This window comes from Gilliamella sp. (assembly GCF_024104075.1).
In the GTDB taxonomy this organism is placed as follows: Bacteria; Pseudomonadota; Gammaproteobacteria; order Enterobacterales; family Orbaceae; genus Gilliamella; species Gilliamella bombi.
In genome coordinates, this window is sequence record NZ_JAGGHR010000004.1 from 1 (window position 1) to 99,680 (window position 99,680).

The window sequence follows — 99,680 nt, forward strand, 5'->3', positions numbered from 1 at the left end:
CCCCCTCCATTCGGCAGATCCCCATACCTTACTCACCCGTCCGCCACTCGTCATCAAGTGCAAGCACTCATGTTACCGTTCGACTTGCATGTGTTAAGCCTGCCGCCAGCGTTCAATCTGAGCCATGATCAAACTCTTCAATTTAAAGTTTGATGCTCAATAACTGTCTCTGACATATTCAAATGAATCTTCAGTGTCACTTATCAAGACTTAATTTTTGTCCGTAGACTTTAATCTTTTGTCTCGTAAGTGCCCACACAGATTGTCTGTTTCTTCTTTTTAAAGAGCTAACAGCTTACATCCCTCGTCAACCTTTCGTTGATTTAGTTCGCTGTCTCAAGGGTTGCGTATACTACGCTAACCTTTTTTATTTGTCAAGATCTTTTTTTTAAATTTTTGATATCACTTAATCACCAACTCTTCGTCTGCTTGTCGCTGACTGCGTGTCAGTGGGTGCGCATTATAGGGGCTTAAAAATTTCCTGCAAGTGTTAATTGCAATTTTTTTTTCGTTTGCATTTTATTTGTTCAAATCTACATGTTTAATATATTTGGCATAAACAAAATAAACATTATTTGCTATAGAAAAAACAATTCATTAAGTTAATTTACATGGTAAATATAAAGAACCTCATATTTTTAACGTGAATTTAGAATATTAATTTACATTCTAAGTTTTAAATTTAATAAAGATATTTCAAAGCACCAAGTCAAATAATAGATGATATTATCTAACGAATTGCACCAATAAGGTATTTTGCTTTATTTTTGAAAACTAGCGTTATTATTTTAGCGATGATGACACTTACGATTAAAGTTGACACTAAAAAGATTACAGCTCCCAATGATGCTAACCAACCGTTGTCGGTTTTGATTACATAACCTAGAGGAGAAATATACAATAGCTGTTCAAGTTCTAAAACAATAATTTCATGAATAAAATAGATAGGAAAACTAATATTTGCCATATAAGAAAAGAATTTATATAACTTCCCCTCATTCGTTTTATGATTCAGCCCATCTAAAAAATAAAGCGCTAATATAAATAAAACGATTTTTTGTAATGTATCATAATAAAGTTTTTCTACACCTAAATGACTCATATAGCGATAAGCAAATGGAACAAAAAAACATAAACTAAAAAGAAACACAACTAAGAATAAATTATCTTTAACTGTTTTGATAATAATTTGATAATTTTGTTTTATCATCATGCCAATTAAATAAACTGGTCCATAATGCAACAAATTTAAAATAGGTTGAGTAAAATCAGGTTTAGTAAACACCACAACCCAAAACATAGCAATCAGACCAGCTACAATTAAATTCTTTTTCGACCAAAAATATAATAAAGGAGCCATTAAATAAATAATGATAATCATCGGGATAAACCACAATGGTAGCAGTTGTGTTCCCGTCAGCATCATCCTAACTATTGAACTAACAACACTAGTTTCAGTCGATGAAAACCAAGGTAAATTAGATAAATACTGATAATGAAAAAAAACAAAGCAAAAAATAGATACTGAAATATAAGGACAAACAACAGTTTTAAACTTTGATAAATAATAAGTTTTGGTATCAAATTTATAAGTTAGATGTTGAAATAAAAAACCAGCAATTAATACAAAAAAAGTAGTGAAATTAAAGGCAAATAAATTTAAAAAAGAAAATAAATAACTATTAGCAATTAAATGAGTATTTTTAAACACACCCAAACAGTGACTAAAAACAATCATTATAATTGCAACACCACGTAATACATGTATAGAATGAATTTTTTGCGGTTTATCTGTTACCATTTTAGATACTGTGAATAATGAAATAAACTAGCGTACATTATCACATTTCTATGTAACTGAAACTACAATTTACAAAAATAAATGTCCAAACAAATAAAAAATAAAATATCATTTAAAATTAATTAATTATAAACATCTTTCTGAATTGACCGTGCAAATGAATTTGTGAATTTACCTATTTTGAACTACTCTAATGAGCAAAAACAAGTTAAATATAAAATGAATAAATAAAAAGTAAGACAAATGGCAGTCGAGCTAGCTAAAAACATAAAAGCGTAGGAAGATTTAGGTAAATTAACTGGTTTTATGAACAAACTAGTGATTGATACCGCATTAAATGAAAAAATAACCACGCATCTAGGTCATGAAAAACACCAAAAAACTAAGAAGTAACACATGTAACGGTTATAGCACAAAAACCGTTATACAAGTGATGATGGCGAGTTAGAGCTCACCATTTCACGATTATGCTCTTATCTTCTTTTTTGTTCCACTTTCATTTAAAATCGATTAATCTGTTTATTTTTACATAATCACCAATACAACTCCAGCTTGTTTAATTGCTTCTTCCAACCCTTTATCCCACATATTTTTTACTCCCTCCGTGATTATAACAACTACATAACTAGAATTAGATGTATAACTATAGCTGTTAATTTTAGGATATCAATTCAATCATAATTTGAGGATTTAAAAATTTGTTAAAAACTTTCAGGTAACTATGTGTTTCAGTATAAAAATACAGCTTATAACAGATAAATTGGGAAATTTGTAGTATTATCATTTAGTAATTTGATTAAACTAAATGGATAAGAATGATGATTTTTATAAAAATTTAAAAATAATTTATATTAAAAATCATTAAGTTACTTTTTTTATCATTAAATATTAAGAAATATATGAAATTAAATTGAACTTTTCCCCATTTAGTTTGTCTATATTAACAGATTACGTTTTTCATTTTTTGCCTTCCATTCGAGTTTTCGGGTGGATTTTTTTTTGCCTGATATTTTTTCCATTTGCATATTTTGTAAAATCCTTTCTTCTTCCATTATCTATTAATAACTACTTGCTTTAGTTTTTTGCTTATTTTTTTTGATATAATTTGCACTAATACGTATAGAAAGCTAGTATTACTAAAATTTCCATTATTTAAATAACGCCTTTTCTTTCGTTATCAAGTCTTCTTATAAATTGTTTTAAATTTTTTTGAATATTACTATTTTTAATAAAAAATTGAGTAATGAGCTGTACTTTGGTTGCGAAATAATTATGTGAGCAGAGAGATTATTATGTTATTTTCAAAAAGGATACAAGGGCACTTAATCGCATTAATGACAGTGTTTCTTTGGGGAACAACATTTATTGCAACTAAAGTTTTATTGACGGATTTTAAACCAATAGAGATCTTGTTTTTTCGATTTGGACTTGGCTATCTAGCCCTTTGGATCTTATCACCGCGCTTTTTGGCTTGGCAGGGGGTTAAGCGAGAGTTTATGTTTTTATGTGCAGGGCTGTGTGGTGTAACTTGTTACTTTTTATGTGAGAATATTGCATTAACTTATACTACAGCTTCAAATGTTGGAGTAATTACCACTTTAGCACCAATATTTACTGCAATACTATCTATTTTCTTTTTAAAAACCGAAACACCACCTAAACGTTTTTATATTGGTTGTTTATTTGCAATTATTGGTGTTGGACTAATTAGCTTTAATGGTAAGTTTGTGCTTTCGTTAAATCCACTTGGTGATCTGCTTACTATGTTGGCTTGTTTATTTTGGGCTTGTTATTCGATTTTAACTAAAAAAAGTAGCAATTATGGTTACAATACTATTTTGTTAACAAGGCGATTCTTTTTTTATGGTTTGATGTTAATGTTTCCTGTGTTATCTATCTTCGACTTTGATTGGAATTTATCACGTTTTACCGATCCCGTTAACATTTTTAATTTTTTATTCTTGGGTGTTGGTGCCTCGGCTATTTGTTTTTCATCTTGGAACTATGCTGTTAAATTAATTGGTGCAGTTAAAATTAGTATTTATTTATATTTAGTTCCAATTCTTACTATTATTGCGGCTGTTATTATTTTGAACGAACCTTTCACCTGGATTGCTGCTATCGGAACATTATTTACGCTTTGTGGTGTGTTATTGTCAGAAGGTAAAATTCGCATAAAAAGAAACTAATTAATTTTAATACTTATAAAAAGCCCAAAGGCACATGAGAGCTTTGGGTCTGAAAACGGTTTTTATATTTGAGATGGTTAATTAAGTTATTGCGTTCTTTTATCGATTGCATCCATGATAATTTGCCCTAAATGCTGATAATCTTCGTCAAAATGATGGCCTCCGGGTAATTTGAATGCTTCACCTTTCATTTCTGGCTGTAAACATCCAGTATCGTCTTTCTCTTCTTCACCATAAATACAAAATAGTTTACTCGCTGGTATGTTATTAACTTCTGGACCTGTTTTCATTTCATTACCAGATTGACCAAGCCAACCACTGATTTCAATTTCAAAATTAGCATTTTTTGAAAATGCGATCATCACAATCGCTTGAACACTATTTTGATCTGTAGTTGATAACCGGTTATAAAGTGCAGGTAAAATATCTCCACCGAATGAATAGCCTGTAAGCACGAAACGAGTTGTACCCCATTTTTCGCGATATTGTTGCATCAAATAGGCGAGATCTTTTGCACTACGCTCAACAGAACGGTGTTGCCAAAACAGTTTTAAAGCATCGACACCAACAACAGGGTAACCATGCGCTGCCATATATTCAGCAGATACTTTGTCTAAGTCACGCCATCCCCCATCGCCAGAATAATAAAGAGTAACGGTTTTAGGATGAACTTCTTTACTCGTTGCGGGTAATTCAATAACAGGTAGCTGTTGGTGATCACCAAATAAAATTGAAGATAAATGCAAACTTAAAAGCTCAACAGGTGAGGTTTGGTATTCGCCAATTCCTGTGGTGACAGCAATCTTTTTCTGTTCTCGTGGGAATACGGCAACATTTTCTTCGGGTGGATTATTCCAAATTACTTGCCACGTTCCGTGGTTAGCTTGACTTGGCAATGGATCATCACAATCTTTATGATCTAATATGAATTCTATTGATAATGCTTTAGCATCATCACTTTGCTGTTCTGCTAGCCATCGATAAGCAAAAGTGGCACCTTCTCTCATACCTGCGACAGCAAAATTAGACTCTCCTAATATGTTTACAGCTTGGTTAAAGCGATTTTTTTGCTCAGCACAAGTTGCTTGCGGTTTTAATTCAAACTGAACTAGTTTGGCGCCCATTTTTTCAGATAAGTTTAATAGTTGTTGTTCTGTAAAATGATTGTTGTTAGTTGCGACAATAATAGCCGCAGCTTCGGCTGTTTGTTTAGGTTTTGCCGATATAATAGAAAAGTCATTTTCGATTGTTATCGTTTTTACTGACGCACTATCTTGGTTTTTTATCAAATACCAACCAACAAATCCTAATAGTACTATGAGTATCATAACAATTAACAACAAAATGTAGCGTATTATTTTTTTCATATTATGATCTCTTATTCTTTTTTAATCCCGTTATTCCACCTGAAATTAGCATGGTGGTATCAATGATTGCAACTAAAGGATCAAGTCCTGCTGGTGCAGCCATATAACGTGGCTCCCAGTGTGTTGCAAACTTCTCTTTAAAGCGACGTAATCCTTGGAAGTTATAAAAACGTCCCCCCCGTCTAAAAACTAATGCACCTAGTCTTTGAATCATGGGAGCGCCTCGACGTCTTTGCATACCTGCAAGTGGAACCATCCCTAAACTGAAGAATTTAAAATCTTTTTGTTGATAATGCAAAATCAACCCAACCATTAAAAACTCCATAGTTAATTTAGGAATATCTTGGACAACACGCATTAAATCAATGCTTGCACTATAATTTTGATTTGTTTCTAGCAGATTTACAAAAGCAATAATACGACCTTCATATTTTATTGCCGCAATAGTGAAATTGTTCAAGTATTGCTCGGAAAAAGATCCTAACGAAAATTGCTTTTCTTTAGCGTGCTTGCTTTTTAACCACGCATCTGAAACGGCTTTTAATTCATCAAGTGGTGCTGTGCCTGGAGAATAAAATACTAAAGATAGACCATCTCGTTGACCACGATTCCAAGTGTAGCGAAGATCTTTATAATCTTTTGAGCTTAAATCAAATTGTTTTAAATTAACTAAGGCTTCTTCACCTAGCTTAATAGTTCTAAGACCAATATCCATATAAAAAGGTAAATTTGCTGCTTTAACTTGATAAAAAACCGGACGAAGATTATGTTGATCACACAAATCTCGAAAAGTCCAAATTAAACTAGCACGATCAGTACTGTTTCCAATTGGATCATAAAGGGCAACCATGCTTCTGCCTCGTTTGGCATACATTATAAAAGCTGTTTGTGATTCATTAAAAAGTAATGACTTATCGCCACTCATGGCAAGCCCACCTTCAGGTTGTTTTGAATCTAAAATGATTTGATAGGCTTTATTTAGCTCGTTTTGTTTTGGTTGAGTTAGAATTGGTGGCGCAGGGCGAAATAACCAAAACAACATAATAAAGCTTAACAAAATAAAACTGCCTAAAGCGGCACGAAGAGCACGCGGTACTCGGCTGTCTAATTCAAATTGCCACCATAAATCGTGACTATAAGGAATATCTTGATATATAAATAAAATTAGCCATACAAAAAGCGCAATAATGCAAAAGCAAATGACAAAGGATTTAATTGAAAAAGGTAATATGCTTAATCGACTTTTACGATAGAAAGCATGTTTAAAATGGATTAATAATATTGCTATAATTAATAATACACTGGCTTCAATCCAATGTAATCCGCGTAAAAGCGAGCAGATACTACCTAAAAATAATAAAATAATCGAAATGCCCCATGCAAAATAGAGTCTTCGTCTTACTCCTACTGCAAGTAATATGCATAAAACGCCAATTAAACTAGCAATTAGATGAGCAATATTGACTATTTTACTGGGGATAAAGGTGCTGACTAAATGGTGATTAAACCCAGGAAGTACACTTGAAAACATCATCACCACACCGGCAAAAAATACAGCTGCCGCCATGATGGGCGCTGCAATTCCTGTTTCTGTCTCTTTAACTTGAGGTGCAGTTAAAAAATGTTTTCCCTCGTTTATTAAAAGCAAAATAGCCGCCAAAATAAGGGGGATTAAAATATAAATAATGCGATAAATGATTAATGCAACGGTTAATGAAGCTATATTAATTTCGGATGAAAATGCCGCTAACATAATGGCTTCAAATACACCAACACCACCAGGAACATGACTCAACACTCCAGCTACTAACGCCAGAATATAGATCATAATAAAGGTAGCAAAATCAGGGTGTTTTGGTAAAAGGAAATAAAGTACTGCGCCAGCCAAAATGGCATCAAATAGAGTAATAATAAATTGGTAAGACGCTAAACGAAGATTAGGAAGACGGATAGGCCATCGAAATAATTGATATAATTGGGTGTTGTTATTTGGTTTTTCTGCTAATCGCTTATTTTGCAAAAAGATAAATAGCACACCATAAAAGCAAATTACGCTACATGCAATTATCCACACACTATTTGCTGATAAATGCAAAGCTAACATCGTATTTTTGGGATGAATTAAAGCGGTAATCGCTGCTAATAGTGGTAACGTGAATCCTAATGATAAGGTAACAAAAATTGACATTCTGGCAACATCAATAGTTGTTAATCCTTGTTTAAAATAGAGACGACAACGCACCGCACCACCAGATAATGCCGACAATCCGATTGCATTACCAATAGCTGAGGCACAAATTCCGCCCAGTACAATAGTTGCGGGTTTCAATTTGACACCCGCATAACGTGCAGCTGACCATTCGTAGCAGATCAACATTAAATAACTACCAATGGCAGATAAACACGAAAATAAAATTGTAGACATTGAAAGGTGATGAATAGCTCTTTTTAACTCATTAACATTAATTGTCTTAAGTAAGTGCCAACACACAATCAGTGCTATAAAAAAGATAGATAGACCAAATAGTAGAGCTATAAATTGGCGATAACGAGTGAAGTATTCTATTAACTGCCAAGGCAAAACTTTACGCGTTGATATTTTCACTTAATCAACTCCAATATTTGCTTTGATAATATTTTGATTCGCGCATTCTACCTTTCCATTTTAGTGAAAACAATCGTAAAAAAATAAAGAAACAATAAAAAAACATTAATTACTGAAATTTTACTATTAATATTGTATGTGTATTTGTTTACCTAAGATTAGATTACTCTAGAAAGAACGTTTTACCTTCTAATATTGTATCTAGACGATGGAAAATGTCTTTTTGCATGTGATAGACAATTATTTTATTGAAATTTTTATGTAAAAAAATAGCCTTTACGCTATAATCGTGTTGACTTAATTTTTAATTTGTGAAACTAGATTTTTTGTTGAAAATGTATTTGCAAAAATCGATCATTACCAAGTAATCACTATGCGATGTGGTAAGTTGACAAGAAATTGTGCTAGCAACGTTATGGTATAGCATTTGTATGATGTGGATATTAATGTAAAGGAACATTATCATGAAGTCAAAGGTACAACATGTTAGAATAAAAAATAAGAAGAATAAGAGTGGGTTAATTAAGCAGTTAGCATTAAGTTATTTTCGTTTTGTTATATGTCGATTATGCTTCTGTAGCAATTTACTGTTGATATTGCAAAAAAACCTCATCACTTTAAAATCAATTTTATTTTTGTGTTTTTGTATAGGAATTAGTCATCCTTTATTTGTATTTGGGGTATTACCTAAAGTTAAGTCAGCAAAAACCGCAAAAGAAATAGAGGGATCAGCACCTTATTTAACGTTTGATGGCGGCAAAACCCAATCATGGGATACAGATAGATTTTTAAATATTGAGCTACCTGATGGTAAGGTGCTAACACCAAAAAACAATCCCTCAACTAAAGCCAATCCGATACCATTGCCGCATGATGGTTTAAAACTTAGCGATATTAAAACGCTTATTCCATTGGGTCAAAGTGCTATTTCAATGACCGATTTGCTGAATAATAATGGTTTTTGGGCTGATAAAGATGGCGATGGTGATATTACCGCAACGGGGAATTTAACTATTATTGGTCGAGATGCCAATGGTACCGAAATGGGATTAGATGATACCTTTCAGGATTGCAATGCGCCCTATAGTGTAACAATGCAAAGTGATAATAGCATTTTATCAACGGCTTATGGCAAACCAAATTCAACTCAGATAGCAGCTAATCGCGCCACCTATTACCTAAATCCGCCTAAAGGCGCTTGTACTTATTCTGCCAAGCCTAACTTATATTTAAGTAATAGTCGAAAAAAAAATTGGGGTGGGTCAAATTATTCAGGTCCACCAAACCAATGGGATGATGCAAAAGGTTTTAAACGTCAAGATTTAAATAATCCGGCATCAAACTTTCCAACCATGGGGGCATATGGGCTATTTTTTACCATGGATATGGTTGATAGCTTAGGCAGTGATATGACGTTTGACAAATCACCAGCAACATCAGGCATTGATTTAACTATAACGGGCAATGGCAGTATTGCCAAGATTCGATTAGTCGGACCCAAAGAGGGGGCTAGCGCTGCCGAGGCAGCAACCGCAGTGCCGACGACCTTTATCTTATATTCCGATAAAGCCAAAACCAATAAAGTATATAGTTTCACCATCAAAAAATGGTTTATCGCAAGAAAGGATTATAGTGGTAGCAATCGTAGTTATGCTCAAGCTGAACAATACTGTAATCAGTTGGGCTATCAAATACCTACAGTTAATCAATTAACTAATGCTAATTCATTCTATTGGAATCAAGGTTTAGCTGGTCAAGGTAATAACTACCAACGTCGTATTGGCGGGGGATTATTGGCAGAATGGGGAGAAACTTATGACTATGCTAACATTAATGATAGCTACCCTGGTAGTAATTTCGAAAGTAATCAGATTTATTGGACTAAAAATACATATAAACCTCCATACGAAAGACCTATGAATCTTCTAGTATATTCTAATATGGGACAAGTTGGCATTTGGTCGGATGGAAATACAGTTTGTGTAAATTAAATTAGCAAAATAATATTATGAATAATAAAAATGATAAGCAACAACAGGGGATTATTCAAGCTATACAATCTTTTGTTAAACAGAAATTATCCAATGATTTTTCAGGTCATGATATGGCACACATTGAACGTGTTGTAAAGTTAGCAAAAAAGATTTTACAGCATGAACCAAAAGCGAACGGTTTTATTGTGATTGTTAGCGCTTATTTACATGATGTGATTGATGAAAAAGTGGTTGCTGATGTGAGTCAAGCAATAATGGAATTGCGTGATTATTTAACATCTCTAAAACTTACCGACACCGAAATTAAGATGATTTTTGCTATCATCGAGAATATGTCATATCGAAAAAATCTTAATAAGAAAAAAGAATTATCACTAGAAGGGCAGATTGTACAAGATGCCGATCGTTTAGATGCATTGGGTACAATTGGTATTGCTCGCACCTTTTATTATGGTGGTAATAAGCATAATGTTATGTACGATCCTAATATTTCACCACGAACTTCATTGGATGAAAATAATTATAAACATCCTAATACTGTTATTAATCATTTTTATGAAAAACTTTTTTTACTTAAAGATATGATGAATACCCCCATAGCAAAAAAGCTAGCCGAGCCAAGACATCATTTTTTAGTTCAGTTTGTTAAACAATTTGAAAAAGAATGGCAAGGAGAGGATTATTCTTACTGAAAATTAGTTTATCGATAATAGTTAGAGTATGAATAATTAATTTTTGAAAAATTTGTATAACGCCTGCCTCTTTTAAGAAGACAGGTTTTACTAAAATGGAATTGGTGTTCCAACTAATCCAAGTACAATAGGAAGAGTGATCAAGCTTAATAAAGTACTGAGCAAGGTCGCACTTGATACCAGTTCTGGATGACTATCAAATTGTACTGACATTAATGTGGTATTGGCGGCACTTGGCATTGCAGCTAGGACAATTAAAACTTGTTTATAAACAGGCTCAATTGGCATAAAGTAAACCATACAAAATGCCACAATTGGTGAAATCACCATACGTGCAAGCAAGGCAAATGAGATTTTAGGATAATCAAGCTGAGTAAGTTTTATTTTTGCCAGTTGCATGCCCAAAATAATCATGATCACTACAATTGATGCGTCACCGATCATTCCGATTGAAGTCATAATCGATTTAGATAAAGGGATGTGACACAATTGGAAAATAATACCTAAAAAAGCACCATACGCTACAGGCATGCGAATAACTTTATTAATAACGTCTTTTTGATTTACAATATCACTATGAGCGCTACCTTTAGCCGCATAGTAAATGCCTACAGTGCTCATTACAAACTGTTGTAATACCATCATTATTACGCCAAGATCAAAGCCGACTGCTCCAAAAAAGATTAATAGTACAGGAGTACCATAGTTACCATTGTTCATAAAACAGGAACTCAAAATCATTGCACAGCGCTCTTTAGCTGAATACTTCATGAGTATCGACCAAATTGAGACAATAATAACTAATGAAAAGCATAAACCAAAGACATAACCAATATAAAATAGATAATCTGTGGTTAAAATATGAGTATAAAACGTTTTAAATGCCAAAAAGGGCGATAGCACATAAAGTGACATTTTCGATAGGTTGGCGACATCAAATTTTAAGGCTTTTTGTGCGATAAAACCTACAATAAAGATACAAAAAATAGGAAATAAAATAATAAAAAATTGCATAAGTTATATCTTTTGGTTAATTAAATTAATTCATTGAATCAAAAGCTATAATGATTGATTCTCGAAGTTTTTGACATGTTTCATCATCAAGCGCTTGATTGTTTTTATCAGTTAGAATAAACAGATCTTCAATATGTTCGCCGATAGTTGCTATTTTAGCGCTCCGTAATGATAAATCTAAATTAGCAAATATTTCGCCCACACAAGCCAGCAATCCCGGTCTATCAAGTGCTATGAGCTTCATATAGGTTTGGCTGTCATTAAAGGCTGAAAGAAAGTTAACCTGAGTCGGCACTGAAAACGATCGCAATCGTTGTTTCGGTGGTTTTATGGTGACAGGTTTGTATACAGGTTGTTGTAGTGCTTTATCAAGTGCATTTACTAGACCTTGGTTTCTATCTTCTTGTACAGTCTGTCCATTAGGCTCTAATACGATAAATGTATCGAGTGCAAATCCTTTTTTATTCGTAATGATAAGTGCATCATGAATAGTTAAATTATGCATACTTAGCGTATTACACACAGTTGCAAATAGATAAGGTCTATCTGGCGAATAAATAAAAAGCTCACTACCACCATGAGATGGATTTGGATTTATGGCTACTAATGTTTTGCCCAAGTCATGTTGCAATAGAATTTTTGCATGCCATACAATTTGTTCGGTTGTATAACGGACAAAGTAGTCAATGCGATAGTTTTGCCAAAGCTCTTTAATAATTTGTTCATCATAATTTTGTTTAACTAAAATGGTTAATGCTTCTTGCTTATTTTTACGTGCAACACTTCGCTGTTCGGGTATTTGGTGTATACCAGAGTCAAAGGAATTTGCTGCACTAAGATAGAGTTCGCGCATTAAACTTTGTTTCCAATTATTCCAAAGCGTTTCGTTTGTAGCACAAACATCAGCTACTGTTAGGCATAACAAATACTGTAAGCGACGCTTACTTTTGACCAATTGAACAAATTCTCCAATTACCGCAGGGTCTTGTAAATCTCTGCTTTGAGCAGTAACAGACATCAGTAAGTGATAACGTACTAGCCAGCAAATTAAATCAGTATCTTTGGTTTCGAGTTCGTGTAGTTGACAAAATTTTTCAACTAAATGAGCGCCAATTTCCGAGTGATCGCCATGCCTACCTTTGCCAATATCATGAAATAGACCAGCAATTACCAATAATTCGAGTTTAGGTAATTTAGCAAATACTTTTGCACTATTAGGATGTTTTTGTTTGCCACTTTCGGTTTTAAGACTATCAAGTTCAAGCAGTAAGCGGATAGTATGTTCATCAACAGTGTAAGCATGGAACAGATCAAATTGCATCATCCCAGATATATGCTTCCAACCCGGTATATAGACAGAAAGTATACCGTATTTATGCATTGGTAAAATGGCTTTATTAATTGCATCTGGGTGCTTGATAATCGACATGAAAAGCACTCTTGCTTTGGCATCTTCACAAAGTAAAGTGGTTAGTGTGCGCCGAGCGGAACGTAATTGTCTAATTGTATTAGAATACAGTCCTGTAATTTGAGGATTCAACAAAATAGTGTGAAAAAGCTGCATAATCATGACGGGATCTTTTTTGAAAATGTCATTATCTTTTACATCAATTAGGTTGTCTCGAACTTGAAAATATTTATCAATATCGTAAGGTTTGTTGTGTGGATTATGTTCAAGTATAGATTCATAAAACAGTTGTAATAACATTTGATTAAGTTCAGTAATATTGTGAGCAACACGATAATAATCATGCATCATTTTCTCAACAGGAGCATTACCTTCGCCTTGATAACCTAACATGTTAGCAATGCTTAACTGACGATCGAATAACAAACGATTATCATAACGAGTTATGACACAATGAAGCGCAAAACGTATTCTCCATAAAAATTTACGACAAGTTTTAAAGTCTTCAATATCTTCAGGGGTTAAATAGTTGAAATCAGCTATTTTTTGTAGAAATTCGCCACCAAAGTGACGAATCGCTATCCATTGAATAATTTGCATATCTCGCAATCCACCTGGACTATTTTTCAAATCAGGCTCTAGGTTATAAGAGGTGCTGTGATATTGCTTATGACGTTCATGTTGTTCTTGTATTTTTGCCTTATAAAAAGCACGAGACGGCCAGATTTTATCGCTAAAAATTTGCTTGTGTAGTTCATCTAATAGTAATTGATTGCCAGAAATAAGCCTTGATTCAATCAAATTAGTCATTATTGTGATATCATTTTTTGCTTCTTGTAGACAGATTCTTAATGTTCTAACACTGTGCCCTATATCTAAATGTAAATCCCATAACAAGCGAACTAAATCACTGATCTGTTTTTCTATCTCTTTAGTCAACGGATAATCACTTAAAATTAAAATATCAATATCTGACAGTGGGTGTAATTCCGCTCGACCATAACCACCAACAGCAATCAAAGCGATACGATTACGTTTAAAGAAGGAAGAAACATGTTTAGGTATTTGATAAAAACGCCATAAGCGCTCAAGTAAACGGTCAATAAATTGACTGCGTAAATGCACTAAGGTATCAATGTCAGCTTGTTGTTCAAACTGGACCATGGACCACTGTTGAAACTCCTCAAGCTGCTGTTTTAGATATGTAATATTTATCTGTTCATCATTGAAATTAAGTGGAGAGACTGGGTAACACAAATGGGTTTTAGTCATAGATATATTATCAAATTAAGACAATTCAATAGCTATATCGTTACCCGATTTTAAATGACTGTCAAGCTACGGTTAGAAGAAAGAAAATTATTATTAATTGATATTAACAACAAAAAAGGAACAATAATTTGTTCCCTTTGTCAAAAAGTTTCAGGTAAGTATGTGTTTGAGTATAAAATTATAAAGTAAAATCGCTTAAATCATCTTCATTAATTTCAGAATCAATTTGTCCAACTAAATATGAGCTCATTTCGGCTTCTTGTGGTGCTACTTGCACATTATCGGAAACAAGCCAGTTATTAATCCATGGAATTGGATTGGATTTAGCTTCAAAAGGTAATTTTAGTCCGACCGCTTGCATACGAATGTTCGTTATATACTCGACATATTGGCATAATATATCTTTATTTAAACCAATCATTGAGCCGCCCTCAAACAGGTATTCTGCCCATTGTTTTTCTTGATTAGCGGCTTGTAAAAATAAGTTATAACAATCTTGTTCACACTCTTTGGCAATTTCAGCCATTTCGGGATCGTCTTCACCACTGCGTAGTGTGTTGATCATAAACTGAGTACCAGTTAAATGTAGCGCTTCGTCGCGGGCAATAAGTTTAATGATTTTGGCATTCCCTTCCATTAGTTCTCGTTCAGCAAAAGCAAATGAGCAGGCAAAACTAACATAGAAGCGAATAGCCTCAAGTGCATTGACACTCATTAAACATAAGTAAAGTTTCTTTTTAAGTTCACGTAAATTAATGCAAACAGTGCGATTATTGATGTTATGTTCACCCTCACCAAATAAATTATAGTAACTTGCATAGCTAATAAGATCATCATAATAACCTGCAATGTCCCCAGCACGTTTTTGAATTTCTTTATTTGTGACAATATCATCAAAAACCACAGATGGATCGTTAACGATATTACGAATGATATGAGTATATGAACGAGAATGAATGGTTTCAGAAAACGACCAAGTTTCTACCCATGTTTCCAATTCAGGTATTGAAATAAGTGGCAGTAAAGCAACATTAGGGCTACGACCTTGGATGGAATCAAGCAGAGTTTGATATTTTAAATTGCTGATAAAAATATGTTTTTCATGCTCTGGTAACGCAGCATAATCAATACGGTCTTGTGAAATATCGACTTCTTCTGGGCGCCAAAAAAAAGAAAGTTGTTTTTCAATTAGCTTTTCAAACATCTCATATTTTTGTTGATCATAACGCGCAACATTCACTGATTGTCCAAGGAACATTGGTTCTTTAAGCTGGTCGTTATGCACTTGCGAAAAGGTACTGTAATTCATACTCATAAAAGAACTCCTACTCATTTACTGTTGCTTTTACCGCTTCCTTTTGACAGTGTAAAAGGCAAGTTGAATGGGGAAATTACTAGTTTTCCCCCGATAAAAAATTGAATTTTAGCGTGTAGCTATTTAGTTTTAATCAAGGTTAAATTTTGCAAGCGCCACCTTCACAGCCATCATCCGAATGGGTTGTTGAAACAATATCACCTTGAATATCTTCAGCGCCATCGCGTGTATTATGATAATAGAGTGTTTTTACGCCAAATTTATAAGCAGTCAATAAGTCTGATAATAGCTGTTTCATGGGTACTTTATTATTTGGGAACTTAGCTGGGTCATAATTAGTATTAGCAGAAATTGATTGATCAATAAATTTCTGCATGATGCCAACTAATTGTAAATAACCAGTGTTATTTGGAATTTGCCAAAGTAATTCGTAAAAATTTTTCAGATGGTTATACTCAGGAACCACTTGTTTTAAAATACCATCTTTTGATGCTTTTACACTAATAAAACCACGTGGTGGTTCAATACCATTTGTTGCATTGGAAATTTGTGACGAAGTTTCTGATGGCATTAATGCCGATAATGTCGAATTACGAAGTCCATAGGTTTTAATTGATGCTCGTAGTGATTCCCAGTCATAGTGTAACGGCTCTTTAGTAATGGTATCTAAATCTTTTTTATAAGTATCAATAGGTAAAATACCTTGCGAATATGTGGTTTGACTAAATAATGGGCAGGCACCCTTTTCTTTAGCTAGATTATTCGATGCTTTTAGCAAATAGTATTGCATGGCTTCAAAGGTACGGTGAGTTAAATTGTTGGCACTGCCATCGGAATATTTAACCCCATGTTTTGCTAAATAATAGGCATAGTTAATAACACCAATACCTAATGTGCGACGATTTAATGAAGAATGACGAGCTGCAGGTACAGGATAATTTTGGTAATCAAGTAGTGAATCAAGAGCGCGTACCGCTAAATCGGCTAACTCTTCAAAGTCATCTAGAGATTCTATTTTACCTAAATTAAAGGCTGATAATGTGCAAAGGGCAATTTCGCCATGTTCATCATTAACGTTATTAAGCGGTTTTGTTGGCAGTGCAATTTCCATACATAAATTAGATTGATGAACAGGTGCTAATTGAGCATTAAATGGGCTGTGAGTATTACAGTGATCGACATTTTGGATATAAATACGCCCAGTTGATGCGCGCTCTTGCATTAATAATGCAAAGAGTTCAACGGCTTTAACTTCGCGTTTGCGGATATTTGGATCTTGTTCGTATTGGTGATAAAGCGTTTCAAACTTATCTTGATCGGCAAAGAAGGCATCATAAAGTCCAGGAACGTCCGATGGGCTAAATAGAGTGATATTTTCGTTTTTGATTAAACGTTGATACATTAATTTATTGATTTGTACGCCATAGTCTAAATGGCGGACACGATTTTCTTCAACGCCACGGTTGTTACGTAATACTAATAAACTTTCAACTTCTAAATGCCAAAGAGGATAGAAAACAGTTGCTGCTCCTCCTCGCACACCACCTTGCGAACAAGATTTAACCGCTGTTTGGAAATATTTATAAAATGGAATGCAGCCTGTATGAAAAGCTTCACCACCACGAATTGAACTTCCTAACGCACGAATTCGCCCTGCATTAACTCCAATTCCTGCCCGTTGTGATACATATTTAACAATAGCGCTTGCTGTGGCGTTAATAGAATCTAAACTATCATCACATTCAATTAATACGCAAGAACTGAACTGTCGAGTAGGAGTACGAACCCCCGCCATAATTGGCGTTGGTAGCGAAATTTTAAAGGTTGAAACGGCATCATAAAAGCGTTTGATATAACTAAGACGTGTATCTTTAGGATAATTAGCGAAAAGGCAAGCTGCAACTAGAATATATAAAAACTGCGCGCTTTCATAAATCTCGCCAGTGACACGATTTTGTACTAGATATTTTCCTTCAAGTTGTTTAACTGCGGCATACGAAAAAGACATATCTCGCCAGTGATCGATAATCTTATCCATTTGTTCAAATTCTTCTTGCGTATAATCTTCAAGCAAGTGTTTATCATAAAGCTCGTTATCGACCAATTTTTTAACGTGTTCATAAAGTGAAGGTGGGGTAAATTGATTAAAGGCTTTTTTACGTAAATGAAAGATTGCTAAGCGTGCGGCTAAATATTGATAGTCTGGCGCTTCTTGTGAGATCAGATCGGCTGCAGCACGAATAATTGTCTCATGAATATCCGATGTACGAATGCCATCATAAAATTGAATATGTGAACGTAATTCAACCTGAGAAACAGAAACATTTTCTAATCCTTCAGCAGCCCATGTAATAACACGGTGGATTTTATCAAGGTTTATTGGTTCTTTCTTTCCATCTCGTTTGGTAACGAGTATTGATTTATTCATTCTTTCATTCCAATGTTAAAGTATGTTTTTAATTATGATAATTGATATTTATCAAAATATACAATATGTAGTACCTATTAATTAAATTTATCACTATATGTAGTATTATTAATCAATAGTTCAGATTTATTAATTAAAATAAAACGTTATTGATTTTAATAGCTAGAATTTATTTTTTCATAAAAAATGAAAAAAAGAACTTATGCCAGTTACCGTCGTGCTGTCGATATCTTTTAATTGATTATCGGCAAAGTAAAAATTTGTGTAAAGCGATAACAAAAAATTTGAAAGCAATTTATCAGGCTACAACAGAACAGCAAGCACAAGCATTTACGCATTTTGGGTCAATTTGGGTTGAAAAGTAGGACTATACTAGCCAGTCGTAGCGTATAGGAACTGGGAAAACTCAGCACCTTGTACTTACCCGCTGACATTTGCAAAGCGAATTTACATCACCAATGCAATAGAATCTTTAAACAGTCCTATTCGCCATATCATCAAGAAATGTAAAGTTTTACAAACAGATAAATCAGTTAAAAAAGTCATTTTTTGGACAATACCACACGCTTGTAATAAATTGGCTATATCAATCCAAAACTAAAAAAAATGCTATAAGTCGGTTCATTATAAAATTTGGTGACTGAATCAACCGTCACCTTGAATAGGTAAATACACAAAATTTAGGGTAGTGCCTTTCAATCTGATTTTCTAGTTAATTTCTTAATAGCAAACGAGCAAATAGGAATAATCTCACGCTTTTCTTGCTGTAATTTTTCTACTACAAGGTCTAATAAATTATCTGCAATACCTTGACCACGATACGCAGAATCAACATAAGTATGATTAATAGTAGCTTTATCTTTCCCGACCCTTGTAAAGGTCATTTCAGCTATTTCTTTATTATTAGCATCACAAGCATAAAAACGATCATTATCTTCTAAAAAATGTAGTGTCATAAAATTACCAATATAACATTGTAATTAGTTTACTATGATTCACATCCATACTTGATAAATAAAAACTCTTTTATTATTAAAAGCAGCCTAATTCCATATCGACTCATTTTAAAGGAGTTAGTAGATAAACAAATAGGTGACTGTCATAAAATATCATTTTTACCAGTTCACCTATTAATAAAACAATCAGATATTTATCTACTACTAATTATGCTTAAATGGCACAATTAACATTTAAAATAATCGTTTGGCTGTATTGTATAGATCCATATCAAATGGACGCTTCATATTATTGATAGCATCTATAATATCGTGATGTACTAATTTACCATTTTGTACGCCAACGCTTCTACCTGCATAGCCTTGTAGCAGTAATTCAACAGCATAAGCCCCCATACGAGACCCCAAAATACGATCATAAGGGACAGGAGAACCACCACGTTGAACGTGCCCTAATACTGTGGCACGAGTTTCGTGATGAACAGCAGCTTCAATGTCTACTGCAAGTTGATTTACATCACACATATGTTCTGTAACAGTCACAATTGCATGTTTTTTACCTTTTGCAAAGCCTAGTTTAATTTCTTCGATTAGATCTTCCTTCGTATAAGAAACCTCTGGAATAATCATAAATTCACAACCACCAGCAACTGCTGCATTTAAGGTTAAATCACCACAATCTCTCCCCATTATTTCAATAACTGAAATTCGGTTATGTGAAGAACAAGTATCACGTAATCTATCGATTGCTTCAACAGCAGTACTAAGTGCAGTAAAATAACCTATAGTATAATCAGTACCACGAATATCATTATCAATAGTTCCTGGTAAACCAATACATGGAAAACCTTCTTCAGTTAATCGCATTGCGCCCATATATGAACCATCACCACCAATAACAACTAAAGCATCAATTTGATGTTTTTTTAGATTAGCAATGGCTTTTTGTCTTACAGCTTTATCTTTAAACTCTGGAAATCTAGCCGAACCAAGAAATGTACCACCACGAGTAATAATATCAGATACACTTGAACGCTTTAGTTGAACAATGCGATCTTCACAAAGTCCCATATAACCATCATAAACACCAAAAACATCCAACCCTTCTGATAATGCTGTTCTCACTACACCTCGAATAGCAGCATTCATTCCTGGAGCATCGCCACCACTGGTTAAAATACCTATTTTTTTTATCATATAAAATAACTCCAAATTATTAACTTTTAGTTATTATAGAGTCTTAACAGATATCTAACAATAGACAATAAAAGCTATTTTTGATTAAGTTTTCTACTTCATCATTTCGATGGGCACAACAGAAATTGGATCTTGATGAATAATCACCGTTGCAGGAGAAAATTCTTTAGAAATATGTTTTTCAATAGCATCAGCAATGGCATGAGCAGTGATTAAAGGCATATCATCGTCTAATTCAAGATGCAATTGAATAAATTTGAGAGGGCCTGCTTGGCGGGTCTTTAGATCATGAAAACCTCTTACATCTGGATATGAAGCAACAATTTCAGCTATTCGCAAATTATCACTATCTGGTAAAGCATGATCTAATAGGTCTTTAATTGCATTATGTGCAATGTGATAAGCATTATAACAAATATACAAAGCAATAAAAATTGCAAAGGCCGCATCAGCATAAGTAATGCCATACCAACTTAAACAAAGTGCAATTATAACAGCAATATTCAACAACATGTCGGAAGAATAATGCAACATATCGGCTTGAATAGCATTACTTTTAGTGATTTTTACAACATATCTTTGATACAAAACAAGAATGCATGTCACTACAGCAGAAACAGTTGAGACAATAATCCCCAACAAAGGTTCCTGCAGTTCATTCGGATAAATAAAAGAGCGAATGCTAGAAAGTAATAAAATTATTGCAGAACCAATAATAAACGCACTTTGTAATAATCCTGCCAAAGATTCTGCCTTGCCATGACCAAAAGTATGATCAGCATCTGCGGGCTTTAGTGCATAACGAACTAAAAAAAAGTTAACACCAGAAGCAAGTAAATCGATACTTGAATCTAATAATGAAGCAAATAAACTTATTGAACCAGTAAACCAACAAGTAATAAATTTAATTAAAATTAAGGAAATAGAGATTGAAACGGCACCTAGCGTCGCTCTTTTAACTAATTTTTCATACAAATGTGAATTTGACATTTAGTACCTATTTATTGATAGGATTCAATTCCCAAAGGAAGAACTAATTGCCGAGCAATTTCAGCTGCTTTTATTCGGCCTAACAACGCATCTATAATTTTTAAAGCAAAATCAATAGAAGTTGCGGGACCTTGGCTAGTAATAACTTTATACAACTCATCAAAATAAACTCTATCGGACTTCCAATTTTTAAACGCCTCTTTAGTGGTTGGATAACCAGTCATATATGCGTGTGGAAATAAGTTATGATGTTGTAAAACCATAGCTGGAGAAGCACAGATTGCAGCAACAATACCGCCACTTTCGTGCGTTTGTTTCAATTTTTCGATTAGCAATGGACAATCTCGAAAATTTTCAGCGCCTTTAACACCTCCAGGTAAAACAACAACATCAAAATCAATGTATTGAACATCCGAAAGTATTTTTTTGGCCAAAATGGTTACCCCTCGAGAACATTCAATTTCACGAGAATTTGAAATACTTGCAGTAGTAACTTTAATATCAGCTCGGGTTAATAAATCGATAGTGGTTACTGCTTCTGTTTCTTCACAACCATTCGATAAAAACACCAATGCTTGCTTTGTCATCATTACGCTCCTTTTGAAAAAACAACTTATTAATTTTTTAGCGAAAATGAATTATTTCACCCTTTCAATATTGGCGCCTAATTTTCTTAATTTTGCTTCAATATTGTCATAGCCTCGATCTATATGGTAAATACGATCAACAGTGGTTAAACCTTCAGCAATACAACCAGCTAAAACTAGACTCGCTGACGCCCGCAAATCCGTCGCCATCACTTGTGCACCGCTCAAGGTTTCAACACCATGGGTAATTAAGGTATTACCTTCAATTTCTGCTTTTGCACCCATGCGAATTAGCTCAGGAACATGCATAAATCGATTTTCGAAAATGGTTTCTTTAATGATTCCTGTACCTTCAGCAACCATATTTAGCAATGAGAATTGTGCTTGCATATCAGTAGGAAAACCTGGATGCGGAGCAGTATGAATGTTAACAGCTTTTGCCCTTTTTCCTTGCATATCTAAACAAATCCAATCTTCACCTACCTCAATCTTAGCACCAGCTTCCTTCAATTTAGAAAGCACCGCATCAAGTAGGGTTGGATCAGTTTTACGGCAAGTGATTTTACTTCTAGATATAGCTGCCGCAACTAAAAAAGTCCCTGTTTCAATACGATCAGGAACTATTTCATGTATACCACCACCTAAACGTTCAACCCCTTCTATCTCAATACGCATTGTACCAGCACCAGTAATTTTAGCGCCTAACATATTTAAGAATTTAGCGGTATCAACAATTTCAGGTTCACATGCTGCATTTTCGATGATAGTTTTGCCTTCAGCTAAAGTTGCGGCTGACATAATCGTAACGGTCGCGCCAACACTCACTTTATCCATGACAATATGAGTACCTTTTAGTTTTCCATTGACTGACGCTTTAACATAGCCTTCATCAAGTGCGATTGTCGCACCAAGTTGTTCAAGACCACTAATATGAAGATCAACAGGCCTTGCACCAATAGCACAACCGCCAGGTAATGAAACTTGTCCTTGCCCAAAACGAGCGACAAGAGGACCTAAAGCCCAAATTGAAGCACGCATAGTTTTTACTAGCTCATAAGGTGCACAGTAGTTATTCAGATGACCTGCATCAAGGTAAATAGAATCATTTCGTTCATATTTTACACCTAGCTGGCCTAGCAATTCCAAAGTTGTATCGATATCTTTTAATTTAGGAACATTTCGAAGTTCTACTGGTTTTTCTGCCAAAATTGCAGAAAATAAAATGGGTAGCGCAGCATTTTTTGCGCCAGAAATAACCACTTCGCCATTTAGCGATGTTGGACCTGTTACGTGAAACTTTTCCATTGTTAACTCTTATGCGTGATAAATTGGCGATTATTATAGAAGCTATTTACTAATAGTTAAATGAATTTCATTAAAAATTGAAAATATCGCTTTTTTGAGATCAATAAAAACAACTAAAAATCAATAAGTTAAAAATTTTATCTTATTTTGAATCTAGTAAATAATTACGATTAATCAATGATTGACTCAAACAAATTAGCGCCTTATAGTGAATATACTATTTTCACATACAATTTGGGTTATATGACATATACCGCAAGATGTCCTTATATCAATACGATAATATTCAGTCGAGGGAAAAATATATTTGATTCACTTGCAAAAACAAGTCAGATTAATAACAAAAATAAATTCATTAAAAAAGAACGTTTATATCTAATTTTATACTGAAACACATAGTTACCTGAAACTTTTTTACAAGTTAACTGGCATAGAGAAGTGCTCATCTTTAATAGTCACACATAATTTAATTTGCTAACATAAACGGTTTTTTAAACATTATAAAACAAACTATACAATAACATGGATTACGATATCGCAATTATAGGACTAGGACCTGCTGGCAGTACGCTAGCCCGTTTACTGAGTCCTTCATTCAAAGTCATTGCATTAGATACAAAACATAAAACGGGAAATGAAGGATTTCATAAACCTTGTGGGGGACTATTAGCAGATGATGCACAAAAAGCCTTTGCTAGGCAAAATATAAACTTACCCGCTGATATTTTAACTGATCCTCAAATTTTTAGTGTCAGAACTTATGACTTACAAACCAAACTTGTTCGCAATTATCAGCGGAGTTATGTAAGTTTTGATCGGCACAAATTTGATCTGTGGCTAAAGTCACTAATACCATCAAATGTAACCGTCCTTCATAATACACTCTGTAAAGAAGTAAGACGCATTATTGATGGTTATCAGATCACTTATCTTGATGAAAATAAAAATGAACACAACGCCACTGCTCAATATGTGGTCGGTGCTGACGGTGCCAATTCTCTGGTTAGACGAATGCGATATCCTCAACATACGATAAGACAATATGTAGCGATACAACAATGGTTTATAGAGCAACATCCAACTCCATTTAATTCTTGTATATTCGACAATGAATTAACAAATTGCTACTCGTGGAGTATTTCAAAAAATGGTTATTTTATCTTTGGCGGTGCTTTTCCTAAAAAAGTAGCGAATCAAAATTTTGAACAATTAAAAGAAAAATTGACTACACAAGGTTTTATTTTTGGCAAACCTCTCAAAACAGAAAAATGTTTAGTGGTTTATCCAAATCGGCTACGTGATTTTTATACTGGTAATGAAAATATTTTTTTAATTGGTGAAGCTGCTGGTTTTATTAGTGCAAGTTCGTTAGAAGGTATTAGCTATGCTTTAGATAGCGCTGAAATTTTAAGTAAAATATTAAATAGTGGCCATCCAAAACCTAATAAATGTTATTATCAACGTACAATACCATTACGCTTCAAACTTTATAGTAAAATTGTTAAAGCCAAACTATTAACAACTCCTTTGTGGCGTAAATTAATAATGAAAAGTAAGATTCAGCATATTGAATAACTTAAAATAAAAAAATAATAATGAAATATATTGGGAAATATTAATTATGTTTGATGTAAACGATCTGATCCGTTTTAACCACGAATGGTCAGAAAAAATAGAGCAAGAAGATCCTGAATTTTTTAAACAACTTGCAGTTGAACAAAATCCTAAATTTTTATGGATCGGCTGTTCAGACAGTCGTGTGTCAGCAGAAAAACTCATTAAGTTAAAGCCAGGTGAGTTATTTGTGCATCGTAATGTCGGTAATCTTGTAATACACACTGATTTAAACTGTTTATCTGTCGTTCAATATGCAGTGGATGTACTTAAAATTGAAGATATCATTGTTTGTGGTCATTTAGGTTGTGGTGGAATTCGTGATGCGGTTGAAAATCCTGATTTAGGGCTAATTAATAACTGGTTACTGCATATTCGTGATCTTTGGTTTCGAAACAGCTCACTTCTAGGGGAATTTCCTCCCGATATCCGTTTGGATGTTTTATGTGAACTTAATGTAATTGAACAAGTATACAATCTTGGACACTCTACAATTATTCAATCCGCATGGCAACGAGGTCAAAAAGTTAATTTACATGGTTGGGTTTATGGGATTCATAATGGCAAAATTACTGATTTGCATATCACTTCATCAAGTAGCGAAAATCTTGAAATTAACTACCGAGAAGCTATTTCTTATCTTCTAAATTTACATAAATCTCACTAATTAGCCCATGATTTTATTTAAAACGATGGATAACTTGATTGCTGCTTCCTCGCCATAATAGACGAGGATCAGCAAGTTCCTGCACAAATTTTCCATCAATTAACACATCAATATAAGGAATAACTGCTTGTTGTTCAGCAGTTAACTCATCAAGCTTATACCCAGTCCAAAGCCAAATATCTTTATTATCGCACTCAGATTTAACACGTTGGACCAGTTTTAATATAGTTGCAACGTTTTTAGGATGCAAAGGATCACCGCCAGAAAGCGATAATCCTTGACGTTTTATTTCAGTATCTTGTAAATCTTTAATGATTTGATCTTCAAGTGCTTGTGTAAATGGTAAACCAGAATTTACTCCCCATGTACTTTTGTTATAGCAACCTGGGCACTGATGTACACACCCGGCAACAAAAAGAACACAGCGAGTTCCTTCCCCATTAACAACATCGACAGAATAATAACGATGATAATTCATAAATATTTATTGATTATTAACCAATTTGACCATTATTTAAATGTTTAACTCGACGTTTTACTTCTTCTTGTTTACCTGCATTGAATGGGCGGGCATCAGGACTACCTAAATATCCACAAACACGACGAGTAACCGATACTTTTGAAGAATCATGATTACCACAACTTGGGCAAACAAAGCCTTTGCTGGTACAAGAAAATTCACCGGTATAACCACATTCATAACATTCATCTATTGGCGTATTAGTCCCATAATAAGGAACTCGTGAATAACTATAATCCCAAACATCTTCTAATGCTTTGATATTGTTAATCATATTTGGATATTCGCCATAACAGATGAAACCACCATTAGCAACTTGAGGATAAGGTTTTTCAAATTCAATTTTTTCGTACGGATTAACCTTTTTCTCAACATCAAGATGGAAACTGTTAGTGTAATAACCTTTATCAGTAACACCTGGAATTACACCAAATTCAGCCGTATCAAGTCGGCAAAATCGATCACATAAATTTTCGCTTGGTGTGCTATATAAACTAAACCCATAACCAGTTTCGTTCTTCCATTGATCCACCGCATTACGTAAACGCTCAACAATTGCCACACCTTTTTCGCGTAATTTATCACTATCAAATGGATGCGTTTGATTTCCGTAAAGTGCATTTAATGTTTCATGAAGACCAATATAACCTAAAGAAATTGAAGCTCGCCCATTTTTGAAAATTTCAGAAACATTGTCATCTTCGTTAAGCCTTACACCACAAGCACCTTCCATATATAAAATTGGTGCCACTCTTGCTTTTACGCCATCAAGTCTAGCAATACGCGTCATTAATGCTTTTTTACATAGTTCTAAACGTTTATCTAAAATTCCCCAAAATCGAGCTTCATCACCTTTAGCTTCAATAGCTATACGAGGCAAATTTAGACTAATTACACCTAAATTATTGCGCCCATCATGAATTAACTGGCCGTTTTCTTCATAAACGCCCAAGAAACTTCGACAACCCATTGGCGTTTTAAATGAACCCGTCACTTCAACAACTTTATCGTAATTTAAAATATCTGGGTACATCCGTTTACTTGCACACTCAAGTGCAAGTTTCTTAATATCATAATTAATATCGCCCTGTTTATGGTTAATACCATCTTTAATGGCAAAAACAAGTTTTGGAAAAACTGCTGTTTTATGATTTTTACCTAATCCTTTGATACGAACTTTTAAAATAGACTCTTGAATTAAGCGTGATTCCCAACTAGTTCCTAAACCAAAACCAAAAGTAACAAACGGAGTTTGTCCATTAGCTGTGTGTAAAGTGTTTACTTCATATTCAAGAGATTGAAATGCATCATAACACTCTTTTTGAGTGCGACTTTCAGCATAAGCTTCTGGATTTGGGATATTCCATTCTTCAGCCACTTGTTTGTGTTTGTTATAACTAATAGTAACAAACTTTGCTAAAACTTCATCGATACGATTAATGGTCGTGCCACCATAAATATGGCTAGCCACTTGCGCTATAATTTGTGCAGTTACCGCAGTTGCTGTAGCAATTGATTTTGGAGGCTCAATCTCAGCATTACCCATTTTAAAACCATTAGTTAACATACCATCTAAGTCAATTAACATACAGTTAAACATAGGGAAAAATGGCGCATAATCTAAATCATGATAATGAATTTCACCACAATCATGAGCACGAGAAATATCTTTAGGTAATAAATACTGCTTCGCATAATGCCTTGCTACAATACCCGCAAGTAAATCACGTTGAGTTGGAATAACCTTGCTATCTTTGTTAGCATTTTCATTTAAAATGGCGACATTACTTTGCTCAATTAACCCTCGAATATCTTGATTTAGACGGCTACGTTCTTCTCGAGCACGATCACGATCATGACGATACTCAATATAAGTTCTCGCTAATTTTTTATAAGGGCCTGACATTAACTGATTTTCAACTGCATTTTGAATTTCGTTGATATCAACACTTTCACGTTCGCTCATTTGATTAGTAACAACACGAGCAACCGTTTCGCAATAATCAGGATCATGAACATTCGTCGCCACAGCTGCTTTGACAATTGCATCTTTAATTCGAGTCTCATTAAATGCAGTTTGACAACCATCTCGTTTTATTACTACAGGCATATATACTCCTCAATATCCATCAATAACTCGCGTTAGTCACAGGTGTTATACCAACATTAATATTCGTTGTTATTATTCATTTTTTATCAAATCATTAGTTTTTTGATATAATCCCGAGGCTTTCTATCGCTTAAATAACACTATATATAGTAAATAATATTCAATTATACACAATATATAGTGTTTTTCTAGGCTTTTTAATAAATGAAATCACTTGACAAATTTAAAATCAATAATGACAAGGAGTTATGAAATATTGAGATACAAAAGGGGAAAAAGCTATACAAAAGTGCAAACTTACTTGCACTCTTGTATAGCAAAATAAGATTATAAATTGAAAATATTAAGATTCAATATTTAACCAATCGGTATGGAACACACCTTCTTTATCAATACGCTCATAGGTATGAGCACCAAAATAATCTCTCTGAGCTTGAATCAAATTAGCTGGTAATACCGCTGATCGATAACTATCATAATAAGCAATCGCTGCTGAAAGTGTTGGAACAGCAATACCTTGTTGTACCGCTAAAGATACCACATCACGTAATGATTGTTGGTAAGCCTCAACTGTTTGATTAAAATAAGGCGCTAACAATAAATTATCAATCTCATTATTATCGGCATAAGCATCAGTAATTTTTTGAAGAAACTGTGCACGAATAATACACCCTGCTCTAAAAATCTTAGCTATTTCACCATAATTTAAATTCCATTGATATTTATGAGAAGCAGCTTTTAGCTGTGCAAAACCTTGTGCATAAGAGATAATTTTACCCATATACAGTGCTTTACGGACTTTTTCTATGAGCTCCTGCTTATCACCACTATAAGGCGCTTTTTGAGGACCTTTTAACACTTTTGCTGCCGCAACTCGCTGATCTTTAATTGCTGATAGATAACGAGCAAATACAGACTCAGTGATTAAAGATAAAGGCTCACCCAAATCTAAAGCACTTTGGCTGGTCCATTTACCTGTACCTTTATTGCCTGCCGCATCTAAAATCACATCAATTAAATAATTACCGTTTTCGTCTTTATGCTTAAAGATATCAGCGGTAATTTCGATTAAATAACTGTCTAACTCGCCTTTATTCCAATCTGTAAACACCTCAGCAAGTTCATCATTAGTTAAACCAACAGCATGTTTTAATACCGAATAGCTTTCAGCTATCAGTTGCATATCGCCATACTCAATGCCATTATGTGCCATTTTTACATAATGACCTGCACCATTTGGACCGATATAGGCAACACAAGGTTCACCATTAGCTTTAGCCGCTATTTTCTCTAATATAGGAGCAACTAGTTCATAAGCCTCTTTTTGCCCACCAGGCATAATTGATGGACCTTTTAGCGCTCCCTCTTCGCCACCTGAAACACCAGTACCAATAAAGTTAAATCCTTCTGCTAACAATGTTTTGTTTCGACGAATTGTATCTTCAAAATAGGCATTCCCGCCATCGATAATAATATCACCTTTATCTAAAAGTGGACGCAACTCATCAATTACCGCATCGGTACCTTTACCTGCTTGCACCATAATCAGGATACGGCGTGGTTTTTCTAAAGAATTGACAAAATCTTCAATTGTATAATAAGGAACCAATTTCTTATCAGAATGTTCAGCCATGACTTGTTCTGTTTTATCTTTAGAGCGATTATAAATAGCAACAGAAAATCCTCGACTTTCAATATTGAGCGCAAGATTTCGCCCCATAACTGCCATTCCAATAACACCGATTTGTTGTTTTGACATGATTTGGCTCCTTTATTAAACCTCTATAACCTTAACCATAAGGTTTTAACAACACCTAAAACTTAATTAAGTTTTATAAATTACGCTATATTTTGCCATAAAAAAAGCCGTATCAGAATACAATACGGCTCTTTTTCATGACTTTAATGATATTTACTATCAACTGAATAAATCATGAACGTTTCATCATTTCGAAAAACTCATCATTAGTTTTAGTCATGGCAAGTTTATCGATCAAGAACTCCATTGCATCAGTCTCACCCATTGGGTTAAGAATTTTGCGTAAAATCCACATTTTTTGTAGTTCATCAGGCGAAGTCATTAGATCTTCTTTACGTGTACCTGAACGATTAAAGTCAATAGCAGGAAACACACGACGTTCAGCAATTTTACGCGATAAATGGACTTCCATATTACCTGTACCTTTAAACTCTTCATAGATAACTTCATCCATTTTAGAGCCAGTATCAATCAATGCTGTTGCAATAATTGTTAAACTACCACCTTCTTCCACATTACGTGCTGCACCAAAAAAACGTTTCGGACGATGTAATGCATTCGCATCCACACCACCAGTCAACACTTTACCTGATGAAGGAACAACTGTATTGTATGCACGAGCCAAACGGGTGATCGAATCTAATAAAATAATCACATCTTTTTTATGTTCAACCAAACGTTTTGCGCGTTCAATAACCATTTCAGCAACTTGAACATGTCTTGCTGCTGGTTCATCGAATGTCGATGCAACAACTTCACCTTTAACTAGACGCTGCATTTCGGTCACTTCTTCGGGACGCTCATCAATCATTAATACAACTAACTCGCATTCAGGATGATTAACCGCTAAGCTTTGTGCAATATTTTGTAAAAGCATTGTTTTACCTGCTTTTGGTGGTGCAACAATCAAGCCACGTTGACCTTTACCAATTGGTGATGCTAAATCAAGAACTCTTGCGGTGATATCTTCGGTAGAACCGTTACCTCGTTCCATTCGTAAACGAGAATTTGGATGAAGTGGAGTTAAGTTTTCGAAAAGAATTTTATTGCGGGCATCTTCTGGTTTATCGTGATTTACTTCATTTACTTTTAACAAAGCAAAATATCGTTCACCTTCTTTTGGCGGACGGATTTTACCTGCAATGGTATCACCAGTCCTTAAATTAAATCGTCGAATCTGACTTGGTGATACATAAATATCATCAGGACCAGCTAAATAAGAGCTATCAGCTGAACGCAAAAAGCCAAATCCATCTTGCAAAATTTCCAGTACGCCATCACCAAAAATATCTTCACCACTTTTGGCATGTTGTTTTAAGATTGCAAAAATAATGTCTTGTTTTCTAAGTCGGGCAAGATTTTCAAGCCCCATCTTTTTTTCTCCAAGCGCTACAAGCTCGGAAACAGAAGTGTTTTTTAATTCAGTTAAATTCATAATGTTAAAAATTCTTGAGGATAAAATTGATATGTTTGCAATTTAATATTATTTTTGTATATTTGTTTAATTCGCTTATAAAAAAGCTCTCTTACAACACTTAAATTCAATCGATTGCTAAGCTTTTGATGATAATTGAACATTTGAATATAGAATTTCACCACTTTACCAATAAAAACAATGAATTACAGAAAGGGATACATGTAAGAGAAGCACAGATTACACTAAAATCATTAATTTGTCTACAATTAATTGAATATAACTATTATAAATTAATAAATCTAGTAAAATTAAAGACACAAAAAAAGAGTAATGCAAAATTCATTACTCTATTAACCATATTATAAAAACATAAAGTAACTATTACAATTGAGGATTAATAAAATCTCTAAGTTGAGCTTTAGATAAAGCTCCTACTTGAGTGGCAGCTACTTGTCCGTTTTTGAAAATCAATAAAGTAGGAATACCTCGAATACCAAATTTAGGTGCTATATTGGGATTTTCTTCAATATTCAATTTGGCAATAACTATCTTATCGCTATATTCTTGAGCTATTTCTTCCAAAATCGGAGCAACCATTTTACAAGGCTTACACCATGAAGCCCAAAAATCAACGAGTACTGGTTTCGATGATTCATTAACTACTTTATCAAAAGTTGCTTCTGATAACTGAACGATATTATCACTCATTTTTGTCTCCTACATTTTTACTTTTTACAATAATAGAATACTTTGAATTTCTCTACTAGCAATTAGTATAATAGGATATAATTATTAGTGATGTCACTATATTTAGTGTGTTATAATCTGACAATTCTGATAATTATATTCACAACAATAATGATTCAATCATATCTTACCAAAACAACTTTTAGTCAATTTCCTCTTCATCCTTCAGTGTTAAAAGCACTTGAAAAAAAAGGATTTGTTTATTGCACACCAATTCAAGAAAAGACATTACCGCTAACCACTAACGGAATGGATATTGCAGGGCAAGGACAAACAGGAACAGGCAAAACCATGGCGTTTTTAGCATCAACATTTAATCACTTGTTGAATCATGAGCCTTTACCTGATCACAAAATAAATCAACCAAGGGCAATAATTATTGCCCCTACACGCGAATTAGTTGTACAAATATACCATGACGCTGAACGGCTATCTGAAGAAACAGGATTAAAATTAGGATTAGCTTTTGGTGGTGATGGCTATGATAAACAATTAAAAATGCTTTCCACAGGGGTCGATATTTTAATTGCCACAACAGGACGATTGATTGATTATGCAAAGCAAAATTATATTAATTTAGACGCAATTCAAGTTGTCGTATTAGACGAAGCCGATCGCATGTTTGATTTAGGATTTATCCGTGACATACGTTGGGTTTTCAAACATATGACACCACCACAAAAAAGATTAACCATGTTGTTTTCTGCAACATTAACACACAACGTGCGTGAATTAGCCTTTGAGCATATGAATAATCCTCAGTATATTGAAGTTGAACCAGAACAAAAAATTGGGCATCGCATTAAAGAAGAACTATTTTTCCCATCTAACGAAGATAAATTAGCACTTTTACAAACACTAATTGAGGAAGAATGGCCTGATCGTTGCATTGTGTTTGCTAATACCAAAGTAACTTGCGAAAAGATTTGGCGGCACCTTATCGCTGATGGTCATCGTGTTGGATTATTAACTGGTGATATTGCTCAGAAAAAACGTTTATCAATTTTAGAACAATTTACCCAAGGTCATCTTGATATTTTAGTTGCTACCGATGTCGCAGCCAGAGGATTACATATACCTAATGTTACTCACGTTTTTAATTATGATCTGCCCGATGATTGTGATGATTATCGTCATCGAATTGGAAGAACAGGGCGTGCAGGAGCTGGAGGTTACTCAATTTCATTAGCCTGTGAACGTTATTCGCAAAATTTACCTGCTATTGAAAAAGCAATTGATCATGCTATTCCTGTTAGCCAATATGATCCTTCTGCGCTACTGGTTGATTTGCCTCATCCAAAACCATTTAGACGTCCACCACGTAGAAAACCATCAAATTGACTAAACTAAATAGTAGATAGAAAACATAAATAATATCAACCATAAAAAATTATCTAAAAATGTAATTATACTTCATCGTAAAGCATTTTTAGATAACTGTTATTATTATGGTGATATTATTATAAGTACTTTGATCAACATAGCCAGTCAAAATTATTCTTTATATGAGTCATTATCCATCTGGTTTAAAAAACATTGATATTCAAGTTCAATTTCTTTTTTAGTCTCCTTGGACAAAGTTGCAACATGAAAACGATGTAAAGAACTATATAAAACAAACAATATATTAATGGAAATGGTTTCTTTTTTTTGTTTTATTTTATAATATGCATTCAAATAACCTACCTTTTGAAAGGTATCAACATCTTTAATTCCAACACTACACAATAACCTTTCTAACGACAAAGTCATATTTGGCAACTCTTTTATCCGTTTTGCTTTGATTTCGTTTTTTTCATATTGCTCTTTTTTAGTATACTTTATCACCATCTGTACCATAGAAAACAGTTTTTCATGATCCTTAAAAAGTTCATTACCTACCTTATAATAATCAAGCAATTTAGTAGACATGCCTGTCGTTATACTTAATGGCTGCATACCCAAATCAATAAAAAGTGAACGATAATCTGGATGCCCTCTTAAATAAAAGCTTTTTTGGGTAACCCAACCAAACATTATATCTTTACTATTAACACTAAATCCTCCAAAAAACGTTTTAATTGAAATATCTTCAACGTCAGAAAGCTCTGTTAAAATTCGATTTGCAAATGTTGAGCACATAATTAATTTCCATCTAAACTTTATTGAGTAACTGAAGTAACTTAATAGTTAATCTAAATTATAGTTATTTTATATTCAAACTATTTCTAAATTAATACATAAATATGCGATCTGCATTCCATATATAAATATAAAATACATTATTACTTGATAAATTATATTTTTGTGAAATTAAATTAATTTTTGTAAAGAGTTTTAGCAAAGAAAGACAAAGCTAAATAGTTAGAAAAAAAGAAAATAGCTTTAACATTGTTATTCTGTCGTAATAATTATACAATCACGGGGTCATTAATTTTGGTACCTAAATTTTGCCTAATCGAATCAATATGATAAAAAACATCATTACTCTATTTTTTATATTTTATTCTTTTATCGCATCAGCCGATAAAGTGCCATTGATTGATTCGTTAATGCTTTGCAACTCTGATTTTTTTAAAGAAGTTTATAGCAATAAAAATGAACTAGAAAAATATACTAATATAAAAGTTTTTAATAAAAATCAAGCCAATATTGTTATTGAAAATCGCTCTGATATAACTAAAAACTACGTTTATTTCAAAACTCCTATGACTTATAAAAACCTAACAATCATTGGCTATTATGATAGTGCCATGGATCTTGGCAAAATGGGAAAATATTATTTCTGGGGATTTATAATCGATAATGATATTAATCAAATCAAAGATGCTTTGAATTTTGTAGATTGGAAAAATATGGAAGATAACCTACTGTATATCGCAAATCCAAAGATTCGTAATATTAATGACGATCTCCAAACTTGGCATAAAAATACCGGAACTGTTGTCGGTGTTAAAACCATTCCAGCTCCAGATACCACCGAAAAACTGCTATTACTCGAAAAAAGCCCAAATATGAACCTTCTTATTTGTTCGATCCAAGGTATTGTGACTTCTGAGCTACTCAAACAAGAACGACCTGACATTCAGTAATTTAAACTAAATCGCAGATTCATCCATTTCGCCAGTTCGAATACGAATGACTTGTTCAACGTTATAAACAAAAATTTTGCCATCACCAATTTTACCGGTTTGTGCTGTCTTCATAATAGTCTCAATACACATTTCTAAAATATCATCAGACACAATAAGTTCAATTTTCACCTTCGGCAGAAAATCAACCATATATTCCGCACCGCGATAAAGTTCAGTATGCCCCTTTTGACGACCAAAACCTTTAACTTCAGTAACTGTCATACCTGTAATACCTTGATCAGCAAGTGCCTCTCGAATATCATCTAATTTAAATGGTTTAATAATAGCTTCAATCTTTTTCATATTTAATTTACCTTTAATTCAAGATCACCAATTTTTAAATCCAAAAGCAGAAGTAATAGGATAACGGCGACCTTTGCCAAAGTTACGAGCTGTTATTTTCGGACCGACCGCTGATTGGCGACGTTTATACTCATTTATATCAACCAATTTAATAACACGCCTTACAGTTGCTTCATCATAACCTTGCGCAATAAGTTGTTCAACGGAAAGATCAAGTTCGACATAACCTTTCAAAATTCCATCTAAAATATCATAAGGCGGTAAACTGTCTTCATCTTTTTGATCTGGAGCCAACTCTGCTGATGGAGGGCGAGTGATCACTCTTTCAGGAATAACATAAGAACGAGTATTCCGATATTTTGACAATGCAAAAACCATGGTTTTAGGCACATCTTTCAGAACATCAAACCCACCAGCCATATCGCCATAAAGAGTTGCATAACCTACCGACATTTCACTTTTATTACCCGTTGTCAGCACCAGCCTGCGCCGTTTATTTGATAGTGCCATTAAAACAACACCACGACAACGTGCTTGAAGATTTTCTTCAGTAGTATCTTTTGACGTACCAACAAACATTGGACTTAACGATGCCATAAACGCATCAAACATTGGCTCAATCGAAATAATATCAAATTCAACCCCTAATATTTCAGCTTCTTCTTTGGCATCAGCAATACTAATATCGGCTGTATAACGAAATGGCATCATCACTGCCTGCACTTTATCTTTTCCTAGCGCATCAACTGCAATAGCAAGGGTTAAAGCTGAATCAATCCCTCCAGAAAGCCCTAATACTGCACCTTGAAAGCCATTTTTAGTAACATAATCGCGAGTTGCAAGTACCAATGCATCATAAACTGAAGCTAATTGATCATTTCCATTATTATCAATTATCGCCTGATGATTTACACCATATTCAAAAGAAGAAACTTGCTCTTCAAATGATTTTAGCTGACAAACAATTTCACCAAGCTCATTACAAACAAATGATCCGCCATCAAACACCAGCTCGTCTTGACCACCCACTTGATTAACATAAATGAAAGGTAAACCTGTTCGTTTAACATGCTGTTTAACTAACTCTCGACGATTTTTCTGCTTGTCGCAGTCATAAGGCGAAGCGTTAATAGCCACAACAAAATCAGCCTGAGCCTTATGGATATTATCAACTGGCTCAAATTGCCAAAGATCTTCACAAATTAGTAAACCAATCCTTTTACCTTTAAAATCAACTACGCAAGTTTGATTGTCAGCTATAAAGTAACGCTTTTCATCAAATACATCATAATTAGGTAATCGCTGTTTATGATAGCGAGCTAACAATTCGCCATCATAAAAAAATGAAAGGGCATTATAAATATTTTGATCTTGCCAATGCGGATGTCCAACAATAACTGCACAGTACCGACTCGCTTGTTGAATCAACGATAATGCTTTTTGGCAACGAGCTTTAAAATCAGAACGAAAAATTAAATCTTCGGGTGGATAACCACACAAAGCAAGTTCTGGAAAAATAATGAGATCATCGGATGAGTGGCTATTTATCAATTCAATAATCTGTTGAGCGTTTCCTTCAATGTCGCCCACACGCCAATTTTTTTGTGCTAAAACAATAGATAAAGACATATAAAATTTAATATCACAAATAGAAATTATTGATAAGTTTAAATGATTCTAAGTTGCACTGCCACTTTTTTATCGCTAACATGCAACAATAAATCCACTTTGACTTGTCTGGAAATTAATATGCAAAAAACATTAAATGTAGCGCTAGCTAAACGCAGTTATCCAATCACAATTGGTGAAAATCTACTAAGTGAATTTCAACATTTTAAACTCCAAGCAGGGCAACGCGTACTCATTGCTACCAATGAAACCATAGCCCCACTTTATTTACAAACACTAATTGATATGCTTGAAAAGCATGGTGTAAAAACCGATTCAGTTGTTGTTCCTGATGGTGAAAAATATAAGACCATGGAAACATGGAATAGCATTTTGACAACGTTACTGGCAAACAATCATACTCGCAGTAGTATACTTATAGCACTAGGTGGAGGTGTGATTGGTGACATTGCAGGATTTGCCGCTTCAGCTTATCAACGTGGAATTAAGTTTATTCAAGTGCCTACAACGCTACTATCACAGGTTGATTCCTCGGTAGGAGGTAAAACAGCGATTAATCACCCACTGGGTAAAAATATGATTGGCGCATTTTATCAACCACAGTCGGTAGTGATTGATCTCAGTTGTTTAAAAACATTACCACAAAGAGAGCTTTCGGCTGGACTTGCCGAAGTTATAAAATACGGCATTATTTTAGATGCTAAATTTTTTGATTGGCTTGAAGAACACATCAACGATTTACTAAACCTAGATGTTAATGCATTAAGCTACTGTATTTACCATTGCTGTGAACTCAAAGCACAAGTGGTTGCTGCTGACGAAACAGAACAAAACATGCGAGCAATCTTAAATCTTGGTCACACTTATGGGCATGCCATAGAAGCAGAACTAGGCTATGGAAATTGGCTACATGGCGAAGCTGTCAGTGTTGGTATGCTAATGGCTGCACAAACAGCCAAATTACTTGGTAAATTGGATCAAACTGATATTGAACGAATTAAGAACTTATTAATTCGCGCTAAACTACCTGTTAACAGACCAAAAAAAATGTCAATTGAATCTTATCTGCCACATATGTTACGAGACAAAAAAGTATTATCTGGGCAATTAAGGCTTGTTATACCAACTAAAATTGGTCATGCTGAAGTGATAGATGGTATTGATAAAGATATGGTAATTCAGTCTATACAATTAACTTAATCTATAATTGATAACCAATAGTTGCATCATTTACATATAAAAATTAAACGTCTGGTTAAAGTCGGAAAGTCCATTGAAGTTAAATTAAGGCGACAAGCTAAACGCTATAACAAAACCTATCTGGGAGGAAATACTACAATACCAAACGTTTACCTTTACTTAAAAACGAAGCCAAACAAAAGAGGCGAGAGTATTTATTTGTCGGTCAGTATTGATGATTTTTCACAAGAGCTTTATGCAGGCATTTACTCCCAATAAATCCCGATTTAACTAGCACTATTTATACAAACAATGTGTTAACCCTATATCCTTTATCATTGAATGTATTTATTCCAAGAATGGACATGAATATCAAGGCACAGGTGAAGAGCTATTTGTTAAAACGTGTAACAACCATCGTATCCATCAAAAATTCACGAAACTAGCCTGTCCACAAACGAATGGGAAAGCTCAAAAGAGTGATACGATCTTTAATGGAAATGTAGAATAATCAGAAAATATTTAGCCATTAAAAAGATAGAAAACACAATATTAAACGATTTATTAACTATTATAATACCATTAAACCCCATAAAGCGATTTCGAAAAAAACGCCTTATAAGTTTTTAGAGGATTATTTTAACCATAAAGTGTAAATAACCCTGTATTTTCCTACAAAAGCGTTGTTATTTTTATTTTCCAGCGTAATTATAATAATATTTTTATAAATTTTTATTGGAAAACCAATCCTATTCTAGTTTAAGAATAGTTTTTTGCGATTAAACTATTGTCAAAAACTTTCAGGAAAACCTACGTTTAAATCAAAAATCATGATGAAAAATGACAAGAAAATAGATAAATCCACAAAATAATAGTCAATAATAACGACAAAAATACCGCCGCCGAGCCATAATCCTTTGCTCGGCCAGATAAATCATGCCTTTCAGAGCCAATACGATCAACTACACACTCAATTGCACTATTTATTAACTCAGTAATCATCACCACTCCAATTGAACCAAGTAGCAAAATACGTTCATAAATAGAGAAATCAATTAGCATTACAACAATATAAGCCACAACTAATAGAATTAACTCTTGGCGAAATGCAGCTTCATGTTTGATCGCCGATTTTAAGCCTTTTAAAGAATATTTTGTTGCTTTAAGGATACGTAGTAAGCCTGTCGATTTTTTCATTACAATATTCCAAATTTAAAATTACCTTACGTAACCATAGTTCATCAAACGTTGATATCTTCTTTCTAATAATATAGATAAATCCATACTTTCAAGTTCATTAAGATCACTAAGTAACTGTGTTTTGAGTGAATTAGATACAACAGCATAATCACGGTGGGCACCGCCCAGTGGCTCAGGTATAATCGAATCAATAAGATTCAATTTTAGTAATTTATCTGCAGTCATATTCATAGCTTCAGCTGCAACTGGTGCTTTATCAGCACTTTTCCATAAAATCGAAGCACAACCTTCTGGCGATATGACAGAATAAGTACTATATTGAAGCATATTAACTTTATCTGCAACCCCAATAGCAAGAGCGCCCCCAGAGCCTCCCTCTCCAATTACTGTACAAATAGTTGGTACTTTAAGACGTGACATTTCTCTTAAATTACGAGCAATAGCTTCTGCTTGACCTCGCTCTTCGGCACCAATACCAGGATAAGCACCTGGAGTATCAATAAAAGTAATAATTGGTAATTTAAAACGCTCCGCTAATTGCATTAATCGTAAAGCTTTACGATACCCTTCTGGAGCGGGCATACCAAAGTTCCGATAAATTTTCTGTTTTGTTTCTCGACCTTTTTGATGCCCAATAACCACCACAGATCTTCCATCAATACGAGCTATTCCACCAACAATTGCTTTGTCATCGGCATAAGCCCTATCACCAGCTAATTCATCAAAATCAGTAAAAATTTCTTTCAGATAATCCAATGTATAAGGACGATTTGGATGTCTAGCTAGTTGCGCAATTTCCCAGGGAGTTAAATTAGCAAATATTTTTTTTGTTAATTCACGACTTTTTTTATGTAATTGCTTAATCTCTTTATCTAAATTAATATCTAATTCAACTTGTTGCGAATCAATATTCTTTAAGGAATTAATTTTTGCTTCTAATTCCGCTATCGGCTTTTCAAATTCCAAAAAATTGTTCATAACGCTTGTAATTGCCTCTTAATTTATTTGGTATTTTAAAAAAATACACATCTAATACAGTATACTGGCTAATTCTTAAAATAAAATTAATCCAATTCTACTATGTAATACTCATTGAAGTCACCTAAATTTATATTATTAGACTTCAACTATTCAAAATGTTATACCACTTACATTTAATTAAAGTAACATTATTTAATAAATTTAATTAATCAACCAGACTACTATTAATAAGTTTATTTTCTTATTCAAACTCAAATTCAATACGATCAATACCAATAAGTGTCTTTAATTCAATAATCATAGCGTCCTCTGGAATAACCCTCCATGTCGTACCGAATTGAATCCTAACAACCGAATCACCCCGGTGATAATATAAGCTAACAGGCACACTACCATGACGATAAGGTTCTAAAAGTTGTTGTAAACGTTGCAATATTGCTTGATTTGCTTCGCTTTCTGTTAATGTAATGGACAGTCCTTTTACATATTTAGTACGGGCATCTTTTAGATCAACAATATCTCGCACTGACATTTTAAAACCACCATTAAAATCATCATTACTAACTTGGCCTGTAACAATTAAGATCTTATCTTTTACGAGTAAATGTCCAAAATTTTCCAAAGATTCTGCAAAAAGCATACCATCAATACGGCCTGAACGATCATCTAAAGTAAACAAGCCAATTTTTTTACCTTTTTTAGTAATTCGAGTCCTAGCATCAGTAACAATACCAGCAAAAGTGACCGTTTTTCCCCAGCCTGTCGGAGATGCTTCACTAATTCGCAATCCACCAGTATAACGATTTAATTCTTTTAAATATTGCGTTACAGGATGCCCTGTTAAATAAAGTCCTAAAGCTTCACGCTCGCCATCAAGCAAAACTTGATCGGGTAATTCAGGTACCGCAGCATAAGCATGCTCAACTTGTTCAGGTTCTTCCGCTAAGACTCCAAACATATCTTCTTGACCAATATCTTGAGCTTTTGCATATTGATCCGCTGCCTGCATTGCATCATTAATACTATGCAAAATAGCTGCTCTGTGAGGGCCTAATTTATCAAATGCCCCTGCCATAGTAAGTTTTTCAAGTACACGACGGTTGATCTTTTTCATATCTGTTCGAGCACAAAGTTCGAATATATTTTTAAAATATCCACCACTATTACGTGCTTCAACAATTGCCTCAATAGGACCTTCACCGACACCCTTTATAGCCCCAATCCCATAAACAATCTCACCTTTATCATTCACATGAAAGTGATAAAGACCACTATTAATATCTGGTGGATTAACCTTTAATCCCATCCGTAAGCATTCATCAACCAAACCGACAATTTTATCAGTATTATCCATATCGGCAGTCATAACTGCAGCCATAAATTCTGCTGGATAGTGAGTTTTTAACCATAATGTTTGATAAGAAACAAGCGCATAAGCTGCTGAATGAGATTTATTAAAACCATAACCAGCAAATTTTTCCACTAAATCAAAAATGCGCATGGAAAGCTCACCATCGATACCTTGCTTTTCGGCACCTTCTTTAAAAACAGAGCGTTGCTTTGCCATTTCCTCAGGTTTTTTCTTCCCCATAGCTCGACGTAATAAATCCGCACCACCTAATGTATAACCCGACAAAGTCTGAGCAATTTGCATAACTTGTTCTTGGTACAAAATAATACCGTATGTTGGTTCTAAGATAGGTTTTAATGATTCATGTTGATATTTAATATCAGGATAGGATACTTCTTCTCTGCCATGTTTACGGTCAATAAAGTTGTCTACCATGCCTGATTGTAACGGACCGGGTCTAAATAAAGCAACTAAAGCGATCATATCCTCAAAACAGTCAGGTTTTAATCGCCTTATTAAGTCTTTCATACCTCGAGATTCAAGCTGGAACACAGCTGTTGTTTCAGCTTTCAATAACAAATCAAATGACGGCTGATCATCAAGAGGAATTCGAGTAATATCGACTGGTTTATTACCATCTCTTAACTGACGTTCATTAATCATTTTGATTGCCCAATCAATAATGGTTAATGTCCTTAGTCCTAAAAAGTCAAATTTAACAAGACCTGCATATTCAACATCATTTTTATCAAACTGGGTTACTGGGTGATTTCCTTCTGGATCACAATAAATTGGCGAAAAATCTGTAATCTTAGTTGGTGAAATTACAACGCCCCCAGCATGCTTACCTGCATTTCTAGTTACACCTTCTAATTGACGTGCGATATCAATTAATGATTTAATTTCTTCATTATTATCGTATAACTCCTGAAGTTGAGGCTCAACTTCAAAAGCTTTAACCAATGTCATTCCCGGATCTAAGGGAATTAATTTGGAAATCCGATCAACAAAGCCATAAGGATGTCCAAGTACTCGGCCAACATCCCTGATTACTGCTTTAGCCGCCATAGTTCCAAAAGTAATAATCTGAGAGACTGCATCACGACCATACATATCAGCAACATGATCAATTACTAGATCTCGCTTTTCCATACAAAAGTCGACATCAAAATCAGGCATTGAAACACGTTCTGGATTCAAAAATCGTTCAAAAAGTAAGTCAAACGCCAATGGGTCTAAATCGGTAATTTTTAAAGCATACGCAACTAGTGAACCCGCACCTGAACCACGCCCAGGTCCCACGGGAATATCATTATCTTTCGACCATTGAATAAATTCCATAACAATTAGAAAGTATCCAGGAAAACCCATCTGATTAATAACCGTTAATTCTGTTTCTAAACGCTCATCATATTCAGGTCTTCTTTGTTTTCTAACTTCTGGATCGGGAAATAAAAACTCAAGTCTTTCTTCTAAACCTTCACGCGATTTATGCACCAAAAAATCTTCGGTCGACATATCACCAGTAGGAAATTTAGGTAAAAAATATTCACCTAACCGGATGGTTACATTACAGCGCTTTGCTATTTCAACACTATTTTCAAGCGCTTCTGGTATATCAGAGAATAGTTCACACATTTCCTGTTCAGATCGTAAATATTGCTCTGCTGAGTAATTTTTAGGTCGGGAAGGATCTTCAAGTGTATTCCCATCATGAATAGCAACACGAATTTCATGAGCCTCAAAATCTGAAGCTTTTAAAAAACGAACATCATTAGAAGCAACCACGGGGAATTGATACTGTTCAGCCAATCTTACTGCACTATGAATAAATAGCTCTTCATTGATTCGTTTAGTCCGTACTAGCTCAAAATAAAAATGCTCATTAAAATTTTCAAGGTAAAAATTAATAGCATGCTCAATAATAGTTTGATTATTGCGAACGATACCGATACCAATATCACTTTCTCGTCCAGCTAATACAATTAACCCTTCTCGATGCTCAATTAACCACTCATTATCAACAACAGGCAAATCTCCAATGTATCCTCGCTGATAAGCTTTAGAAATCAATAAAGTAAGATTTTGATATCCCTGATTATTAGCTGCTAACAGAGTTAGATGATAAATATCATCAGGCAATTGAGAACTTCTAATAGCGAGATCTGCACCAATGATAGGTTTAATACCTTTTGACATTGCTGAGCCGTAAAACTTAACCAGTCCACAAAGATTAGTAAAATCAGTGATTGCAAATGCAGGCATCTGCAACTTGCTCATTTCATTTACTAATGCACCTACCTTAGCAATTCCATCAATCATAGAGAAATCACTATGCAAATGAAGATGAATAAATTTTGGTTCTGCCATAATTACCAGAAATGAAGCGATAAAATTAGCTTTGAATTATAACACAAGCAAGAAGAATATTCTTATTCTCTTTACCTACATGAACTTACAACAAAATGTAAAAGAAATAAAAATTCTTGATGTAAAAAACCAACCAGAGTACATTTAAAGTTAGCACAATTAATCTAAAAAAGTGCAAAACTATTTACGACGTAGTCCCTCTGTATTTGCTACTTTTATAACGATTTTCATCAACTCTTCATCACAGGTATTAGCTAAGCCAAATTCAGCCAGCATGGTTGATAAACCGACAGATTCGCAGAAATTATATACAGTTTCAATCATATCTGAATTACTATCGATTAACATTACCAATGTACCTATCGCTACTGTTTCTCCAGCCAATAATCATGCGTTGTTTCTGATACAGTAAAGCCATTATGAATGGCATGAGCAGCAGGCATCCGCCACATTTAAAGCTTCTAAAATATAAGAATAAAATTTGAACATACACTAAACATATCGTCTTCAATCAAGGAGAAAATATATTTGTTGATATAAATATAAAACAAGCTTTAACATTCAATTTACCAAATAGAATGTTAGAAAAATGAGGAATACGCTACATTTTGACTTAATAAAAATGGACTATTATTGACAACACATTAACAAGAGATGAATAAATTCCCACCATTTTTAGTGATGGGAAAATAATTAAAATTATATTTTTTTAAATAGGACCGAACCATTGGTTCCGCCAAAACCAAAAGAGTTACAAAGTGCATATTCTAAATTTTTAACCTGACGCGCTGTATGAGGAACATAATCAAGATCACATCCCTCATCAGGATTATCAAGATTAATTGTCGGCGGAACAGCTTGATCACGTAATGCTAGGACAGTGAAAATTGACTCAACTGCACCAGCTGCACCCAATAAATGCCCTATCATAGATTTAGTTGAACTCACCATCACTTTGCTAGCATTTTCTTTAAAAATACTTTTTACCGCTTGGGTTTCAGCCTTATCACCAGCGGGGGTCGATGTACCATGAGCATTAATATAACCAACCTGATCTGGAGCAATACCTGCATCACGAAGTGCACATTTCATTGCTAAGGCCGCACCACTACCATCGGCTGGAGGCGAAGTCATATGATAAGCATCACCACTCATACCAAATCCAACTAGTTCAGCGTAAATTTTAGCTCCGCGTTTTTTGGCGTGTTCATATTCTTCTAAGAACATGATTCCTGCACCATCACCCAACACAAAACCATCACGGTCTTTATCCCAAGGACGGCTTGCTGCTTTAGGATTGTCGTTATTAGTTGATAAAGCACGAGCTGCACCAAAACCACCGATACCCAATGGGGTACTCGCTTTTTCGCCACCTCCCGCTAACATCGCATCTGCATCACCATAAGCAATCATGCGTGCAGCATGACCAATATTATGAACACCTGAAGAACAAGCTGTTGCAATAGTAATACTAGGTCCTTTTAATCCATAAATAATAGATAAGTGGCCTGCAATCATATTAACAATTGTTGATGGTACAAAAAACGGGCTAATTTTGCGTGGTCCACCATTTACTAATGCACTGTGGTTTTCTTCAATCAACCCAAGCCCACCAATACCAGAACCTATAGCACAACCGATTCGTTCTGCGTTTTCATTCGTGATTTCAATGCCTGCATCTTGCATTGCCTGCATACCTGCAGCAATGCCATATTGGATAAAATAATCCATTTTACGTGCATCTTTGCGTGAAATATTATAATCTTCGCCATTAAAGTTTTTAACCATCGCTGCGAAGCGCGTTGCGAAAGGGGCTGTATCAAAGTGCTCTATGAGTTCAACACCACTTTGCCCAGCTAATAAAGCTTGCCAAGTGGATTCAACTGTATTACCTACAGGAGATATCATGCCCATTCCAGTAACAACAACTCTGCGTTTAGACACATTGCCCTCCAGGAAAGGATTGAAATGAAATTTGAATCATTGAAAAATTTTATTTTGAGTTTTCTAAAGATTTATACCGACTTATTTTTAATTTAATAATTAAAGATATAAATACAAACTAGGCGATCATTTGACCGCCTATCATAAAAACTCTACTAACCTTATTGATTTGCAGTAATATAATCAATTGCAGATTGAACAGTTGTAATTTTTTCAGCTTCTTCGTCGGGAATTTCAGTATCAAATTCTTCCTCTAAAGCCATAACTAATTCAACTGTATCAAGAGAGTCAGCGCCAAGATCTTCAATGAAAGAAGATTCGTTTTTAACTTCTTCCTCTTTTACACCAAGTTGCTCAACAATAATTTTCTTAACTCGCTCTTCAATAGTGCTCATACTCTTTTTTTTCCTATAAAAATCGCCGAAAGTGGCGGTGAATGTAAGTTTATAAAATGTTGAAAAAGATGCCAATCATTTTCCAACCCAATTGCTTAGTTTTTGTTCAAAACATTAAAATAATGGCTCATTTTACACTATTCTAACCAATTACACCATATACATGCCACCATTGACATGTAAAGTTTCACCAGTAATATAAGATGCTTCATCTGATACTAAAAATGCTACTGCATTAGCTATTTCTGTTGGTTCACCTAATCGTCCAGCAGGAACTTGTGCTAATGTTAAAGATTTTTGTTCATCGGTTAATGCATTGGTCATATCAGTTGCGATAAAACCAGGTGCAACCACGTTAACAGTAATACCTCGTGATGCAACTTCACGTGCTAATGATTTACTAAAACCAATTAATCCAGCTTTAGCTGCAGCATAGTTAGCTTGGCCCGCATTTCCCATTGTGCCTACTACTGAGCCAATGGTTACAATTCTTCCATAGCGTTTTTTCATCATTGTGCGCAATAATGCTTTAGATAAGCGAAAAACAGATGTTAAATTTGTATTCAAAATATCTTGCCATTCGTCTTCTTTCATTCGCATTAATAAATTATCACGAGTAATACCTGCGTTATTAACCAAAATATCAATATCACCAAATTGAGCCTTAATTGCACCAATAACCGACTCAATTGATGTTTCATCTGTCACATTTAAAGCAAGACCTTTACCATTTGCTCCTAAGTAATGGCTAATAGCTTCAGCACCTTTTTCTGTTGTTGCCGTACCAATAACAGTTGCGCCACAAGCAACTAATTTTTCTGCAATTGCTTTACCAATTCCACGACTTGCGCCCGTAACTAAAGCAATTTTTCCTGATAGGTTCATAACTACCCCTTTTACCATTTTACTTTGTGTTTTCTAATGCCGTTTCTAATGATACTTTATCATTAACCACAAGACCAGAAAGTGTATCAACAATACGTTTAGTTAATCCAGTTAATACTTTCCCTGGCCCCATTTCAACTAAAAGTTTTACATCTTGTTTTGCCATATACTCAACAGTTTCAGTCCAACGTACAGGGCTGTAAAGCTGAGCAATTAATGCAGTTTTAATTTTTTCTGCAGACGTTTCAACTTTAACATCAACATTATTGATAACAGCAAACTTTGGTGTGTTAAATTCAATATCATTTAATGTAGTCGCTAATTTGTCAGCTGCTGGCTTCATTAACGCACAATGTGATGGTACGCTAACAGAAAGCGGTAATGCACGCTTAGCACCCGCATCTTTACATAGTGAGCCTGCACGTTCAACAGCTTCCTTATTACCAGCAATAACTACTTGACCAGGTGAATTAAAATTCACTGGCGCAACAATCTGCCCTTGAGCCGCTTGTTCACATGCTTTGCTAATTGATTCGTTATCTAATCCAATAATAGCGTACATTGCACCTGTGCCGCTTGGCACGGCTTCTTGCATTAATTTTCCGCGTAATTCGACTAATTTAATCGCATCTTTAAACTCAATCACGCCTGCACAAACTAAAGCAGAATATTCGCCTAAACTATGACCAGCCATAAAATCAGGTTGAGTACCATTAACACTTTGCCAGACTCTAAATATTGCAACAGATGAAGCAAGTAGTGCTGGTTGTGTCTGCCATGTTTTATTTAGTTCTTCAACTGGGCCTTTTTGTACTAAATCCCACAAATCATAACCTAACACATCAGAAGCTTCATCAAATGTTGATTTGACAATCGGAAAATTATCAGCAAGATCTTTTAACATACCGACAGCTTGAGAGCCTTGTCCTGGAAATACCATTGCAAATTTGGTCATTCTTAAATCCTTGATCATTAAAAATACTTCATAAACTAAAATCTAACTAGTGCAGATCCCCAAACAAATCCGCCACCAAAGGCTTCTAATAAAATTAGGTGACCTCGTTGAATTCGTCCATCTCTTACACCAGTATCTAAAGCACAAGGCACAGAAGCAGCAGAAGTATTGCCCTGCTTATCTAATGTGACAATAACTTTATTCATATCCATATCTAGGCGTTTTGCGGTTGCAGAAATAATTCTTAAATTAGCTTGATGCGGAACTAACCAATCTAAATCTGCTTTATTGAGCGTGTTTTCAGTTAAAAGCTCGTCAACCAAATTTGACAACTCTTTAACTGCCACTTTAAACACTTCATTGCCATGCATTGTCATATAAACAGGATCATTCATATTACGGCGATCAACATATGGATATTTTAATAAATCACCATAACGGCCATCAGCATGAAGATGCGAAGCAATAATACCAGGTTCTTCTGATGCACCGACAACAACCGCTCCTGCACCATCCCCAAAAATGATAATGGTGCCTCGATCATTTGGATCAACACCACGGGTTAACATGTCAGAGCCAACAACTAAAGCATTTTTAATTGCACCACTTTTAACATATTTGTCAGCAATATCAAGCGCATAAATAAACCCAGAACAAGCAGCTGACACGTCAAAAGCAACGACATCACCAATACCTAATTTAGCTTGTAATTCTGTTGCAGAACTTGGAAATGCATTGCCCGAAGTTGCTGTTGCAACAATAATCATACCTATTTCTTCTTTATCGATATTGGCCATTTCAATTGCATTTATAGCAGCTTCATAAGCCATGCTCGTTACTGTTTCATCTGGCTCTGCGATACGTCTTTCTTTAATACCAGTACGCGTTGTGATCCATTCATCACTGGTATCAACCATTTTTTCAAGATCTGCATTAGTTCTTATCTGTTTTGGAAGATAACTCCCAGTTCCTAATATCTTTGTATACATCTAATTATTCGCTCTTGGGTAGTGCGGAAGAAAGGCTCGTTGCAATCTTCTCAGGTATATTTGTTTGTATAGCCAAAATAGCTTGTTCTATTGCTGCATAAAATGATTTTTGATTGGCACTACCGTGACTTTTAATCACAATACTTCGAAGTCCAAGCAAGCAAGCGCCATTATATCGTCCGGGATCTAAATAACCAAAATTTTTTGCAATTTTCCTTTGTAGCCATTTACTCAATAATTTCAATAATAGTGAATGATGACCTAACGATAATTTAAAAGAAGACATAAAAATTTTTATTAAACCTTCTACTGTTTTTAACGTTACATTACCCACAAAACCATCACAAACAAGTACATCGGTTTTACCCGTTAAAAGTTCGTTACCTTCTAAATAACCGATATAATTAATTTTGTTATTTGATTTCAAAATAGCAGAAGCCGCACGAATTTTATCCAAACCTTTAATGTCTTCTTCACCAATATTAAGTAATGCAACACGAGGATATTCAATATTAAGCACTGTTTTAGCTAAAATTTCACCCATTATCGCAAACTGAACTAACATATCACTATCACACTCAGCATTAGCTCCTAAATCCAATACTACTGTATTTTGATTGTTTAATGCTGGAACTATAGCGACGAGTGCAGGACGATCTATACCCGTCAATGAATGCAAAAGTAGTTTTGACAGCCCCATTAACGCACCAGTATTACCGGCACTTACACATGCTTGAGCTTTATTATCTTTAACTAGTTCAAGCGCAATTCTCATAGAAGATCCTTGACTATGACGAATTGCATAAGAAGGTTTCATATCATTAGCTATTACTGATGTCGATTCTATCAACATTAATCGACCTTCTTGTTGGTATTGAGTAATTAACTTTGAATTTTCTTTAGGCAAAAAAAGATTGATTTCTGTTAGACAGCCTACCAGAAAGATTGAAAGAGTTGGATAATTATTTAGTGCTTGTATTGCAGCAGGAACAACAACACGAGGACCGAAGTCCCCGCTCATAGCATCTAACGCAATGGTTAGATTATCCAAAATGTCACCTGAGGATTTCTAATTACTAAATAATTATTTAGAAATCACTTTACGACCACGATAATAACCATCAGCGGTTACGTGATGACGCAAATGTGTTTTACCTGATTCATCAACTGAGATATTAGCAACAGTTAATGCATCATGAGAACGACGCATACCACGTTTTGCACGAGTTTTACGATTCTGTTGAACAGCCATGGATTTACCCCTTATTCTTTAAACTAACTAAAATTGCAAATGGATTTGTTTTTTCATTCTCAGTAGGAATTTCACCAAATACCATATCTGCCTCTGACACTTCGCAGTGTTTACTATCATGTACCGGCGCAATTGGTAACGAGAGAATAATTTCGTCCTCAAGTAACGCTAATATATCTACTTCACCAAACTCGTTCATCAAAACGGGTTCATAATGTTCCGGTAGCGTCTCTGCTTGAGCATCGCTCTTAACAGGACTAAATTTATTCGTCACATGAACTTCAGTGACAAAAGGTTTAAAACAACGTTGACAAGTTTGTTCTAACGTTAATTTTGCATCAATATTGATAATGCAGAGTTTTTGTTCATCATAATAAAAAGACAAACTACACTCAATATCACTTTTTGGGCTATCAACCCTATTTACCGCTTGAAGTGGATAATATCCAATATAATCAAGTCGTTTTTGTGCCGATTTAATCGGATCAATAGTAAATGGTAATTTATTTTGCATAAGATATGCATACTACCTTAAAAAAATTTTTTTAGTGTAGTTAAAAACTACACAATGCCATAAGGCGCGCATATTACCTTTAAATCAAGGTTTCGTCAATGGGATCACACAATATAATTTGTTTTAGTTGTTGATTATTACTTTAATATTCATTTTGTTAATGATTATTTTTTTCTTGCAAAGTTTTTTCAGAAAACACCCATATTTCAGTATAAAAGTTGTCATTTTGGTCTTTTCATTTATTATGATAATCGACACAAACTATCTTTCATAATCGCTCGAAAATCATCAAAAGTTCTGCTATCTAATAAACGTTTGGTAGACTTTTCTTTGACAAAGTTTACAAACAAATTATATATTCGCATAGCATCTTCATATTCATCTTTGCTAATTGCTAATAAAAAAATAACATGCGCAACTTCATTTTTATCCCAAACAATACCTTGTGGTGCTAAAATAGTCGTAACTACAGTTTTTTTTGCCAACAATCCAACTGAATGAGGAATAGCAATATTTTCACCTAATAATGTAGAGACTATTTCTTCCCGCTCAACAAGTGATGGATAAAAATCACCACCAACATATCCTGATTGTTCAAGCCTTACACAAATACTTTTAAAAATTTCTTTTTGTGTCATTGGCTTATCAATAATAATAAAGAACTTTTCATCAAAAAAACGTTCAATAATATAAGGCATTTTTCGGTCAACCATTGCCAATCGCCCTAATTGTTCAAGCTGATAAGCTGTCGGAAATGGTGCTATTTTGACAATTTGTTTGTCTTTTTCGGTTAAGCGAACAGTTGATACAACAAAATCCTCTTCTATTTGTGTTAATTGCTCATACTCTCGATAGGAAAGTGTACGATTAATTTGGATATGCGGAAAATCTCTCTTAATTTTTGATTCAACCATACGCAAAGTTGAGTTACTGAGCTCACTAACTAATAGAATTTGTGCAAATCTTTCATGCCCTGCACTATAATTTCGCTCCAATGCTACACCAATATGTAAGGCTAAATAACTTATTTCATCCTCTGTCATTTTTGATTCAGTGTATTTTTCTGTATTAGTTAACGCAGAAAGCGTAATATCATAAGCAAATGGATAATATTGTTTAATTTCATGCAATAAAGGATTGGTTGTTCTTATTTGATATTTTATCCTAGATAACATTGATGACGTATGAATCAGCATATCTTGGCGTAATTTAGTATCATCCCATAAATTATAGTGATATGTATCATTAATATAAGATAATATATGCTCAACTAACGCCAAACTTTTTGCTTGATTTGGGGATTCTGTTATTATTCGAGAAATAATTTGTACACACAGATAATTAAATTCCGCATCACAAAGTACACTGCCTAAAAAATATGAAAACTCTTCTGAAATTTCACGTGCAGCACTAATAACTGTTGTATTAATTTGATCAACTTGATATTCAAGCAGCTCATAACCTTGAGTAATACGAGTAATAGATACAGCGCAACTGTAAAGCAAATATCCCTGTCCTTCAGCATTTAACTTTAGTTCAAAACGTTCAAGTTGGTTTTGTAAAATCTTTTCAAGATAATCTAAATCAATATCATTTAATATTGTCTGACGAAGCCTGTTTACGTTTATAGTATCTTCTGCCATATGACGTTGCCACAATATATCAGTTAAACATGCTCGAATTGATGACTCCTCTCCAACTAAGTACATCCCATAATAAGGACGATTTTCAAGAGATAAATTGTACTTATCTAAATATTGTTTAACCTCGATAACATCATTTTGTAAAGTACTGCGACTTAAAAACCACTCATCAGCTATATCATCCAATTTCACAGAATTGGACTGTGTTAAAAAAGCAATCAATAAAGCCGAAACCCTTTCTTTACTAGTTCTTGGTACTTGCTCAATTGCTTGAGTAATAGGCAATTGAGCATAACTGACTGGATCGGTTACTACAAGTTGATATCCTACATTTTTAGTATAATCAACTTGAGCACCATAACTACGTAAAACATCGTTAAGTGCTGAAACATCAGTACGAATTGTGCGAGTAGATACTGAAAAGCGATTAGCTAACTCTTGCTGAGGTAGTGTCTCTTTTTTTATAGTATCAAATAAATACGCTAATCGCTGATAAGAGAAAAGCACTTTAGATGACATCATTTATCCTACTAGTTTTTGTGTGATAGCTAAAAGTTGTTTGACATCATTGGTTCGCGTTGCACCAGTCGCTTTGTCAATAATAGAACTATAGATGTGTGGAATAATTTTTTTTACACCTGCATCTAAGGCAATTTTTAAAATTGCTTCATAATTATCTAAATCAATTCCACCTGTCGGCTCAAGATAGAAATCGTACTCAGCACAACACTTAGCCACATACTCAAATTCATCTTTATGTTTTAGACCTCCCATAGGAAAATATTTTATTGAACTGCCGCCCATATCTTTCAGTAAAGCGATAGCTGTTTCCACTGGAATAACTCCTGCTGGCGAATTTGAGCTTAAAGGTCCAGTTGCAATATTAACTAAACCAACTTTACCTGTCGGCGAAACTAAACCATTAATGATTGTTTGTTTTTGTCCTAACAATGCTCGGCTAGTCGCAACACCCGTGAAAACTTGGTTAATATGCTGTGGTTGAAGTACCGCTGAAATTTCAGACACCATAGTTGACTGATTTGGATCACCTGCACCAAGCCCCACAGAAATAGCATTATCGATAGCTGCAGCGTATTTTTGCATATCCTCAATCGCCGATTCATTATCTGAATAGTTTTTAGATAAGATACCAACAACTACATGACTTTGTGCCGCTTCATAAATCTCTTTTGCATTATCGATTGAATTTGCTAAAACATTTAAACAAACACGATCATTATAATAATTTGGAGTCAGTTGCATTATTTTGCTCCTTGAATAATATTTTTGATTTTGTTGTAAATAATATCGAGTTGGGCTGATGTTACACTACGCACATCGGCATCAACTTTACCTTCATTGGCTTTATATTCTCTGAAATACACTGCTATTTCGCCTTTTTTCATCAGGTCAACTATCTCAATTGCAGATTTACCTATTACACTTGCATCAAACGTTATTTCTGCACGCGCAATATCACGTCCTGCGCCATCCCAAACGACTCTGGCTGATACTCCATCAAGTGTATTTAGGCTTTCAATAAATGGCGTCATTTTAGTCACCATTTGCTGTCCTGTTTCAGTCTTTTTATCAGTAATATAAAGTTCAATAGCTTTTGTTAATCCTAAAATACCTTCTTTTCCTACTTTCATTGGTCGGCCAATACCTTGTGATTGTAGTTTTAACCATTCCACCGCCTGATGACGACCAATAACCAAACCACTAGTTGGCCCTTCGATTGCTTTAGCACCACTATAAACAACCAAATCTGCGCCTTGCTGATAATAAGTTTGTAAATCTTCTTCTGCCGCTGCATCAACAATTAATGGGACATTATGTTTTTTTGCAATTGCTGCTGTTTGTGCAACCGACAACATACTTTTTTGTACACAATGATGTGACTTAATATATAAAATTGCGGCAGTATCTGGATTAATTAGTGATTCAATATGCTCAGGCTTACACTCGTTGGCATAACCAGCTTCAACAATAATCCCTCCACCTAAAGAAACCATTGTGCCAATTGGTGCACCAAAATTAACATTATGACCTTTAGGAACAATGATTTCACGGGGGACATATTTGTCAGATGAATGTAAATTAAATAATAAATCGCGATCATCCTTAATAATTAATCCAGCAACAGCTTGGGCAATACCAGCAGAAGCACATGATACTACCACCGCATTTTCAACATTAAGCAATTTAGCAATATATTGGCCTGTTTTATCAACCAAATCTTTAATTTCAAAATATTCATTTAGCCCATGGGATACAGTATCGACCACTTCAGGCCTTGGCGTTGAAACACCTAAAATTGTCATTCGTCCTGATGCATTAATTACCTTTTTTAGGTTATATTTACTGTAAACATCTTTTTCAGTTTGAGATTCTGAGCTCATTTTTACTACCTTCTTCTGTTATTTCAATTCGTATCAAATGGTTTTTCTCATCAGCAACAATAGAGGCTAGAGGAACAAATTGCTCATCACTTTGTCTAACTTCACCTTCTGAATCTAATAATGAAACTGTTTGCTGTCTAATATCAAAAATAGTCAAATCTGCATCATAACCAACCGATAAAACACCTTTATTTTTAAGTCGCAAAACTTGTGCCACATTTTTCGTCACACTATCAATGATTCTTTTTCGACTATAACCAAGACAGATAAACTTTGTCATCACATTAGCCAGGCTAAAAACTGGTCCCTGTAAACGATTTTTAGAATAAATATCAGAGCTAATAGTATTAGGATAAATATCTAAGCATTTAGCTCGTTCTGCTACTGAAAAACTAAAACTTTCACCACCATGACCGACATCCAATATCACACCACGTTCAATTGCTCGTTTAATTGAACCACGCAGTTTATTTTGTTTATCAAAGATTTGATTGGGTTTACCATTAAAACAATGTGTAATAATGTCACCTTTTGTTAACAAATCAGCAATTTCATCAAGCTCTGGAGGATTATTGCCAACATGGATCATTAAAGGTAAACCACTCTTTCTTTGCATTTCTTTAGCTTTAATTAAGGGTAAAATGCCATTTTCACCTACTACACTACGGCTCATTCGCACTTTGATCCCAATAATAAAATCGGGATACTTAGCTAATGCCTCATCAAATAAGGGTACATCAATATCTTGTATATCGGCGAGTTCACTTTGCCTTAATAACCCGATTTTAGAAATATTTAAAAAAGAGTAAACATGTGTACTTGCTTGCTGAGCTAATTGATAAAACTCATCTACATCGATAGCTCCAATGCTACCAGCATCAACAACCGCAGTAACACCAGCTTTAACGCCGATCAAATCAGGCTCATCATGATAAATAGGTGAACGAGCAAAACAATGGGTGTGTGAATCAACCCATCCGGCACTGATATAGTGCTTATTTTGTAGATCTAAGACACGCTCAGATTGGTCTGTAATAGAACTAGCAATCGCAACAATCTTTCCATGATGAATAGCAATATCTGTTACTGATTCATCAATTTGTTTGGCATTTTTTATAATTAAATCATACATAATTTATTCCGAATCCCCTCTTTGCAATTTAATAAATTACAGAGGGGAATAACTAATATTATAAAATTGGAAATATACCACCAAAAATCATAGCACCTAAAATAGCTCCACCTGTGATTGGTTTTTTCCATACATAAAAAAGTAGCGCCCCCAATAATGAACCGGTACCAATAGGAATTGAAGCAACCATCGCAGATAAAATAATCATAGGACCAAGAAATCGTCCTGATGCATTACCTGCCCCCATCATGACATCAGCACCAAAAGTCGAACCACCACCACTATTGACAGTGAATTTACGGATAATAATAATAATTAAGCCTATAAGCACACCTAATATCAATCCAGTTGCTAACGCTGCAAAAAAATTTTCAATAGGTAAAGTATAGCCGCCAGCTAGCAGTAACGCAGGTACACCAAGCCCAATACCTGTTTGCAATGCACCACCGATATCTAAAATGCCGACCAAGGAACCTTCAATAACACGAGCAAATAAAAAACTAGCACCAAAAGCCGCAACAGCGCCATAATCGCCAGTGGTCATTCCTGATTTGAGCATAGCAACAAATGCAATTTCATTAAATGCACCAATACCGTACACATAGAATGTATGCGTTCCAGCAAAAATACCGGCAGATAATAGCCCACAAATGATAGGGAAAGACCAATCGGCATACCAAAAACTTTTATCGACCATTGTTTGTGTATTCATAATGTGTCCCTATATTATTTAAACCAATAAGATAAACCATCTCTAAACGAGTTAATCATCTTCAAATCAAAACCACGGAAATATCCACTCATAACAAATAAAATAATGACAGCAACTAACATAATTTTCATCACACGGTTCCAGCCACTATCATCTACACCTTTGCCAATCAATATACCCAACACCAACCCTGGTACTGCATTGCCCATAATTAACTGTGCAAGCCCACCAAATAACGTTCCCCAAAATCCACTACGACGCCCTGCATCTAGAGCGGCTAACCAGAAAATAACAGGCATAACCGTTGCAACTAACAAGTTAGCGGCAGGAACAAGAACCTTCGTTGCAGTAATTTTTAGCGAATCAGGAATAACTGAAGTGGTTGTATTTAAAAATAACACCACAATCATCCCAATAAATGCACAAGCAAATGCCATTTTTTTAGGATCATGTAAGGTTTCTGCAAGATTACGATTTTTTATCATCAATAAAGCTCCACCCCAGTTAGGGATGATGCGATGATCGACGTCTTGAGTAAAAGAGCCAGCTGCAACCGATGAAGCCCACGCATTAAAAAAGAACCCTAAACCAAATGAAAAGTGCGCTGCAGGATCACCTTCACAAGAATTAAGTTCACCTAATGTCCGAAACGCACCCATCCCTTGATAAGTTGGCGCATGAAACATTCGAGCAGCTCCCGCACCGACCCCAAAACCACAAAGTCCGCCGATAATAATAGACTTGAATGCAATAATTAAAATTTCCATAACTTCCCTTTTACGTTATGTTATTTTGAAGTAAATTTAATATCATTTAAATCAATAAAAATTACGTTAACAGATACATCAAGCGTGATTTCATAAAATGTCTTTTTCCTTGGTAAAAAGATAAACAAAAAACGTTCTGTTGTTATCTTTTCTATTGCTGATACAACTTGAATGTCAATTGGTTCTATTCGCAACATAATATTATTAGTGTTTTTGAGTACTTCTTTCTGAACCTGACTTAAAGCTATAGCAAAAGCTCGCTGCTTAGAATCACCATGACCTTTTACTCTAACAAGTATCTGTTCTGTTTTTTTCATTCTCATTTACCGTTTATGAACGTGGATATTTTTTTAGAAATGCTTTTGCTACACGTTGCCCTAATTCTTCCGTGTCCATAAAACCAAAACCAAGAACTTTACAGCCGTCATTAATAGCTGTTTCACCTTCTTCAATTGATCGCATACCATGGCGTTGTGAATAGCCATATTTATTTTGTGCAGTAATAGCACCAGCTCCACCACTACCACAAAATGAAAGGCCCAAATCGGCATTTTCTTTATTCATTACATCACCTAATTTCATATCTGCTGCCATACCTGGAATGACGATTGCACGACAACCTTCTACTGAGTTAATTCCCTCCGCAATTTTTTGCCCTTTTCCCATTCTATCGCCGATAACAATGACTACTTCTGCCATAATATTTCTCCTATTAATTATTGTTTTTTACTTGTCTAGTAATCGTTTAATTTGCTTTAGCTACTTCATAATGAACTGCCAATAAATATGCTTCTTCTATCGGTAAATTATCAAATAAGTTTATTGTTTTTCTTGCCAGTTCTAAAGATTCTTCTGAAAGTTCATCAAATAACTCAGGGTCGACTTCAGGTAATGTTTCTAATGTTTTGGCCCTCTCAACCATAGCTTTTACATGTGAAAATAACATCGCTTTTTGAACATCATTTTGTATGATTTGATGCTGTACTAACCAACTATTGATGATCGTAATGGTTTGTTCAGTAACTAACTCTGGTTCTAAATCATCCTCGATCATTCGAAATTTTATTGGGTTCATAGCTAATACATATCTCTTATTGTTTTTGAATTGGATAGAATAAGCGTAAATCAATCAAGGCTTAATGTGGATAGAGAATTTTTCCGTCTGCAAGAGGAAATTTATTATAAAGTTTGCTAAATACAGCAATAAGCAAGAATTGTTACTCTTGATACAACTATTTATTGATTAAATCTATGTTCAATTTTGTGATTTAGATCATAAAACCCGACCTTCACAAATACATTTAAAAATACAATTTCTATAATTTGATTAATTAGATAATACTGTCATTTATACATTGAGGATAATATTCAAACATTGTAAAAAATAGGTAAAAATTAAAAAATTAGTTTATTTTTCCAAAAACGCTCAGGTGTGCTATTGATTTTATTTGATTTTTTTAATATTTAAAAAATTAATCTTTTTATACTTAGCTATTTAAGACTATGAGCAAATTATGCAAAATTAACTTAAGCTTTAAAATCCACTTTAGACATCCACTCTGTAGAAAACAGCGCATAGCTTTCTTCTATTTTCTCTTGTGAAAGGTAAAGACGATTCATTACAACATACATGCCTATACTTTTTATATTTATGACTTTTAGTCATCATATAAAAAAATAGCACGCTATGCGTGCTATTTATGAATCAAATCTAATGAGACTATTGATTTTCTTCAGCTGAATTTAGTAACTCAGCTAAATTAGCTGTAGCTTCTTCAGCTGAAATTGTTGTTTGAATCTCATCAGTCGATGGCATTGCTCGTTTACGTAAACGTTCCTTATGGTAAGCATAACCTGTACCAGCTGGAATTAATCGACCAACAATTACGTTTTCTTTTAAGCCACGTAATTCGTCATTTTTACCAGCTACCGCTGCCTCTGTTAAGACGCGAGTCGTTTCTTGGAACGAAGCTGCAGAAATAAACGATTCAGTCGTTAATGATGCTTTGGTAATACCAAGTAGATCGTGTAAATAAACAATTGGTTCTTTACCTTGAGCCTCAAGTTCACGGTTGATAATCTTCAAGCGTGAAACTTCAAGTTGTTCGCCTTCAAGCAAGCGAGAGCCACCAGGATGGATAACTGTTGCTTTACGTAACATTTGGCGCACAATAACTTCAATGTGTTTATCGTTAATTTTTACACCTTGTAGACGATAAACTTCTTGAACCTCGTTTACAATATAACGTGTTACAGCATTAACACCACGTAGACGTAAAATGTCATGAGCCGATTCAGGTCCATCAGAAATTACATCTCCACGACCAACTTGTTCACCTTCAAATACGTTAAGTTGACGCCATTTTGGAATCATTTCCTCATATGGTTCACTACCATCTAACGGAGTGATAATTAAACGACGTTTACCTTTCGTTTCTTTACCAAATGAAATGATACCATCAATTTCAGCTAAAATAGCAGGCTCTTTTGGTTTACGAGCTTCAAATAGGTCAGCAACACGTGGTAAACCACCGGTGATATCTTTGGTACCAACAGATGCTTGTGGAATACGAGCAAGTGTGTCACCAATATTGATTTCTGCACCATCCTCTAACTGTACTAACGCTTTACCTGGTAAAAAGTATTGTGCAAGCATTTCTGTACCAGTAAGATAAATATCTTTACCTTCAGCATCAACAATTTTAATTGCTGGACGTAAATCTTTACCCACCCCAGTACGTTCAGCTACGTCTAATATCACAATAGATGATAAACCAGTTAACTCATCAGTTTGACGAGTAATAGTTTGTCCATCAACCATATCAACAAAACGAACAAAACCTTTTGCTTCTGAAATAACTGGCATTGTATGCGGATCCCAGTTAGCAACGGTTTCACCCGCATCAACTGTTACACCATCACCTTTACTTAAAATCGAACCGTAAGGAACTTTATAGGTTTCTTTCATTCGACCTAATTCATCAATAATAGTTAATTCAGCATTACGCGAAGTAATAACCAATTTCTTATCTGGGTTAGTTACAAATTTAGCATTAGTTAATTTAATACTACCTTTGTTTTTAACTTGCACACTTGATTCAGCAGCAGCTCGCGATGCCGCACCACCAATATGGAACGTACGCATGGTTAACTGAGTACCTGGTTCACCAATTGATTGCGCAGCAATAACGCCGATGGCTTCACCTTTATTAACCAAATGACCTCTAGCCAAATCTCGTCCATAACATTTTGCACAAACACCAAAATCAGTATCACACGAAACGACTGAACGTACTTTAACGCTATCTACCGATTCAGCTTCAAGTAAGTCACATTTACTTTCATCAAGTAAAGTATTACGTGGAATTAAGATATCTGCACTACCAGGTTTTAATACATCTTCAGCTGTGACTCGACCTAATACACGCTCACGAAGTGGTTCTTTAACATCACCACCTTCAATAACTGGGGTCATGACCACACCTTCTAAGGTGCCACAGTCGTCTTCGATTACCACTAGATCTTGTGCAACGTCAACTAAACGTCGAGTTAAGTAACCTGAGTTTGCGGTTTTTAATGCAGTATCGGCAAGACCTTTACGCGCACCATGAGTAGAAATAAAGTACTGAAGTACGTTTAATCCTTCACGGAAGTTCGCTGTGATTGGTGTTTCGATAATCGAACCATCTGGTTTTGCCATCAAACCACGCATACCGGCAAGCTGACGAATCTGTGCAGCAGAACCACGTGCACCTGAGTCGGCCATCATGTAAATACTATTGAAAGAAGATTGAACTTCTTCCTCACCTTCACGGTTAATGACTTTTTCAGTTGATAGGTTATCCATCATGGCTTTAGCAACACGTTCATTAGCTGCAGCCCAAATATCGATAACTTTATTATAACGTTCACCAGCAGTTACTAAACCTGATTGGAATTGCTCTTGGATTTCAGCAACTTCAATTTCAGCTTCATTGATGATTTGTGATTTCTTAGCTGGAATCTCCATATCATCAATACCAACAGATACCCCTGAACGTGCTGCATAAGCAAATCCAGTGTACATAATTTGGTCGGCTAAAATTACCGTATCTTTCATACCTAATTGGCGATAACAAATATTTAAAATCTTAGAGATCGCTTTTTTACCAAGAGGCTGATTAATAACAGAGAAGTTCATTCCTTTTGGCATAATTAACCATAGAATTGCACGACCGACAGTCGTATCAACAATCGAGGTAGTATCTTCCCATTCACCTACACTATTTCGTTGGCTTTCAGTAATACGAACTTTAACCTTAGCATGCAATTCAACTAGGCCTAAACGGTATAGTTTTTCAGCTTCTTTAGGACCAGTTAATACCATGCCTTCGCCTTTGGCATTAATTTTATCACGAGTCATATAGTAAAGACCTAAAACCACGTCCTGAGAAGGAACGATAATAGGTTCTCCACTTGCAGGTGAAAGAATATTGTTGGTTGACATCATTAACGCACGTGCTTCTAACTGAGCTTCTAACGTTAATGGAACGTGAACCGCCATTTGGTCACCATCAAAGTCAGCATTAAATGCCGCACAAACTAGTGGGTGTAATTGAATCGCTTTACCTTCAATTAGGATAGGTTCAAATGCCTGAATACCTAATCTATGTAATGTTGGAGCACGGTTTAATAATACTGGATGTTCACGAATAACTTCATCTAAGATATCCCAAACAATTGCATCTTCACGCTCAACCATTTTCTTCGCAGCTTTAATGGTTGTTGCATAACCGCGACGTTCTAATTTCCCATAAATAAATGGTTTGAATAATTCAAGTGCCATTTTCTTCGGTAAACCACACTGATGCAAATGCAAGTATGGACCTACAGTAATTACAGAACGACCCGAATAGTCAACACGTTTACCTAACAGGTTTTGACGGAAACGACCTTGCTTACCTTTGATCATATCAGCAAGGGATTTTAATGGGCGTTTGTTAGAACCTGTAATCGCACGACCTCGGCGACCATTATCTAATAATGCGTCAACAGATTCTTGTAACATGCGTTTTTCATTACGTACAATAATATCTGGTGCAGCTAAATCCAATAAACGTTTTAAACGGTTATTACGGTTAATAACTCTACGGTAAAGATCATTTAGATCTGATGTTGCAAAACGCCCACCATCTAGTGGAACCAATGGACGTAAATCTGGTGGCAACACAGGTAATACATTTAAGATCATCCATTCAGGTTTGTTTTCTGATTGAATAAATGCTTCAATAATCTTAATACGTTTAGTTAGTTTTTTACGCTTAGTTTCAGAATTAGTAGTTGCTAGCTCATCGCGTAGAGCTTCACATTCTGCTTGCACATCAATATTACGCAATAATTCTTGGATAGCTTCAGCACCCATACGAGCATCAAACTCATCACCAAACTCTTCTAACGCGTCAAGATATTGCTCTTCAGTTAAAATCTGACCTCGCTCTAAATTAGTCATGCCACCATCAAGAACCATAAATGACTCAAAATAAAGCACTCGTTCAATATCGCGAAGTGGCATATCAAGTAATAAACCGATGCGAGAAGGTAATGATTTTAAAAACCAGATATGAGCAGTTGGAGATGCAAGTTCAATGTGCCCCATACGTTCACGACGTACTTTAGCTTGAGTTACTTCAACTCCACATTTTTCACAAATAACACCACGGTGTTTTAGACGTTTATATTTTCCACATAAACATTCATAATCTTTTACTGGTCCGAAAATACGTGCACAAAACAATCCATCACGTTCAGGTTTGAACGTACGATAATTGATTGTTTCAGGTTTTTTGACTTCACCAAAAGACCATGAGCGAATCATATCAGGAGAAGCAAGGCCTATCTTGATAGCATCAAAGTCTTCAGTTTTTGTTTGTGCTTTTAGAAACTTTAATAAGTCTTTCACAATTGACTCCTATGGAGTTAAACCAATTAGATAACTTATTATTACTAATAAGTTATCCCTATAAATAGAAATCATTTAAGTTAGAGAAAATTACTCTTCATCTAACTCTATATTTATACCTAGCGAACGAATCTCTTTTAATAGTACATTAAATGATTCTGGAATCGCAGGCTCCATACGATGATCACCATCTACAATATTTTTATACATCTTAGTTCGACCGTTTACGTCATCTGATTTAACAGTTAACATTTCTTGTAAGGTATAAGCTGCACCATATGCTTCAAGTGCCCACACTTCCATCTCACCAAAACGTTGACCACCAAATTGAGCTTTACCACCCAATGGTTGTTGAGTAACCAGACTGTATGAACCTGTAGAACGAGCATGCATTTTGTCATCAACTAAGTGATTCAATTTGAGCATATACATATAACCTACAGTAACTGGACGTTCAAATTTTTCACCTGTACGACCATCATACAAAGTAATTTGACCAGAAGTTGGTAAGTCACCTAGTTCAAGTAATGCCTTAATTTCTTGCTCTTTAGCACCATCAAATACAGGTGTTGCTAATGGCATACCATTACGTAAATTTTGTGCTAAAGTCATCACTTCTTGATCAGTGAATTGTGCAACATTAACTTTTTGCGCAGCACCTAAACCAAGATCATACGCTTTTTGAATAAATTCACGTAATTTAGCTAATTCTTGCTGTTCTTTTAACATAGCATCGATCTTCTGACCAATACCTTTAGCAGCCATACCCAAATGAGTTTCTAATATCTGTCCAATATTCATACGGGACGGAACACCTAGCGGATTCAATACGATATCAACTGGACGACCTTTTTCATCATATGGCATATCTTCAATTGGATTAATTTTTGAAATAACCCCTTTGTTACCATGACGACCAGCCATCTTATCACCAGGCTGAATTTGACGTTTAACTGCCAAGTAAACTTTAACGATTTTAAGAACGCCAGGCTGTAGATCATCGCCTTGAGTAATCTTCATACGTTTAGCTTCAAGTTTTTTGTTAAACTCTGTTTTTATTTCGTCGTACTGTTCAGCCAACTGTTCTAATTGAGCTTGTTTATCTTCGTCTGCAATACCAATTGTTAGCCATTTTTGATGTGGTAAAGCATCTAATTTATCCGCTTTGATTCCACCTGAAATTAATACATCACGAATTCGAGCAAACAATGCAGCTTCTAAGATTTTAAGTTCTTCAGTTAAATCTTTTCTCGCCTGCTTGAGTTGCATCTCTTCGATTTCAATTGCACGTTTATCTTTTTCTACGCCATCACGAGTAAACACTTGAACATCAATAACAGTACCTGAAACACCATTTGGCACACGTAATGAGGTATCTTTAACGTCAGATGCCTTTTCACCAAAAATAGCACGTAGTAATTTTTCTTCTGGCGTTAATTGAGTTTCACCTTTAGGTGTCACTTTACCAACCAGAATATCGCCACCTTTTACTTCAGCACCGATGTATACAATACCTGATTCATCAAGTTTAGACAGTGCTGCTTCACCTACGTTTGGAATATCCGCCGTAATTTCTTCTGCACCTAATTTTGTATCACGAGAAATACAAGATAACTCTTGAATATGAATCGAGGTAAAACGGTCGTCTTGTACCACTTTTTCAGAAACTAAAATAGAATCCTCAAAGTTATAACCATTCCATGGCATAAATGCCACTCGCATATTTTGCCCTAGTGCCAATTCACCTAAGTCAGTAGATGGACCATCTGCAAGTACATCACCACGCTCAACTTTTTCTCCCAATTCCACACATGGAATTTGGTTAATACAAGTATTTTGGTTAGACCGTGTATATTTAGTTAAGTTATAAATATCAATACCTGTTTCACCAGCATATATTTCATCTGAATTAACATTAACCACAATACGCGATGCATCAACATATTGAACTGTACCACCACGACGAGCAACCGCTGTTACACCCGAGTCAACAGCTACTGCACGTTCCATACCAGTCCCAACAAACGGCTTTTCAGCTTTTAAGGTTGGTACTGCTTGACGTTGCATGTTCGCACCCATTAAGGCACGGTTCGCATCATCATGTTCAAGGAACGGAATTAATGAAGCACCAACTGATACGATTTGTTGAGTTGATACATCCATATAATGAATTTGTTCAGGACTATATAAACCCGATTCACCACTTAAACGACAAGTTACTAAATCTTCTTTAAAACGACCATTTTCATCAAGATTTGAGTTTGCCTGAGCAATTACAAATTCACTTTCATCAATCGCTGATAAATAGGTAATTTCATCAGTTACAATACCATCAATAACACGACGGTATGGTGTTTCTAAAAAGCCATACTCATTGGTACGAGCATAAACTGCTAATGAATTAATCAAACCAATGTTTGGACCTTCAGGCGTTTCGATTGGACAGACACGTCCATAGTGCGTTGGATGTACGTCACGCACTTCAAATCCTGCTCGTTCACGCGTTAAACCACCTGGTCCTAAAGCTGAAATACGACGTTTATGCGTAATTTCGGATAGTGGATTGTTTTGATCCATAAACTGAGATAACTGACTTGAACCAAAGAATTCACGAATCGCTGCTGAAATTGGTTTAGCATTAATCATATCTTGTGGCATTAGTGAATCAAGATCACCTAGAGATAAGCGTTCTTTCACTGCTCGTTCAACACGAACTAAACCAATACGGAATTGGTTTTCTGCCATTTCACCAACACTACGAATACGTCTATTACCTAAATGGTCGATATCATCAACTTCACCGTGACCATTACGAATAGCGATTAATTTCTTCATTACGTCAACGATATCATCTTTCGTTAAAACGCTTTCACCTTCAATGTCATCACGCCCTAATGAACGGTTAAACTTCATTCGACCAACAGCAGATAAATCATAACGTTCTTCAGAAAAGAATAAATTATCAAATAACGCTTCAGCTGCTTCTTTTGTAGGTGGCTCACCTGGACGCATCATGCGATAAATTTCAACTAATGCTCCAAGTCGGTCACGAGTTGAATCAACATTTAATGTCTCAGAAATAAATGCACCATGATCTAAATCATTAGTGAATAATGTTTCTATCTTTTTATAGCCAGCATTCGTTAATTGAAGTAATAGTTCTAGTGAAATCGGTGTATTGGCAAAAGCAATTACCTCACCTGTTTCTTCATCAACATAATTTTTAGCAAGAACTTTGTTAACAATATATTCAACTGGTACATCAATTTTGCTAACTTTATCTTTTTCTAACTCACGAATGTGACGAGCTGTAATACGTCGGCCTTTTTCAGCGTAAACTTTACCTTTTGACTCAATATCAAATAGTGCTGTATCACCACGTAAACGCTCTGGAATAAGATCCATTTTTAACTTAGATTTGCTAACTTCAAAAATAGTTTTTTCAAAGAAAATATCTAAAATTTCTTCTGTTTCATAACCTAATGCACGTAAAATAATTGTTGCTGGAAGTTTACGACGACGGTCAATACGAGCAAAAAGATTATCTTTTGGATCAAATTCAAAATCAAGCCAAGAACCACGATAAGGAATAATCCGAGCATTATATAAAACTTTACCAGAAGAGTGCGTTTTACCTTTATCACTATCAAAGAACACACCTGGACTACGATGTAATTGCGATACGATTACACGCTCTGTACCGTTTATCACAAATGTACCATTGTCTGTCATTAAAGGAATTTCGCCCATATAGACGTCTTGCTCTTTAATATCTTTAACTGTTCCCTCTGGCGCATCTTTATCATAAATAACTAAACGTAATTTTACGCGCAACGGTGCTGAGTAAGTGATCCCTCTAATTTGACATTCTTTAACATCAAACACAGGTTCGCCCATCATAAAGCTCACGTACTGTAACTCAGCGTTACCACTATAACTTTTTATCGGAAATATTGAACGGAATGCAGCTTCTAAGCCATATTGTCCTTCTGGATCTTGCTCAATAAATTTCTGGAACGAATCAAGTTGAATAGAAAGAAGATACGGTATATCCAAGACTTGTGGACGCTTACCAAAATTCTTACGAATTCGTTTTTTCTCGGTATAAGAGTAAACCATTAGTTCCTCAACTTGCTTATCTGCTATTTTAGCATGATTAAATATTCATCAGGGTGTTATCGCCAACTGATACACCTGACACCTCATCGAAAATATCTATAAATATCAATTGATTAGGCTTAATAAATATACTATTTCTTTATTATTTTTTATTGATAATCTTCAAATAAAATTCTTTAACTTATTATAGCGCAAAAAGGCTGGAGGTATAAAACCCCCAGCCATTTATCGGAATATCGATAAACTTATTTAAGCTCGACAACTGCACCAGATTCTTCAAGTGCTTTCTTAAGTTCATCAGCATCGGCTTTGCTAACGCCTTCTTTAACTGTTGCTGGAGCTGATTCAACAAGGTCTTTAGCTTCTTTTAAGCCTAAACCAGTTGCACCACGAACTGCTTTGATAACAGCTACTTTATTAGCACCAACATCTTTTAAGATTACATCAAATTCAGTTTTCTCTTCTGCTGCTTCAGCTGGACCTGCTGCGGCTACGGCTACAGCTGCTGCTGCAGAAACACCAAATTTTTCTTCCATCATTGATACAAGCTCAACAACATCCATAACAGACATTTCAGCAACTGCATCTAAAATTTGTTCTTTAGTGATAGACATAATATAGTTTCCCAAATTTACATTTTTTAATTAATAAAATTCACAATCAAACCGCCAATTAAGCAGCTTCTTTTTGATCGCGAACCGCTGCAAGAGTACGAACCAATTTGCCAGCTGCGGCTTCTTTCATGGTTGACATCAAGCGAGCTAATGCTTCTTCATATGTAGGTAATGTTGCTAAGCGATCAATATTCGCTGCAGTAATCAACTCACCTTCAAAGGCTGCGGCTTTAATCTCAAATTTTTCATTTTCTTTCGCAAACGCCTTAAAAATACGCGCTGCAGCACCTGGGTGCTCATTTGAAAATGCAATTAGAGTTGGACCAACAAACGTATCTTTTAAACACTCATATTGAGTGCCCTCAACAACACGGCGTAATAGCGTATTACGAACAACACGCATATAAACACCCGCTTCACGAGCAGATTTACGTAATGCAGTCATTTTTTCTACAGTTATGCCTCGAGAATCAGCAACAACTGCAGATAGCGCACCTTTGGCGATTTCATTGACTTCAGCAACAATTTCTTGTTTATTTTGAAGATTTAGTGCCATTGGTATTGCTCCTGGATTATACTAGGCAAAAGCCTAGACTTATTCAAGCTAGCTACAAATATAGCTAGCACAACCACGATGAGCAGAATCCTTCTATTATATCTTATCAGGTTCTGTCACCGTCTACGTAGGAAAATTAAGTAGTCACACAACAACCACACCTACGGTCTTGGACGGGGTCTGGTTAAGGCCAGACACCAACCGATTTCTCTATTTAATTATAAATAATAATTAAACAGTTGCATTTAATGTTGCTTGATCAATAGCAACACCAGCACCCATTGTAGTAGAAAGGCTAACTTTCTTAATAAATACACCTTTAGAAGAGGCTGGTTTTGCACGTTTCAACGCAACAAGTAATGCTTCTAAATTTTCTTTAAGCTTATCTGCATCAAAATCAGCTTTACCAATAGTAGTATGGATAATACCATTCTTATCATTACGGTAACGGATCTGACCAGCTTTAGCGTTTTTTACAGCTTCTGCAACGTTAGGAGTTACAGTTCCAACTTTAGGATTTGGCATTAAACCACGTGGTCCTAAAATTTGACCTAATTGACCAACAACGCGCATAGCGTCAGGTGATGCAATTACGACATCAAAATCCATTTCGCCTTTTTTGATTTGATCTGCAAGATCGTCCATACCCACTAATTCAGCACCAGCTTCTTTTGCAGCCTCTGCATTTGCACCCTGAGTAAAGACAGCAACACGCACGCTACGTCCAGTACCATGAGGAAGAACGATCGCACCACGAACATTTTGATCTGATTTACGTGAATCAATACCTAAATTAACAGCAACATCAACACTTTCTGTAAATTTCGCTGTAGCTAATTCTTTTAATAAAGTAATTGCTTCATTGATTTCATATTGTTTAGTTGCGTTTACTTTTTCGCGGATAAGTTTAGCCTTCTTAGATAATTTAGCCATGAATTAACCCTCCACTTCCAAGCCCATTGAACGAGCTGTTCCTTCAATAGAACGCATCATCGTTTCAATGGTCGCACCATTCATATCTGCAGCTTTCAATTCAGCAATTTCGCGAATTTGTGCACTTGTTACTTTACCTACTTTTTTCTTATTAGGTTCACCTGAACCAGACTTGATTTTAGCCGCTTTCTTTAACAAAACAGCTGCTGGAGGTGTTTTAGTTACAAATGTAAATGAACGGTCAGAATAAACTGTAATTACAACAGGAATTGGTAATCCTTTTTCCATGCTTTCTGTTTTAGCATTAAATGCTTTACAGAATTCCATAATATTCACACCATGTTGACCAAGTGCTGGACCAACTGGTGGACTAGGATTTGCTGCACCAGCTGCAACTTGCAACTTGATGTAAGCTTGTACTTTTTTTGCCATTTCTAGTTTCCTTTGCTTGGGTGCAAACGCCTCTATTAATAATAATTATTAATAAATAGACAGCTCCCCTAAGTTAAATGAGGGCAGAATTATCCTATAACTTAATTGAAAATGCAAGATTTAATTTAAGTATAGATAAATCAAAAGCAAGGCAAATACCTTGCTTTAATCCTAAATTACATAAAAATTAAAGAACATCTACAGCGTTAAGCTCTTTAAATGCAAGTTCTAAACGAGTAACTAAAGAATCTTGTCCCTTACGTAACCATACGCGAGGATCGTAGTATTTTTTATTTGGAGCATCAACACCTTCAGGGTTACCTAATTGCCCCTGTAAATAAGCTTCATTTGCTTTGTAGTAATCTAAAATACCTGACCAGTTAGCCCATTGCGTATCTGTGTCAATATTCATTTTAATTACACCATAACTAACTGCTTCAGCAATTTCTTCCGGTGTAGAACCTGATCCACCATGAAATACAAAGTTTAATGATTTAGCTGGTAGATTATATTTTTCAGATACATATTTTTGTGAGTTATCTAAAATTTTTGGCGTTAATTTAACATTACCTGGTTTATAAACTCCATGCACATTACCAAATGAAGCTGCAATAGTAAAACGAGGACTGATAGCACTTAAACGTTCATAAGCATAAGCTACATCTTCTGGTTGAGTATAAAGTGCTGAGCTATCCATATGACTATTATCAACACCATCTTCTTCACCACCAGTACATCCTAGCTCTAACTCTAAAGTCATTTTCATTGCTGACATACGAGCAAGATATTGACAACAAATATCAATATTATCTTTTAATGACTCTTCTGAAAGATCAATCATATGAGATGAAAATAATGGTTTACCTGTTTTAGCAAAATGAGTTTCGCCTGCATCCAGTAACCCATCAACCCATGGAAGTAATTTTTTAGCGCAGTGATCAGTATGAACTATAACAGGGACTCCATATTTTTCAGCCATAAGATGAACATGTTTTGCGCCAGAAATAGCACCCAACACAGCACATTCTTGACCTTCTAATTTTAGGCCTTTACCAGCAATAAATTGAGCTCCACCGTTAGAAAACTGAACAATAACAGGAGAACCTACTTTTGCGGCTGTTTCAATAACGGCATTGATAGTATTTGTGTCAACACAGTTAACCGCAGGTAATGCAAAGTTATTTTCGCGAGCGATTTGAAATACTTTTTGAACATCATCACCAGTGACAACACCAGGTTTAACAACATCAGAAATCTTAGTAACCATTTTATTACCTATAAATTTATTTATAAAAATTAAAGGATGAGTAATTATCTCATCCTTTTACTGAACTCAAATACTAGGCCTTTGCTCTAGCTTCTAACATCGCAACAGCGGGTAGTTTTTTACCTTCAACAAATTCAAGAAAAGCCCCGCCACCAGTTGAAATATAAGAGATTTTATCTTCAATACCAAATAGATCGATTGCAGCTAATGTATCCCCACCACCAGCAATTGAAAAACCTTCGCTATCGGCAATTGCTTTGGATACAATTTCAGTACCACGACGGAAATTAGGAAATTCAAAAACACCCACTGGACCATTCCATAAAATGGTTTTAGCATTTTTGATAATATTTGCTAATACTTCTGCTGATTTATCACCTAAATCAAGAATTTGTTCATTTTCTTTAACATCTTTAACTGATTTTTCAGTCGCTGTTGCTGTTTCACTAAATTCTGTTGCAACACGAACATCAGTTGGAACTGGGATTTCACAGTTAGCCATTAATTTTTTAGCTTCTGGAATTAAGTCTGCTTCATAAAGAGACTTACCTACATTATAACCTTCAGCGGCAATAAAAGTATTAGCAATACCGCCACCAACAATAATTTGGTCAGCAATTTTTGATAAAGAATCAAGTACGGTTAATTTTGTTGATACCTTAGAACCGGCAACGATAGCAACCATTGGCCTTGCTGGATTATCTAATGCTTTACCTAACGCATCAAGTTCAGCTGCTAACAATGGCCCAGCACAAGCCACTGGCGCAAATTTACCAGCACCATGAGTCGAAGCTTGAGCTCGGTGAGCTGTACCAAATGCATCCATTACATAAATATCACAAAGAGCAGCGTATTTTTTAGACAAAGCTTCATCATCTTTACCTTCGCCTACATTGAAACGAACGTTTTCAAGTACAACTAATTCGCCTTCTTTTACATCTACACCATTGAGGTAATCTTTTACTAAACGAACAGGGAATGACACGTGTTCTTTTAAATAATCAACAACAGGTTGTAAAGAGAACTCTGGATTATACTCACCTTCTGTTGGACGGCCAATATGAGAGGTAACCATTACTTTAGCACCTTTTTTGATGGCTTCTTCAATAGTAGGTAGTGATGCTTTAATACGCGCATCGGAAGTTACCTTACCATTTTTGACCGGCACATTAAGATCTGAGCGAATAAATAAGCGTTTTCCTTTTAGATCAAGATCTTGCATTCTAATAATAGACATGATACTTCCCCTTGTAAAATATAAATAAAATAAAACTTACGCTATTCTAACATAAAAATTCTTTTTAGGTTATAGGGATTGCTGTGCAAATAATAAACATTAATAATAAATACAAAAACTACCAACATATTTTTTTATGTAACGCCATTGACAATAGGAAGAAATTAAGGCATATTTTGCCATCTTATTAATATGTAATTTTTATCTAAACTTGGGAGTTGACTTTGGCTAATATCAAATCAGCTAAGAAGCGTGCGGTTCAATCCGAAAAACGCCGTAAACATAATGCTAGTAACCGTTCAATGATGCGTACTTATATTAAGAAAGTTTACGCAGCTGTTGCAGCTGGTGATAAACAAACAGCTGAAGTGGCATTCAAAGACATGCAAGCAGTTGTTGACCGTCAAGCGGCTCGTGGCTTAATTCACAAAAATAAAGCTGCACGTCATAAAGCAAATTTAATCAAACAAATTAAAGCGTTGGCTTAATACATTAATTTTTTAACTAACATAGTTAAAGAAATACGAAAAAAAGTGGTGTAAGCCACTTTTTTTATTTATATACTAGTTTTATTTTACACAATATTATTAAAAAGAGAGTTTATTGTGGTTCAGCGTGATTATGTCAGAAAAAAGAGCCAATCAAAAAAAAGTAAGTCACGAAATAAGCCTAATTTTATGATATTTTTGGCTATTATAATCATTATTTTATTTTCTGCTATTCTCTATTTTGTTGCAAATAATACACCTAAAAAAACCGCTGAACCGCCAAAAACAAAAACTCAACCTCCTTCAATAACTTTACCTGAACAACCTCAAGAGCGTTGGACATACCTTAAGGAATTAGAAACTCCTAATGCTAATTATGGTTCCGCGTCAAGTTCAATTGCTAGTGAAAGAGAGCAAATCCTAAATAGCTTTGTTAATAATTCACGCAGTGTGACGTCTTCTAAAAAAGAAGCAACAACGCAAAACCAAACATCAAATGTAACATCACAACCAACACAAGCTATTACAAACAAATGGCTATTGCAATGTGGAGCATTTAAAGATAAATCGAATGCTGATAAACTAAAAGCTAAGCTTGCAATGACTGGGGTTAGTGGCAATATTTCTTCAGGCCAATTATATCGAGTCACAGTAGGACCTTATACCAGTAAAAAAGAAGCCGATATCACATTAAACTTATTAAATAGTAATGGGATTAATAATTGTGTTATTTCTAACTAGAATATAAAAAGCCGATGAGATCAATGACACAAATACAGATTTTTATAAAAATGTTATGGAATCGTATCAACCATGACCGGCTAACAACATCTTCTGCGGGACTTGCTTATACCACTATACTAGCACTAGTTCCACTTATTACCGTTATTTTTTCTTTACTTTCAGCTTTTCCTATGTTTGATGAAATTAGCCATTTATTGAAACAATTAATCTATAACAATCTTGTTCCAACGGCGAGTGACACCATTCAAAATTATTTAGAACAATTCATCTCCAATACAAAAAAAATGACCTTTGTTGGTGTAATTGGTCTGATTGTTACATCACTGTTGCTTATCAACTCAATTAATACAGCACTTAATCATATTTGGCAAACTAAACGCAAACGTTCCTTCATGTACAATCTAACCATGTATTGGACAATACTAACCTTAGGCCCAATTTTAATTGGTTCTAGTATAGCGATTAGCTCTTATATTTTTTCATTGAAATGGCTATCTACCGCAACAACGGGTAATATACTACTTAATTGCTTACCATTTATTATTTCTATGATTGGATTTTGGCTACTTTATAGCATTATCCCGACCGAGTCTGTACCTTTAAAAGAATCGATGATTGGAGCGTTTGTCGCTGCAGCATTATTTGAAATAGGTAAACGCGCATTTGCACTATATGTTACTTCGTTTCCAACATATCAACTTATTTACGGAGTAGTATCATCAATCCCCATTATGTTAGTTTGGATCTATTTTTCTTGGTGCATTGTCTTGTTTGGGGCCGAATTTGCAGCAACCTTAACTGACTATAATCGACAAAAAAAACATATTGTTAACAACCCTTCTTTACCAGAGTAATTAAATTATGATCGCCTTAATCCAACGAGTAAAACAAGCTAGTGTGACAATAGACAATAATATCATTGGGCAGATTAATCAGGGTTTACTGATTTTCCTGGGAGTTGAGCAAGATGATGACGAACAAAAAGCAATTCGTTTATGTGATAAAGTTTTAGGTTATCGTATTTTCAGCGATAATGAAGGAAAAATGAATTTAAATGTTAACCAAGCTAATGGCGAAATATTAGTTATTTCTCAATTCACCCTAGCTGCAGACACTAAAAAAGGAATGCGACCAAGCTTTACAAAAGGCGCTAAACCCGATGAAGCAAATAGGCTTTACCAGTTTTTTGTAGAACAATGCCAACAAAAAATAACAACTCAAACAGGCCAATTTGCAGCTGACATGCAAGTATCATTGATTAATGATGGTCCTGTAACATTCTGGTTACAAGTCTAGTTATATAACTAAAATTACATTTAGATAATATTTCGCAAGTTTTACCAATTATTATTTAATATTTGGCATTGTAAGATCCAATTTAAATAGGTTATTGTTAAATAAATCTAGCAACAACCTAACAAAATTTGATTATAAGATACGGCTAACCTTTATTAGTCATCAATCGTTAAATTTCGAGTAGTTAAATCAAATGGAGTTAACTGGTAAACATAATAGTTGAGCCAATTACTAAATAATAGGTAAGCGTGGCTACGCCATGTGGCTTTTGGTGTTAAATGAGGATTATTATCAGGAAAATAATTATATGGCATATCAGGATGAATACCTGCATTTAAATCTCGATAATATTCATTTGCCAACGTTGAAGAATTATATTCAGGATGACCTGTTACAAACACCATTCGCTTATCAGCTGTAGCCATTAAATAAGGACCGGTAATATCAGACTCAGCTAAAATAGTTAAATCGGTATATGTTTTTATTTTATCAATTGGAAAATCAGCATAACGAGAATGAGGAGCCCAAAAGGTATCATCAAAACCACGTGTTAAAATCGCATTAGTTTGTACAATATGATGCTGAAAAACACCCGATAACTTTTGCGTGCGAGTAAATTTTGGTAAATCATATAAGACATTCAAAGCAGCTTGAACACCCCAACAAACAAACATAGTTGAAGTAACATGATCCTTTGCCCAAGTAATAATTTTGGCTAACTTAGACCAATACACAACATCGGAAAAAGCCACTTTCCCTAGTGGGGCACCTGTTATAATTAACCCATCAAAATTTTGCTCACAAATATCATCAAAATCACAATAAAAACTATTTAAATGTTCAATAGGCGTATTTTTAGACTCTCGCTGATCAATACGTAATAACTGAATATCAACTTGTAAAGACGAATTAGAAAGTAAGCGTAAAAATTGGTTTTCTGTTTCGATTTTTTTAGGCATTAAATTTAAAAAAAGAAGCTTAAGAGGTCGAATTTCTTGGGTATTAGCACGCGATGAAGTCATAACAAATACATTCTCATTACGTAATACATCAACCGCAGGTAATGAGTCAGGAATACAAATAGGCATAACAAAAACTCCTAAATCGGTAAGTAATTTTTAAACATCAAAATAGACGTCTAGAAATCTATATAGCTAAATATAGTATCTTTTAATTTATTTGTCGAGATTTTTTATTTAACAAAATCATCAGAATAATCAAATTACAAATTAACAAACATTCTAAAGAAATGTGTATTACTTCATGCAAAAATCAAAATCACTCCGATAGATTTGTTAATTAAAAAGTACGAGTATCGGTACGCCAAGTATCTGCAGTAAGCGCTTCACCAAAATAGCTATTAATTAATTTTTGGGTAATATCACTCAGCGGTGAAGCTAATACTTCAGCAGTATTACCATATTCAACCAATTCGCCATTATGCATAACTAAAATTTCATCGCTGATATGTTTCATCATCCCAATATCTTGAGTAACATATACATAAGAGATATTTTGTTCAGCTTGTAACATCAGCATTAAATTAACAATTTGTGAACGCATCGAAATATCAAGTGCAGCTAATGCTTCATCTAAAATTATCACTTTAGGTTTTAAAATCAATGCTCGAGCTAATGCTACTCGCTGTTTTTGCCCCGCAGCCATCACTGAAGGATAATAAGAGGCATGTTCAGGTAACAATCCAACTTGCTTCAATACATCTCTAATTAACTTTTCACGTTCATGAGCATCATAATTAGCATTACACTTTAATGGGATTTCAAGCAATTGCCCAATACGTAATCGTGGATCAAATGAACTTTCTACATGCTGAAATATCATACGAATTAGTTGACAACGATAGCTATAATCGCCGTATTGAACTTTATTACCGTCAATCCAGATATCTCCACTATCAGGCTTTATCATACCAACTAACATTTTTGCGAGTGTCGATTTGCCAGAGCCATTTTGTCCGATAATTGCAAGCGTTTTACCTTCATTAAGAGAAAACGATAATGGCTTCACCGCATTAATGTATAAATGTCCCAGAAATCCTTTAGGAATTTTAAATTGCTTAGATAAGTTACGCACTCTTAATATTGGATTCATCGTATATTCCTATTATTTATGGCTACTCATCAGTATTTAACGGAAAATGACAGGCTACGAAATGATCTTTTATCGGTATCAATTCTGGCGCCAAAATACATTTTTTCTGGGCATATGGACAACGAGGACCTAATCGACAACCTATTGGTAGGTGTTCTAATGATGGGATCACTCCAGGCAAAGTATTTAAAGGACTTTTATGCGGCATCGCTTTACCAAAGTCAGGAATTGCATAAATTAACGCCTGAGTATAAGGATGATAAGGCGATTTAATTAAATCTTTACTATCTGCAACTTCAACTGTCTGTCCACAATATAAAACATTGATACGATCAGTCCATCTGGTAACCATTTGCAGATCATGACTAATAAATAAGATAGTGGTACCCACATTTTGATTCATACTAGCTAGCAACCTAAAAATTTGTGCTTCAGTAGTTGCTTCCATCGCATTTGTCGGCTCATCAGCAATAAGTAGCTTAGGTTGATTAGCCAACGCAATTGCAATCATGACTTTTTGACATTCACCTTCAGTCAATTCAAACGGATAAGATTTTAATATCTCCTTATGATTCTTAATTCCTACCCGATGCAATAACTCAATCGCTCGATGTTTACGCCAAAATAACCTTTGCCACCAATGCCCTTTAAATGTCCTTCTTGGAATTGCACTAATTAACTGTTGTCCTACTTTCATGGAAGGATCTAAGCAAGATTGTGGTTCTTGGAATATCATCGATATATTGGCACTAATGACTTTTCGGCGCTGTCTAGGAGTGAGTTTAAGTAAATCAATGTCATTAAAATAAAATCGATCAGCTGAAATCTTCCAATTATGATTAGTCACACCTAAAATAGCTTTAGCGATAAGGCTTTTTCCAGATCCTGACTCACCAACTAAACCTCGAATTTCACCTTCTGACAACTTTAAATTTACACGATCAATTGCACGTAAAAGACCATCTGGTGTAATAAACTCAATGGTTAAATTCCGAATATCTAACAATGCCATAATTAAGTTCCTGCTCGACGGCCATATAATCCAAAATTGAATAAATAAACCAAAATAATTGTAGCAGAAACCGCAATTCCCGGAGATAAAAAGGCTAAATAATTAGTTGCAATGATATCTTTCATTTGAAACATCATCATACCTAAATCTGGTCGAGAAACATCATTAGCAAAACCTAAAAAAGTTATAGTAGTAATAGTTAAAATAATCGAACCAAATAGCGAAACAATTTCAGTCAAATAAATAGGTAAAATATTAGGTAAAATATAATGATTAAAAATTGTAAAGGAAGATAATCCATCAAGTCTATAGGCCGTAATATATGTTTTATTCCATTCATTGATGGCACGCTGATGAATATTATAAATAAAGCGTGGCGTATAAGATAACCCTATTACCAATAAAATATTAGTAATGTCATCTTCTAATAATAAGCTAATAACAATCACACCAAGTAACGGTGGTACTACCATACAAAATTTAAAAACAAATAATATAAAAGGGCGTATAAATGATATAAAAAACATTAAATAATTGATTAACCCACCAATGACTACCACATAAAAAACCGCCTTTAAGGTCATTGACATAGTTGAGCGATAACCAATTAACAAATAATCAAAAATATCTTGTCCTTTAGCGTTAGTACCTAATACATGATTAATATCACCATTAGACCACCAAGCAGGTGGTAATGAAGTTGGGTAAATAGGGTTTAAATGAGCATGAAAGAACCATTTGGTTGATAATGCCACAAAGGCAAGCGCCAATATGCCATAAAGGCCAACAACTAAGTAGAAATTACTATGCAACCGATTAAAGCTTAAATTGACATTTTGAAGCAATCTTGCTCGCCTAGACATAATGTTCCTTATGACGTAAAGGATAAATAACTACCGCCGAAATTTCGCCCAATAACGTTAACAAACTGATGACAGTGCCACAGGCTAAAATGGCAATAGAAATAACAAAATAATTATGATGATGATAAGCAAGCATCACCCATTGCCCCAATCCTACTCGATTAAATAAAATTTCAATTACCATAGTTGAAAAAAGTAGTGTTGTCGTATTATAAGTCAGCTGTGGAATAGTTGCAGGAATGGAATTAGGTAATAAATGGCGGCGTAAAATTTTAAACGGTGATCGTTCACGAATAATCGCCATTTTAATAAAATTCTGTCGTGATGTATTTCTTACATTCTGGCTAACGAGTTGAATAGTCATAATGCTTGGTTGAATAGCTAAAATAATGATCGGCAAAAACAAATAGTGAAGTTGGCCCAATATCATATGCCATTTATCTGTTTTTGATGAAATTAAAAGATCCAATAACGAAGTTCCAGCTACTGATGGCGATACATTAAAATTCATCGATATCGACCAAGTTGGCGATAACCAATACATAACAATAATAACAACCATAACTATAGGGCAAGAATACAAAGATAAAGATCCTAAACGGATAATATTATTTAACCAATGAATATTACTAAGTCCAAGAAAAATTCCCAATGGCAATCCAATCAGTAAAGCAACGAATAAAGCAAGAATGCACAGTTCAAATGTAGCCAATAGTGTATGGAGAAACGGCACTGTTTCTCCAGTTAACAATCTGAATTGCCCCTGCAGCAACTGTTTAAAAAAAGCACTGTAGGCATCCAAAAAGCTTAAATTATTAATGTTAAATGTTGAGTGAGGGCTAAAATAAACTAAACAAAAACTAATCTGAGCTAATACGCAGATAATAAACAAAAACGTTACTATTTTCTTGAAAATATAGATAATCATTATTTATCTTTATCGCTATTATAATTAATTAAAACACGGCAACATAACCACGCCACCGTGTTTTAATCTATTTATTGATTATCCAGTATTACTGGTTTACTTGCTGCGGCATAAGCATGATCCTGAGCACTTAAACCACCAGCATTACCTTTACCTTCAAAATGATAATCTGATTCTTCACGCGATTTTATTTCAACATCATAAGTCACATATTCTGGTGCAGGTGCTTTAGTCATTGCTGATGAGGAATAACCTATTGAGTGTGAATCATTAATTACAAGATCATTATCATTTTTCTCACTAACGTTAAAATCCTCTTGAACACTTACAAATATGGGAGCTTTTGATACCTCATCAACACTAGCAGTTCTACTTACATCTTCCTCATTTTTAACAATAACAGGAAGTAAAAGCGATGGAATGACAGGTACCACATTATGTGGTTCATAATTAGCTATTTGACTGTAATCAACAACAACACGACCTAAAGCTAATTCCAATGATGCTGCAGCAAACGGCAATGGTATTGGAGACTGTTTTAGTTCTACATTACGAACACGGCGTTTATTACGTTGGCCATTCATTCGTAAATGTCTTGAAGTACGGCGCTGACGTTTCGGTTGAATTTCCGATACAATATTGTCCTCAGCTGATTCTGAAACAATAATAGGTAATAATAAAGAAGGAATAATAACTCGTTCTTGTTCAGTTTGCACCATAGCCATGGCATTACTATTTTTCACACGAACACTTTTAGTTAATGCTCGTTGTTGGCGTCTTGGCTTAGCCTCACGCAGTTTTGGTTGTACCACTTCCTCGACAACTCTATCTGCCTTAAGATTGTTTTCAGAGTTTGACAAATTAGCATTTGAATTACTATTTTGTTTAGCTCTGCGATTATTTCGACTTGATTCTTTAACCTCGTCAATATTACCTGCTGCAACAAAATTACCATTATTAGCAGCATTGTTATTTCGGTGATTACGTTGACGTCGATTGTTTGAACGTTGATTATCCCGTCTTTTAGTCGGTCTTGTTTTAACTTCTGGCTGTGGTTCTACTTTTTCAGTAACAAACATTTTACGTAATTTACCAAATAATCCACTAAACAGACCGCCTGATTTTATAGTTTTTGACTCTACCTTTTCTTTTGGTGTTGCACAAGCTTCAACTTTAGGTCCAGATAATACAGCTTGTTCAACAATAACTTCAACAGCTTGTTGCTCTTCTTCCTCTTCCTCAAGTTCACGAATCAATTTTGGAAGATTATAACTCAGTACATCTGTTTCTTCGCCTCTACGCTTACGAATCACCTTATACAATGGTGTTTCCATCTCTTCATCGCCAGCAATCACAATTTTGACATCAGGATGCATACTTTCAATATTGGTGATAGCACGACGTTTTTCGTTGAGTAAGTAGCTCGCTATTGGCACAGGAACAATGACATCGATTTGTACTGTATTATCTTTCATTGCTTCTTCTTGAATCAATCGAAGAATAGATAAAGACAATGAATTATTGTCCCTAACTGTGCCTGTACCTTGACAACGAGGGCAAATGTGATGCGTTGCTTCGCGTAATGAAGGGCTTAAACGTTGGCGCGACATTTCAAGTAAACCAAAGCGTGAAATTCGCGTGGTTTGAATTCGTGCACGATCGGTTTTCATCGCTTCTTTTAAGCGGTTTTCTACCTCACGTTGATTACGGACTGGTGTCATATCAATAAAATCGATAACAATCAAACCACCTAAATCGCGTAAACGTAGTTGACGAGCTATTTCTTCGGCTGCCTCAAGGTTAGTATTAAATGCTGTTTCTTCAATATCACTACCACGAATGGATTTAGCCGAGTTAATATCGATTGCTGTAAGCGCTTCTGTGGCATCAATAACAATTGAACCACCAGAAGGTAAGCGAACTTCTCGCTGAAATGCCGATTCAATCTGCCCCTCAATTTGGAAATGATTAAATAATGGCACATCACCCTCATAAAGCTTTAAGCGACCGATATACTCAACTCGTCCCAAATCAGCTAAACGTTTTTTAGCAATCTCAAGTACTTTAGGATTATCAATTAAAATATCACCAACATCATCACGCAAATAATCACGAAACGCACGAGTAATGATATCACTTTCTTTATGAATCAAACTTGGTGCAGGATGTTTTTTGGCTTCGTTTTGAATTGCTGTCCAATAGTTAACTAATGCATCTAAATCTTGTTGCAACTCCTCTTGGCTTTTACCAACTCCTGCCGTTCGAGCTATAACACCCATGCCTTTTGGCTTTGCAATTGCATCAATAATACGCTTAAGATCTGCTCTTTCTTCACCTTCTATACGGCGCGAAACACCGCCAGCACGAGGATCATTAGGCATCAACACCAAGTAGCTACCAGCTAAACTAATATAGGTGGTTAAAGCCGCACCTTTTTTGCCACGAATCTCTTTTTCAATTTGGATAAGGACTTCTTGACCTTCCTGTAGATGTTTAATACTACGACGACCAGAAATATTAGATGGGAAATAGCTTTCAGCAATCTCTTTTAAAGGTAAAAAACCATCACGCTCACCACCATACGAAACAAAAGCGGCTTCTAAACTTGGATTGATTTTAGTGATTTTACCTTTATAAATATTCGCTTTTTTTTGTTCATGTCCAAGGCTTTCGATATCTAAATCATACAATCGTTGACCATCAACAAGCGCAACTCGCAGCTCTTCTTGCTGGGTTGCATTGATTAGCATTCTTTTCATTATTCTACACTCTTGATTAATCTTAATTAACAGTAGGTAGAATCTTATTATTGATAAGTGATTATTTTAACAATGATGAATAATGGTACTTAACTAAATATTGGTATACAGCATTCATTATTTTATTTATGTTATTTTTGTTATTATTTTATGTGAACCTGATACCGCTTACACAACATCAATATCATACATTAAGTAACATGCTAAATTAAAAAGCACTAAATATTTAAAAAAACCTAATTGTATAATTTATTGACACTATTAATATGGCTAATTTGCAAACCTATGTTTCTTAACGGCTTTAGCAAATAAACTAAATCTTTATGCAATTGTTTAAAATAAACATATTATCTAATTATAATGATTCTACTTACGCTATTTTATTTTGAAAAACTGTAATGTCTAACGCCATTGCTGCATTACAAGGATAAAATTATCCGTCACTATTATTAACGTTTCAGTCAAGGATAGCAAGCAAATTAAACTGGCTATTTTACAAACAGTTAAGAATTCATTTTTAGCTATATTCAACTTGCTTTAATCACACAATAAATAACTTATTTAATTTGCTTAAATTTTTTACTGAAACACATAGTTACCTGAAACTTTTTTACAAAATTTTTTCTTACTAATTATCCCATTAACTAAAAATAAAACACCGATGCAATTATGCATAACGAATCCTAATCAGTATAATTACAATAAAATGACATTATAATTTAAATATGAGATATATCTGTTTATGAACTCTGCCAATAAAATTGCCTTACTTAATTTTACTACTCGTTGGATTGAGCAATTCAAATACGCACCACAAAGCGAAGAACTACATGCCATCCCCTCGCCTTGTATTTTAAAAACTGACCATCTCACGGTATTTTGGCAACCATTTTTATTAGAACCGCCAAGAGATCTCTCGATTGTTGAACAAGTTATTGGTATCATTTTACATCCCTCTGCTCACATTTTTTATGGTACACAATATGCTGGCAATATGACGGCTAAATTTACCGACACACATTTAACCTTAATTCAAGCATGGAACGATGATGACTTTTCAACTTTAGAACAAAATTTAATAGCTCATTTATCCCAACAAAAAAGATTAAAACGAACACCAACCATTTTTATAGCTACGACGGATGACAGCACAAAAATAATTTCATTAAACAATTTAACGGGCGAAATAGTAAAAGAGGACTTAATTACAGGAGAACTAACGACATTAACTAATGATTTGATTTCATTTTTTAATCAACTTACAGTTTTTCAGTAACTATAAGAACGTTAAAAATTTTACAAAAATCTATTTTATCGTATACCTATTTGAAATTGTAACTTACAAAATAATGTGTATATAATGCAGTAATAATAATCAATTAAATAGGTGGATTATGTTTGAAAATTTGACAGCAGCACCAGCCGATCCCATTTTAGGGCTAGCAGACCTTTATAATAAAGATGAACGCACCAATAAAATTAATTTAAGTGTCGGTATTTATAAAGATGAAACGACCAAAACCCCTATTTTAGAAAGTATCAGAAAAGCAGGGCATTTGTTACTAAATGACGAAACCACAAAAAGTTACTTTCCTATTGACGGTCTCAAATCCTTCAATATTGCAACGCAAACTTTGCTTTTTGGTAGTGAAAATGAACGAGCAAGAACTGCACAAGCACCTGGAGGAACAGGGGCTTTACGCATTATGGCAGACTTTTTAGCTCGCCGAACAAAAATAAAACGGGTTTGGGTTAGTAATCCAACTTGGCCAAATCATCGTAGTGTATTCCAAATGGCAGGCCTTGAAGTACGCGAATACCATTATTATAGTGCACAAACGCACACTCTTGATTTTGATGCCATGATGAGTAGCTTAAACCAAGTTGCCGCTGGCGAAGCGGTATTATTCCATGGATGCTGTCATAACCCAACGGGTATCGATCCAACTCCAGAACAATGGCAAGCTATATCGGATCTTGCCTTAAAAAATGGTTGGTTACCACTGTTTGATTTAGCTTACCAAGGCTTTGGACAAGGTATAGAAGAAGACGTTTATGGGTTACGGTTATTTGCCAATAATCATCCAGAACTACTTATTGCAAGTTCATATTCTAAAAATTTCGGTTTATATAACGAACGAGTGGGAGCATTTACATTAATTGCGGCAAATGCTGAAATTGCCGATCGAGCCTTTAGTCAAGTCAAAACAATTATTCGAGCTAATTACTCAAACCCTCCTGCCCATGGTGCTAAAATCGTCTCTTATATATTAAACAATGAAGAATTAAAAGAAGAGTGGATTGATGAATTAACAAGCATGCGTCAACGCATTCACCGCATGCGACAACTATTTGTAAAAACCTTACAAGACAAAGGTGCAAATCAGGATTTTAGTTTTATTGCCAAACAAAATGGCATGTTTTCGTTCAGTGGCTTGAACGAAGAACAAGTGCTAAAATTACGTAATGATTATGGCATTTACATCGTAAACTCAGGACGTATCAACGTGGCTGGTATGACATTAGATAACATGTCCAGACTTTGCGAATCAATTGTTGAAGTACTATAGAAATTTTAATAATAAACAGTCATAACAATAGAAGCGCTCAAATAAAGGGTGTTTCTATTTACTTTCCCCTTTAAATTAATATGTTTTTTTACTATAAAAAACAGGTTTAACTTTGGCATACATATCCTTATTAATCAAAAATTATTCTAATGATTACTTACAGCTCCCCCTTCTCATTAGTATTTTATTCCATTTGGTTATATCAATAGAAAAACAGATTATTAGACGATACTGCAATAATTACTAATAATTATTGAGTAAGATAGTAACAATTATTGAGGATAGTTTGGTGGCGTCACATATTTTAGATTTTTTAATTTTGGGCAATAACTTTGGTACTAACGAAATGAGAGCAATTTGGTCTGAGACAAATCGCTTGCAAAAACAGGTTGATGTCGAAGTTGCTTTAGCTAAAGCGGAAGGCGAGTTAGGCGTTATTCCAATTGAAGCAGCCAATTCAATCATATCCAAAGCCGATGCATCTAAATTATCAATTGAACAAATTGCCGAAGAAGCAGCTAAAGCCAAACATTCGTTAATGTCAACAATTAATGCACTGCAAAAACAAGTCGGTGATGCGGGTCAATATATTCATTACGGCGCAACTACACAAGATATCGTCGATACTGCAACTGTTTTACAATTAAAACAATCTTTTACTGTAATTGAACGCGATAGCAAACTAGTGGCACTAGAACTAAAACGTTTAGCTAAAAAGTATCAGTATTTACCCATGGTTGGACGAACCCATGGCATGCAAGCACTCCCTACAACCTTTGGTTTTAAACTTGCCGTATGGTTAGATGAATTTATTCGGCACTTACAACGTTTAAGTGAAATCAAACAGCGAGTATTAGTCGGTAATATTAGTGGTGCAATTTGTACTTATGCCTCAATGGGCAAGTTAGGACCACAAGTTGAAACGCGTGCTTTAACAATACTGGGACTAAATACCCCTAATATCGGTTGGCAAGCAGCTCGTGACCGTTTTTCTGAATATGCATCAGTCATTGCGCTAATTAGTGGCACATTAGGTAAAATGGGCAATGAATTTTACAACTTAATGCGTACCGAAATTAACGAAGTTGAAGAACCGTTCTCGGAAGGAAAAATAGGTTCAACTACCATGCCGCATAAACGCAACCCAGCGGCATTAGAAGGTTTAGCCAGTTTGACAGCTCCACTTTTAAAAAGTGTCGCATTAATTCACGAATCAATGAAAGTTGAACATGAACGCGATGCCATGAGTTGGCGAGCCGAATGGATCGCACTACCAGAAATTAACCTTTATATTTCAGCACAATTACAGACAGCCCTTGCCGTACTTAAAGGACTTAAAATCAATGCAGAAAAAATGTTGATCAATTTATCACTACAAAATGGTTTACTACTATCTGAAAAAGTGATGTTTGAAATCGGCAAACGATTAGGCAAACAAACTGCACATAATTTAGTTTACCAAAGCGCCATGAAAGCATTTGAACAAAATCGACCATTTAAAGATATATTATTAGAAGATCCACGTTTAAATAAAGAATTCACCGAATCCGAACTTGATGCTTGGTTAGATCCAATTAGCTATATTGGCTCTGCACCTGAAAAAGTAGCACAAGTTATTCAATATGCTGAACAGTGTGGAGTATTAGCATGAGCTTTCGCTTAATCACTCATAAAGACATTCCTGCTTATCAGGTGCTATTGCATAATGCTTATCAATCCACCACTCAATTAGGCATCCATTTTGCCGCAGCAACAGTCACGCAATCGCAAATTGCTGACCATATTAATTCCAATGCCGTGTATCTATTTGAAAAAGAAGGTGATCTACTATCAACCTTAAGTATTCGCTTTCCATGGGGTAATAACCCAGGACCTTATGGGTTACCGCATTTAGGTTGGTTTGCAACAGCGCCACAATATAAAGGCAAAGGTTATGGTAATGCATTATGGGATTTTGTTGAACAGCAAATTCTAATTAACCAACTAAAATTACCTGCTGTCACGTTAGGCACTGCTGCAAACCATCCATGGCTTGCCCAAACTTATATTAATAGAGGCTATAAAAAAATAGGGCAAGCTAATTTAACACTCGATCATACCACACTTTATTTTAAAAAAATCTTAAATCATAAAAACTATACCGAATGGAAAAAAAGGAGTAATAAACAATGAAAAAAATAAGCAAGTTACTGTCCGCTCTTTTATTAACTAGCCTAGCCTTAATTGGTTGTGATAATAAATCCAATCACCAAGTAACAGAGCAAAATGTCATTAAAGTGGGCTCCACAGGACAAAGCTATCCAAACGGTTATAAACAAGATGGCAATTTAGTCGGATTTGATGTTGAAGTTACTGAAGCAATTGCTAACGAATTAGGCTATAAAGTCGAATGGATCATTGCTGAATTTGGTGGTTTAATGGGGCAATTTGATTCAGGGCGTTTAGATACTATTGCCAATGCAGTTGCGGTTACAGATGCTCGTCAAGCCAAATATGATTTTTCCAATACCTATAGCCTTTACGGTAGCCAAGTTGTTACCCACAAAGATAACAACGATATCAAGCAATTATCTGATTTTAAAGGTAAAACCATTGCCGGTGTGCTAGGCTCAAATCATATAAATAATCTAAAAAAAGCCTTTCCTAACAACGAAATAACAATCAAGACCTATGAAACACGAGATGGTGCAATGTATGACACGGAGTATAGACGAGTTGATGGTTATGTCAATTCTAAGCCAATATTACTGGCTGAAATTAAGCGTAAAAACCTACCGTTTAAATTAGTGGGTGAGCCAATTACTATTGAGCAAGTTGCTTTTCCATTTAGTAAAGATGAAAAAGGCCAAGCACTACGTGAAAAATTCAATCAAGCCATCGAAAAGTTACGCACCAATGGCACATTGAAAAACCTTGCAATTAAATATTTTGGTGAAGATATTACCCTATGAATTTTAATGTAAACTATTTTTTAAGTGTGTTTCCGCAGATATTACCTTATCTGCCAGTTACACTTTTTATTACCATCATATCGATTATGTTTGCCATTATATTTGGACTTGCGATTGCACTATTACGTAGCAATAAAATAATCATTATCGATTCGTTTTTTGCACTGTTTATTTCACTGTTTCGAGGTATACCTTCTGTTGTTTTACTGTTTATTATTTATTATGGATTACCACAAATTTTTCCTGTTTTAAAACAAATGGGCGCTACAACAGCAGCCATTATCTGCTTCAGTTTAAAATATTCGTCCTATTTAGCTGAAATTTTCCGAGCAAGTTTAAAGTCCGTTGATCAGGGTCAGAAAGAGGCAGGAATAACCGTTGGTTTAAGTAAAATACAAGTTTATCGGGGTATTATACTACCACAAGCTATGGTCAATGCCCTACCAAACGCCGGTAATATGTTCATTTCATTACTTAAAGATTCGTCTGTTGCCTTTTTTGTTGGCGTGCAAGAACTATTAGCATCGGGGAAAATGTTAACTGCTAACTCATTCCTCTACTTCGAAACCTATCTAGCTGTAGGTATTGTTTACTGGCTAACTGTTGTTGCCTATTCTTGGATACAAAAACAATTAGAGCAAAAGCTCAGTATACCTTATCATCGTTAAGGAGTAAGGTTATGATTTCTGTTTCGCATTTATCTAAACGTTTTGCAAATAATGAAGTATTAAAAGACATCAACTTAAATATAAAACAAGGTGAAGTTGTTGCCATTATTGGCCCATCAGGCTCAGGAAAATCAACTCTGTTACGTTGTTTAAATTTACTAGAAAAACCAAATACAGGCACTATCAAAATAGGAACTGTATCACTTAATAGTAAGCATTATAGTATTAAAGAAGAAAGCAACTTACGAAAACAGTCCGCTATGGTTTTTCAACACTATAATTTATTTAAAAATAAAACAGCATTAGAAAATATAACTTATCCATTAATTGTTGGTCAAAAAATGGATAAAACCAAAGCAAAACAACAAGGATTATCATTATTAGAACGAGTCGGTATGTTGCCATACGCAACACAATATCCCATCACTTTATCGGGTGGTCAACAACAACGTGTTGCAATTGCAAGAGCTTTAGCTGTTAAACCAAATGTATTATTATTTGATGAACCGACTTCTGCACTCGATCCTGAACGAGTACACGAAGTATTGCAAGTCATGCTACAGCTAGCAAAAGAACGTATTACTATGATTATAGTAACTCATGAAATGGAGTTTGCTAAGTACGTTGCAGATAGAATTATCTTTATGGCTGAAGGAATGATTATCGAAGAGGGATCAGCAAAATCAGTCATCGATAATCCTCAAAATGAAATTACGCAACGATTTTTACGCCAGCTAACTGACGAAATTGATTTTGAAATTTAGTTAAAAACTATACTAACTAATGATAATAATTTAATATTTAAAGAGTAAATAAATAAGATAATAGAAATTGACGAAAATCTAAACCTTTTGCTAGTTTATGAATGCCTGTTAATAATTGCTCTGCTTTAGTTTGATCTTGAATCGCTGAATGCAATTTTAACGACATTTCAGTTTGGCTATATGGGTTTTTAGGAGAACCTTTGGGAATATCAATACGCTGACTTATCTTTTTACCATTTTTAAGAAAAATATCAATAATCACATAACGCCCATTATAAGCTTCTGGATGTGGCGTAAGTTGCGTTTGATAACTTCGTTTCATCTTCTGCATTAATTGTTTTATTGCATTTGAAATAGGTTGTGATGAAAACTGCTCAAAACTAAGTGGCAATCCTAAAAGAGTTAATGCTAAAACATATTCAGCCGAAAAACGTCCTTGCTGCGCCAATGAAGGGGTTTTATATATCAGTGCAGCATCACTATTTGGTGGTGCAAAATAAATAACAATATTATTAATATTATCAAATTCAAAGCTAGGATTTTGGTAAAGTAATTGACCTGCATCAGCAACATAAGCAGCAGCTGAACAATAAGAATAATTTTTAAACCATAATCCGGGATCCACAATCTTCCAAGTTTTACCCCAATGACTTAAATCAAAATGTGTATTACCTTGCCCATAAATAGCCAAAAAACCTAATTTATCATCTAAAAAATCCTGAGCGGCATGTATACCAACTCTTAACCATTCAACGGATTGTACAGCATGCTGTGCTGCTAGTCCTGCATGTAAAAATTTGATCGGAGTACCCATTAACAAACGCATTCCTGATGCTTGTGTAGCTGCTAATGTTAATGCCTGTGATAAAAAAGGTTCATCATAGAGATAACAAATAGCAGCAGTGGCGGCAATTCCACCCAAAGTAATAGTTGCATGCCAACCTTTTTCATAATGCTGTGGATTAACACTTTTACCCAACAAAGCCATCACTTCGATACCAATAACATAAGCCGTTAAAAAACGCCTACTATCAACCTTTTGTTCAATACTATCTAATCGAACACTAGCAATAAGAGCGGATAAAATAACTGCTGAGGGGTGGCCTCTAACATCTGAATGTACATCATCATAATCTAAACAATGCGCTTGGAAGCCATTAAAAAGTGCTGCTTGCCTTGCCGTAGCTAACTTTTTTTGACCAATCAGCAAAGCTCTAGTATTTCCACCCTCATCTGCTATCCATGCTAGTAATTTATGAACATCATCTTCCTGACAAGCTTGCAAACTACAGGCAAAATAATCGGTTATCCCCTTGATAGCACAATCAATAACTTGAGGCTCACTGATTATTGAAGTATTTTTTATTAAAATACTTAATTGTTGACCTAAATTCATTTTATATTCTCAATAAATAATAAAAATAACCACTTAATAAAGTAATTTACTTTACCATAAGTAACATAGTGAAAAATAAATAAAAAGTTAAAGATTATATGGTTATATTTTTATAACGCAAAGTCATAAGCATGAATCTATTTATATAATCATTCTTGGCAATTGTTTTATGTGCTAAGATATTGCCATCAATTGTATTTAACATTACAAAGAATAAGTCTAATTATGTCAATTTGTTATGTTGCTTTAGGCAGCAACCTTGAAGATCCGTTTGCACAAGCTAATCGTGCTATTGAATCATTACGCTGTTTGCCTAGCACAAAAGTGGTAGATATTTCACCATTTTATCGAAGTAAGCCCTTAGGACCACAAGATCAAAATGATTATCTTAATGCAGTAATTAAACTGACGACAAGCTTATCACCTATAGCATTGCTTGATGAACTACAAGCAATTGAAAAAGCACAAGGACGCGTACGCAAAGATAATCGTTGGGGTGCTAGAACCCTAGATTTAGATATATTACTTTATGATGACTTAGTTATTAATAATGAAAGACTTACTATCCCTCATTATCATATGAAAAATAGAGAATTTGTCCTCTATCCACTATTTGATATCAGTCCTGAACTTATTTTCCCCGATAATGACAAATTGTACGATTTAGTAGCTAAATGTCCTGAAAATGGATTAAAAAAGTGGAATAAGTAATTATCTTTATTAATAACATATAGTTGTACTATTTTTTTATTTTTTAATTATAAAAATGATAAAAAAAATTTGCCAAAGGCTGAATTATTGCTATAGTTTAGCGCTTTCAAATAATCTTTACTTAAGGGGATTGCAGTGAAAAAGGAACAAAAAGTAAATACATCTTCTCTTAGCCTGCTTTCAATTGCTGGGCTTGAGCCTTATAAAGAGGCAAAAGACGAGGAGTACATGAACCCTAAGCAATTGAAACATTTCAAACTTATTTTAGAAGCTTGGCTAACACAGCTACAAGGTGAAATGGGAAAAACAGTTACACATATGCAAGATGAAGCAGCGAACTTTCCAGATCCGGCTGACCGAGCAACACAAGAAGAAGAATTCAGCCTTGAATTACGCGCTCGAGATAGAGAAAGAAGACTCATCAAAAAAATTGAAAAAACGTTAAAGAAAATCGAATCAGACGATTTTGGTTATTGTGAATCTTGTGGTGTTGAAATTGGAATTCGCCGTTTAGAAGCAAGACCAACAGCCGATTTATGTATCGATTGTAAAACACTTGCTGAACTTCGCGAAAAACAAATGGGTATGTGATCCCAGTTTTATCTATCATTCTAAATCAGACCTATGCACTATATCGGTCGTTTTGCCCCTTCGCCATCCGGACCATTACATTTCGGTTCGCTGGTAACGGCTCTTGGTAGTTATCTCCAAGCTAAATCTTGTCGTGGTAAATGGCTTGTCCGTATCGAAGATATCGACCCACCACGAGAAGTCAAAGGGGCATCATCACTTATATTAAAAACGCTTGAAGCGCTTAATTTATATTGGGATGATACAGTCTTGTATCAATCATCTTGCCGTGAGCGTTACCGCACTGTTTTAAAAACACTTATAGATAAACAACAAGCCTATTATTGTGACTGTACTAGACAACGAATTCAAAACCTAACAAATGGTATTTACGATAACTTTTGTCGTGAACGACATTTATCTATCAATAATAAGCAACAAGTTGCTATACGTTTAAAACAAAATCATCCTATTTTTCAATTTAAAGATCAGATTCGTGGCTTACAAACAGTTGAAAAAGCAAGTGCGCAAGAAGATTTTATTATTCACCGCAAAGACGGCTTATTTGCCTATAACTTAGTGGTAGTTTTAGACGATCATGAACAAGGAATTACCGAAATTGTTCGTGGCGCGGATCTTTTACCTGTTACTGCAAAACAAATCTCACTATATCAACTGCTTGGTTTTTCTGTGCCAAGTTACAGCCATTTACCACTAGTATTAGATAAAAATGGCAATAAACTATCAAAACAAAATCATGCTAGCCCGATTGATTTAAACAATTTTAAAGCGTTAACCGTCCAGGCTTTACAGTTTCTAGGGCAATGTGTGCCAGAAGATTGGCAAGACGCCACTCAAAAACAGTTACTAGATTGGGCTATACAACATTGGCAAATTGACAATGTCCCAAAACAGAACAGCCAATTATCCACCGATATAAGATAAATTAGGGGTGAGCCCTACACGATGATTATGTAACAAATGCTTTTCTGGTTTAATCATTAATGAAGCAAGAATTCTTGCTTTTAATTGTTGTTTCTGTTCTGAGCTTTCCAACAAATCACGTAAATCAACCGCCGCATCACCAAATAGGCAGTAATGTAATTTACCGATAGATGATACACGTAATCGATTGCAGCTTTTACAAAAATCTTTTGAATAGGGCATAATCAAACCAATTTTTCCTTGATAGTCGCTGTGCACATAAATCTTAGCAGGACCTGATAATGGTTTTTTGGGTTGTAACTCCCACCCCTGCGCAATTAATTGTGTTTCAATAAAACTACCAGACAAGTGATAACGATTGAATGTATCGTTGCTTTCGCCTGTTTCCATAAGTTCAATAAAGCGCAACTCTACTGGAATATCTTTAATCCATAACAAATAATCATTTAAATTATCATTCATATTTTTCATCAAAACAGTGTTAATTTTGACTTTTTTTATACCTACTTCTAACGATTTATCAACACACTGCAGTAATTCTTTAAGCTTATCTTGACCAGTAATTAATTTAAATAAATGGGGAGTAAAACTATCAATACTAATATTAATCGCATTTAAACCAGCTTGATGCCAATGGTGAATATTTTTTAATAAACGCGAACCATTGGTCGTAATAGCGAGTTCTTTCACGCTGGGATAGGAAGATATGAGCGATAAGATATCAATAAAATCGCGACGCAAAGTGGGCTCACCACCCGTTAACCGAATTTTACGCACACCAAGTTCAGTAAATGTTGCCACAACATGATTAATCTCACTGAGCGACAAAAATTTATGTTCCTTGTTAGGCTGATAACCACTTGGTAAACAGTACTGACACTGAAAATTACACAGCTCGGTAATCGACAAACGTAGATATTGAAATCGACGCTGATAATTATCAACTAATTGCATATATACATTAAACACCTTATCCAAATCGGGAAGCATAACCATTTCTGCGTTATACCGCGGCTAATCCACCATATGAAAATGCCACTTAGGTAAAAAAGCTTCAGAGTTTGATTCAGTCTAGCATAGGCTTTATTTTTTGACTATGAGCAAAGTGATTTTTATAACGCGTCTTCTTTCCAATTAATAGAAACTTATCTATAAAAAATTTATTTACATTATGTTAATTTCTGCTAACCTTATTCAATTAAATTAATTATTTTATAATCCTAATCAATATATAATTAACCGAGGAATAGGTATAAATTTATAGCATAATAGATAATGTAATGGAATATAAGTTATATAAAGTGAGTCAATTTTAAATAAACACTAATAATAAAAGTTCCATGACAAATAACATCGATTTTGCAATAAATTGACCAATAATGAAGAATGAAAAAGGCATTTGCTTTTTTATTAGGCTGTGAAGATTCAAATCTAAAATCTATTGATAATACATTATTGGAAAATATAAAGACATATTATCTTCAAAAGATTCCAAGTAAAGATAATCAAATCTGTTTTTATTTAGGAAATATCTTATTTCCTTATCAAACTAAACAATTAACCTATTCTAAACAATCTATAACAAAAGTTTGGGTAAATAATCAACTTAATCAACATTTGGATCTATTTAACCGACTTATATTTAATCGCAAAACAATCCTATTTTTATAACAATCAATTATTATGAATAACAAAATAATAAAATCTGCCCGATATCTAACAAATTTAAGCTTAATTTTATTCCCAATCTTAGCATTCTCTGATGATGCTAGTCGCTATATAACTTATAACAATCTACTTTTCGATCGTGACGGCACAGTTATTATCGATAACAGCCAAGAAATTGACTCAATAAAATACCAAGATCATTATTGGATTGTGCAGTTAACCAACAGTAGCAATAACCTCCTCTACAGCAATATAAAAAAGATAGATAATTTTAAATTTGCTTTTGAAAAAAAAGGCGACATATTAAAGTTTAAAATCAAAAATAACTTAACTTATTTGGGCGCCGAACGAATAGCCTATTATTACCAAGATACACATTTATCAGTTGTCATTGATACCGATGGTAATTTAATTACACCCAAAGGGCGTTATTATCTCGAAATCGGCCCCTTTATTAACGGTTATGCCGAAGTAACTACCCCAGAATATGATGAAGGCTATTTAAATCTACAAGGTAAATTTTTTAAAAAACTCCCTAAAACAACACTGACACAAAAAACGCAATCCCAAACCAAACCACAATGCAAAATAATCACATCCGATACAATAATGCAGCTATGTAAAAAAAATAACAGCCAATATCTAGTTAATAGCAAAACAGGCAAAGAAACCGATGTTGGTTCCAAAGCGTGGACGACTAATTTTGAGTGCATCCCACAAAACCTTTCAGCAGGTTATTTTTGGCTAGGCAATTATCAAGATGGTTATCATGTTTATCAAATTTATGATTATGATGGGAAAATGCATTATGAAAATCAGTTTGATAGCATTTCTCCTTTATACGGTACAGTAAGTTGGGTAAAAAATAATTATAATTCTAAAAAATATCACCTTATTGATATCAAAGGTAAAACACTTGGTGAATATGATTATTATACAGTTAAAGATGTTGGTAAGGAAAAACTTTATTATGCCCAAAAAGCCACACCCAAAAATCAAAGTGAGGATGAAAAAAAGTTATTAACGATTTTGGATATAAATGGTAATATTTTATTTTATGAAGATATCGTCGGTCAGGCTCAATACAACTTTTGCAACCGTAATTTTAAAGTATTAAAAAATAAGGAAAATAAAATAGTTTGGCCAACAGACTTAGAGCGAGAATGTCTTTTAGATCGTTATATTCAATCAGCAAAAACCGATAACGACAACAGTTATCGACATAAAGAGCAAGAAAGTAAAGCGATTGAAATACCAAAAGATAAAGTTCCCGAAATCAGCCGCTATTTTACACAAATTCAATCCAACAAAAATACCAATCCATTTACATTCGAAAAAGGTGATATTTATCTTACAGGTCCCAACACAACTAAAATTGAAGGTATCGCAGAACTAAGTATACCTGAAGGATATATATATAGTGAAAAATATAACCCATCTAACACAGAACATTGTGACAGGTTTGTTGCGCCAGCTTATGACAATCAAAACCGATTATGTATAAATGTTTATAAACTCGGATTTATTGACTTACTTGAAGTCAAAAAGTTATTTGATGACAAAACCAACATCGAAAATTTAAAAACAAAAATTTCTTCAAGAATAGAAGATTATAAAGAATACAAAGACTATCAAAAATTTGAATGGTTAATCGACCCTGAATTTGATTTTGAAAACCAAAGTTTAAAATTCGGCTATCGATATCACATAGCAGAAAGCGATCAAAACAGAACCAGTCAAATTATCGAATATATAAAATTTGCCAAAGACCACATCATTGTGTTTAAAAACGATTATTACGACGATTATAACGATTTTAAGCCAATGGAATTTGATTGGCTTAATCGCATTAAGGTTTTTGAAAAGGCCGATATCAGCTCGACTTATCCTTGCAGCAAATTATCAATAAAAGACTCGGCATTATCTGCCAATAAATTTATTTATTTAGATAAAGAATTTTGCTTTCCACTACCGATAACCACACTCTTTGAAAGATATCCTACGCAAACTGAATTAAATAGTTACCATGAGTTATTTTCCTTCAGGGAAAACCAATACCCAATAAAAGAGGGAAAAACCTTATGGAATTAATAAAATATCTTCTCAGCACAATAGCTGTAACAATAATCGGACTCACTCTAAATGCGTGTGATGCTCCGCCACAACAAAGCCAATCCGAACTCGAAAAACTGCCCGAGGTTTTTAATTTAACTGAACAACAATGGCAAAACGAAATCCAACAACGATTTGACACCATAAACGGTAATGGCGAACCAATAAAATGCATATCAATAGTAATGACTGCGCCTTATTACATATTTGACAGACGATACGACTCTGACACATTGATCCTATTACAAACGTTAACAGAAGCAGGCTTGCTAACAGAACAAATTGAAATTAGCGGAATGGATAAAAATCGCATCGTTTATATCTATAACCTTACCGAAGAAGGCAAAAAATACTATAGAAAATGGCCTAACTTGAGTTCGTCAGGATTTTGTTTTGGCAAAGTGATTGTCAAGTCGATAACCAAAATAACGCCATATAGCAATTATATTGAAATTGAATATCAATATGTTATTGATAAATTACCCCCCAAATTAATGCCCCAAAATGAATTAAAAACCGATACCGTAAGGTTTTATTATGATGAACAAACAAAAAAGCTCTATAGCCGTGGTATTGGCTTAATTGTTAAAAACTATTGGGATTAATTATCATGAATTTAAAATATCCACTGATAACTACTTTCAGCTTACTACTATTTGGTTGCAATAATGTAGATTATAAGCAATCGCTACAAGAAACTTTAAGTAGAGAAGATAATCGTGCATTATGTTATTTCCTGCCAAATAACCAAAACATCTTTCCTAACGATGTGTTTTTCGATAAACAAACTGAAATACTCGACCTATTTGTCGATCTCAAATTCTTAAAAATCAAAAACATCACAGCCCAATTTTATGATGCCAATACAGATATAACCACCCTGCCTAGATCCCCCACCAAAATTGAAGGATTAAGATATCAATTAACTAATGAAGGTAAAAAATATTTTGTTGGTAATAAAGGTGCTTTTTGCTTTGGCGATATCATCATTGATAAAGTGAACGACACTTACAATATAGAAATGATAAGAGGAGGTTTTCAGGTCGACACAGGTAAATGGATAGATTATAACTATCATTATACTAATATCCCAGATTGGGCTTATGATCAACGTTTTGAGCAATACTATAAAAAAATTTCACTGAATAGTCAGATATTACACAGTGCCAGAGCAACTTATTATAATAGTAACAATAGTTATGAAACGGGAATTAATAAAACAAAATTAATTACTTTAAAAACTAAAGATGAAGAATAAAAATAACTTAATATTTTTATTTAAAAATTAATAAAAAATGAATACTCAATAAAAGTTGGATTTTTTAAATCTTCTTTTAAGAAATCAATTATCACTAACAAAGCCTTCTTATAGTTATTATAATCTTCAATGATACAAGTAACATTAAGAAGGATCCACTCAGTTTCCTCTTAACTCGGACATATCATTAATTTCATTTATTCCTGAATTCAAACATGAAGTGCAATTTTAAACACGGTGGAGTGAAGAAAGTAGAAAGGTGATTTATACTAGCACCTTCGCACCATCACAGTTTGGAGATTGTGATCCTCGCCAAAATATTAGACAGTGCCCGCCTCTATCATTTTTTCGTTTTGGTAATATTGTTGTTCATATTGTTCAGGTGATACCCAGCCATTGGCTGAATGACGGCGTATCCGATTATAATAGATTTCAATATATTCAAATAGTGCTTTATTAGCCTGCTTCCTCGTTTTGTAGTAACAGTCATGAATAATATGTGTTTTGAGTGTATGAAAAAAACTTTCAACAACCGCATTATCAAAGCAGTCACAAGCTGAAAATAATATTAAACCTATCAATCCACTCAGATTCTAAGGACAATATTTTGGTGAAGACAAATTTGTTCCAGACAAATTTATGGCAAGGTAATGGGTTTATTGCCGAAAGCGATAATGATAAACATTGGCAAAGTTATATTTATGAACCCGATAGCCACCGACCGCTTGCCCTTTAATTTTTTGTTTAAAATGTGTTGCCATTCCAAAATAAGATTTTAATACTCGTATAGTTGTTATTTTAATTGTTTACTGTCCATATTCTTAAATGTGACAAAGTACTTAAAATGTAAGTATTCAGTATACCTAATATCTATTTATCTTAAAAAAATTATAAAAACAGGGTAAAAAAAGATTGCATAGAATAAAAAATAACGTATTTTAAATAAGCAAATACATTTAATTTTCGGTTTCTTAACATTTTCTAAAGGCATTTTGGTAAATATGGTGAAGCAGGTTGTTGGTTGTATGGCTTTAGTGATGAAACATCATGTTAAATATTCTTTTTTTTTATTTTATAGGCTGAACAGATTTTTGGCATT

The 99,680-nt window shown here is 34.6% G+C and carries 83 protein-coding genes, 1 rRNA gene, 2 pseudogenes and 1 riboswitch; of the genes and pseudogenes, 27 read left to right on the forward strand and 59 right to left on the reverse strand.

Annotated features, from left to right (window positions below):
- Both J6569_RS02100 and J6569_RS02105 read right to left on the reverse strand, forming a co-directional pair.
- Window positions 1-144: ribosomal RNA gene (locus J6569_RS02100) — 16S ribosomal RNA — on the reverse strand; the annotation flags it as partial.
- Between the two features lie 586 nt (window positions 145-730).
- Window positions 731-1,801 carry an acyltransferase gene (locus tag J6569_RS02105; RefSeq protein ID WP_065589605.1) on the reverse strand — a complete coding sequence of 357 codons (1,071 nt, stop codon included), beginning with the start codon at window positions 1,799-1,801 and terminating at the stop codon, window positions 731-733.
- 1,292 nt (window positions 1,802-3,093) lie between these two features.
- Here J6569_RS02105 and J6569_RS02110 point away from each other — a divergent pair.
- Window positions 3,094-3,990, forward strand: a complete 897-nt coding sequence (locus J6569_RS02110; protein ID WP_296317380.1) for a DMT family transporter — start codon at window positions 3,094-3,096, stop codon at window positions 3,988-3,990.
- 86 nt (window positions 3,991-4,076) lie between these two features.
- Here J6569_RS02110 and J6569_RS02115 read toward each other — a convergent pair whose 3' ends face one another.
- Entirely contained in the window at window positions 4,077-5,357 is a 1,281-nt protein-coding gene (locus J6569_RS02115) for an AcvB/VirJ family lysyl-phosphatidylglycerol hydrolase (protein WP_296317382.1), read from the reverse strand.
- Between the two features lies 1 nt (window position 5,358).
- A complete protein-coding gene (mprF, locus tag J6569_RS02120; protein WP_296317384.1) occupies window positions 5,359-7,962 on the reverse strand; it encodes a bifunctional lysylphosphatidylglycerol flippase/synthetase MprF in 2,604 nt (867 codons plus the stop codon).
- Window positions 7,963-8,426: 464 nt separating this feature from the next.
- On the opposite strand from mprF, the gene J6569_RS02125 reads away from it, so the two are divergent.
- Window positions 8,427-9,953 carry a hypothetical protein gene (locus J6569_RS02125; protein ID WP_296317386.1) on the forward strand — a complete coding sequence of 509 codons (1,527 nt, stop codon included), beginning with the start codon at window positions 8,427-8,429 and terminating at the stop codon, window positions 9,951-9,953.
- A 17-nt stretch (window positions 9,954-9,970) separates the two neighbouring features.
- The gene (locus J6569_RS02130; protein WP_296317389.1) at window positions 9,971-10,648 is read left to right on the forward strand and encodes an HD domain-containing protein; all 678 of its coding nucleotides are present in this window, start codon (window positions 9,971-9,973) and stop codon (window positions 10,646-10,648) included.
- 90 nt (window positions 10,649-10,738) lie between these two features.
- Here the strand turns inward: J6569_RS02130 and J6569_RS02135 are convergent, their stop codons facing one another.
- The 9 genes from J6569_RS02135 to murA form a co-directional block, all read right to left on the reverse strand.
- On the reverse strand, window positions 10,739-11,662 hold the full coding sequence (locus J6569_RS02135; RefSeq protein ID WP_296317390.1) for an AEC family transporter: 924 nt from the start codon (window positions 11,660-11,662) through the stop codon (window positions 10,739-10,741).
- Window positions 11,663-11,687: 25 nt separating this feature from the next.
- Entirely contained in the window at window positions 11,688-14,342 is a 2,655-nt protein-coding gene (gene glnD, locus J6569_RS02140) for a bifunctional uridylyltransferase/uridylyl-removing protein GlnD (RefSeq protein WP_296317392.1), read from the reverse strand.
- Window positions 14,343-14,520: 178 nt separating this feature from the next.
- Window positions 14,521-15,651, reverse strand: coding sequence for a class Ia ribonucleoside-diphosphate reductase subunit beta (nrdB, locus tag J6569_RS02145; protein ID WP_065608766.1), 1,131 nt, complete (start codon window positions 15,649-15,651; stop codon window positions 14,521-14,523).
- A 145-nt stretch (window positions 15,652-15,796) separates the two neighbouring features.
- Entirely contained in the window at window positions 15,797-18,085 is a 2,289-nt protein-coding gene (gene nrdA, locus J6569_RS02150) for a class 1a ribonucleoside-diphosphate reductase subunit alpha (RefSeq protein ID WP_065609268.1), read from the reverse strand.
- A gap of 695 nt (window positions 18,086-18,780) precedes the next feature.
- Window positions 18,781-19,041 carry a GNAT family N-acetyltransferase gene (locus J6569_RS02155; protein WP_034914455.1) on the reverse strand — a complete coding sequence of 87 codons (261 nt, stop codon included), beginning with the start codon at window positions 19,039-19,041 and terminating at the stop codon, window positions 18,781-18,783.
- Between the two features lie 234 nt (window positions 19,042-19,275).
- Window positions 19,276-20,238: a 6-phosphofructokinase gene (gene pfkA, locus J6569_RS02160; protein WP_034914458.1), complete on the reverse strand. Its 963-nt coding sequence runs from the start codon at window positions 20,236-20,238 to the stop codon at window positions 19,276-19,278.
- A gap of 93 nt (window positions 20,239-20,331) precedes the next feature.
- Window positions 20,332-21,228, reverse strand: a complete 897-nt coding sequence (locus J6569_RS02165; RefSeq protein ID WP_065589615.1) for a cation diffusion facilitator family transporter — start codon at window positions 21,226-21,228, stop codon at window positions 20,332-20,334.
- A gap of 11 nt (window positions 21,229-21,239) precedes the next feature.
- Window positions 21,240-21,815 carry a DJ-1 family glyoxalase III gene (locus tag J6569_RS02170; protein WP_366941226.1) on the reverse strand — a complete coding sequence of 192 codons (576 nt, stop codon included), beginning with the start codon at window positions 21,813-21,815 and terminating at the stop codon, window positions 21,240-21,242.
- 51 nt (window positions 21,816-21,866) lie between these two features.
- Window positions 21,867-23,120, reverse strand: coding sequence for a UDP-N-acetylglucosamine 1-carboxyvinyltransferase (gene murA, locus J6569_RS02175; protein WP_174798879.1), 1,254 nt, complete (start codon window positions 23,118-23,120; stop codon window positions 21,867-21,869).
- A gap of 522 nt (window positions 23,121-23,642) precedes the next feature.
- On the opposite strand from murA, the gene J6569_RS02180 reads away from it, so the two are divergent.
- Window positions 23,643-24,695 carry an FAD-binding protein gene (locus tag J6569_RS02180; protein WP_296317397.1) on the forward strand — a complete coding sequence of 351 codons (1,053 nt, stop codon included), beginning with the start codon at window positions 23,643-23,645 and terminating at the stop codon, window positions 24,693-24,695.
- Between the two features lie 46 nt (window positions 24,696-24,741).
- Window positions 24,742-25,401, forward strand: a complete 660-nt coding sequence (can, locus tag J6569_RS02185; RefSeq protein WP_034914468.1) for a carbonate dehydratase — start codon at window positions 24,742-24,744, stop codon at window positions 25,399-25,401.
- Between the two features lie 13 nt (window positions 25,402-25,414).
- On the opposite strand, the gene nrdG is transcribed toward can, so the two are convergent.
- From nrdG to trxA, 5 genes are all read right to left on the reverse strand, one after another.
- Window positions 25,415-25,879 (reverse strand): anaerobic ribonucleoside-triphosphate reductase-activating protein, encoded by a 465-nt coding sequence (gene nrdG, locus J6569_RS02190; protein WP_174798878.1) that lies wholly within the window; start codon window positions 25,877-25,879, stop codon window positions 25,415-25,417.
- Window positions 25,880-25,895: 16 nt separating this feature from the next.
- Window positions 25,896-28,031 (reverse strand): anaerobic ribonucleoside-triphosphate reductase, encoded by a 2,136-nt coding sequence (gene nrdD, locus J6569_RS02195; protein ID WP_296317399.1) that lies wholly within the window; start codon window positions 28,029-28,031, stop codon window positions 25,896-25,898.
- A gap of 343 nt (window positions 28,032-28,374) precedes the next feature.
- Entirely contained in the window at window positions 28,375-29,790 is a 1,416-nt protein-coding gene (gene gndA, locus J6569_RS02200; RefSeq protein ID WP_034910475.1) for an NADP-dependent phosphogluconate dehydrogenase, read from the reverse strand.
- 172 nt (window positions 29,791-29,962) lie between these two features.
- Window positions 29,963-31,225: a transcription termination factor Rho gene (rho, locus tag J6569_RS02205; protein WP_034910472.1), complete on the reverse strand. Its 1,263-nt coding sequence runs from the start codon at window positions 31,223-31,225 to the stop codon at window positions 29,963-29,965.
- A 363-nt stretch (window positions 31,226-31,588) separates the two neighbouring features.
- On the reverse strand, window positions 31,589-31,915 hold the full coding sequence (trxA, locus tag J6569_RS02210) for a thioredoxin TrxA (RefSeq protein WP_085163891.1): 327 nt from the start codon (window positions 31,913-31,915) through the stop codon (window positions 31,589-31,591).
- Between the two features lie 150 nt (window positions 31,916-32,065).
- Here trxA and rhlB point away from each other — a divergent pair, with 150 nt between their 5' ends.
- Window positions 32,066-33,295: an ATP-dependent RNA helicase RhlB gene (gene rhlB / locus J6569_RS02215; RefSeq protein WP_065609437.1), complete on the forward strand. Its 1,230-nt coding sequence runs from the start codon at window positions 32,066-32,068 to the stop codon at window positions 33,293-33,295.
- 153 nt (window positions 33,296-33,448) lie between these two features.
- Here rhlB and J6569_RS02220 read toward each other — a convergent pair whose 3' ends face one another.
- The gene (locus tag J6569_RS02220; protein ID WP_085163889.1) at window positions 33,449-34,075 is read right to left on the reverse strand and encodes a TfoX/Sxy family DNA transformation protein; all 627 of its coding nucleotides are present in this window, start codon (window positions 34,073-34,075) and stop codon (window positions 33,449-33,451) included.
- A gap of 326 nt (window positions 34,076-34,401) precedes the next feature.
- On the opposite strand from J6569_RS02220, the gene J6569_RS02225 reads away from it, so the two are divergent.
- Window positions 34,402-35,025 (forward strand): hypothetical protein, encoded by a 624-nt coding sequence (locus tag J6569_RS02225; protein ID WP_051634156.1) that lies wholly within the window; start codon window positions 34,402-34,404, stop codon window positions 35,023-35,025.
- Window positions 35,026-35,031: 6 nt separating this feature from the next.
- Here the strand turns inward: J6569_RS02225 and glnB are convergent, their stop codons facing one another.
- Both glnB and J6569_RS02235 read right to left on the reverse strand, forming a co-directional pair.
- Window positions 35,032-35,370 carry a nitrogen regulatory protein P-II gene (gene glnB / locus J6569_RS02230; RefSeq protein WP_034910467.1) on the reverse strand — a complete coding sequence of 113 codons (339 nt, stop codon included), beginning with the start codon at window positions 35,368-35,370 and terminating at the stop codon, window positions 35,032-35,034.
- A gap of 24 nt (window positions 35,371-35,394) precedes the next feature.
- On the reverse strand, window positions 35,395-36,999 hold the full coding sequence (locus J6569_RS02235) for an NAD+ synthase (RefSeq protein WP_296317401.1): 1,605 nt from the start codon (window positions 36,997-36,999) through the stop codon (window positions 35,395-35,397).
- A gap of 120 nt (window positions 37,000-37,119) precedes the next feature.
- Here J6569_RS02235 and aroB point away from each other — a divergent pair, with 120 nt between their 5' ends.
- The gene (gene aroB, locus J6569_RS02240; RefSeq protein ID WP_034910466.1) at window positions 37,120-38,199 is read left to right on the forward strand and encodes a 3-dehydroquinate synthase; all 1,080 of its coding nucleotides are present in this window, start codon (window positions 37,120-37,122) and stop codon (window positions 38,197-38,199) included.
- Between the two features lie 807 nt (window positions 38,200-39,006).
- On the opposite strand, the gene J6569_RS02245 is transcribed toward aroB, so the two are convergent.
- The 29 genes and pseudogenes from J6569_RS02245 to pgk all read right to left on the reverse strand — a co-directional run bounded on the left by J6569_RS02245 (window position 39,007) and on the right by pgk (window position 72,766).
- The gene (locus J6569_RS02245; protein WP_034910464.1) at window positions 39,007-39,375 is read right to left on the reverse strand and encodes a diacylglycerol kinase; all 369 of its coding nucleotides are present in this window, start codon (window positions 39,373-39,375) and stop codon (window positions 39,007-39,009) included.
- A 21-nt stretch (window positions 39,376-39,396) separates the two neighbouring features.
- Entirely contained in the window at window positions 39,397-40,356 is a 960-nt protein-coding gene (gene accA / locus J6569_RS02250) for an acetyl-CoA carboxylase carboxyl transferase subunit alpha (protein ID WP_296317403.1), read from the reverse strand.
- A 244-nt stretch (window positions 40,357-40,600) separates the two neighbouring features.
- Window positions 40,601-44,080 carry a DNA polymerase III subunit alpha gene (gene dnaE / locus J6569_RS02255; RefSeq protein ID WP_296317405.1) on the reverse strand — a complete coding sequence of 1,160 codons (3,480 nt, stop codon included), beginning with the start codon at window positions 44,078-44,080 and terminating at the stop codon, window positions 40,601-40,603.
- A 222-nt stretch (window positions 44,081-44,302) separates the two neighbouring features.
- Window positions 44,303-44,523 (reverse strand): annotated as a pseudogene (gldA, locus tag J6569_RS11215) (glycerol dehydrogenase); the annotation flags it as partial.
- Window positions 44,524-44,779: 256 nt separating this feature from the next.
- Entirely contained in the window at window positions 44,780-46,024 is a 1,245-nt protein-coding gene (fabF, locus tag J6569_RS02265; RefSeq protein ID WP_034910454.1) for a beta-ketoacyl-ACP synthase II, read from the reverse strand.
- A 161-nt stretch (window positions 46,025-46,185) separates the two neighbouring features.
- Window positions 46,186-46,419 (reverse strand): acyl carrier protein, encoded by a 234-nt coding sequence (gene acpP / locus J6569_RS02270; protein ID WP_034910452.1) that lies wholly within the window; start codon window positions 46,417-46,419, stop codon window positions 46,186-46,188.
- A 150-nt stretch (window positions 46,420-46,569) separates the two neighbouring features.
- A complete protein-coding gene (gene fabG, locus J6569_RS02275) occupies window positions 46,570-47,304 on the reverse strand; it encodes a 3-oxoacyl-ACP reductase FabG (RefSeq protein ID WP_296317409.1) in 735 nt (244 codons plus the stop codon).
- A 19-nt stretch (window positions 47,305-47,323) separates the two neighbouring features.
- On the reverse strand, window positions 47,324-48,259 hold the full coding sequence (fabD, locus tag J6569_RS02280; protein WP_065589627.1) for an ACP S-malonyltransferase: 936 nt from the start codon (window positions 48,257-48,259) through the stop codon (window positions 47,324-47,326).
- A gap of 35 nt (window positions 48,260-48,294) precedes the next feature.
- Window positions 48,295-49,248 (reverse strand): beta-ketoacyl-ACP synthase III, encoded by a 954-nt coding sequence (locus tag J6569_RS02285; protein ID WP_174798866.1) that lies wholly within the window; start codon window positions 49,246-49,248, stop codon window positions 48,295-48,297.
- 4 nt (window positions 49,249-49,252) lie between these two features.
- On the reverse strand, window positions 49,253-50,299 hold the full coding sequence (plsX, locus tag J6569_RS02290) for a phosphate acyltransferase PlsX (RefSeq protein WP_296317411.1): 1,047 nt from the start codon (window positions 50,297-50,299) through the stop codon (window positions 49,253-49,255).
- 33 nt (window positions 50,300-50,332) lie between these two features.
- Window positions 50,333-50,500, reverse strand: coding sequence for a 50S ribosomal protein L32 (rpmF, locus tag J6569_RS02295; protein WP_025316508.1), 168 nt, complete (start codon window positions 50,498-50,500; stop codon window positions 50,333-50,335).
- A 4-nt stretch (window positions 50,501-50,504) separates the two neighbouring features.
- Window positions 50,505-51,014 carry a 23S rRNA accumulation protein YceD gene (yceD, locus tag J6569_RS02300; RefSeq protein ID WP_065561382.1) on the reverse strand — a complete coding sequence of 170 codons (510 nt, stop codon included), beginning with the start codon at window positions 51,012-51,014 and terminating at the stop codon, window positions 50,505-50,507.
- Window positions 51,015-51,256: 242 nt separating this feature from the next.
- Window positions 51,257-53,179 carry a PRD domain-containing protein gene (locus J6569_RS02305; protein ID WP_141672684.1) on the reverse strand — a complete coding sequence of 641 codons (1,923 nt, stop codon included), beginning with the start codon at window positions 53,177-53,179 and terminating at the stop codon, window positions 51,257-51,259.
- Entirely contained in the window at window positions 53,180-53,920 is a 741-nt protein-coding gene (locus J6569_RS02310; protein WP_065589631.1) for a KDGP aldolase family protein, read from the reverse strand.
- Window positions 53,920-55,059 carry a DgaE family pyridoxal phosphate-dependent ammonia lyase gene (locus J6569_RS02315; RefSeq protein ID WP_065589632.1) on the reverse strand — a complete coding sequence of 380 codons (1,140 nt, stop codon included), beginning with the start codon at window positions 55,057-55,059 and terminating at the stop codon, window positions 53,920-53,922. Before J6569_RS02315 ends, J6569_RS02310 begins: the two co-directional genes overlap by 1 nt.
- The gene (locus J6569_RS02320) at window positions 55,037-56,191 is read right to left on the reverse strand and encodes an amidohydrolase/deacetylase family metallohydrolase (protein WP_296317414.1); all 1,155 of its coding nucleotides are present in this window, start codon (window positions 56,189-56,191) and stop codon (window positions 55,037-55,039) included. Before J6569_RS02320 ends, J6569_RS02315 begins: the two co-directional genes overlap by 23 nt.
- 58 nt (window positions 56,192-56,249) lie before the next feature.
- The gene (locus tag J6569_RS02325; RefSeq protein WP_366941227.1) at window positions 56,250-56,888 is read right to left on the reverse strand and encodes a DUF4310 family protein; all 639 of its coding nucleotides are present in this window, start codon (window positions 56,886-56,888) and stop codon (window positions 56,250-56,252) included.
- 29 nt (window positions 56,889-56,917) lie between these two features.
- Window positions 56,918-57,670, reverse strand: coding sequence for a DUF4311 domain-containing protein (locus tag J6569_RS02330; RefSeq protein WP_034910435.1), 753 nt, complete (start codon window positions 57,668-57,670; stop codon window positions 56,918-56,920).
- 20 nt (window positions 57,671-57,690) lie between these two features.
- Window positions 57,691-57,987, reverse strand: a complete 297-nt coding sequence (locus tag J6569_RS02335; RefSeq protein WP_296317417.1) for a DUF4312 family protein — start codon at window positions 57,985-57,987, stop codon at window positions 57,691-57,693.
- A 13-nt stretch (window positions 57,988-58,000) separates the two neighbouring features.
- Complete coding sequence (locus J6569_RS02340) at window positions 58,001-58,369, reverse strand: SFCGS family glycine-rich protein (RefSeq protein ID WP_034910428.1); 369 nt, start codon at window positions 58,367-58,369, stop codon at window positions 58,001-58,003.
- Window positions 58,370-58,415: 46 nt separating this feature from the next.
- Complete coding sequence (locus J6569_RS02345) at window positions 58,416-58,745, reverse strand: PRD domain-containing protein (RefSeq protein WP_296317420.1); 330 nt, start codon at window positions 58,743-58,745, stop codon at window positions 58,416-58,418.
- A 645-nt stretch (window positions 58,746-59,390) separates the two neighbouring features.
- The gene (gene rpoC / locus J6569_RS02350) at window positions 59,391-63,608 is read right to left on the reverse strand and encodes a DNA-directed RNA polymerase subunit beta' (protein ID WP_085163874.1); all 4,218 of its coding nucleotides are present in this window, start codon (window positions 63,606-63,608) and stop codon (window positions 59,391-59,393) included.
- A 90-nt stretch (window positions 63,609-63,698) separates the two neighbouring features.
- Window positions 63,699-67,727, reverse strand: coding sequence for a DNA-directed RNA polymerase subunit beta (gene rpoB / locus J6569_RS02355; RefSeq protein ID WP_065589634.1), 4,029 nt, complete (start codon window positions 67,725-67,727; stop codon window positions 63,699-63,701).
- A gap of 245 nt (window positions 67,728-67,972) precedes the next feature.
- Window positions 67,973-68,341, reverse strand: a complete 369-nt coding sequence (gene rplL, locus J6569_RS02360) for a 50S ribosomal protein L7/L12 (RefSeq protein ID WP_034884317.1) — start codon at window positions 68,339-68,341, stop codon at window positions 67,973-67,975.
- Window positions 68,342-68,399: 58 nt separating this feature from the next.
- Window positions 68,400-68,897, reverse strand: a complete 498-nt coding sequence (gene rplJ / locus J6569_RS02365; protein WP_065589635.1) for a 50S ribosomal protein L10 — start codon at window positions 68,895-68,897, stop codon at window positions 68,400-68,402.
- A gap of 231 nt (window positions 68,898-69,128) precedes the next feature.
- On the reverse strand, window positions 69,129-69,830 hold the full coding sequence (gene rplA / locus J6569_RS02370) for a 50S ribosomal protein L1 (protein ID WP_034910418.1): 702 nt from the start codon (window positions 69,828-69,830) through the stop codon (window positions 69,129-69,131).
- 3 nt (window positions 69,831-69,833) lie between these two features.
- Entirely contained in the window at window positions 69,834-70,262 is a 429-nt protein-coding gene (rplK, locus tag J6569_RS02375; protein ID WP_034884321.1) for a 50S ribosomal protein L11, read from the reverse strand.
- Window positions 70,263-70,449: 187 nt separating this feature from the next.
- Entirely contained in the window at window positions 70,450-71,529 is a 1,080-nt protein-coding gene (gene fbaA / locus J6569_RS02380) for a class II fructose-bisphosphate aldolase (RefSeq protein ID WP_085163872.1), read from the reverse strand.
- A 73-nt stretch (window positions 71,530-71,602) separates the two neighbouring features.
- Complete coding sequence (pgk, locus tag J6569_RS02385) at window positions 71,603-72,766, reverse strand: phosphoglycerate kinase (RefSeq protein WP_296317422.1); 1,164 nt, start codon at window positions 72,764-72,766, stop codon at window positions 71,603-71,605.
- Between the two features lie 224 nt (window positions 72,767-72,990).
- Between pgk and rpsT the strand changes: the two genes are divergently transcribed.
- The 4 genes from rpsT (at window position 72,991) to dtd (ending at window position 75,294) form a co-directional block, all read left to right on the forward strand.
- The gene (gene rpsT, locus J6569_RS02390; protein ID WP_025316521.1) at window positions 72,991-73,254 is read left to right on the forward strand and encodes a 30S ribosomal protein S20; all 264 of its coding nucleotides are present in this window, start codon (window positions 72,991-72,993) and stop codon (window positions 73,252-73,254) included.
- Between the two features lie 198 nt (window positions 73,255-73,452).
- Complete coding sequence (locus J6569_RS02395) at window positions 73,453-73,995, forward strand: SPOR domain-containing protein (RefSeq protein WP_167370035.1); 543 nt, start codon at window positions 73,453-73,455, stop codon at window positions 73,993-73,995.
- A 23-nt stretch (window positions 73,996-74,018) separates the two neighbouring features.
- On the forward strand, window positions 74,019-74,852 hold the full coding sequence (locus J6569_RS02400; RefSeq protein ID WP_218055834.1) for a virulence factor BrkB family protein: 834 nt from the start codon (window positions 74,019-74,021) through the stop codon (window positions 74,850-74,852).
- Window positions 74,853-74,859: 7 nt separating this feature from the next.
- Window positions 74,860-75,294, forward strand: a complete 435-nt coding sequence (gene dtd / locus J6569_RS02405; protein WP_296317424.1) for a D-aminoacyl-tRNA deacylase — start codon at window positions 74,860-74,862, stop codon at window positions 75,292-75,294.
- Window positions 75,295-75,449: 155 nt separating this feature from the next.
- Here the strand turns inward: dtd and metA are convergent, their stop codons facing one another.
- The 6 genes from metA to rne form a co-directional block, all read right to left on the reverse strand.
- Window positions 75,450-76,382 (reverse strand): homoserine O-succinyltransferase, encoded by a 933-nt coding sequence (metA, locus tag J6569_RS02410; protein ID WP_296317426.1) that lies wholly within the window; start codon window positions 76,380-76,382, stop codon window positions 75,450-75,452.
- 211 nt (window positions 76,383-76,593) lie between these two features.
- Window positions 76,594-77,406, reverse strand: coding sequence for an ATP-binding cassette domain-containing protein (locus tag J6569_RS02415; protein ID WP_065589643.1), 813 nt, complete (start codon window positions 77,404-77,406; stop codon window positions 76,594-76,596).
- Window positions 77,407-77,428: 22 nt separating this feature from the next.
- Window positions 77,429-78,418 (reverse strand): oligopeptide/dipeptide ABC transporter ATP-binding protein, encoded by a 990-nt coding sequence (locus J6569_RS02420; protein WP_065589644.1) that lies wholly within the window; start codon window positions 78,416-78,418, stop codon window positions 77,429-77,431.
- Window positions 78,419-78,420: 2 nt separating this feature from the next.
- On the reverse strand, window positions 78,421-79,281 hold the full coding sequence (locus tag J6569_RS02425) for an ABC transporter permease subunit (RefSeq protein ID WP_065589645.1): 861 nt from the start codon (window positions 79,279-79,281) through the stop codon (window positions 78,421-78,423).
- Window positions 79,274-80,032, reverse strand: a complete 759-nt coding sequence (locus tag J6569_RS02430) for an ABC transporter permease subunit (RefSeq protein ID WP_238786423.1) — start codon at window positions 80,030-80,032, stop codon at window positions 79,274-79,276. The genes J6569_RS02425 and J6569_RS02430 overlap by 8 nt, the downstream gene beginning before the upstream one ends.
- 248 nt (window positions 80,033-80,280) lie before the next feature.
- Complete coding sequence (gene rne / locus J6569_RS02435; protein ID WP_296317429.1) at window positions 80,281-82,968, reverse strand: ribonuclease E; 2,688 nt, start codon at window positions 82,966-82,968, stop codon at window positions 80,281-80,283.
- A 742-nt stretch (window positions 82,969-83,710) separates the two neighbouring features.
- On the opposite strand from rne, the gene syd reads away from it, so the two are divergent.
- The 7 genes from syd (at window position 83,711) to J6569_RS02470 (ending at window position 89,921) form a co-directional block, all read left to right on the forward strand.
- On the forward strand, window positions 83,711-84,244 hold the full coding sequence (gene syd / locus J6569_RS02440) for a SecY-interacting protein (RefSeq protein ID WP_065606498.1): 534 nt from the start codon (window positions 83,711-83,713) through the stop codon (window positions 84,242-84,244).
- Window positions 84,245-84,362: 118 nt separating this feature from the next.
- On the forward strand, window positions 84,363-85,538 hold the full coding sequence (locus J6569_RS02445; protein ID WP_296317431.1) for an amino acid aminotransferase: 1,176 nt from the start codon (window positions 84,363-84,365) through the stop codon (window positions 85,536-85,538).
- A gap of 289 nt (window positions 85,539-85,827) precedes the next feature.
- Complete coding sequence (purB, locus tag J6569_RS02450) at window positions 85,828-87,189, forward strand: adenylosuccinate lyase (protein ID WP_174798856.1); 1,362 nt, start codon at window positions 85,828-85,830, stop codon at window positions 87,187-87,189.
- Window positions 87,186-87,710, forward strand: coding sequence for a GNAT family N-acetyltransferase (locus J6569_RS02455; RefSeq protein WP_296317434.1), 525 nt, complete (start codon window positions 87,186-87,188; stop codon window positions 87,708-87,710). Before purB ends, J6569_RS02455 begins: the two co-directional genes overlap by 4 nt.
- Entirely contained in the window at window positions 87,707-88,489 is a 783-nt protein-coding gene (locus tag J6569_RS02460) for an amino acid ABC transporter substrate-binding protein (protein ID WP_065609373.1), read from the forward strand. Before J6569_RS02455 ends, J6569_RS02460 begins: the two co-directional genes overlap by 4 nt.
- Window positions 88,486-89,157 carry an amino acid ABC transporter permease gene (locus tag J6569_RS02465; RefSeq protein WP_034910372.1) on the forward strand — a complete coding sequence of 224 codons (672 nt, stop codon included), beginning with the start codon at window positions 88,486-88,488 and terminating at the stop codon, window positions 89,155-89,157. The genes J6569_RS02460 and J6569_RS02465 overlap by 4 nt, the downstream gene beginning before the upstream one ends.
- 11 nt (window positions 89,158-89,168) lie before the next feature.
- Window positions 89,169-89,921 (forward strand): amino acid ABC transporter ATP-binding protein, encoded by a 753-nt coding sequence (locus tag J6569_RS02470; RefSeq protein ID WP_085163860.1) that lies wholly within the window; start codon window positions 89,169-89,171, stop codon window positions 89,919-89,921.
- Between the two features lie 37 nt (window positions 89,922-89,958).
- Here J6569_RS02470 and J6569_RS02475 read toward each other — a convergent pair whose 3' ends face one another.
- Entirely contained in the window at window positions 89,959-91,317 is a 1,359-nt protein-coding gene (locus tag J6569_RS02475; RefSeq protein ID WP_296317436.1) for an MmgE/PrpD family protein, read from the reverse strand.
- A 225-nt stretch (window positions 91,318-91,542) separates the two neighbouring features.
- Between J6569_RS02475 and folK the strand changes: the two genes are divergently transcribed.
- The 3 genes from folK to gluQRS all read left to right on the forward strand — a co-directional run bounded on the left by folK (window position 91,543) and on the right by gluQRS (window position 93,543).
- Window positions 91,543-92,028, forward strand: coding sequence for a 2-amino-4-hydroxy-6-hydroxymethyldihydropteridine diphosphokinase (gene folK / locus J6569_RS02480; protein WP_296317438.1), 486 nt, complete (start codon window positions 91,543-91,545; stop codon window positions 92,026-92,028).
- Between the two features lie 135 nt (window positions 92,029-92,163).
- Entirely contained in the window at window positions 92,164-92,619 is a 456-nt protein-coding gene (gene dksA, locus J6569_RS02485) for an RNA polymerase-binding protein DksA (protein WP_065606514.1), read from the forward strand.
- A gap of 33 nt (window positions 92,620-92,652) precedes the next feature.
- Entirely contained in the window at window positions 92,653-93,543 is an 891-nt protein-coding gene (gene gluQRS, locus J6569_RS02490; RefSeq protein ID WP_296317440.1) for a tRNA glutamyl-Q(34) synthetase GluQRS, read from the forward strand.
- On the opposite strand, the gene moaA is transcribed toward gluQRS, so the two are convergent.
- Entirely contained in the window at window positions 93,523-94,497 is a 975-nt protein-coding gene (gene moaA / locus J6569_RS02495; RefSeq protein ID WP_174798852.1) for a GTP 3',8-cyclase MoaA, read from the reverse strand. The two genes, gluQRS and moaA, sit on opposite strands and share 21 nt — an antisense overlap.
- Window positions 94,494-94,615: riboswitch (molybdenum cofactor riboswitch) on the reverse strand. Its footprint overlaps the gene before it by 4 nt.
- A 314-nt stretch (window positions 94,616-94,929) precedes the next feature.
- Here moaA and J6569_RS02500 point away from each other — a divergent pair.
- From J6569_RS02500 to J6569_RS02515, 4 genes are read left to right on the forward strand one after another with little or no spacing between them, the layout of a single operon-like run.
- Window positions 94,930-95,214, forward strand: coding sequence for a hypothetical protein (locus tag J6569_RS02500; protein ID WP_085163856.1), 285 nt, complete (start codon window positions 94,930-94,932; stop codon window positions 95,212-95,214).
- Between the two features lie 12 nt (window positions 95,215-95,226).
- Entirely contained in the window at window positions 95,227-97,302 is a 2,076-nt protein-coding gene (locus tag J6569_RS02505; protein ID WP_296317443.1) for a hypothetical protein, read from the forward strand.
- Window positions 97,293-97,928, forward strand: coding sequence for a hypothetical protein (locus tag J6569_RS02510; protein ID WP_296317445.1), 636 nt, complete (start codon window positions 97,293-97,295; stop codon window positions 97,926-97,928). Before J6569_RS02505 ends, J6569_RS02510 begins: the two co-directional genes overlap by 10 nt.
- A 5-nt stretch (window positions 97,929-97,933) precedes the next feature.
- On the forward strand, window positions 97,934-98,581 hold the full coding sequence (locus tag J6569_RS02515; protein WP_065561354.1) for a hypothetical protein: 648 nt from the start codon (window positions 97,934-97,936) through the stop codon (window positions 98,579-98,581).
- Between the two features lie 320 nt (window positions 98,582-98,901).
- On the opposite strand, the pseudogene J6569_RS02520 reads toward J6569_RS02515, so the two are convergent.
- Window positions 98,902-99,132: pseudogene (locus J6569_RS02520) on the reverse strand (IS3 family transposase); the annotation flags it as partial.
- 59 nt (window positions 99,133-99,191) lie between these two features.
- Between J6569_RS02520 and J6569_RS02525 the strand changes: the two are divergent.
- Complete coding sequence (locus J6569_RS02525; RefSeq protein ID WP_296317446.1) at window positions 99,192-99,317, forward strand: hypothetical protein; 126 nt, start codon at window positions 99,192-99,194, stop codon at window positions 99,315-99,317.
- Window positions 99,318-99,680: the final 363 nt, after the last annotated feature.

Excerpts from the sequence above, each read along its gene's own strand:
- metA (WP_296317426.1), bottom strand. The coding sequence starts at position 76,382 with ATGCCTATTTGTATTCCTGACTCATTACCTGCGGTTGATGTATTACGT.
- syd (WP_065606498.1), top strand. The coding sequence starts at position 83,711 with ATGAACTCTGCCAATAAAATTGCCTTACTTAATTTTACTACTCGTTGG.
- J6569_RS02225 (WP_051634156.1), top strand. The coding sequence starts at position 34,402 with ATGATAAAAAACATCATTACTCTATTTTTTATATTTTATTCTTTTATC.
- J6569_RS02180 (WP_296317397.1), top strand. The coding sequence starts at position 23,643 with ATGGATTACGATATCGCAATTATAGGACTAGGACCTGCTGGCAGTACG.
- moaA (WP_174798852.1), bottom strand. The coding sequence starts at position 94,497 with ATGCAATTAGTTGATAATTATCAGCGTCGATTTCAATATCTACGTTTG.
- J6569_RS02340 (WP_034910428.1), bottom strand. The coding sequence starts at position 58,369 with ATGGCAGAAGTAGTCATTGTTATCGGCGATAGAATGGGAAAAGGGCAA.
- J6569_RS02420 (WP_065589644.1), bottom strand. The coding sequence starts at position 78,418 with ATGGCATTGTTAGATATTCGGAATTTAACCATTGAGTTTATTACACCA.
- J6569_RS02105 (WP_065589605.1), bottom strand. The coding sequence starts at position 1,801 with ATGGTAACAGATAAACCGCAAAAAATTCATTCTATACATGTATTACGT.
- J6569_RS02135 (WP_296317390.1), bottom strand. The coding sequence starts at position 11,662 with ATGCAATTTTTTATTATTTTATTTCCTATTTTTTGTATCTTTATTGTA.
- gndA (WP_034910475.1), bottom strand. The coding sequence starts at position 29,790 with ATGTCAAAACAACAAATCGGTGTTATTGGAATGGCAGTTATGGGGCGA.
- aroB (WP_034910466.1), top strand. The coding sequence starts at position 37,120 with ATGCAAAAAACATTAAATGTAGCGCTAGCTAAACGCAGTTATCCAATC.
- J6569_RS02155 (WP_034914455.1), bottom strand. The coding sequence starts at position 19,041 with ATGACACTACATTTTTTAGAAGATAATGATCGTTTTTATGCTTGTGAT.
- J6569_RS02235 (WP_296317401.1), bottom strand. The coding sequence starts at position 36,999 with ATGTCTTTATCTATTGTTTTAGCACAAAAAAATTGGCGTGTGGGCGAC.
- yceD (WP_065561382.1), bottom strand. The coding sequence starts at position 51,014 with ATGCAAAATAAATTACCATTTACTATTGATCCGATTAAATCGGCACAA.
- J6569_RS02335 (WP_296317417.1), bottom strand. The coding sequence starts at position 57,987 with ATGAAAAAAACAGAACAGATACTTGTTAGAGTAAAAGGTCATGGTGAT.
- dnaE (WP_296317405.1), bottom strand. The coding sequence starts at position 44,080 with ATGGCAGAACCAAAATTTATTCATCTTCATTTGCATAGTGATTTCTCT.
- J6569_RS02170 (WP_366941226.1), bottom strand. The coding sequence starts at position 21,815 with ATGACAAAGCAAGCATTGGTGTTTTTATCGAATGGTTGTGAAGAAACA.
- J6569_RS02470 (WP_085163860.1), top strand. The coding sequence starts at position 89,169 with ATGATTTCTGTTTCGCATTTATCTAAACGTTTTGCAAATAATGAAGTA.
- murA (WP_174798879.1), bottom strand. The coding sequence starts at position 23,120 with ATGGAAAAGTTTCACGTAACAGGTCCAACATCGCTAAATGGCGAAGTG.
- J6569_RS02165 (WP_065589615.1), bottom strand. The coding sequence starts at position 21,228 with ATGTCAAATTCACATTTGTATGAAAAATTAGTTAAAAGAGCGACGCTA.
- J6569_RS02425 (WP_065589645.1), bottom strand. The coding sequence starts at position 79,281 with ATGTCTAGGCGAGCAAGATTGCTTCAAAATGTCAATTTAAGCTTTAAT.
- J6569_RS02220 (WP_085163889.1), bottom strand. The coding sequence starts at position 34,075 with ATGTGCTCAACATTTGCAAATCGAATTTTAACAGAGCTTTCTGACGTT.
- gluQRS (WP_296317440.1), top strand. The coding sequence starts at position 92,653 with ATGCACTATATCGGTCGTTTTGCCCCTTCGCCATCCGGACCATTACAT.
- J6569_RS02325 (WP_366941227.1), bottom strand. The coding sequence starts at position 56,888 with ATGGTCGATAAAAGTTTTTGGTATGCCGATTGGTCTTTCCCTATCATT.
- J6569_RS02285 (WP_174798866.1), bottom strand. The coding sequence starts at position 49,248 with ATGTATACAAAGATATTAGGAACTGGGAGTTATCTTCCAAAACAGATA.
- trxA (WP_085163891.1), bottom strand. The coding sequence starts at position 31,915 with ATGAGTGATAATATCGTTCAGTTATCAGAAGCAACTTTTGATAAAGTA.
- J6569_RS02305 (WP_141672684.1), bottom strand. The coding sequence starts at position 53,179 with ATGATGTCATCTAAAGTGCTTTTCTCTTATCAGCGATTAGCGTATTTA.
- glnD (WP_296317392.1), bottom strand. The coding sequence starts at position 14,342 with ATGACTAAAACCCATTTGTGTTACCCAGTCTCTCCACTTAATTTCAAT.
- pgk (WP_296317422.1), bottom strand. The coding sequence starts at position 72,766 with ATGTCTATTATTAGAATGCAAGATCTTGATCTAAAAGGAAAACGCTTA.
- J6569_RS02110 (WP_296317380.1), top strand. The coding sequence starts at position 3,094 with ATGTTATTTTCAAAAAGGATACAAGGGCACTTAATCGCATTAATGACA.
- rne (WP_296317429.1), bottom strand. The coding sequence starts at position 82,968 with ATGAAAAGAATGCTAATCAATGCAACCCAGCAAGAAGAGCTGCGAGTT.
- rpoB (WP_065589634.1), bottom strand. The coding sequence starts at position 67,727 with ATGGTTTACTCTTATACCGAGAAAAAACGAATTCGTAAGAATTTTGGT.
- nrdD (WP_296317399.1), bottom strand. The coding sequence starts at position 28,031 with ATGCCTGTAGTAATAAAACGAGATGGTTGTCAAACTGCATTTAATGAG.
- J6569_RS02475 (WP_296317436.1), bottom strand. The coding sequence starts at position 91,317 with ATGAATTTAGGTCAACAATTAAGTATTTTAATAAAAAATACTTCAATA.
- J6569_RS02515 (WP_065561354.1), top strand. The coding sequence starts at position 97,934 with ATGAATTTAAAATATCCACTGATAACTACTTTCAGCTTACTACTATTT.
- nrdA (WP_065609268.1), bottom strand. The coding sequence starts at position 18,085 with ATGAATAAATCAATACTCGTTACCAAACGAGATGGAAAGAAAGAACCA.
- rplK (WP_034884321.1), bottom strand. The coding sequence starts at position 70,262 with ATGGCAAAAAAAGTACAAGCTTACATCAAGTTGCAAGTTGCAGCTGGT.
- rplA (WP_034910418.1), bottom strand. The coding sequence starts at position 69,830 with ATGGCTAAATTATCTAAGAAGGCTAAACTTATCCGCGAAAAAGTAAAC.
- fabG (WP_296317409.1), bottom strand. The coding sequence starts at position 47,304 with ATGAACCTATCAGGAAAAATTGCTTTAGTTACGGGCGCAAGTCGTGGA.
- pfkA (WP_034914458.1), bottom strand. The coding sequence starts at position 20,238 with ATGATAAAAAAAATAGGTATTTTAACCAGTGGTGGCGATGCTCCAGGA.
- acpP (WP_034910452.1), bottom strand. The coding sequence starts at position 46,419 with ATGAGCACTATTGAAGAGCGAGTTAAGAAAATTATTGTTGAGCAACTT.
- accA (WP_296317403.1), bottom strand. The coding sequence starts at position 40,356 with ATGAACAATTTTTTGGAATTTGAAAAGCCGATAGCGGAATTAGAAGCA.
- rpmF (WP_025316508.1), bottom strand. The coding sequence starts at position 50,500 with ATGGCTGTTCAACAGAATCGTAAAACTCGTGCAAAACGTGGTATGCGT.
- J6569_RS02320 (WP_296317414.1), bottom strand. The coding sequence starts at position 56,191 with ATGTATGATTTAATTATAAAAAATGCCAAACAAATTGATGAATCAGTA.
- nrdB (WP_065608766.1), bottom strand. The coding sequence starts at position 15,651 with ATGAATTACAGTACCTTTTCGCAAGTGCATAACGACCAGCTTAAAGAA.
- J6569_RS02310 (WP_065589631.1), bottom strand. The coding sequence starts at position 53,920 with ATGCAACTGACTCCAAATTATTATAATGATCGTGTTTGTTTAAATGTT.
- J6569_RS02330 (WP_034910435.1), bottom strand. The coding sequence starts at position 57,670 with ATGGAAATTTTAATTATTGCATTCAAGTCTATTATTATCGGCGGACTT.
- rho (WP_034910472.1), bottom strand. The coding sequence starts at position 31,225 with ATGAATTTAACTGAATTAAAAAACACTTCTGTTTCCGAGCTTGTAGCG.
- J6569_RS02115 (WP_296317382.1), bottom strand. The coding sequence starts at position 5,357 with ATGAAAAAAATAATACGCTACATTTTGTTGTTAATTGTTATGATACTC.
- rplJ (WP_065589635.1), bottom strand. The coding sequence starts at position 68,897 with ATGGCACTAAATCTTCAAAATAAACAAGAAATTGTTGCTGAAGTCAAT.
- rplL (WP_034884317.1), bottom strand. The coding sequence starts at position 68,341 with ATGTCTATCACTAAAGAACAAATTTTAGATGCAGTTGCTGAAATGTCT.
- dtd (WP_296317424.1), top strand. The coding sequence starts at position 74,860 with ATGATCGCCTTAATCCAACGAGTAAAACAAGCTAGTGTGACAATAGAC.
- J6569_RS02315 (WP_065589632.1), bottom strand. The coding sequence starts at position 55,059 with ATGAGCTCAGAATCTCAAACTGAAAAAGATGTTTACAGTAAATATAAC.
- folK (WP_296317438.1), top strand. The coding sequence starts at position 91,543 with ATGTCAATTTGTTATGTTGCTTTAGGCAGCAACCTTGAAGATCCGTTT.
- J6569_RS02500 (WP_085163856.1), top strand. The coding sequence starts at position 94,930 with ATGAAAAAGGCATTTGCTTTTTTATTAGGCTGTGAAGATTCAAATCTA.
- J6569_RS02465 (WP_034910372.1), top strand. The coding sequence starts at position 88,486 with ATGAATTTTAATGTAAACTATTTTTTAAGTGTGTTTCCGCAGATATTA.
- J6569_RS02345 (WP_296317420.1), bottom strand. The coding sequence starts at position 58,745 with ATGAACCCAATAAAATTTCGAATGATCGAGGATGATTTAGAACCAGAG.
- glnB (WP_034910467.1), bottom strand. The coding sequence starts at position 35,370 with ATGAAAAAGATTGAAGCTATTATTAAACCATTTAAATTAGATGATATT.
- fabD (WP_065589627.1), bottom strand. The coding sequence starts at position 48,259 with ATGACCAAATTTGCAATGGTATTTCCAGGACAAGGCTCTCAAGCTGTC.
- J6569_RS02400 (WP_218055834.1), top strand. The coding sequence starts at position 74,019 with ATGACACAAATACAGATTTTTATAAAAATGTTATGGAATCGTATCAAC.
- J6569_RS02460 (WP_065609373.1), top strand. The coding sequence starts at position 87,707 with ATGAAAAAAATAAGCAAGTTACTGTCCGCTCTTTTATTAACTAGCCTA.
- rhlB (WP_065609437.1), top strand. The coding sequence starts at position 32,066 with ATGATTCAATCATATCTTACCAAAACAACTTTTAGTCAATTTCCTCTT.
- J6569_RS02455 (WP_296317434.1), top strand. The coding sequence starts at position 87,186 with ATGAGCTTTCGCTTAATCACTCATAAAGACATTCCTGCTTATCAGGTG.
- J6569_RS02415 (WP_065589643.1), bottom strand. The coding sequence starts at position 77,406 with ATGAATCCAATATTAAGAGTGCGTAACTTATCTAAGCAATTTAAAATT.
- fbaA (WP_085163872.1), bottom strand. The coding sequence starts at position 71,529 with ATGGTTACTAAGATTTCTGATGTTGTTAAACCTGGTGTTGTCACTGGT.
- J6569_RS02130 (WP_296317389.1), top strand. The coding sequence starts at position 9,971 with ATGAATAATAAAAATGATAAGCAACAACAGGGGATTATTCAAGCTATA.
- J6569_RS02505 (WP_296317443.1), top strand. The coding sequence starts at position 95,227 with ATGAATAACAAAATAATAAAATCTGCCCGATATCTAACAAATTTAAGC.
- J6569_RS02125 (WP_296317386.1), top strand. The coding sequence starts at position 8,427 with ATGAAGTCAAAGGTACAACATGTTAGAATAAAAAATAAGAAGAATAAG.
- J6569_RS02445 (WP_296317431.1), top strand. The coding sequence starts at position 84,363 with ATGTTTGAAAATTTGACAGCAGCACCAGCCGATCCCATTTTAGGGCTA.
- J6569_RS02510 (WP_296317445.1), top strand. The coding sequence starts at position 97,293 with ATGGAATTAATAAAATATCTTCTCAGCACAATAGCTGTAACAATAATC.
- J6569_RS02245 (WP_034910464.1), bottom strand. The coding sequence starts at position 39,375 with ATGAAAAAATCGACAGGCTTACTACGTATCCTTAAAGCAACAAAATAT.
- nrdG (WP_174798878.1), bottom strand. The coding sequence starts at position 25,879 with ATGAATTATCATCGTTATTATTCTGTCGATGTTGTTAATGGGGAAGGA.
- can (WP_034914468.1), top strand. The coding sequence starts at position 24,742 with ATGTTTGATGTAAACGATCTGATCCGTTTTAACCACGAATGGTCAGAA.